99 protein-coding genes, 17 tRNA genes and 1 other RNA gene (1 of these 117 cut by a window edge) are annotated in these 115,343 nt (G+C 45.6%); 64 read left to right on the plus strand and 53 right to left on the minus strand.

Features of this window, described 5'->3' with window-relative positions:
* Nucleotides 1-58: 58 nt before the first annotated feature.
* The 17 genes from BSZ04_RS20020 (at nt 59) to BSZ04_RS20100 (ending at nt 2,021) form a co-directional block, all read left to right on the plus strand.
* Nucleotides 59-143: transfer RNA gene (locus tag BSZ04_RS20020), tRNA-Leu, on the plus strand.
* Between the two features lie 25 nt (nt 144-168).
* Nucleotides 169-253 (plus strand) — tRNA-Leu (locus BSZ04_RS20025).
* A 31-nt stretch (nt 254-284) separates the two neighbouring features.
* Nucleotides 285-359: transfer RNA gene (locus BSZ04_RS20030), tRNA-Gln, on the plus strand.
* Between the two features lie 33 nt (nt 360-392).
* Nucleotides 393-477: transfer RNA gene (locus BSZ04_RS20035), tRNA-Leu, on the plus strand.
* A 30-nt stretch (nt 478-507) separates the two neighbouring features.
* Nucleotides 508-582 (plus strand) — tRNA-Gln (locus tag BSZ04_RS20040).
* 53 nt (nt 583-635) lie between these two features.
* Nucleotides 636-720, plus strand: a tRNA-Leu gene (locus tag BSZ04_RS20045).
* Nucleotides 721-744: 24 nt separating this feature from the next.
* Nucleotides 745-821, plus strand: a tRNA-Met gene (locus BSZ04_RS20050).
* Between the two features lie 53 nt (nt 822-874).
* A tRNA-Leu gene (locus tag BSZ04_RS20055) sits at nt 875-959 on the plus strand.
* A 40-nt stretch (nt 960-999) separates the two neighbouring features.
* Nucleotides 1,000-1,074: transfer RNA gene (locus BSZ04_RS20060), tRNA-Gln, on the plus strand.
* Between the two features lie 33 nt (nt 1,075-1,107).
* Nucleotides 1,108-1,192, plus strand: a tRNA-Leu gene (locus BSZ04_RS20065).
* Between the two features lie 30 nt (nt 1,193-1,222).
* A tRNA-Gln gene (locus tag BSZ04_RS20070) sits at nt 1,223-1,297 on the plus strand.
* Between the two features lie 70 nt (nt 1,298-1,367).
* Nucleotides 1,368-1,452 (plus strand) — tRNA-Leu (locus BSZ04_RS20075).
* A 23-nt stretch (nt 1,453-1,475) separates the two neighbouring features.
* A tRNA-Met gene (locus BSZ04_RS20080) sits at nt 1,476-1,552 on the plus strand.
* Nucleotides 1,553-1,570: 18 nt separating this feature from the next.
* Nucleotides 1,571-1,655: transfer RNA gene (locus BSZ04_RS20085), tRNA-Leu, on the plus strand.
* A gap of 21 nt (nt 1,656-1,676) precedes the next feature.
* Nucleotides 1,677-1,761 (plus strand) — tRNA-Leu (locus BSZ04_RS20090).
* Between the two features lie 46 nt (nt 1,762-1,807).
* Nucleotides 1,808-1,882, plus strand: a tRNA-Gln gene (locus tag BSZ04_RS20095).
* A gap of 54 nt (nt 1,883-1,936) precedes the next feature.
* Nucleotides 1,937-2,021: transfer RNA gene (locus BSZ04_RS20100), tRNA-Leu, on the plus strand.
* A 157-nt stretch (nt 2,022-2,178) separates the two neighbouring features.
* Here BSZ04_RS20100 and BSZ04_RS20105 read toward each other — a convergent pair.
* Nucleotides 2,179-3,354 carry a 2-octaprenyl-3-methyl-6-methoxy-1,4-benzoquinol hydroxylase gene (locus BSZ04_RS20105; RefSeq protein WP_088881235.1) on the minus strand — a complete coding sequence of 392 codons (1,176 nt, stop codon included), beginning with the start codon at nt 3,352-3,354 and terminating at the stop codon, nt 2,179-2,181.
* A 258-nt stretch (nt 3,355-3,612) separates the two neighbouring features.
* On the opposite strand from BSZ04_RS20105, the gene miaB reads away from it, so the two are divergent.
* From miaB to lnt, 5 genes are all read left to right on the plus strand, one after another.
* Nucleotides 3,613-5,037 (plus strand): tRNA (N6-isopentenyl adenosine(37)-C2)-methylthiotransferase MiaB, encoded by a 1,425-nt coding sequence (gene miaB, locus BSZ04_RS20110; protein ID WP_010446468.1) that lies wholly within the window; start codon nt 3,613-3,615, stop codon nt 5,035-5,037.
* 73 nt (nt 5,038-5,110) lie between these two features.
* Entirely contained in the window at nt 5,111-6,208 is a 1,098-nt protein-coding gene (locus BSZ04_RS20115) for a PhoH family protein (protein ID WP_010446465.1), read from the plus strand.
* A gap of 2 nt (nt 6,209-6,210) precedes the next feature.
* Nucleotides 6,211-6,675 (plus strand): rRNA maturation RNase YbeY, encoded by a 465-nt coding sequence (gene ybeY, locus BSZ04_RS20120; protein WP_005425552.1) that lies wholly within the window; start codon nt 6,211-6,213, stop codon nt 6,673-6,675.
* A gap of 106 nt (nt 6,676-6,781) precedes the next feature.
* Nucleotides 6,782-7,681, plus strand: a complete 900-nt coding sequence (corC, locus tag BSZ04_RS20125) for a CNNM family magnesium/cobalt transport protein CorC (RefSeq protein WP_010446451.1) — start codon at nt 6,782-6,784, stop codon at nt 7,679-7,681.
* 37 nt (nt 7,682-7,718) lie between these two features.
* On the plus strand, nt 7,719-9,239 hold the full coding sequence (gene lnt / locus BSZ04_RS20130; RefSeq protein WP_088881236.1) for an apolipoprotein N-acyltransferase: 1,521 nt from the start codon (nt 7,719-7,721) through the stop codon (nt 9,237-9,239).
* 52 nt (nt 9,240-9,291) lie between these two features.
* Here the strand turns inward: lnt and BSZ04_RS20135 are convergent, their stop codons facing one another.
* Nucleotides 9,292-9,762 carry a zinc ribbon-containing protein gene (locus tag BSZ04_RS20135; protein ID WP_010446446.1) on the minus strand — a complete coding sequence of 157 codons (471 nt, stop codon included), beginning with the start codon at nt 9,760-9,762 and terminating at the stop codon, nt 9,292-9,294.
* A gap of 154 nt (nt 9,763-9,916) precedes the next feature.
* Between BSZ04_RS20135 and leuS the strand changes: the two genes are divergently transcribed.
* From leuS to lipA, 12 genes are all read left to right on the plus strand, one after another.
* A complete protein-coding gene (leuS, locus tag BSZ04_RS20140; protein WP_038886052.1) occupies nt 9,917-12,490 on the plus strand; it encodes a leucine--tRNA ligase in 2,574 nt (857 codons plus the stop codon).
* A gap of 171 nt (nt 12,491-12,661) precedes the next feature.
* Complete coding sequence (locus tag BSZ04_RS20145; RefSeq protein ID WP_088881237.1) at nt 12,662-13,174, plus strand: LPS-assembly lipoprotein LptE; 513 nt, start codon at nt 12,662-12,664, stop codon at nt 13,172-13,174.
* A gap of 30 nt (nt 13,175-13,204) precedes the next feature.
* Nucleotides 13,205-14,224: a DNA polymerase III subunit delta gene (gene holA, locus BSZ04_RS20150; RefSeq protein ID WP_088881238.1), complete on the plus strand. Its 1,020-nt coding sequence runs from the start codon at nt 13,205-13,207 to the stop codon at nt 14,222-14,224.
* A 90-nt stretch (nt 14,225-14,314) separates the two neighbouring features.
* The gene (rsfS, locus tag BSZ04_RS20155) at nt 14,315-14,632 is read left to right on the plus strand and encodes a ribosome silencing factor (RefSeq protein ID WP_029560931.1); all 318 of its coding nucleotides are present in this window, start codon (nt 14,315-14,317) and stop codon (nt 14,630-14,632) included.
* A gap of 4 nt (nt 14,633-14,636) precedes the next feature.
* Nucleotides 14,637-15,107, plus strand: coding sequence for a 23S rRNA (pseudouridine(1915)-N(3))-methyltransferase RlmH (rlmH, locus tag BSZ04_RS20160; RefSeq protein ID WP_010446437.1), 471 nt, complete (start codon nt 14,637-14,639; stop codon nt 15,105-15,107).
* 29 nt (nt 15,108-15,136) lie between these two features.
* Nucleotides 15,137-17,056 (plus strand): penicillin-binding protein 2, encoded by a 1,920-nt coding sequence (gene mrdA / locus BSZ04_RS20165; protein ID WP_088881239.1) that lies wholly within the window; start codon nt 15,137-15,139, stop codon nt 17,054-17,056.
* Nucleotides 17,056-18,177: a rod shape-determining protein RodA gene (gene rodA / locus BSZ04_RS20170; protein ID WP_038886046.1), complete on the plus strand. Its 1,122-nt coding sequence runs from the start codon at nt 17,056-17,058 to the stop codon at nt 18,175-18,177. The genes mrdA and rodA overlap by 1 nt, the downstream gene beginning before the upstream one ends.
* A 2-nt stretch (nt 18,178-18,179) precedes the next feature.
* Nucleotides 18,180-18,977 (plus strand): septal ring lytic transglycosylase RlpA family protein, encoded by a 798-nt coding sequence (locus BSZ04_RS20175; protein WP_088881240.1) that lies wholly within the window; start codon nt 18,180-18,182, stop codon nt 18,975-18,977.
* 90 nt (nt 18,978-19,067) lie between these two features.
* A complete protein-coding gene (locus BSZ04_RS20180) occupies nt 19,068-20,246 on the plus strand; it encodes a serine hydrolase (RefSeq protein ID WP_010446428.1) in 1,179 nt (392 codons plus the stop codon).
* 161 nt (nt 20,247-20,407) lie between these two features.
* On the plus strand, nt 20,408-20,686 hold the full coding sequence (gene ybeD / locus BSZ04_RS20185) for a DUF493 family protein YbeD (RefSeq protein WP_010446426.1): 279 nt from the start codon (nt 20,408-20,410) through the stop codon (nt 20,684-20,686).
* A gap of 176 nt (nt 20,687-20,862) precedes the next feature.
* Nucleotides 20,863-21,525, plus strand: a complete 663-nt coding sequence (lipB, locus tag BSZ04_RS20190; protein WP_038886042.1) for a lipoyl(octanoyl) transferase LipB — start codon at nt 20,863-20,865, stop codon at nt 21,523-21,525.
* Entirely contained in the window at nt 21,522-22,487 is a 966-nt protein-coding gene (gene lipA, locus BSZ04_RS20195) for a lipoyl synthase (RefSeq protein ID WP_088881241.1), read from the plus strand. Before lipB ends, lipA begins: the two co-directional genes overlap by 4 nt.
* Before the next feature lie 789 nt (nt 22,488-23,276).
* Here lipA and glyA read toward each other — a convergent pair.
* Nucleotides 23,277-24,527, minus strand: a complete 1,251-nt coding sequence (glyA, locus tag BSZ04_RS20200) for a serine hydroxymethyltransferase (RefSeq protein ID WP_038886041.1) — start codon at nt 24,525-24,527, stop codon at nt 23,277-23,279.
* A gap of 347 nt (nt 24,528-24,874) precedes the next feature.
* Between glyA and BSZ04_RS20205 the strand changes: the two genes are divergently transcribed.
* The gene (locus BSZ04_RS20205) at nt 24,875-25,477 is read left to right on the plus strand and encodes a YitT family protein (protein ID WP_005530699.1); all 603 of its coding nucleotides are present in this window, start codon (nt 24,875-24,877) and stop codon (nt 25,475-25,477) included.
* Between the two features lie 82 nt (nt 25,478-25,559).
* Here BSZ04_RS20205 and treC read toward each other — a convergent pair whose 3' ends face one another.
* The 4 genes from treC to gmhB form a co-directional block, all read right to left on the minus strand.
* On the minus strand, nt 25,560-27,245 hold the full coding sequence (treC, locus tag BSZ04_RS20210) for an alpha,alpha-phosphotrehalase (protein ID WP_088881242.1): 1,686 nt from the start codon (nt 27,243-27,245) through the stop codon (nt 25,560-25,562).
* Nucleotides 27,246-27,337: 92 nt separating this feature from the next.
* On the minus strand, nt 27,338-28,762 hold the full coding sequence (treB, locus tag BSZ04_RS20215) for a PTS trehalose transporter subunit IIBC (RefSeq protein ID WP_010446414.1): 1,425 nt from the start codon (nt 28,760-28,762) through the stop codon (nt 27,338-27,340).
* Between the two features lie 176 nt (nt 28,763-28,938).
* The gene (gene treR / locus BSZ04_RS20220; protein WP_088881243.1) at nt 28,939-29,886 is read right to left on the minus strand and encodes a trehalose operon repressor TreR; all 948 of its coding nucleotides are present in this window, start codon (nt 29,884-29,886) and stop codon (nt 28,939-28,941) included.
* 74 nt (nt 29,887-29,960) lie between these two features.
* Nucleotides 29,961-30,512 (minus strand): D-glycero-beta-D-manno-heptose 1,7-bisphosphate 7-phosphatase, encoded by a 552-nt coding sequence (gene gmhB, locus BSZ04_RS20225; protein ID WP_005381961.1) that lies wholly within the window; start codon nt 30,510-30,512, stop codon nt 29,961-29,963.
* Nucleotides 30,513-30,855: 343 nt separating this feature from the next.
* Here gmhB and metN point away from each other — a divergent pair, with 343 nt between their 5' ends.
* The 3 genes from metN to BSZ04_RS20240 are packed head-to-tail and all read left to right on the plus strand — an operon-like array spanning nt 30,856 to nt 33,399.
* A complete protein-coding gene (gene metN, locus BSZ04_RS20230) occupies nt 30,856-31,890 on the plus strand; it encodes a methionine ABC transporter ATP-binding protein MetN (protein WP_010446409.1) in 1,035 nt (344 codons plus the stop codon).
* Nucleotides 31,880-32,557: a methionine ABC transporter permease gene (locus tag BSZ04_RS20235; RefSeq protein ID WP_005432672.1), complete on the plus strand. Its 678-nt coding sequence runs from the start codon at nt 31,880-31,882 to the stop codon at nt 32,555-32,557. The genes metN and BSZ04_RS20235 overlap by 11 nt, the downstream gene beginning before the upstream one ends.
* 32 nt (nt 32,558-32,589) lie before the next feature.
* Nucleotides 32,590-33,399, plus strand: coding sequence for a MetQ/NlpA family lipoprotein (locus tag BSZ04_RS20240; protein WP_010446406.1), 810 nt, complete (start codon nt 32,590-32,592; stop codon nt 33,397-33,399).
* 87 nt (nt 33,400-33,486) lie between these two features.
* Here BSZ04_RS20240 and BSZ04_RS20245 read toward each other — a convergent pair whose 3' ends face one another.
* The 4 genes from BSZ04_RS20245 to syd all read right to left on the minus strand — a co-directional run bounded on the left by BSZ04_RS20245 (nt 33,487) and on the right by syd (nt 38,597).
* A complete protein-coding gene (locus BSZ04_RS20245; protein ID WP_010446404.1) occupies nt 33,487-34,668 on the minus strand; it encodes a YibE/F family protein in 1,182 nt (393 codons plus the stop codon).
* Nucleotides 34,669-34,759: 91 nt separating this feature from the next.
* Nucleotides 34,760-36,955, minus strand: coding sequence for a bifunctional metallophosphatase/5'-nucleotidase (locus tag BSZ04_RS20250; protein WP_088881244.1), 2,196 nt, complete (start codon nt 36,953-36,955; stop codon nt 34,760-34,762).
* 317 nt (nt 36,956-37,272) lie between these two features.
* Entirely contained in the window at nt 37,273-38,049 is a 777-nt protein-coding gene (locus BSZ04_RS20255; protein WP_038886031.1) for a Zn-ribbon-containing protein, read from the minus strand.
* A 2-nt stretch (nt 38,050-38,051) separates the two neighbouring features.
* Nucleotides 38,052-38,597, minus strand: a complete 546-nt coding sequence (gene syd / locus BSZ04_RS20260) for a SecY-interacting protein (protein WP_088881245.1) — start codon at nt 38,595-38,597, stop codon at nt 38,052-38,054.
* 107 nt (nt 38,598-38,704) lie between these two features.
* Here syd and queF point away from each other — a divergent pair, with 107 nt between their 5' ends.
* The 5 genes from queF to xni all read left to right on the plus strand — a co-directional run bounded on the left by queF (nt 38,705) and on the right by xni (nt 46,087).
* A complete protein-coding gene (gene queF / locus BSZ04_RS20265; RefSeq protein WP_088881246.1) occupies nt 38,705-39,550 on the plus strand; it encodes an NADPH-dependent 7-cyano-7-deazaguanine reductase QueF in 846 nt (281 codons plus the stop codon).
* A gap of 160 nt (nt 39,551-39,710) precedes the next feature.
* A complete protein-coding gene (locus BSZ04_RS20270; RefSeq protein ID WP_038886025.1) occupies nt 39,711-41,993 on the plus strand; it encodes a tetratricopeptide repeat protein in 2,283 nt (760 codons plus the stop codon).
* Between the two features lie 98 nt (nt 41,994-42,091).
* On the plus strand, nt 42,092-43,657 hold the full coding sequence (locus BSZ04_RS20275) for a GGDEF domain-containing protein (protein ID WP_071235987.1): 1,566 nt from the start codon (nt 42,092-42,094) through the stop codon (nt 43,655-43,657).
* 212 nt (nt 43,658-43,869) lie between these two features.
* Nucleotides 43,870-45,246, plus strand: a complete 1,377-nt coding sequence (gene ppnN / locus BSZ04_RS20280; RefSeq protein WP_010446376.1) for a nucleotide 5'-monophosphate nucleosidase PpnN — start codon at nt 43,870-43,872, stop codon at nt 45,244-45,246.
* A gap of 58 nt (nt 45,247-45,304) precedes the next feature.
* A complete protein-coding gene (gene xni / locus BSZ04_RS20285; protein WP_088881247.1) occupies nt 45,305-46,087 on the plus strand; it encodes a flap endonuclease Xni in 783 nt (260 codons plus the stop codon).
* A gap of 77 nt (nt 46,088-46,164) precedes the next feature.
* Here xni and rlmM read toward each other — a convergent pair whose 3' ends face one another.
* From rlmM to pomA, 7 genes are all read right to left on the minus strand, one after another.
* Nucleotides 46,165-47,256 carry a 23S rRNA (cytidine(2498)-2'-O)-methyltransferase RlmM gene (rlmM, locus tag BSZ04_RS20290; protein ID WP_017188443.1) on the minus strand — a complete coding sequence of 364 codons (1,092 nt, stop codon included), beginning with the start codon at nt 47,254-47,256 and terminating at the stop codon, nt 46,165-46,167.
* Entirely contained in the window at nt 47,253-47,651 is a 399-nt protein-coding gene (locus BSZ04_RS20295; RefSeq protein ID WP_088881248.1) for a DUF423 domain-containing protein, read from the minus strand. The genes rlmM and BSZ04_RS20295 overlap by 4 nt, the downstream gene beginning before the upstream one ends.
* The gene (locus BSZ04_RS20300; RefSeq protein WP_088881249.1) at nt 47,641-48,264 is read right to left on the minus strand and encodes an alpha/beta family hydrolase; all 624 of its coding nucleotides are present in this window, start codon (nt 48,262-48,264) and stop codon (nt 47,641-47,643) included. The genes BSZ04_RS20295 and BSZ04_RS20300 overlap by 11 nt, the downstream gene beginning before the upstream one ends.
* Nucleotides 48,245-49,165: a transcriptional regulator GcvA gene (locus tag BSZ04_RS20305; protein WP_010446367.1), complete on the minus strand. Its 921-nt coding sequence runs from the start codon at nt 49,163-49,165 to the stop codon at nt 48,245-48,247. The genes BSZ04_RS20300 and BSZ04_RS20305 overlap by 20 nt, the downstream gene beginning before the upstream one ends.
* A 519-nt stretch (nt 49,166-49,684) precedes the next feature.
* Nucleotides 49,685-51,133: a tRNA uracil 4-sulfurtransferase ThiI gene (gene thiI / locus BSZ04_RS20310; protein WP_010446366.1), complete on the minus strand. Its 1,449-nt coding sequence runs from the start codon at nt 51,131-51,133 to the stop codon at nt 49,685-49,687.
* Nucleotides 51,134-51,344: 211 nt separating this feature from the next.
* Entirely contained in the window at nt 51,345-52,295 is a 951-nt protein-coding gene (locus tag BSZ04_RS20315; protein ID WP_010446364.1) for a flagellar motor protein MotB, read from the minus strand.
* Between the two features lie 13 nt (nt 52,296-52,308).
* A complete protein-coding gene (gene pomA / locus BSZ04_RS20320) occupies nt 52,309-53,070 on the minus strand; it encodes a flagellar motor protein PomA (RefSeq protein WP_088881250.1) in 762 nt (253 codons plus the stop codon).
* 260 nt (nt 53,071-53,330) lie between these two features.
* Here pomA and xseB point away from each other — a divergent pair, with 260 nt between their 5' ends.
* The 3 genes from xseB to dxs are packed head-to-tail and all read left to right on the plus strand — an operon-like array spanning nt 53,331 to nt 56,365.
* Nucleotides 53,331-53,573 (plus strand): exodeoxyribonuclease VII small subunit, encoded by a 243-nt coding sequence (xseB, locus tag BSZ04_RS20325; RefSeq protein WP_038886016.1) that lies wholly within the window; start codon nt 53,331-53,333, stop codon nt 53,571-53,573.
* A 21-nt stretch (nt 53,574-53,594) separates the two neighbouring features.
* Nucleotides 53,595-54,479, plus strand: coding sequence for a (2E,6E)-farnesyl diphosphate synthase (gene ispA, locus BSZ04_RS20330; protein WP_088881251.1), 885 nt, complete (start codon nt 53,595-53,597; stop codon nt 54,477-54,479).
* A 20-nt stretch (nt 54,480-54,499) separates the two neighbouring features.
* A complete protein-coding gene (gene dxs / locus BSZ04_RS20335; protein WP_088881252.1) occupies nt 54,500-56,365 on the plus strand; it encodes a 1-deoxy-D-xylulose-5-phosphate synthase in 1,866 nt (621 codons plus the stop codon).
* Nucleotides 56,366-56,456: 91 nt separating this feature from the next.
* Here dxs and pgpA read toward each other — a convergent pair whose 3' ends face one another.
* From pgpA to BSZ04_RS20405, 14 genes are all read right to left on the minus strand, one after another.
* Complete coding sequence (gene pgpA, locus BSZ04_RS20340) at nt 56,457-56,960, minus strand: phosphatidylglycerophosphatase A (RefSeq protein WP_088881253.1); 504 nt, start codon at nt 56,958-56,960, stop codon at nt 56,457-56,459.
* A gap of 57 nt (nt 56,961-57,017) precedes the next feature.
* Nucleotides 57,018-57,983: a thiamine-phosphate kinase gene (gene thiL, locus BSZ04_RS20345; protein WP_010446352.1), complete on the minus strand. Its 966-nt coding sequence runs from the start codon at nt 57,981-57,983 to the stop codon at nt 57,018-57,020.
* 78 nt (nt 57,984-58,061) lie between these two features.
* Nucleotides 58,062-58,529, minus strand: a complete 468-nt coding sequence (gene nusB / locus BSZ04_RS20350) for a transcription antitermination factor NusB (RefSeq protein WP_005440182.1) — start codon at nt 58,527-58,529, stop codon at nt 58,062-58,064.
* Entirely contained in the window at nt 58,529-58,999 is a 471-nt protein-coding gene (gene ribH, locus BSZ04_RS20355) for a 6,7-dimethyl-8-ribityllumazine synthase (RefSeq protein WP_005440184.1), read from the minus strand. The genes nusB and ribH overlap by 1 nt, the downstream gene beginning before the upstream one ends.
* A gap of 169 nt (nt 59,000-59,168) precedes the next feature.
* Nucleotides 59,169-60,278, minus strand: a complete 1,110-nt coding sequence (gene ribBA / locus BSZ04_RS20360) for a bifunctional 3,4-dihydroxy-2-butanone-4-phosphate synthase/GTP cyclohydrolase II (RefSeq protein WP_010446326.1) — start codon at nt 60,276-60,278, stop codon at nt 59,169-59,171.
* A 158-nt stretch (nt 60,279-60,436) separates the two neighbouring features.
* The gene (locus tag BSZ04_RS20365; protein ID WP_088881254.1) at nt 60,437-61,090 is read right to left on the minus strand and encodes a riboflavin synthase; all 654 of its coding nucleotides are present in this window, start codon (nt 61,088-61,090) and stop codon (nt 60,437-60,439) included.
* Between the two features lie 11 nt (nt 61,091-61,101).
* Nucleotides 61,102-62,226: a bifunctional diaminohydroxyphosphoribosylaminopyrimidine deaminase/5-amino-6-(5-phosphoribosylamino)uracil reductase RibD gene (gene ribD / locus BSZ04_RS20370; protein WP_088881255.1), complete on the minus strand. Its 1,125-nt coding sequence runs from the start codon at nt 62,224-62,226 to the stop codon at nt 61,102-61,104.
* Nucleotides 62,227-62,233: 7 nt separating this feature from the next.
* Nucleotides 62,234-62,683 carry a transcriptional regulator NrdR gene (gene nrdR, locus BSZ04_RS20375; protein ID WP_010446320.1) on the minus strand — a complete coding sequence of 150 codons (450 nt, stop codon included), beginning with the start codon at nt 62,681-62,683 and terminating at the stop codon, nt 62,234-62,236.
* Nucleotides 62,684-62,810: 127 nt separating this feature from the next.
* Nucleotides 62,811-64,061 (minus strand): glutamate-5-semialdehyde dehydrogenase, encoded by a 1,251-nt coding sequence (locus tag BSZ04_RS20380; protein ID WP_088881256.1) that lies wholly within the window; start codon nt 64,059-64,061, stop codon nt 62,811-62,813.
* A gap of 17 nt (nt 64,062-64,078) precedes the next feature.
* Entirely contained in the window at nt 64,079-65,218 is a 1,140-nt protein-coding gene (proB, locus tag BSZ04_RS20385) for a glutamate 5-kinase (RefSeq protein WP_010446316.1), read from the minus strand.
* A gap of 122 nt (nt 65,219-65,340) precedes the next feature.
* Nucleotides 65,341-65,730, minus strand: coding sequence for a sigma factor-binding protein Crl (crl, locus tag BSZ04_RS20390; RefSeq protein ID WP_038886918.1), 390 nt, complete (start codon nt 65,728-65,730; stop codon nt 65,341-65,343).
* Between the two features lie 118 nt (nt 65,731-65,848).
* On the minus strand, nt 65,849-67,096 hold the full coding sequence (gene frsA / locus BSZ04_RS20395; protein ID WP_071235999.1) for an esterase FrsA: 1,248 nt from the start codon (nt 67,094-67,096) through the stop codon (nt 65,849-65,851).
* 90 nt (nt 67,097-67,186) lie between these two features.
* On the minus strand, nt 67,187-67,651 hold the full coding sequence (gene gpt / locus BSZ04_RS20400) for a xanthine phosphoribosyltransferase Tet(34) (RefSeq protein ID WP_038886920.1): 465 nt from the start codon (nt 67,649-67,651) through the stop codon (nt 67,187-67,189).
* Between the two features lie 598 nt (nt 67,652-68,249).
* Nucleotides 68,250-69,539: an NCS2 family permease gene (locus BSZ04_RS20405; protein WP_088881257.1), complete on the minus strand. Its 1,290-nt coding sequence runs from the start codon at nt 69,537-69,539 to the stop codon at nt 68,250-68,252.
* Between the two features lie 1,035 nt (nt 69,540-70,574).
* Between BSZ04_RS20405 and BSZ04_RS20410 the strand changes: the two genes are divergently transcribed.
* Nucleotides 70,575-72,047, plus strand: a complete 1,473-nt coding sequence (locus tag BSZ04_RS20410) for an aminoacyl-histidine dipeptidase (protein ID WP_038886296.1) — start codon at nt 70,575-70,577, stop codon at nt 72,045-72,047.
* Between the two features lie 75 nt (nt 72,048-72,122).
* Here the strand turns inward: BSZ04_RS20410 and BSZ04_RS20415 are convergent, their stop codons facing one another.
* Nucleotides 72,123-72,662, minus strand: coding sequence for a DUF3332 domain-containing protein (locus BSZ04_RS20415; protein WP_010446291.1), 540 nt, complete (start codon nt 72,660-72,662; stop codon nt 72,123-72,125).
* Nucleotides 72,663-72,992: 330 nt separating this feature from the next.
* On the opposite strand from BSZ04_RS20415, the gene BSZ04_RS20420 reads away from it, so the two are divergent.
* Entirely contained in the window at nt 72,993-74,063 is a 1,071-nt protein-coding gene (locus tag BSZ04_RS20420; RefSeq protein WP_010446288.1) for a succinylglutamate desuccinylase/aspartoacylase family protein, read from the plus strand.
* A gap of 99 nt (nt 74,064-74,162) precedes the next feature.
* Here BSZ04_RS20420 and BSZ04_RS20425 read toward each other — a convergent pair whose 3' ends face one another.
* Both BSZ04_RS20425 and purL read right to left on the minus strand, forming a co-directional pair.
* A complete protein-coding gene (locus tag BSZ04_RS20425; protein ID WP_088881641.1) occupies nt 74,163-74,450 on the minus strand; it encodes a DUF3622 domain-containing protein in 288 nt (95 codons plus the stop codon).
* A 355-nt stretch (nt 74,451-74,805) separates the two neighbouring features.
* Nucleotides 74,806-78,702: a phosphoribosylformylglycinamidine synthase gene (gene purL / locus BSZ04_RS20430; RefSeq protein ID WP_088881258.1), complete on the minus strand. Its 3,897-nt coding sequence runs from the start codon at nt 78,700-78,702 to the stop codon at nt 74,806-74,808.
* A 314-nt stretch (nt 78,703-79,016) separates the two neighbouring features.
* On the opposite strand from purL, the gene mltF reads away from it, so the two are divergent.
* Nucleotides 79,017-80,621, plus strand: coding sequence for a membrane-bound lytic murein transglycosylase MltF (gene mltF / locus BSZ04_RS20435; protein ID WP_088881259.1), 1,605 nt, complete (start codon nt 79,017-79,019; stop codon nt 80,619-80,621).
* A 287-nt stretch (nt 80,622-80,908) separates the two neighbouring features.
* Entirely contained in the window at nt 80,909-81,043 is a 135-nt protein-coding gene (locus BSZ04_RS25390; RefSeq protein ID WP_010446281.1) for a hypothetical protein, read from the plus strand.
* A gap of 82 nt (nt 81,044-81,125) precedes the next feature.
* On the opposite strand, the gene tadA is transcribed toward BSZ04_RS25390, so the two are convergent.
* From tadA to BSZ04_RS20470, 6 genes are all read right to left on the minus strand, one after another.
* On the minus strand, nt 81,126-81,659 hold the full coding sequence (gene tadA, locus BSZ04_RS20445; RefSeq protein ID WP_029560930.1) for a tRNA adenosine(34) deaminase TadA: 534 nt from the start codon (nt 81,657-81,659) through the stop codon (nt 81,126-81,128).
* A 621-nt stretch (nt 81,660-82,280) separates the two neighbouring features.
* Nucleotides 82,281-83,840 (minus strand): AbgT family transporter, encoded by a 1,560-nt coding sequence (locus BSZ04_RS20450; RefSeq protein ID WP_010446276.1) that lies wholly within the window; start codon nt 83,838-83,840, stop codon nt 82,281-82,283.
* 294 nt (nt 83,841-84,134) lie between these two features.
* A complete protein-coding gene (locus tag BSZ04_RS20455) occupies nt 84,135-84,542 on the minus strand; it encodes a type IV pilus modification PilV family protein (protein ID WP_088881260.1) in 408 nt (135 codons plus the stop codon).
* Nucleotides 84,532-85,824 (minus strand): hypothetical protein, encoded by a 1,293-nt coding sequence (locus BSZ04_RS20460; RefSeq protein ID WP_088881261.1) that lies wholly within the window; start codon nt 85,822-85,824, stop codon nt 84,532-84,534. Before BSZ04_RS20460 ends, BSZ04_RS20455 begins: the two co-directional genes overlap by 11 nt.
* Entirely contained in the window at nt 85,821-86,465 is a 645-nt protein-coding gene (locus BSZ04_RS20465; RefSeq protein WP_151899071.1) for a PilW family protein, read from the minus strand. Before BSZ04_RS20465 ends, BSZ04_RS20460 begins: the two co-directional genes overlap by 4 nt.
* 13 nt (nt 86,466-86,478) lie before the next feature.
* Entirely contained in the window at nt 86,479-86,991 is a 513-nt protein-coding gene (locus BSZ04_RS20470) for a GspH/FimT family pseudopilin (RefSeq protein WP_088881263.1), read from the minus strand.
* Between the two features lie 102 nt (nt 86,992-87,093).
* Here BSZ04_RS20470 and BSZ04_RS20475 point away from each other — a divergent pair, with 102 nt between their 5' ends.
* Nucleotides 87,094-87,516, plus strand: coding sequence for a type IV pilin protein (locus BSZ04_RS20475; protein WP_088881264.1), 423 nt, complete (start codon nt 87,094-87,096; stop codon nt 87,514-87,516).
* A gap of 85 nt (nt 87,517-87,601) precedes the next feature.
* Here BSZ04_RS20475 and dnaJ read toward each other — a convergent pair whose 3' ends face one another.
* The 4 genes from dnaJ to grpE all read right to left on the minus strand — a co-directional run bounded on the left by dnaJ (nt 87,602) and on the right by grpE (nt 93,462).
* Nucleotides 87,602-88,750 (minus strand): molecular chaperone DnaJ, encoded by a 1,149-nt coding sequence (gene dnaJ, locus BSZ04_RS20480; protein ID WP_088881265.1) that lies wholly within the window; start codon nt 88,748-88,750, stop codon nt 87,602-87,604.
* Nucleotides 88,751-88,951: 201 nt separating this feature from the next.
* The gene (gene dnaK / locus BSZ04_RS20485) at nt 88,952-90,868 is read right to left on the minus strand and encodes a molecular chaperone DnaK (RefSeq protein ID WP_038886307.1); all 1,917 of its coding nucleotides are present in this window, start codon (nt 90,866-90,868) and stop codon (nt 88,952-88,954) included.
* A gap of 301 nt (nt 90,869-91,169) precedes the next feature.
* Nucleotides 91,170-92,444 carry a dicarboxylate/amino acid:cation symporter gene (locus BSZ04_RS20495; protein WP_010446260.1) on the minus strand — a complete coding sequence of 425 codons (1,275 nt, stop codon included), beginning with the start codon at nt 92,442-92,444 and terminating at the stop codon, nt 91,170-91,172.
* Between the two features lie 421 nt (nt 92,445-92,865).
* Nucleotides 92,866-93,462, minus strand: a complete 597-nt coding sequence (gene grpE, locus BSZ04_RS20500) for a nucleotide exchange factor GrpE (RefSeq protein ID WP_005447652.1) — start codon at nt 93,460-93,462, stop codon at nt 92,866-92,868.
* 145 nt (nt 93,463-93,607) lie between these two features.
* On the opposite strand from grpE, the gene nadK reads away from it, so the two are divergent.
* The 5 genes from nadK to bamE all read left to right on the plus strand — a co-directional run bounded on the left by nadK (nt 93,608) and on the right by bamE (nt 98,864).
* Nucleotides 93,608-94,492: an NAD(+) kinase gene (gene nadK / locus BSZ04_RS20505; protein ID WP_005447653.1), complete on the plus strand. Its 885-nt coding sequence runs from the start codon at nt 93,608-93,610 to the stop codon at nt 94,490-94,492.
* A gap of 247 nt (nt 94,493-94,739) precedes the next feature.
* Nucleotides 94,740-95,921: a DUF3103 domain-containing protein gene (locus BSZ04_RS20510; protein WP_010446252.1), complete on the plus strand. Its 1,182-nt coding sequence runs from the start codon at nt 94,740-94,742 to the stop codon at nt 95,919-95,921.
* Between the two features lie 168 nt (nt 95,922-96,089).
* The gene (gene recN / locus BSZ04_RS20515; RefSeq protein WP_010446249.1) at nt 96,090-97,754 is read left to right on the plus strand and encodes a DNA repair protein RecN; all 1,665 of its coding nucleotides are present in this window, start codon (nt 96,090-96,092) and stop codon (nt 97,752-97,754) included.
* 21 nt (nt 97,755-97,775) lie between these two features.
* On the plus strand, nt 97,776-98,258 hold the full coding sequence (locus tag BSZ04_RS20520) for a GNAT family N-acetyltransferase (protein WP_088881266.1): 483 nt from the start codon (nt 97,776-97,778) through the stop codon (nt 98,256-98,258).
* Between the two features lie 246 nt (nt 98,259-98,504).
* Entirely contained in the window at nt 98,505-98,864 is a 360-nt protein-coding gene (gene bamE, locus BSZ04_RS20525; protein ID WP_005391468.1) for an outer membrane protein assembly factor BamE, read from the plus strand.
* Between the two features lie 60 nt (nt 98,865-98,924).
* On the opposite strand, the gene BSZ04_RS20530 is transcribed toward bamE, so the two are convergent.
* Both BSZ04_RS20530 and BSZ04_RS20535 read right to left on the minus strand, forming a co-directional pair.
* Nucleotides 98,925-99,281, minus strand: a complete 357-nt coding sequence (locus BSZ04_RS20530) for an RnfH family protein (RefSeq protein WP_010446234.1) — start codon at nt 99,279-99,281, stop codon at nt 98,925-98,927.
* Nucleotides 99,271-99,714: an SRPBCC family protein gene (locus tag BSZ04_RS20535; RefSeq protein WP_010446232.1), complete on the minus strand. Its 444-nt coding sequence runs from the start codon at nt 99,712-99,714 to the stop codon at nt 99,271-99,273. Before BSZ04_RS20535 ends, BSZ04_RS20530 begins: the two co-directional genes overlap by 11 nt.
* Nucleotides 99,715-99,832: 118 nt before the next feature.
* Here BSZ04_RS20535 and smpB point away from each other — a divergent pair, with 118 nt between their 5' ends.
* From smpB to BSZ04_RS20565, 6 genes are all read left to right on the plus strand, one after another.
* Entirely contained in the window at nt 99,833-100,318 is a 486-nt protein-coding gene (smpB, locus tag BSZ04_RS20540) for an SsrA-binding protein SmpB (protein ID WP_005440253.1), read from the plus strand.
* Between the two features lie 68 nt (nt 100,319-100,386).
* Nucleotides 100,387-100,754: a transfer-messenger RNA gene (ssrA, locus tag BSZ04_RS20545) on the plus strand.
* Nucleotides 100,755-100,891: 137 nt separating this feature from the next.
* Entirely contained in the window at nt 100,892-101,785 is an 894-nt protein-coding gene (locus BSZ04_RS20550; protein ID WP_088881267.1) for a LysR family transcriptional regulator, read from the plus strand.
* Between the two features lie 99 nt (nt 101,786-101,884).
* The gene (locus BSZ04_RS20555) at nt 101,885-103,927 is read left to right on the plus strand and encodes an FUSC family protein (protein ID WP_088881268.1); all 2,043 of its coding nucleotides are present in this window, start codon (nt 101,885-101,887) and stop codon (nt 103,925-103,927) included.
* A 145-nt stretch (nt 103,928-104,072) separates the two neighbouring features.
* Entirely contained in the window at nt 104,073-104,648 is a 576-nt protein-coding gene (locus tag BSZ04_RS20560; RefSeq protein WP_162531096.1) for a DedA family protein, read from the plus strand.
* A gap of 179 nt (nt 104,649-104,827) precedes the next feature.
* On the plus strand, nt 104,828-106,195 hold the full coding sequence (locus tag BSZ04_RS20565; RefSeq protein WP_162531076.1) for a Na+/H+ antiporter NhaC family protein: 1,368 nt from the start codon (nt 104,828-104,830) through the stop codon (nt 106,193-106,195).
* A gap of 49 nt (nt 106,196-106,244) precedes the next feature.
* Here the strand turns inward: BSZ04_RS20565 and BSZ04_RS20570 are convergent, their stop codons facing one another.
* The 3 genes from BSZ04_RS20570 to BSZ04_RS20580 all read right to left on the minus strand — a co-directional run bounded on the left by BSZ04_RS20570 (nt 106,245) and on the right by BSZ04_RS20580 (nt 109,879).
* Nucleotides 106,245-107,081: a beta-keto acid cleavage family enzyme gene (locus BSZ04_RS20570; RefSeq protein ID WP_088881271.1), complete on the minus strand. Its 837-nt coding sequence runs from the start codon at nt 107,079-107,081 to the stop codon at nt 106,245-106,247.
* Complete coding sequence (locus BSZ04_RS20575; RefSeq protein WP_088881272.1) at nt 107,075-108,403, minus strand: aspartate aminotransferase family protein; 1,329 nt, start codon at nt 108,401-108,403, stop codon at nt 107,075-107,077. The genes BSZ04_RS20570 and BSZ04_RS20575 overlap by 7 nt, the downstream gene beginning before the upstream one ends.
* Nucleotides 108,404-108,610: 207 nt before the next feature.
* A complete protein-coding gene (locus BSZ04_RS20580; RefSeq protein ID WP_088881273.1) occupies nt 108,611-109,879 on the minus strand; it encodes an O-acetylhomoserine aminocarboxypropyltransferase/cysteine synthase family protein in 1,269 nt (422 codons plus the stop codon).
* A gap of 212 nt (nt 109,880-110,091) precedes the next feature.
* On the opposite strand from BSZ04_RS20580, the gene BSZ04_RS20585 reads away from it, so the two are divergent.
* A complete protein-coding gene (locus tag BSZ04_RS20585) occupies nt 110,092-111,738 on the plus strand; it encodes a mechanosensitive ion channel family protein (RefSeq protein WP_088881274.1) in 1,647 nt (548 codons plus the stop codon).
* Nucleotides 111,739-111,782: 44 nt separating this feature from the next.
* Here the strand turns inward: BSZ04_RS20585 and BSZ04_RS20590 are convergent, their stop codons facing one another.
* The 3 genes from BSZ04_RS20590 to BSZ04_RS20600 form a co-directional block, all read right to left on the minus strand.
* Entirely contained in the window at nt 111,783-112,919 is a 1,137-nt protein-coding gene (locus tag BSZ04_RS20590; protein WP_088881275.1) for a lipase family protein, read from the minus strand.
* A 3-nt stretch (nt 112,920-112,922) separates the two neighbouring features.
* On the minus strand, nt 112,923-113,504 hold the full coding sequence (locus tag BSZ04_RS20595) for a DUF6795 domain-containing protein (protein ID WP_088881276.1): 582 nt from the start codon (nt 113,502-113,504) through the stop codon (nt 112,923-112,925).
* Between the two features lie 162 nt (nt 113,505-113,666).
* Nucleotides 113,667-114,569 (minus strand): LysR substrate-binding domain-containing protein, encoded by a 903-nt coding sequence (locus BSZ04_RS20600; RefSeq protein ID WP_088881277.1) that lies wholly within the window; start codon nt 114,567-114,569, stop codon nt 113,667-113,669.
* A 106-nt stretch (nt 114,570-114,675) separates the two neighbouring features.
* Between BSZ04_RS20600 and BSZ04_RS20605 the strand changes: the two genes are divergently transcribed.
* On the plus strand, nt 114,676-115,343 hold the 5' portion of the coding sequence (locus BSZ04_RS20605; protein ID WP_088881278.1) for a D-amino acid dehydrogenase. Its footprint extends 589 nt past the window's final position; only the first 668 of its 1,257 coding nucleotides appear in the window; it begins with the start codon at nt 114,676-114,678; its stop codon lies off the right edge, out of view.

Genomic DNA, 115,343 nt, shown 5'->3' on the forward strand with positions numbered 1-115,343 from the left:
AGACAATATTTAGTTATTAGTTTTTACCAATTAACTGATAGCTTATAGAGTTCAAGATGCGGAAGTGGCGGAATTGGTAGACGCACCAGATTTAGGTTCTGGCGCCGCAAGGTGTGAGAGTTCAAGTCTCTCCTTCCGCACCATTTTGAAATACTCTAAACAATATATGCGGAAATGGCGGAATTGGTAGACGCACCAGATTTAGGTTCTGGCGCCGCAAGGTGTGAGAGTTCAAGTCTCTCTTTCCGCACCATATATTGAATAGTCTTTTGACTATTGCCTGCAGGTCTATCGCCAAGCGGTAAGGCAGCGGCTTTTGATGCCGCCATTCCCTGGTTCGAATCCAGGTAGACCTGCCACTATTTTGATTATTGAGTTTACTCAGTAATTATGCGGAAGTGGCGGAATTGGTAGACGCACCAGATTTAGGTTCTGGCGCCGCAAGGTGTGAGAGTTCAAGTCTCTCCTTCCGCACCATTATTAAAGTCTCTTTAATTAGAGCGCTGTAGGTCTATCGCCAAGCGGTAAGGCAGCGGCTTTTGATGCCGCCATTCCCTGGTTCGAATCCAGGTAGACCTGCCATATTCAACGTTACTGATGTTTTACCAATTACATCAATAACTACAGATCAAGTTGCGGAAGTGGCGGAATTGGTAGACGCACCAGATTTAGGTTCTGGCGCCGCAAGGTGTGAGAGTTCAAGTCTCTCCTTCCGCACCATCTTGATTTAAAGAATATTGTGTTGGCTACGTAGCTCAGCTGGTTAGAGCACATCACTCATAATGATGGGGTCACAGGTTCGAATCCCGTCGTAGCCACCATTTATTTCGTTGTTTAGGTTTTTACCAATTACCTTTATGACGACAGAAAAGTTGCGGAAGTGGCGGAATTGGTAGACGCACCAGATTTAGGTTCTGGCGCCGCAAGGTGTGAGAGTTCAAGTCTCTCCTTCCGCACCATACTTTTCTAACTTGATCAGTCTTTATGACTATCGCCTGCAGGTCTATCGCCAAGCGGTAAGGCAGCGGCTTTTGATGCCGCCATTCCCTGGTTCGAATCCAGGTAGACCTGCCATTATTTTGATTATTGAGTTTACTCAGTAATTACGCGGAAGTGGCGGAATTGGTAGACGCACCAGATTTAGGTTCTGGCGCCGCAAGGTGTGAGAGTTCAAGTCTCTCCTTCCGCACCATTATTAAAGTCTCTTTAATTAGAGCGCTGTAGGTCTATCGCCAAGCGGTAAGGCAGCGGCTTTTGATGCCGCCATTCCCTGGTTCGAATCCAGGTAGACCTGCCATTATTTTTCCTTGAAACATAGGAACGTTACTGATGTTTTACCAATTACATCAATAACTACAGATCAAGTTGCGGAAGTGGCGGAATTGGTAGACGCACCAGATTTAGGTTCTGGCGCCGCAAGGTGTGAGAGTTCAAGTCTCTCCTTCCGCACCATACTTGATTAAAGAATATAGAATGGCTACGTAGCTCAGCTGGTTAGAGCACATCACTCATAATGATGGGGTCACAGGTTCGAATCCCGTCGTAGCCACCATTAATATAGATTTTAGATGCGGAAGTGGCGGAATTGGTAGACGCACCAGATTTAGGTTCTGGCGCCGCAAGGTGTGAGAGTTCAAGTCTCTCCTTCCGCACCATCTAAAAATAATCTATACTTTGCGGAAATGGCGGAATTGGTAGACGCACCAGATTTAGGTTCTGGCGCCGCAAGGTGTGAGAGTTCAAGTCTCTCTTTCCGCACCATACTTTCCTTTATAGGAAAGCACTTAGTTGAAAGGCTAAGATTAGTAGGGCTATCGCCAAGCGGTAAGGCAGCGGCTTTTGATGCCGCCATTCCCTGGTTCGAATCCAGGTAGCCCTGCCATTACACAACGTTGTTGAGGTTTTACCAATTACCTTGATAACTACAGAATAAGTTGCGGAAGTGGCGGAATTGGTAGACGCACCAGATTTAGGTTCTGGCGCCGCAAGGTGTGAGAGTTCAAGTCTCTCCTTCCGCACCATTCTTGAGAAACCCAGCATTGATTTGCTGGGTTTTTTCTTTTTTCCGATTCTGGACTCGGTAACTCTCTGAGTTATCGAATTAAAAAAGCGAGCTCATGGCTCGCTTTTTTTCTATCTATTGCTTTATCGACGGCTTTCTATGTGCTCAGAAGTCTTTTACATACCTAGCGCATACTTCAATACTTGCGCTTTAATCGGTCCTGAGTTTTCCGCCAGCTTTAATGCAGCATTACGAGCAAACTTCAATGGACCTAAATCATTGCTAAAGCCTTTGTAGAAGACATCCATGCCTGTTTGCATTAACAAGTTATCGGGACGACGAGCACGTTCATATTTGGCAAGCAATGCATCGTTAAGTTGCTCTTGCTGATCCGTAACTGAAAGCAGGATATCAGCATCTTTGAAGCCAAGATTCACGCCTTGCCCAGCAAGTGGGTTGATTGTATGAGCAGAATCCCCCACTAACACACAATTCTTGTTTGAATAGCTTTGGGCATGGCGACGAGTGAGTGGGAATGAGCCAAATTGTAGAACTTCAATATCACCCAACTCGGCAGGGAAATGACGTAGGATCTCTTCTCTTAACTGAGGTTTAGTCATCGCGCATAATTGTTTAATGCGTTTTGGCGAGTCATACCAAACCAACGAACCCTGCCCGACTTCTTTACCGTCTTCAGTTAATGAGCATAACGGCAAGAATGAACGTGGACCTGACGGAGTAAATTGTTGCCAAGTGATGTCTTGTTGCGGCAGCTCAGTTTTCACGTTGATCAGCATACAGTGTTGACGGTAGTCCCATGCCGTTACACCAATACCCACCAATTGACGAACTTTTGAGTTCGCGCCATCTGCACCAATCACCCAATTAGCTTCAAACTGCTCGCCGCTTTCTAGCGTTACACGGTTTACCTCGGCAAATTCTATATCTTTCAATCGCTCCGGGCACATCACCGTTAAGTTGTCGTATTGTGCGAAAGTTTGCCAAAGGCCTAGTTGGATTAGGCGGTTTTCAACAATGTATCCTAACTGCTCCAACGAAAGCTCATCAGAGTGAAAACGTGTACGACACTCAGGATGTTCCCACGTTTCCAAACGACGATAAGGGCACACTCGCATGCTTTCAATCGCAGACCATGCACCTAATGAATCAAGTAACTTCACCGACTGATGAGAAATCGCGGAAACGCGAACATCCAACGCCTGAGAAACCTCAAACGCCTTTGGCTCTGCGCCTTCGACCATTACAACGCTTCTGCCTTGCTTGGCAAACCCAACAGCCACTGCTGCCCCGACCATGCCGCCACCGATTACGGCGATGTCATACTTGTTCATTTTTTGCTCTTCATCGTATTGATTAATTGGCGTTTTTTAATTGTACGTTCCATGGCTATTTTTACAAAATTCTTTAACAAAAAACCTTGCTGTATATAGGGCAAAAAACTAGATTTCATCAGGGTTTGCAGAGAATTCGTCAGATCACTAGTCAGGTGCTTTTTAAAGCAGTACAATACGCCGCTTACCGCCGAGATGGCGGCTATAATTTGAGCAATAGCTCTCCGATTTAAGTACAACTGAACGAGCGAAAGTGAGATGAGTAAGAAACTGCTAATTAAAACCTGGGGCTGCCAGATGAACGAATACGATTCATCAAAAATGGCCGACCTGCTTAATGCTGCAAACGGCTACGAGCTGACCGAAGAGCCAGAGGAAGCAGACGTACTTCTACTTAACACCTGTTCGATCCGTGAAAAAGCGCAAGAGAAAGTTTTCCACCAGCTTGGTCGTTGGAAAACACTAAAAGATAAAAAACCTGGCGTAGTTATCGGCGTAGGTGGTTGTGTAGCAACTCAAGAAGGTGACCATATCCGTCAGCGTGCTCCATACGTTGACGTAATCTTTGGTCCACAAACTCTTCACCGTCTTCCTGAGATGATTAAACAATCTCAATCGGATGAAGCACCAGTAATGGACATTTCATTCCCAGAAATCGAAAAGTTTGACCGTCTACCAGAGCCTCGTGCTGAAGGTGCAACGGCATTCGTTTCTATCATGGAAGGCTGTTCTAAGTACTGTACTTACTGTGTAGTACCGTACACTCGTGGTGAAGAAGTAAGCCGTCCAATGGATGACGTACTGTTCGAAATCGCTCAGCTAGCAGATCAAGGCGTACGTGAAGTAAACCTACTGGGTCAAAACGTAAACGCGTACCGTGGTCCTATGCACGACGGTGAAATCTGTTCATTTGCAGAGCTGCTTCGTTTGGTTGCGTCTATCGATGGTATTGATCGTATCCGCTTTACAACAAGCCACCCATTAGAGTTTACTGATGACATCATTGCTGTATACGAAGACACACCAGAACTAGTGAGCTTCCTTCACCTACCAGTACAAAGTGGTAGTGACCGCGTACTGACTATGATGAAACGTCCTCACACTGGGATTGAGTACAAGTCGATCATCCGTAAACTACGTAAAGCACGTCCTGATATTCAAATCAGTTCAGACTTTATCGTTGGTTTCCCTGGTGAAACAGACAAAGATTTCCAAGACACAATGAAGCTAATCAAAGACGTAGACTTTGACATGAGCTTCAGCTTCATCTTCTCTCCACGTCCAGGTACGCCAGCGGCAGATTACCCTTGTGACCTATCAGAGCAAGTGAAGAAAGAGCGTCTATACGAGCTACAACAAACAGTAAACACGCAAGCAATGCGCTACTCTCGTCAAATGCTAGACACTGAGCAACGCGTTCTGGTTGAAGGTCCTTCTAAGAAGAACCTAATGGAGCTACGCGCTCGTACAGAAAACAACCGTGTAGTAAACTTTGAAGGTAGCGCAGACCTAATTGGTCAATTCGTTGACGTGAAGATTACGGACGTATTTGCTAACTCACTACGTGGTGAGCTAGTACGTACAGAAAAAGACATGGACCTTCGTAGTGTGATTTCACCAACGCAAATGATGGCGAAAACACGTCGCGAAGATGAGCTAGGTGTAGCTACTTTTACGCCATAAGCTCGTACAAATAGCCATTGAGAGCCTGGTCGTTATCAGGCTCTCGTTAAGTGGCATAAAATGAGAGGCAACATTGAGCAATAAAATCGTAACGCTAGAAATCAATCTAGAACCTTCAGACAACCGCCGACTAGCAAGCCTGTGCGGTCCATTCGATGACAACATCAAGCATTTAGAACGTCGTCTAGGCGTTGAAATTAACCACCGTAGCGACCTTTTCACCATTGTCGGTAAACCTCATACCGCAGCGGCTGCGCTGGATATTCTGAAAACCCTTTACGTAGACACCGCTCCTGTCCGCGGCGAAACCCCTGATATCGAACCAGAGCAGATCCACCTGGCAATCAAAGAATCGGGTGTACTGGAGCAGAATACCGAGTCGAACTTCGAACACGGTAAAGAAGTCTTCGTTAAAACGAAAAAAGGTGTGATCAAGCCTCGTACACCAAATCAGGGTCAATACCTGATGAACATGGTGACGCACGATATCACCTTTGGTATCGGTCCTGCTGGTACTGGTAAAACTTACCTTGCGGTTGCAGCAGCCGTTGACGCACTAGAGCGCCAAGAAATCCGTCGTATTCTATTAACTCGTCCTGCGGTTGAAGCAGGTGAGAAACTGGGCTTCCTACCTGGCGATTTGAGCCAGAAAGTCGACCCATACCTACGCCCTCTGTACGATGCCCTATTTGAAATGCTGGGCTTTGAGCGCGTAGAAAAGCTGATTGAACGTAACGTGATTGAGGTAGCACCTCTTGCTTACATGCGTGGTCGTACTCTAAACGACGCCTTCATCATTCTTGATGAGAGCCAAAACACCACTGTAGAGCAGATGAAGATGTTCCTTACGCGTATCGGCTTCAACTCTCGTGCTGTTATCACCGGTGACGTCACTCAAATTGACTTACCTCGCGGTGCAAAATCGGGGCTTCGTCATGCAATTGAAGTACTGAGCGAAGTCGACGACATCAGCTTTAACTTCTTCCAAGCTGACGACGTAGTGCGCCATCCAGTGGTTGCTCGCATCGTTAACGCTTACGAGAAGTGGGAAGCACAAGACCAGAAAGAACGTAAAGAGTTCGAAAAACGCCGTCGTGAAGAACGTGATGCCAAATTGCTAGAAGCAGCCAAAGCTGAACTGAACGCACAAGTTGCGGCAACTAAGGAATAACCATGGCAATTGAACTTGATTTGCAACTGGCAGTCGAAAATGAAGAAGGCTTACCTTCTGAGCAAGATTTCCAATTGTGGCTAGATAAGACTATCCCTCTTTTCCAACCACAAGCGGAACTGACAATTCGTATTGTCGACGAGCAAGAAAGTCACGAGCTAAACCACGAATACCGTGGTAAAGATAAGCCGACCAATGTGCTGTCTTTCCCATTCGAAGTACCACCGGGTATGGAAATGGACCTACTAGGCGATTTGATCATCTGTCGCCAAGTTGTTGAAAAAGAGGCAGTAGAGCAGAACAAGCCTCTACTAGCACATTGGGCGCATATGGTTGTACATGGCAGCTTGCATCTGCTAGGTTATGACCATATCGAGGATGATGAAGCTGAAGAGATGGAATCCCTCGAAACAGAAATCATGCAAGGTATGGGTTATGAAGACCCGTATATTGCTGAAAAAGAGTAACTTCGGTTGCTCGACAGGGAAAGGCGAACCACCCAGATAACCATCTCGTGCTCGTCTTTCTATGTGAGCTATCACACATCTGATAGCGTTACTTAATTGAGAAACAATGAACGAAGATAATTCTCCCTCTTCTAATGAAGGCAAGAAAGAAAAGGCAGAAGGTCCGAGTAGAAAGTCCTTCTTTGAACGTCTAGGTCAACTATTTCAAGGCGAACCAAAAGACCGCCAAGAGCTTGTGGATGTAATCCGTGACTCTGAAATCAATGACCTGATTGACCACGACACCCGCGACATGCTTGAAGGTGTTATGGAAATCTCCGAAATGCGCGTGCGTGACATTATGATCCCGCGTTCGCAAATGGTTACTGTTGAGCGCACAGACGATCTTGATACTTTGATCGCACTAATCACTGACGCTCAACACTCTCGCTACCCAGTGATCAGCGAAGATAAAGACCATGTGGAAGGCATTCTACTAGCGAAGGACTTACTCAAATACTTGGGCTCAGGCAGTAACCCATTTGATATCGAAGAAGTAATTCGACCAGCAGTCGTGGTACCGGAAAGTAAACGTGTCGACCGCCTGCTAAAAGAGTTCCGTGAAGAACGTTATCACATGGCGATTGTTGTCGATGAATTCGGCGGTGTTTCTGGTCTCGTAACCATCGAAGATATCCTTGAAGAAATCGTAGGGGATATTGAAGATGAGTTCGATGACGATGAAGAAACCGATATCCGTAAGCTAAGCAAGCACACGTTTGCTGTCAGAGCTCTGACAACCATTGAAGAGTTTAATGAGACATTCGGTACCGACTTCAGCGATGAAGAAGTAGATACCGTTGGCGGCATGGTAATGACTGCTTTTGGTCACCTACCATCGCGCGGCGAAGTAGTTGAAATCGAAGCGTACAGCTTCAAAGTAACTGCAGCCGATAACCGTCGTGTCATTCAACTTCAGGTGACGATTCCAGACGAAGAAAAGCTGGTTGAAGCCACTCAAGAGTAACGCGATACCCTAACATCGGGAATATCAGAAAAATAAAATGATGAATGTACTCTTTCATCGCCTCAAGCGGCCCTTAGTGGCCGCTTTTGTTGGCGCCTCCACTACCCTAGCATTTGCCCCTTACCAGTTATGGCCAATCGCCATACTTAGCCCTGCTATCCTGCTTATTCTTCTTGCAAACCAATCGCCTAAGCGCGCGCTTTGGATCGGTTATGCCTGGGGTCTAGGTCAATTTGCAACGGGTGTAAGCTGGGTTTACGTCAGCATTGCTGGCTTTGGCGGCATGCCGCTGATTGCAAACGTCTTCCTCATGGGCCTATTGATCGCTTACTTGTCGGTTTACACTGGCCTGTTTGCATGGCTCAGCAACAAGTTCTTCCCAGAATTTACCCTAAGCAAAGCGCTGCTTGCTGCCCCTGCATTATGGCTAGTCACCGACTGGTTACGTGGCTGGGTAATGACAGGCTTCCCGTGGCTATGGCTTGGCTACAGCCAAATTGACGCGCCATTCGCTAGCTTTGCGCCTATTGGTGGTGTAGAACTGCTAACCCTGTTCGTCATGATCAGTGCTGGCGCGCTAGCGTATGCTTGGATTCACAAACAGTGGTTGGTGGTCATCATCCCTGCCGTGTTGTTAAGTACTGGCTTTGGTATTCGCCAATACGATTGGGTAACACCGCGCGTAGGAGACTCCACTAAAGTAGCTCTTATCCAAGGCAACGTTGACCAAAAACTAAAATGGCTACCAAGCCAACGCTGGCCAACCATCATGAAATACGCAGACCTCACTCGTGAGAACTGGGATGCTGACATCATCGTATGGCCAGAGGCTGCCATTCCTGCATTTGAAATTGAAGTCCCGTCGTTCTTGAGAAACATCGATACTGCGGCGAAAATGAACAACAGCGCCATTATTACGGGTGTGGTAAACCAAGGAAAAGACGGCCAGTTCTACAACAGCATTTTATCTTTAGGTGTAACTCCATACGGCGACTACAGCTTTGATATGGACAAACGCTACCACAAACATCACTTACTTCCGTTTGGTGAGTTTGTACCGTTTGAAGATGTACTGCGCCCATTGGCACCATTCTTTAACTTACCAATGTCTTCCTTCAGCCGTGGCGATTTCATTCAACCAAACATTGTGGCGAATGGTAAGCATATGGATCCTGCGCTGTGTTACGAGATCATTTTCAGTGAGCAAGTGCGTCAGAACGTCACTGACGATACCGACTTCATCCTAACCCTGTCTAATGACGCGTGGTTTGGTCATTCGATTGGTCCACTGCAACACATGGAAATCGCTCGTATGCGTGCATTAGAGCTTGGTAAACCGCTGATTCGCTCTACCAATAATGGTTTAACCGCCGTAACTGACCATAAAGGTAAGATCATCGAACAAATTCCTCAGTTTGAGACCGCAGTACTACGCGCAGAACTTGTTCCGACAGATGGGCAAACGCCATATCGAGTCGTGGGAACTTGGCCGCTGTATATTTGGGCTGGATTGAGTTTGATGCTCGCTTGGTGGTTACCAAGAAAGAAAAAGTCATAAACAAAAAAAGAGGCTCTTGAGCCTCTTTTTTTATTTCGTTTGCTAACGTCCACTATGGCTTAAGAGATTGACGACTAAAGCCCGTATGATTGCACTTAATACATGGGATGATGATGGTTGGATGGTTGTACGTCGTTTTGTGACCACATTCGTCACAGACTAAAGTACCAAGACCAATCACCTCGCCCGCTTCATAAAGTCCTTGATGCTCTAGATCATCAAATAATTCTACCCACTCCACTTTGGTTCGGTCGGTAATATCGAGCAGACCCTGCCAGATTGAATCAGCAATCGTGAGGTAGAAAGGTCCGCTCTTTCCTTCTTCATAGCTGTCTGAAAACTCTTTCAAATCCGCTTTGACATATGCCGAGATCAACGAGAGTTCATCTTTAGTCATGTCGTTGGCTGCATCCACCACTTTGCCCGACGTTTCGAACACTTTGTTAACTTCATCCGGACTGTGCTTCAAGGTTTCAATCACATCCTCGAGCATTTCCTCATAACCTGCTTTACGTTTAGGCATAACTGACCTCCATCTTTCTACTGCCAGCACCAATTCAAGGTACATGGGTATAGATTGGCTATTGTTGTGATCCCTAGCTTTAGGTATTCTATGATGATCTATTAAAGTCTGTTCTAACCGAACTCACAAATTCCAAGATAACCGGATACCATCGATGCAAGAACAATACAATCCACAAGACCTTGAACAGAAAGTTCAAAAGCACTGGGATGACAACAAGACCTTTGTTGTAAGTGAAGACCCAAATAAAGAAAAATTCTACTGTCTATCCATGTTCCCATACCCAAGTGGTCGACTGCACATGGGTCACGTGCGTAACTACACCATCGGTGACGTAGTATCTCGTTTCCAACGCCTACAAGGCAAAAACGTAATGCAACCAATTGGTTGGGATGCGTTTGGTCTGCCTGCAGAGAACGCTGCAGTTAAAAACAACACTGCGCCTGCACCATGGACTTACGAAAACATTGAGTACATGAAGAACCAACTTAAGCTTCTAGGCTTTGGTTACGACTGGAACCGTGAATTCGCAACGTGTACTCCTGAGTACTACCGTTGGGAACAAGAGTTCTTCACTAAGCTTTACAACAAAGGCCTAGTGTACAAGAAGACTTCTTCTGTTAACTGGTGTCCAAACGACCAAACTGTTCTTGCAAACGAACAGGTTGAAGACGGCTGCTGCTGGCGTTGTGACACACCTGTAGAGCAAAAAGAAATTCCACAGTGGTTCATCAAGATCACTGAATACGCTCAAGAGCTACTAGACGATCTAGATAACCTAGACGGTTGGCCTGAAATGGTTAAAACCATGCAGCGCAACTGGATCGGTCGCTCTGAAGGTGTTGAGCTTAAGTTTGAAGTTAAGGGTCAACAAGACCTAGAAGTTTACACAACACGTCCAGACACACTAATGGGTGTGACTTACGTGGGTATCGCAGCAGGTCACCCTCTGGCAGCAGTAGCAGCAGAGAACAATCCTGAGCTTGCAGCGTTCATCGACGAGTGTAAGAACAACAAAGTAGCGGAAGCTGAGCTTGCGACAATGGAGAAGAAAGGTATGGCGACTGGCCTTACTGCTATTCACCCATTGAACGGCCGTGAAGTTCCTGTTTACGTAGCAAACTTCGTACTGATGGACTACGGTACAGGCGCTGTAATGGCAGTACCTGCACACGACCAACGTGACTTCGAATTCGCAACTAAGTACGGTCTAGACATCGTGCCTGTTATCAAGCCAGTTGATGGCAGCGAGCTAGACATCTCTGAAGCAGCATACACAGAGAAAGGTGTACTGTTCGATTCAGGTGAATTCGACGGCCTAGAGTTCCAAGCGGCGTTCGATGCAATCGCAGCGAAGCTAGAAGCAGAAGGCAAAGGCACTAAGACAGTTAACTTCCGTCTACGTGACTGGGGTGTATCTCGTCAACGTTACTGGGGTGCACCAATCCCAATGGTAACCACTGAAGACGGTGAAGTTCACCCAGTACCAGCTGACCAACTACCAGTAATCCTTCCAGAGGACGTGGTAATGGACGGCGTAACGAGCCCAATCAAAGCAGACAAAGAATGGGCGAAGACAACCTTTAACGGCGAACCTGCTCTACGTGAGACAGATACGTTCGACACGTTCATGGAATCTTCTTGGTACTACGCGCGTTACTGTTCACCACAAGCTGACGACATCCTAGATCCAGAAAAAGCAAACTACTGGCTACCAGTAGACCAGTACATCGGTGGTATCGAGCACGCTTGTATGCACCTACTGTACTCTCGCTTCTTCCACAAACTACTACGTGATGCAGGCTACGTAACGTCTGACGAACCGTTCAAGCAACTACTATGTCAAGGCATGGTACTAGCAGACGCGTTCTACTTCGAGAACGAGAAAGGTGGTAAAGAGTGGGTTGCACCAACAGATGTTGCTGTTGAGCGTGACGGCAAAGGCCGCATCACTTCTGCGAAAGACACTGAAGGCCGCGATGTTACGCACTCAGGCATGATCAAAATGTCTAAGTCGAAAAACAACGGTATCGACCCTCAAGAGATGGTAGATAAGTACGGTGCAGACACAGTGCGTCTATTCATGATGTTCGCGTCTCCTGCAGACATGACACTTGAATGGCAAGAGTCTGGCGTAGAAGGTGCTAACCGCTTCCTAAAACGTGTTTGGAAACTAGTGAACGAGCACACATCAAAAGGCGCAGCAGAAGCAGTAGATGCAGCAGCACTTTCTGGTGACCAAAAAGCACTTCGTCGTGACGTTCATAAGACTATCGCGAAAGTGACTGACGATATCGCTCGTCGTCAAACGTTCAACACAGCAATCGCTGCGATCATGGAGCTGATGAACAAGCTAGCGAAAGCACCTCAAGAATCTGCACAAGATCGTGCAATCCTTGATGAAGCGCTAAAAGCGGTAGTTGCAATGCTTTACCCAATCACTCCGCACATCTCATACGAGCTATGGGCTGCGCTAGGTGAAGCCGACATCGATAATGCTGTATGGCCAACGTTCGACGAGAAAGCACTGGTTGAAGACGAGAAGACTATCGTTGTTCAAGTAAACGGTAAGCTACGTGCGAAACTGACTGTTGCTGCAGACGCAACGAAAGAACAAGTGGAAGAGCTTGGTCTAAACGATGAAAACGTTACTAAGTTCACAGATGGCCTAACTATCCGTAAAGTAATTTACGTACCAGGTAAACTGCTGAACATCGTTGCAAACTAGTCTTTCGCTAAAAACGAAACACAGCTTGCAATAACTCAAAGCAACGCGAACCAATTCGCATGCTAGGAGTCATTAAACAGGGTAGTTCGCTACCCTGTTTATTTACCTCAAACCATTCACGCCGAGTGGTTTAAGGTAAATAACCCCTTCAATTTAGGATGAATACAATCAATGCGCTTTTTCTCTTTGATTAAACTACCAGTGGTATTGGTATTAGCGGGGCTTCTTTCTGCCTGTGGTTTTCACCTTCGTGGCGAGTATTCCGTTCCGGAAGAACTGCACACCATGTCTTTCACTAGCTACGATGAATACAGCCCACTAACACGCTATGTTCGTTCACAGCTAGAACTAAACAAAGTCAAATTGGTTAACCCAAGTCAAACAACACCGAATCTATACCTCATTGGAGAAACCACTGAGGAGCGCACGCTATCTCTGTATCAAAACAGCCGTGCGGCAGAGAAAGAGCTTACCTATGTGGTACGTTACCAAGTGACTATCCCTGAACAAGGCTCTGAAGAGTTCACGACAACAGTAAACCGCAACTTCTTAGATAACCCGCTAACCGCACTGGCAAAGTCGGTAGAGCGTGACGTAATCGAAGACGAAATGCGCCAACAAGCGGCATCGCAAATGATGCGCCAACTTGGCCGTGTGAGAGCTGAGTTTGAAGCAGCTCAATAACCACAACAAATAAACGACTAATTTACCCTTATGCGAATTTTTGCCGATAAACTGGCCGAGCACCTAGCTAAGCATATCAAGCAAGTTTACCTAATTTTTGGTAATGAACCGCTGTTGATTCAGGAAAGCCGCCAAGCGATTCAGGATATGGCTCGCCAACAAGGCTTCGAAGAAAGGCATCGTTTTTCAGTTGATACCAGCTTAGATTGGAATCAAGTGTACGACTGTTGCCAAGCGCTAAGCCTATTCTCAAGCCGTCAGTTGATTGAGCTTGAGCTGCCAGAGAGTGGCGTGACCACAACGGTTAGCAAAGAGCTGCAAACTTTGTGTGACATGCTACATGAAGACATCATGCTGGTAATCGTCGGTAGCAAACTGACCAAAGCACAAGAGAACGCGAAATGGTTCAAAGCACTTAGTGCAAAAGGTGACTGGGTCAGCTGCCTAACACCCGATTTGCAACGCTTGCCGATGTTTGTGCAAGCACGCTGCCGAACATTGGGATTAAAAGCTGATCAGCAATCACTGCAAATGTTGGCCCAGTGGCACGAGGGTAATTTGTTCGCACTATCGCAAAGTTTAGAGAAACTCGCTTTGCTCTATCCAGATGGCGAACTGACGGTTGTGCGACTCGAAGAATCACTTAGCCGCCACAACCACTTTACGACGTTCCACTGGATTGATGCCCTACTTGCAGGTAAAGCCAACCGTGCACAACGCATCCTGCGTCAGCTGGAAGCAGAAGGTATAGAAGCCGTTATTCTGATCCGCAGTGTACAGAAAGAGTTCAACCAACTACTCAACATGCACCGAAATCTTACCCAAATGGGCATGATTCAGGTGTTTGAAAAACATCGAGTGTGGCAAAACAAACGTCCATTTTACAATGCTGCGCTGACTCGTCTGTCAGCCTCCCGAATTTGCGCGCTTTTATCTCTATTGGCACACGCCGAGATAAAAGCCAAAACCCAATATGATGAATCTGTGTGGCCAACTATCCATCAATTGAGCCTAGAAACCTGTTCACCTGATATTAAGCTGGCAATTTAGCTTTCAAAGCGTGATATAGTGCGCAACCAGTTTTAGCCCAGTTAAGTTAAAACACCCACAGATAGAAACGAAAATACCGAGGAAAACCGAGTGCTTCGCGAAGAACTTAAAGACTTTTTAGCCGATAAAGCCGACGACATGAAAGCGGAACAGATTGTTATTCTAGATGTAGAAGGCAAATCAAGCGTGACAGATTACATGATCATTTGTACTGGTACGTCTAAGCGTCACGTTTCATCTATCGCTGATCACGTCGCATCTGAAGTGAAGAAAGCGGGTCTAGAGCCACTAGGTATGGAAGGCGAAAATGAAGGTGAATGGGTTGTCCTAGACATGGGCGACGCCATGCTTCACGTGATGCAAGAAGAACACCGTGAGCTGTACCAACTAGAAAAACTCTGGGGTTAATCTTTTGAAAATTCAACTAATTGCCGTTGGCACAAAAATGCCCAAATGGGTCGAAGAAGGTTTTCAGGAATACCGCCGTCGCTTCCCACATGATATGCCACTCGAGTTGGTTGAAATCCCCGCAGGCAAACGCGGTAAAAACGCAGATATCGCACGCATTCTACAAAAAGAAGGCGAAGCAATGTTGGCTGCAGTACCAAAAGGTAGCCGCATCGTCACGCTCGATATTCCAGGTAAAAAATGGGATACCCCACAACTAGCAGAACAGCTAGAAGCGTGGAAACTTGATGGCCGCGATGTGTCGATTCTAATCGGTGGCCCAGAGGGTCTAGCACCAGCATGTAAAGCTGCCGCTGATCAAAGCTGGTCACTTTCGGCACTGACATTACCACACCCACTGGTTCGTATCGTAATGGCTGAGAGCTTATATCGAGCGTGGAGCATTACAGCTAACCACCCTTACCACCGCGAATAATAGCGACTTAGCAGTAGAGATAAGCGTTAATGATTCGTAGACGCCGCAGTCAAATTCGAGATTACCAAGCAGAAGCACGCCTGTTCGCCAGTCGTGCTGTTTTTGCATTTCTTGGTATTGTTGTCTTGATGGGCCTGTTAGTTGCTAATATGTACAACATTCAGGTCAACCAATTTCAAGACTATCAAACCCGTTCCAACGATAACCGCATTAAAGTGGTACCTATCGCACCTAACCGCGGCCTTATCTACGACCGCAACGGAGTGCTACTTGCTGAAAACCGTCCCGTTTATAACCTGGAGTTAACCCCAGAAAAGATTAAAAACATTGACGAGACAATCCAAGGGTTACAAACCATTCTGGAAATTACCCCAGAACAAATAGAACGCTTTCAACGTGAGCGTAAGCGTACACGTCGCTTCAAGTCTGTACCACTTTTGACCCAATTAAATGAAAAGCAAGTAGCCGTATTTTCTGTCAATCAATACCGTTTCCCTGGTGTTGAGATCAGTGCGACCTTGAAACGTTACTACCCATACGGCGAAGTTTTGACCCACGTCATTGGTTACGTATCACGAATTAACGACCGCGATATGCAACGTTTAGTTCGTGAAGAGAAAGACGCCAACTACCAAGCAACCCGCGATATCGGCAAGTTAGGTATCGAAAAATATTACGAAGACCTACTGCACGGTACGGCAGGCTACCAAGAGGTAGAAGTCAACAGCCGTGGTCGCGTCATCCGTACACTAAAGTATATCCCTCCGATTCCAGGTAGAGATATCGTCTTGAACCTCGATATCAACCTTCAGTTGTACGTACACCAGTTGTTGGATGCTCGACGTGGTAGTGCAGTAGTGCTTGATCCTCGTGATAACGGCGTACTTGCAATGGTATCGAGCCCGAGTTACGACCCAAATGCATTTGTACATGGTATCTCAGGCAAAGCTTACCGAGCTCTACTGAACGATAAGAATCGTCCTTTGGTGAACCGAACTACGCTCGGCATTTATCCACCGGCCTCGACCATTAAGCCATTCATGGCAGTGGCGGCTCTGGAAGAAGGTGTCGTCACACCTAAAACAACTCGTAATGACCCAGGTTATTGGCGTATTCCAAACTCAGATACTCGCCCTTTCCGTGACTGGCTGCGCTGGGGACATGGTCGCGTTGACATCATCAAGTCAATTGAAGAATCTGTAGATACTTTCTTCTATCAAATCGCCTACGACATGGGCATTGACCGTATCTCTAACTGGATGATGATGTTTGGCTTTGGTGATTACACAGGCATCGACATTTACGAAGAAAGTAAAGCTAACATGCCAACACGTGATTGGAAGATGGCTCGCCATAAGACTCCTTGGTACAAGGGCGATACAATTCCTGTTGGTATAGGCCAAGGGTATTGGACAGCAACGCCAATGCAGATAGCCAAAGCAACATCGGTTCTCGTCAATGAAGGCGCTGTAACCGCACCGCACTTACTCAAAGCAACCATCGACAATGGTGGTGATTTTGAACAGCAAAAAACATCTGAGTATGTGACCTACCCTCCTATCCAAAACGTGCCAGATAAATACTGGAATATGGCCAAAGAAGGTATGCGCTTGGTTAACCATGGTACCAAGGGTACAGCTCGCCGCTCGTTCTACAAGATGACTTACCAAACAGCCGGTAAGTCAGGTACTGCACAAGTATTTGGTCTTGGCGAAAATGAAGAGTACAACGCGGACGAAATTGCAGAACACTTACGAGACCACGCTCTATTTACGGGGTTTGCGCCATTTGACGATCCGAAAGTGGTGGTAACTGTTGTACTAGAAAACGCCGGCGGTGGCTCAAGTAATGGTGCTCCGGTGGTGAGAAAGATCTTCGACAGAGTCGTTTTGGGCGACAACGTAGCTGCTACAGATGATGACGCAGCGAAGAAAAAGGTATCGCACTAATGAAAATGGATCCGTCTACAGGTAAGAATCGAGCTTTATTTGAGCGCTTTCACATCGATTTACCGTTACTGTTAGGCATTCTGGCATTAATGGGGTTTGGTCTGGTCATTATGTACAGTGCTAGTGGCCAGAGCTTTGCAATGATGGATCGCCAAGCAATGCGCATGGTGTTATCGCTAGCTGTCATGCTTGTATTGGCCCAAATATCACCCAGAACTTATGAAAGTCTCGCTCCACTGATGTTTGTCGGTGGTGTCATACTACTTCTTGGTGTGCTCTTTTTTGGCGAGGCTTCAAAAGGTGCTCAGCGCTGGCTTAACCTAGGGTTTGTTCGTTTTCAGCCTTCAGAATTGCTGAAGCTTGCCGTGCCATTGATGGTTGCGCGCTATATTGGCCGAAAACCACTCCCACCAACATTGACCACGCTAATTGTTGCGCTTGTCATGGTGTTTATTCCCACCATTCTCATTGCTAAACAACCCGACTTAGGTACTTCCATCCTGATCGCAGCTTCAGGTATCTTTGTAATCTTCCTCGCTGGTATCAGTTGGAAAATCATCACAGGTGCCGCCATAGCGTTAGGAGGCTTCATTCCTATTTTGTGGTTCTTCCTGATGCGTGAATACCAAAAAGTACGTGTCCGTACTTTGTTTAACCCCGAATCAGACCCACTTGGTGCAGGCTACCATATCATCCAAAGTAAAATCGCCATTGGCTCTGGTGGTATTTCAGGCAAAGGCTGGTTACAAGGCACCCAATCACAACTTGAGTTTCTTCCCGAGCGACACACTGACTTTATCTTTGCAGTAATTGCAGAAGAATGGGGTATGATTGGCTTCCTTTGCCTATTAGCCATCTATCTATTTATCATTGGTCGTGGTCTTTACCTCGCTAGCCAAGCACAAACTGCGTTTGGTCGAATGATGGCAGGCAGTATTGTACTCAGCTTCTTCGTGTATATTTTTGTAAATATTGGCATGGTTAGTGGCATCCTACCTGTGGTAGGCGTACCTTTACCGTTGATCAGTTATGGCGGCACCTCAATGGTGACCTTGATGGCTGGTTTTGGCATTTTAATGTCAATTCATACACACAGAAAAGCATTCTCTAAGGCTACCTAGACATGCAAAACCGTTCTTTATACAGCTTAGTTTTCTCTGCTTTGATTTTGGCAGGCTGCTCAAGCCAAAAAGCACAAGAGGGGCGATACGAACTAGAATCAGATGTCGCTCCTGAAAAACCTTTGTCTGTCGAACATATTGAAGATGCACACCCTAAATATGAACCGTACAGTTTAGGGGGTAATAGTAATTACACCTTACGCGGACAAGACTACAAGATCATCCGTGATGCAAAAGGGTTTAAAGAAAAAGGCAAAGCATCTTGGTACGGTGAAAAGTTCCAAGGACATCTCACTTCAAACGGTGAGATCTACGACATGTATTCGATGACAGCGGCTCATAAAACGTTGCCATTGCCAAGTTTTGTAAAAGTAACAAATACAGACAATGGCAAATCAACGATTGTTAGAGTCAATGACCGAGGACCATTTCACGAAGGACGAATTATCGACTTGAGTTATGCAGCCGCTTTCAAGTTAGATGTCGTAAAAACTGGCACCGCCAATGTTGAAATCGAAGTTCTCAGTTTTGAAAAACCTACGGATGAGAAAGCACTCGCTGCGCACCCAAAGTACGTCATTCAAGTCGCTTCATCTAAATATGCAGATCGCACGCGAACTTTAGGCTTAGATATAAGTCAAAAGCTGGATACTGAAATTTTCCTAGAAAGTACAGACGATTTACATCGACTCTTTGTGGGGCCATTTACTGATTATGCTCTGACACAAAGTATGTTAGAGAAAGTTAAGTTGCTCGGCTATCCATCAGCATTTATTAAAAAACACACAACTGTTAAATGACCCGATTCATGAATTTCTATGCAGAGCCTCTCTTATATAACCGGGGATTCTGTTAAGATGACGACAGTTAACCAAAAAATTTGAATTACCATGAATAAAAATAAGTTTGTGAAATCTATTCTCGTTTCTTCGGTTGCTCTTTCTGCAACCTTTGCTCAATCAGCACTTGCATCACCAATTGTTGTTCCAGACGCGCCACAAATCGCAGCGAAAGGCTACGTATTGATGGATTACCATTCAGGTAAAGTACTGGCAGAAAAAGAGATGAACACTAAGTTATCTCCTGCAAGTCTAACGAAAATGATGACCAGCTACGTAATTGGTCAAGAACTCGCGCGTGGTAATATTTCAGAAGACGATGATGTAACCATCAGCAAAAATGCATGGGCAAAGAACTTCCCTGATTCTTCAAAAATGTTCATCGAAGTAGGTACAACCGTTAAGGTACATGACCTAAACCGCGGCATCATCATCCAATCAGGTAACGATGCTTGTGTTGCGATGGCTGAACATATCGCAGGCTCAGAAGATGCATTCGTTGATTTGATGAATGCATGGGCTGACACGCTAGGGATGACAAATACGCACTTTGCAAACGTTCATGGTTTAGACAACCCTAACCTATACTCTACACCTTACGATATGGCGTTACTTGGTAAAGCACTGATTCGTGATGTGCCAGATGAATACCGTATTTACTCGGATAAGAAGTTTACTTACAACGGTATCACACAGTACAACCGTAACGGTCTGCTGTGGGACAAGAGCATGAACGTTGACGGTATCAAAACCGGTCACACTAGCAACGCAGGTTACAGCCTAGTAAGTTCAGCAACTGAAGGACAAATGCGTTTAGTTGCCGTAGTGATGGGTACTAAAGACGCAAACGCGCGTAAATCGGAAAGCAAAAAGCTACTGAGCTATGGTTTCCGCTTCTTCGAAACAGTGGCACCACATAAAGCGGGTGAAACCTTCGTAGAAGAGAAAGTATGGATGGGCAGCAAAGATACCGTCGCTCTCGGTGTAGATGAAGATACTTATGTTACCCTACCTCGCGGTCAAGCAAAGAACCTAAAAGCAAGCTTCGTACTTGAAAAAGAGCTAGAAGCCCCAATTAATAAAGGGGATGTAGTTGGTAAGCTATACTATCAAATCGATGGTGAAGATATTGCTGAGTACCCACTAATGGCACTGGAAACAGTAGACCAAGGCAGCCTATTTAGCCGCATGTGGGACTACATCGTGTTGTTGTTTAAGAGCTTCTTCTAACCGTCGCTTCTGACCAACAAACGAATCTACAAAGCCGCCAACTAGGGCGGCTTTGTTATCTATACTCAAAGGACCCCAACACGCTTGGGTATGATCTTGAGTTAACCCTAATTTGACTGTACTATTTCGCACCGCAACGAATACCAACTGGAGTTACCGATATGCTAACCATCAACTCTGATGCAAAATTGAAAGACCTGCTTGAGTTCCCTTGTTCATTTACTTACAAGGTAATGGGTCACGCAAAGCCTGAGCTTCCAGAACTTGTTCTTGAAGTGATCCAGCGCCATGCTCCTGGTGACTACAGCCCAACAGTAAAACCAAGCGCTAAGGGTAACTACCACTCGGTGTCTATCAATATCACTGCAACCTCTATCGAACAGGTTGAAACTCTATATAAAGAGCTAGGTGAAATCGAAATTGTACGCATGGTTCTATAATTTTTTGATAGATTAAATTTTTTTTGAAAGCAGCCTCGGCTGCTTTCTTTTTATTTATCATACAGATAATCTAAACCACCCCATGTATCAGTTAAAAATCTGTTACTCAGCTGTAGAGCATTAGGGTTATCCGGTTTATAATCCAAAAACTTTATTTATTAGCGACAGGAATTTCCATGCAACACCAACTTGTTGTAAAACGACTTGGACGCCAAGATTATGAGCCTGTATGGAAGGCAATGCATGAGTTTACTGATCAACGCACAGACGACACACCTGATGAAGTTTGGTTGGTAGAGCACAATCCAGTATTTACACAAGGTCAAGCAGGTAAAGCCGAGCACCTTATCAACACTGGAGATATTCCTGTTGTACAAAGTGATCGTGGCGGTCAGGTGACTTACCATGGACCGGGTCAATTGGTTGCTTACTTCTTGATCAATCTACGTCGCAAAAAATTAGGAGTGCGAGATCTCGTTACGCACATTGAGAACCTCGTTATTAACACTCTTAAGGCATACAATATAGATTCAGCTGCGCGACCTGACGCTCCTGGCGTTTATGTCGACGGTAAAAAAATATGTTCTCTCGGACTTCGCATTCGTAAAGGATGCTCATTCCATGGTCTGGCGTTAAATGTGAATATGGACTTAGGTCCGTTTTTACGTATAAACCCATGCGGCTATGAAGGAATGGAGATGGTTCAGGTAAGCCAAGTAGGCGGGCCAGAAGACATCGAAGCCGTGGAAAAACAACTAATACAAGAACTCGTTACTTTGCTTGATTATGAGCAAGTAGATTTCAGCACAGAAGCACCTTCTCAAGGTAACAAAGCATGAGCAAACCAATCCAGATGGAAAAAGGCGTTAAATACCGCGACGCCGATAAGATGGCATTGATTCCAGTAAAGAACATGCCTACAGAGCAGAAAGAAGTGCTACGTAAGCCTGATTGGATGAAGATCAAGCTACCAGCCGACAGCCAACGTATTCAAGACATCAAATCAGCGATGCGCAAGAATGACCTTCATTCTGTATGTGAAGAAGCGTCTTGCCCTAACCTAGCTGAATGTTTTAACCACGGTACGGCTACTTTCATGATCCTAGGCGCGATCTGTACACGCCGTTGTCCTTTCTGTGACGTTGCCCATGGTCGTCCGCTTCCTGTTGAAGCTGAAGAGCCAAAAAAACTAGCGAAAACCATCGCAGACATGAAGCTGAAGTATGTTGTAATCACTTCCGTTGACCGCGATGACTTACGTGATGGTGGTGCAGAGCACTTTGCCAACTGTAACCGTGAAATCCGTGAACTGAACCCACACATCAAGATTGAAACTCTGGTTCCTGACTTCCGTGGCCGCATGGACGTTGCGCTTGATCTAATGAAAGACAACCCGCCAGATGTCTTCAACCACAACCTAGAAACGGCACCTCGTCTGTACCGTAAAGCTCGCCCAGGTGCGAACTACAAATGGTCGTTACAACTGCTACAAAAATTCAAAGAGCAGCACCCAAATGTACCGACTAAATCAGGCCTGATGATGGGTCTTGGTGAAACGAAAGAAGAGATCATCGAAGTACTGAAAGACCTTCGTGCACATGGCGTAACTATGCTGACTCTTGGTCAGTACCTAGCGCCAAGCCGTCACCACTTGCCAGTAGAGCGTTACGTTCCACCTTCAGAGTTTGACGAGTTAAAAGAGATCGCACTAGAACTTGGCTTCACCCACGCGGCGTGTGGTCCATTCGTTCGCTCTTCTTACCATGCCGATATGCAGGCTCAAGGTATCGAGATTAAATAAGCACTCGCTTGTTTTGAAAAGAAAGGTTGGCTCAGGGCCAACCTTTTTTGTTTCTGCTGAATCTAAACCACTGCCATTCGGATAACGAACCTATATCCTTAAACTAATAGCGCGTCATTCCGAAGAGCCTAGGCGATATCAGGAATCTCGTTTCAGCGCGCTCTCTAAACAACAGTGACAATTAGAGATTCCCTATCCCGCTCGTACCTCGCTTGTAGGGAATGACGCAGTTGGGCTCCTGAGCAAATCAAAAATATATCCAGAGTCTAATCATCTCTTTCGTTTTTCTACTTCCCCAAAAGCCTCCACACAACAAACCTGTTTCTCACAACTAAATGCGCGTCATTCCGAAGAGCCTAGGCGATATCAGGAATCTGCTTTCAACGCGCTCTCTAAGCAACAGTGACAATTAGAGATTCCCTATCCCGCTCGTTCCTCGCTTGTAGGGAATGACGCAGTTGGGCTCCTGAGCAAATCAAAAGTATATTCAGAATCTAATAATCTCTTTCGTTTTCCACTCAAATACTCCCGAGCCTCCACATAACAACCGGTCTCTCAAAACCCAAAGCGCGTCATTTCGAAGAGCCTAGGCGATATCAGGAATCTGCTTTCAACGTACTCTGAGCTGATACTTCCATACGCTAGAAAAACAAAAAGGCCCTCAAATGAGGACCTTTAAATTGGGTGAACTTTCGAAATAGATGGGTCGAGTTCTAGGAGAACACACGGAGTTTGCTTCTAGCAAATGAGTATGTTCGACAACGAAATCGGCGCACTCTATGAAGAAAGTTACGCGTAAACTGGTAGACGCTTACAAATTTCTAGAACTTTCTGTTTCGTCGCTTCGATAACTTCCTCGTTGCCGATGTTATCTAGAACGTCACACATCCAGTTTGCTAGCTCTTTCGCGTCATCTTCAGTGAAGCCACGACGAGTAATTGCTGGTGTACCGACACGGATACCAGACGTTACGAATGGGCTGCGTGGATCGTTTGGTACAGAGTTCTTGTTTACTGTGATGTTTGCTGCACCTAGTGCTGCATCTGCATCTTTACCTGTAATGTCCTTGTCGATTAGGTCAACTAGGAATAGGTGGTTCTCTGTACCGTTAGATACGATCTTGTAACCACGCTCTTGGAATTGGCCAACCATTGCTTTTGCGTTTTTCACTACGCGAGCTTGGTAAGCTTTGAACTCAGGTTCCATTGCTTCTTTGAACGCTACTGCTTTACCAGCGATAACGTGCATTAGAGGGCCACCTTGACCACCAGGGAATACTGCTGAGTTCAGCTTTTTGTACATGTCTTCGCCCGCATTAGACAGGATTAGACCACCACGTGGGCCTGCAAGTGTCTTATGCGTAGTCGTTGTAACTACGTGAGCGTGTGGTACTGGTGTTGGGTATTCACCTGCAGCGATTAGACCAGCAACGTGCGCCATGTCTACGAATAGGTAAGCGTCAACTTTGTCTGCGATTTCACGCATGCGTTTCCAATCAACAATTTGTGAGTAAGCAGAGAAACCACCGATGATCATCTTAGGCTTGTGCTCAAGGGCTAGTTGCTCCATCTCGTCGTAGTTGATTTGACCAGCTTCATCGATACCGTAAGGGATAACGTTGTAGTGCTTGCCAGAGAAGTTAACTGGTGAACCGTGAGTTAGGTGACCACCGTGTGCTAAGCTCATACCTAGAACTGTGTCGCCTGGGTTTAGAAGCGCCATGTAAACTGCGCTGTTTGCTTGAGAACCTGAGTGAGGCTGTACGTTCGCGTACTCACAGCCGAACAGTTGGCATGCACGATCGATTGCTAGTGCTTCAGCTTTGTCTACGTACTCACAACCGCCGTAGTAACGCTTGCCTGGGTAGCCTTCAGCGTATTTGTTCGTTAGCTGAGAACCTTGTGCTTCCATTACACGTGGACTTGTGTAGTTTTCAGAAGCGATAAGTTCAATGTGTTCTTCCTGGCGAAGAGTCTCTTCCTGGATAGCTGCGAACAGTTCCGCATCGTAATCTGCGATGTTCATATCACGCTTAAGCATCTGTATCTCCTGACTCAGATTGGTACTGAAAGTTGCAAAAAAACTGAATAACGACCTAACGCAAACGTTTACGTCGAGCTAATGGCGCGCATTTTACATAATTTGATCTAGGTCATAAAGAGAAATTTGTAATTTTTCTCATGCAGTTTTTTCATGATGACAAGTAAGAATTATCATGACGATATCGCAATCGTTTGACCATGAACAACTGACTGTCAAATTTGTGCTTTACACCCTGTAAAACAACAATTACATAGGTTTACCGTAAATTTTACCCTCTAGCTACCGAAAAGATCATCTTTTTACTACTATGCATGCCCGATTTATCATCAACGACTGCATATTAGATGGAAAAACACTCAAGAAAAGAAGACTGGATGGCAATTCTTACAGGTACCTTTTTGGTAGCTCAAGGGGTTTTCTTTCTCCAATCCGCTAACCTCTTAACCGGAGGCACAACTGGATTGGCTCTGCTTATTAGCCAATTTACACCTTTTACGTTTGGTGTGCTTTACTTTTTAGCCAACTGCCCTTTTTACTTGCTAGCATGGAAACGCTTTGGCCGTCATTTTGCGATTAATAGTGCAATTTCTGGCGCTTTGGTTTCTATCTTTGCTGATAATCTGTATTTACTGATTTCACTCGAATCGATTAATGAGATTTACTGCGCCGTAGCTGGTGGGCTATTGATGGGCTTGGGCATGCTGATCCTATTCCGCCACCGCTCAAGTTTGGGTGGTTTCAACGTACTGTGCTTATTCATTCAGGACAAGTTTGGTATCTCGGTAGGCAAATCTCAGATGGCGATTGACGCTTGTATCTTATTTGCCTCTTTCTTCTTCGTCACTCCGTGGGTTATCGGCTTGTCGATTCTTGGCGCCTTCGCGCTAAACCTTGTCCTTGCGATGAACCACAAGCCGCATCGTTATTCTGTAAGCTACGGGTCATAGGATGAAAAAATAAAAGGCTTTGGGGAGCACTCCAAAGCCTTTTGTTTCGGATCGAAATCCTTAGGGGTACTTTTATTTGCCTTTAAGATTCAATCAGCAAGATGCGTGTTTCGTAAGGACGCAGAACTTGGTGATTGGAAGCAATCGCGCTGGTCACATTCTGATAATTGGAAAGCAGGTTCTTGGCTTTACTCATATCAAAGCGCTCTGGTAATACACACTCCACTTCTTCGCCGTAGTAGTTGTTAATACACAACAGCGTTTGCTTATCGTTCTGACGAGCATAAGCAAAAATACGTTTGTGCTCTGGCAGCAGGTCCTCGTAACGACCATCAGTGATCACTTGAACCTGTTTACGCAGTTCAATCAAGCGCTTGTAGAAGTAGAACACCGAGTTCAAATCGGCAATCGCGGCTTCCGCATTGATCTCTGAATAGTTCTGAGCCACCTCTAACCACGGCGCGCCCTCAGTAAAGCCCGCGTGTTTCGCGCTGTTCCATTGCATTGGCGTACGTGAGTTATCACGCGACTTCTGTGCCAAAATCGCCATCATATCGTCGTGAGATACGTCATCGCGATTGACCATGATGTCGTACATGTTCGTGCTTTCAACATCGCGATATTGGCTGATTTCGGTGTAGCCCGGGTTGGTCATGCCGATCTCTTCACCTTGATAAACATAAGGGGTGCCTTGCATCATGTGTACCGATGCCGCAAGCATTTTGGCAGATTCAACACGGTATTGTTCGTCGTTACCTAATCGACTCACAACGCGTGGTTGGTCGTGGTTACACCAAAATAGCGCGCCCCACCCTTTGCCATTTAAGCCGGTTTGCCAATGATTGAAGATCTGTTTCAGTTGGATGAAATCAAACGGCGCTTTCGTCCACTTATCACCATTCGGGTAATCGACTTTCAGGTGGTGGAAATTGAACACCATCGACAGCTCTTTGCCATCTTGCGCTGAATACTGCTGACAATGCTCTAGCGTGGTGGAAGACATTTCACCTACCGTCACGCTGCCATATTTTTGGAACACGGCTTCACTGATCTCTTGAAGGTATTCGTGCACACGTGGGCCGTCGGTGTAGAAGCGGCGACCATCACCAATATCATCACTTGGAAAATCTTGCTGCTTGGAAATCAGGTTGATAACGTCAAGACGGAAACCATCCACACCTTTCTCTGCCCAGAAGCTGATGACTTCTTTCACTTCTTCACGCACTACCGGGTTTTCCCAGTTTAAGTCCGCTTGCTCTTTAGCAAAAAGGTGCAAATAGTACTGGCCCGTTTTTTCATCCAGTGCCCAAGCATTGCCTCCAAACTTAGATTGCCAGTTGTTTGGCTCTGCGCCATCAACCGGATCTTTCCAGATGTAGTAATCACGGTATGGGCTGTTTTTGTCACCCAGTGCTGATTGGAACCACTTGTGTTCTGTCGAAGTATGATTGACCACGATGTCCATGATGATTCGAATACCCAGTTGGTGAGCCTCTGCCAACAGGGTATCGAAATCTTGCATAGTGCCGAAATCTGGGTTGATCGCGTAATAATCGGAAATGTCATAACCGTTGTCGATCATTGGCGATTGATAAACCGGCGTCAGCCAAATCGCATCCACACCAAGGTGTTTTAGATAATCCAGTTTAGAAATGATCCCTTTAATATCACCCGTGCCTTTACTTCCACTGTCACAAAAGCTTTTTGGGTAAATTTGGTAGATGGTTGCGGTTTTCCACCAACTCTCATCATGCTTGGTCATTGCCATTTCTAATGCTCACTTACCATTAAACGGAAACTTAAAAATCTTAAAAAATCGAGGAGATAAACGAGGCAGCCAAATCACTGCCTCAGTTCGAATTACGCGCTAGCGGTTTCTAACTCGCCTTTCATTTGCGCACGCTTATACAACACAAGGGTCAGTGCCACTGGGACCACAATCGCCACCAACATCGCCAGAGCAAATACGCCCCAGAACTGTGGTTGGATAGACAAGATGCCCGGCAAACCGCCCACACCGATACCGTTCGCCATCACACCTGCGCTACCACAGATAGCAGCGGCAATCGCACTACCGATCATCGCGCTCAGCATTGGGAATTTGTATTTCAAGTTGATGCCGTACATCGCTGGCTCAGTCACACCAAGGTAAGCAGAGATAGCCGCAGGCACTGAGATATCACGCTCGCCGTGTTTTTTACTGATGATAATGATGCCAACTACTGCAGATGCTTGAGCAATGTTTGAAAGTGCAATCAAAGGCCAAATTGGCGTGCCGCCTAGCTCTTGCATCAGTTGAAGGTCAACCGCGTTGGTGGTGTGGTGAATACCGGTAATCACCAATGGCGCGTATAGGAAGCCGAAGATGGTTGAACCAATCATCGCGAAGTCACCCGTCATGGCAGCTTTCGCAGCGAAAGCAACGCCGTCACCCAACATACGACCGAATGGACCAATGATAGAGTGCGCAAGAATCACAGACACAATGATAGAAACAAACGGCACGACCACTAGGTAGAGGTAAGATGGAATAATGCGTTTTAAGTTAGTTTCGATAAATGCCAGTGCAATACCGGCTAACATCGCCGGAATCACTTGCGCTTGATAGCCCACTTTCTCGATGGCAAATAAGCCAAAGTCCCATACTTCAGGCACTTGCTTACCAATCAGATAGGCGTTCATTAACTGTGGCGAAACCAGAGTGACACCCAATGTGATACCCAGAATCGGAGTACCGCCGAGCTTTTTCACTGTCGACCAACACACACCAACTGGTAAGAAGAAGAAGATCGCCTCACCAATTAGCCATAAGAAAGAGTGTACCGTAGCCCAAAACTGGCTGATTTCCGTTAACGTTTGGCCATCAAACATCTTGATGTCACCAATCACGTTACGGAAGCCAAGAATCAGACCACCGGTGATGATCGCTGGTAGCAGTGGTACAAAGATTTCAGCAAGGTGGGAAATACCACGCTCAACGATATTCATGTTTTGACGAGCAGCGTTCTTAGATTCATCTTTGCTCGCTTCACTTTTGCCGCTAAGCTCGATCAGAACTTTGTAAACCTCATCAACTTCAGTGCCGATTACGACCTGAAATTGACCTGCGTTGGTAAAGCAGCCCTTCACCATAGGTAGTGCATCTAACTGTTTTGTATCGGCTTTGTCAGTGTCATTCAACACGAAACGCAAGCGAGTTAAACAGTGGCTTACACTGGCAATATTGTCCGATCCCCCGACCAGCTCAATAAGACGCTGTACGTCTTGACGCGCAATCTTACTCATAACTTTGTCCACCCTGTATTGGATACATTCAATTCATCGTTTTATTTTTTATAATGGGAACATTCCCACTCAATGATTTTAATAGTGCCATTTCGCATTCAAAAACAAAATGGGAACAGTCCCATTAATTGAGAATGATCACAGTATAATTTTAGAGCAGATCATCGAAACGTGGATTAATGGCGGATAGGATTCTGGGTAAAGTGCACCACAGACTCATCACCATTTAATTGATTAATCAGCATGTTAGCGGCTTTTTCACCAGCATGAGAGTAGCCAGGATCCACACTAAAGACATTCGGGAAGAGAAAAGAAAGTAGTTCATTGCCACCCACACCAGTGACCACCACATCTTCACGTCCCATTTCTTGCAGACGTTTAATCACACCGAGAGCGATGGTGTCACTCGCACAAGCGATGGCTTGCGTATCGGATTGAAGGACTTGATCCACCAGATGATAAGCACTTTCGTGGTTGAGCTTGCCGGTTTGAAAGCGAGGTTCGATGCGCTTTTTCTCACACCAAGCTTGGTAAGCATTAAGGCGAGCAAGACCCGTGGTGCGGTCTTCTGGATCAACACCAATGTAGGCAATACGAGAAATAGATTGTTGTTCCAAATGAGAGAGCGCCATATCGATAACGCCTTGGTTATCGTAGTTGATCGAGGAAACCATTTGCGTGTCCATCGCGATCACGACTATGCGATTGCCCCACTCCGCTAACGCTTGCTCATCACATCCAGTAAAGCCAAACACGATCACCCCATCGACATTGCGACGTTTAAGCACATCCAAATGCTCATTAGTTTTATCGCGATCGAATTGGCTCTCCATGATCACGACATCGTACCCTGCTGAGTATAAAGCGTTGAGCATGGTGCCAACGGCGCGGTTTTCTGATGGTGAATCTAAACGAGAGATGATCACGCCGATCACCTTTTGACTGCCACCACGCATCGACTGCGCAGACTTTGATGGGACATAGCCTGATTCACGAATGATTTGCTCTACCTTCTCACGCGTTTGCGGTTTTACCTTGGGATCATTGGTAAGCACACGGCTGACCGTCGATTTGCCCACGCCAGCCAATTTCGCGATATCAAGAATGGTGAGTTTTTTGCTCATAAGTGTTCAGACTAAAAGAAGGAATCAAATAAAAGGGAAGCAGCGCCTTCCCTTATCTCAGTCAGTAATGAAGATTACTTGTTTAGGTATGCAGGCACGTCTGCAATGCTATCTAATACTACTGTTGCAATCGCTTCGCCTTGTTCTGTTACTGGCTTACCAGTGCGAACCAAAATCTTAGTGCCAACGCCTGCCGCTTCTGCTGCCATCATATCTTCGGCTTTGTCGCCGATCATCACAGATTTCTCCATGTCGATCTTCAAGAAGTCACGTGCAGAAATGAACATGCCAGGTTTTGGCTTACGGCACTCACAATCTTGCTTGTACTCACCAATGCCATGTTCAGGATGATGTGGGCAGTAGTAGATACCATCGAACTCAACGCCATTATCAGCGAAGTTCCAGTCCATCCACTGAGTCAGAGATAAGAAACGGTCTTCGCTGAATTTACCACGTGCAATGCCGGATTGATTGGTCACAAGCACCAACAGGTAGCCTTTATCTTTCAGCGCTTTCGTCGCTTCAAAGACACCGTCAATGTACTCAAAATCATGTTCGTCATGAACGTAGCCGTGGTCAACGTTGATCACGCCGTCACGATCGATAAAAACAGCAGGTTTTGCCAAAACGTATTTCTCTATTTACTCGGTTTCATCAGATTATTACATACCTTATAAGCACTCACACTATCTAATTGGCGTGAGTGAGCGACAAAACAGTTGATTTGTCGCCCGAGAATCGGTAAATCTTGAATATCCCTCTTATTTGCTTCTCTCCCTCTAACATTCTCTATTTTACTTTCCCGACAGAACATCCATACATTTAGACGTCTAGACGTAAAAATATCTATTGACTTAAACCAGCTTAACCCATAGCATCAACTGAGAATTGAGATAGAGTTCAAAATTTACTCCTGTTAAAAGCCGTTTTTAACAGCGAAATTCCCAGTATCTCTGTGCAGGTTGAAACATGATAGAAATAAAAAACGTCAATAAAGTGTTCTACCAAGGCAGTAAGGAAATTCTTGCCCTTAAGGACATTAATCTAGATATCGCAAAGGGCACCATCTTTGGTGTTATCGGCTCATCGGGCGCGGGTAAAAGTACCCTGATCCGTTGTGTAAACATGCTGGAAGCACCAACTTCGGGTTCCATCATCGTAGATGGCGTTGACCTAACCAAATTAAGCAAAAAGCAATTGGGAGAAACTCGCCGTAACATCGGGATGATCTTCCAACACTTTAACCTGCTGTCGTCTCGCACCGTTTTCGACAATGTCGCACTCCCTCTTGAGCTAGCAGGTAAAGACAAAGCGCAAATCACAACAAAAGTGACAGAGCTTCTTAAGCTCGTTGGTCTTGCAGACAAACATGAAAGCTACCCAGCAAACCTAAGTGGTGGTCAAAAGCAACGTGTGGCGATTGCTCGTGCATTGTCATCAGACCCTAGCGTGCTGCTATGTGACGAAGCAACCAGCGCGCTGGACCCTGCAACGACTCAGTCCATCTTGGAGCTACTAAAAGAAATCAACCGCAAACTCGAAATCACCATTCTTCTGATCACTCACGAAATGGAAGTGGTTAAGAGCATCTGTCACGAAGTGGCGATCATCGGTGATGGTGAACTAGTGGAAAAAGGCACCGTTGGTGAAATCTTCGCGCATCCGAAAACTGCACTGGCACACGAGTTCATTCGCTCTACTTTGGATCTTTCTATCCCAGAAGATTACCAAGCACGCTTACAAACCACGCGCGTAGAAAACAGCTACCCATTGGTTCGCCTAGAGTTTACTGGCGCAACCGTGGATGCCCCTCTGATGACGCAAATCGCACGTAAGTACAACATCGACGTGAGCATCCTAAGCTCTGATCTGGATTACGCTGGCGGCGTGAAGTTCGGCATGATGGTTGCGGAGCTGTTTGGCAACGAAGAAGACGATAACGCAGCGATTGAGTTCCTGCGTGAGCATAACGTGAAAGTAGAGGTACTTGGCTATGTCCTTTAATACGATTTCTGAATGGCTGAGCCTAAACAGCAACCTACTTTTGGGCGCAACATGGGAAACCCTTTACATGGTTGCCGTTGCAGGCATCGTTGGTTTCGCAGTGGGTATTCCACTCGGCGTAATTTTGCATACCACTAAAAAAGGTGGCTTGCTGGAAAACACCAAACTTAATCGTGTGCTTGGCGCCATCGTTAACATCGGTCGCTCGGTTCCTTTCCTAGTACTGATGGTTGCGATTATTCCAGTAACCAAACTGTTGGTTGGTACCTTCATCGGTACAACAGCAGCGATTGTTCCTTTAACTATCGGTGCTATCCCATTTGTGGCGCGTCTCATTGAAGGCGCACTACTAGAAGTACCATCAGGTTTGGTTGAAGCCGCGCAATCTATGGGCGCGACGCCAACACAAATCATCACAAAAGTTCTGCTTCCTGAAGCAATGCCGACTATTGTTAACTCAGTAACCATTACTCTAGTAACGCTAGTGAGCTACTCAGCAATGGCAGGTACGGTAGGCGGCGGTGGTCTTGGTGACGTAGCTATCCGTTATGGCTTCCACCGTTACGACGTAGTGATCATGGCAGTAACAGTCGTGATGCTGATTGTTCTAGTACAAATTATTCAGTCTATCGGTGATGCAATCGTACGCCGCGTAGACCACAGATAAGAATTGAAAATACCAATTATAAGGAGATAAAGATGAAATTTAGCCTTAAGAGTCTTTTGACTGTTGCAACTGCCGCTTCTGCACTGGTTCTTGCTGGTTGTGGGGACAAAGAAGTCGACGTGAACAAAGTAAAAGTTGGCGTAATGGCAGGTGCGGAAGCTCAAGTTGCGGAAGTTGCAGCAAAAGTTGCTAAAGAGAAATACAACCTGGATGTTGAGTTGGTTACCTTTACCGATTACGTAACACCAAACGCAGCACTAGATGATGGCTCAATCGATGCGAACGCATTCCAACACAAGCCATACCTAGATCAGCAAGTAAAAGATCGTGGCTACAAACTAGTAACGGCTGGCAACTCTTTCGTATACCCAATCGCAGGTTACTCTAAGCAAGTAAAATCAGTGGATGAGATCGAAGACGGCGCACGCATCGCGGTACCAAACGATCCAACAAACCTAGGTCGTTCTCTGCTGCTTCTTGAGCAACAAGGTTTGATCGAGCTACGTGATGGCGTTGATCTGCTAGCGACGGTACGTGACATCGTAGGTAACCCGAAAAACATTACAATCGTAGAGCTAGATGCAGCACAGCTTCCACGCTCTCTTGATGACGTAGCGGTTTCTATCATCAACACGACTTACGCAAGCTCAATCAACCTAACACCTGAGCGTGATGGTATCTTCGTAGAAGACAAAGAGTCTCCATACGTAAACCTAATCGTTGCTCGTGAAGACAACGTTCAAGCAGCTAACGTACAAAACTTCGTGAAAGCATACCAAACTGATGAAGTTTACGAAGCAGCGAAAGACATCTTCAAAGGTGGCGTAGTTAAAGGTTGGTAATCGCCCCTTTCTACAACACTTGAAACTTAAAAAGGGCGCTCATCGGAGCGCCCTTTTTGTATTTGTTTTCATTGCGGTTTTATATCGCTAGAACAGCTGAACTTCGTCTTGCTCAACGTTCTTTTTCACCTGTTCTTCCACTTGAGGATGCTTGAACACATAAGGCGCTAGAAACGCAGTAAAAGGAATAGTCAGCACAATCCCCACACTACCCGCCAACGCGTTCACGACTGCGAGGCCCACCAGCGGCATATTCATAAACTGACTCGCCGGCATGTTAAGCCCCCACACCATCATAATGGTCGTCAATGAACCACCAGCAAACGCCAAAATTAAAGTGTTGGTCATGGTGCCCATGATGTCTCGACCAATATTCATCGACGCTCTAACCAATTGCTTTGGTTTGAGTTTCGGGTCGGTTTGTTGCAGCTCCGCGTACGCCGATGCAATCGAGATTGCCACGTCCATTACGGCACCAAGCGCAGCCACGACAATCGTCACGAACATCAACCAACGAATGCCCATCTTCACCGACGTTAGGTAAATTACGTCTTCGCCTTTGTCGAGGTAAATGCCCGACAAGTGTGCCATTTCGCCGAACCACTGCGCCATTACACCCGCGGCAATCACGCCCAATAATGTGCCGCCCATGGCACATAAACTCTTACGGTTATAACCGGAGACGAGAATAAAGCTGACTACGATGATCACCACCATCAATAAGATGCTGACCAACATTGGATTCCAACCAGCGAAAATACTCGGCACCAACACGCCAACGATTAATGCCGCAGTAAAATAGAGCGCGACCATTGAGTTAATGCCCTCTTTCTTACCAAAGCTCAGCAGCAGCGCGCAGAACAGCGCAAGCATCAGGTAAATCGCGTCTGAGCGTTTGTGGTTATACGCCCAATAAACGGTGCCATTGGTGGTTTCGCGGATCATCATGATGAAAGTATCGCCTTCACTGACATAAACATTGTGCTGACGACTGAGTGGATTGGTGACTTCCACTTCCAATCCTTCGCTCTCACCTTCTAGGATTTTTGCCATGAAGACTTGTTTGCCTGTCATCACATCTGGCACCAGCGGATCTGGTGCCACATGGTTCGAGATCGAACGCGTGACAGTCGCTTCAACAAACTCTTGTTGCTGACGAGATTTAGGACGGAAATCTTCACTCCACGAAGAAGAAAACTGAAAAATAAGTGTGGATATAAGGATAATCAGTAGGGTGAAACCCCACTTGTTATAGATTCTTTTGATCATGAAGCACTCTTCTACATCACTCACTCCAACAGGCTTTGCCTCTGGTGAGTAAAATTAGGCGCGGTAACCTCTACCGCGCCCACATGCAGGATTAATGAGCTGGGTTACAGCCTGCTACCTTCTCATCAAGGGTTGTCGCGTCTTTGTTAGGGTTAACAAAGTAGCTCGACGAATCATTGATGTTCACAGACTTAACAATCGCTGGGTATTTCGGGTTCTCTAAATCAATCGAGACACAGATTTCCATGTTCTTCAATTGCTCCCAAAGTGCTTTACCCTCACCGTCACGCAGCGTAGTAATCTCTCCGCTTGGTTGGTATTGCGTGAATGCCCAGTTACCAACATTATCGCTGAAATCAGCAACATCAATGCCATGGTTCTTCTCAACATATGCAGTTAGCATATCGCGAATTGCGTAAACTGGCTCATTCACAGAGTCGTAGAACACGTCATCTTTGTCTGCCCAACCAAACTTCTGAATTTGCGAACCAAAGCGGTAGCTGTTCATCGCCACTTTGTAAGTCGCGTTTGGATCAAACTGTTCGCCACCAATGCTAGTAATGCTTACTCGGCTACCTTCATTCGTCACCGCGTTATTTTCATCCAACTCAAGTGATGGCTTGCTTAGATCTACCGTGAACTGGATGTCACCATCGAACTGATCGTAAAGATAAGCTGGCGCGCCTTTCTTGAACGATACGGTAATATCACCCGGTTTATATTGGTTGAAGTAAGAGTAAGACCATTCGATGAAGCGTTTCAGATTCGCACCTGTCATCTCAACACCAAGCAAGGTGTTGTCGTACTTGTACAAGTTAGTCGATTTACCTTTGGTGTAAACTTCATTATCAATTAAGTTAGATTGATCAGAGAACAGTGATGCTGCCGATACAACAGCCCCTTTGCCCTCACCAACAGCAGCCTCGATTTGCTGCATTTGAATCTGGTTAATCACATCCATCAAAGGCGTATCAACCACTTTCGCAAGGTGAATGGTCGAGTACAAACGCTCTGCAGTGTAGTTGTAATCCGTCGCTGTCGCTTCATCTTGGAAGCCCGTTGCGCTTGGCGTGAAGTTACCAGTCACACGACCGAGCTCACGTGTTGCATCTTCAACCGAAATATCATGCACGTATTGGAATTTCGCTTGTATCGCTTGATCTTCTTCCACTTTCTTAGTGCCGATGTTGGTCAATGTCGTGTCCGCCATGGTCCACTTGCCATCAACTTTTTTCAGCTGAATCTCAGCTTTAGCAAGGTAAGCACCCCATTTACCTGGCTCAATAATCTTCACACTTTGCTTACGATTTTCTTGGTTATATTCACCAGATTTAGCTTTATCTTCGATTAGAGAATTATCGCCACCAATTTCTGACGTTGCTTTGCTGATTGGTGTCACCGTGCCATCAGCATTCACTTGCTCGATGTAGTTTGCGTGTTCGTGCCCCGCTAGGATGACATCAAATTTGTCCGCCATTGCTGAAGCAATCTTATAAACACCCACACCACCATCTTCTTGTCGGCCAAGGTGAAGCGCACCAACAATCACATCTGGATTGTATTTAGATACCAATTGCTCAACGGCTTCTTTAGTCGCATCCAATTCGTTCTCGAACTTCAAACCTTTGAAGTGATCCGGCGCAGACGCTTCCCAGTTAGGTACGTTTGACGGTGTTAGACCAACGATTGCTACTTTAACCCCTTCCACTTCAAACATTTGGAATGCACGAATGTAGTTCACATCGTTGCTTTCCCATTTGATGTTAGAAGACAGCACCGCACCATTAAAGTGATTTAAGTTACGATCGATAAACGAGCGCTCAAAGTTGAATTCATGGTTGCCCGGCACCCAAACGTCAAAGCCAAGCGAGTTCATGCTCTCGACCACTGGGTGAGTTGGATCGTCGTTGAATAGCTGTGCAGAGTTACCTTGAACCGTATCACCGATATCAATCAGGATCATATTTGGGTGCGCAGCTTTTTGATCTGCCAGTAAAGTCGCAACGCGCGTAACACCAGCATCGTCATCTTCCGCATTCAACGCATAATCAAAACCAAATAAACGACCATGTAAATCCGACGTCGCAGCAATAGCGATGGTTACTTCATCGGCTTGTGTTACTTCACCTTTTACCACTACATCAGGCGTGTTAGTTAGCGTTTTACCCTCTGCGACAACTGGACTGTAATCCGACGGTACTTCTACATATTTTGTTTCATCATCGTTACAGCCAGCCATCAAGCCGACTACAGCAATACAGACTAAGCTTCGTTTAAATAAAGTCATCTCAATTCCTTCCAGATTATTTTTATATATATTTTCGGAAGGGGCCCTCTTCCCAAAACCTTAAATAGGATATGGATATTATTTGAAATTTTTGAGAAGCAAACGTTTCAATGCTTACAAAGCATGCATATGTGTTACATTTTTCTTTGAACGTGAACACAGGTCACAAACTAGGGGATGAGAGATATCTTCAGAAAAAATGCTTTCAAAAACAAAGTATTGGCAGGGTGAATAATAAGAAAATCTGTTAAGTAACCGTTACACAATTACATTAGATAGAAAAAAGCTGGCATAGGCGCCAGCTTTAAAAAAATAAACTATTTGATGTGGTCCCAAGAGATATTGGAGACAATTCGGCAATCGTCACACTTAAAATAGAAAATGTCGTGCAGCGGTTCGTCGAGTAACCACTCACCACCACATTTTGGACACTTGCGTCCTTTTTCCGCTTCAAGCGACTCACCACCAACTCGGTATTGGTAGTAGTAAGTCGGGATCTTGGTGATATATTCAATCCGACCACGTAAATCCCAACCACGACGGAACAGGACACTGCCCGCGTCGCAAATCTCGTGCAGCGCCGCATGTTCAGCACGGCAACCACCCGCCATTTGGATTTCATCGCACGCTTGCCATTCCGTTTGCCATTTCACTACCGCTTTATGGTCACCATTCAATGTCGCACCATTACGGTAAAGCGGAATAGGTAACAAGGTCTCGCCACTGCGCAGCGGAGAACAAGTATGTACGTATGTGGTGTACAGCACTTGCCAGCTTGGCGTTTCTTCCTCTGCCGCTTCTTCTGAGTTCAAATCACGACCCAACATGCGCATTTTCGGCGCAAGCAACGACGCTTCCGACAAACGATTCATGCACACTTTGACGAAATCAGAATGGTAGCGAGGGTGTAAACTGTCTTGCTCTGGGCAAACCACACGAACATAAAACTCGCCGTCACCCATTACGATAGGGAACTCACGTCCAAGTACCTGGCCGTTGTAGCGCAACGCATCCATCAGACCATTGATCGCTTTATCAACGGCGCTTACGGTGGTGTTATCAAAACACTCAAACTGCAACTCAACAACGTACATGCTTACACCGCTGCCTCTAGTTTGCTTAGGAACTCTGCTAGCGTCTCCGCCAGTATGTCGCGTTTGTCTGAGCCTAGGCGCTCAAGAATCACATTACCAGTTAGGTTACAGATAGAAATCACATCCAGCTCTGCGTCTGTAGCGGCGATAAATACCGTCGGTTTTAGCTTTAGACGACGCTGAGTGACTAGGTGACCAAGAATATTCTCTTGTAGACGGGTGAAATCATTGTCACTCCACACTTGCAGCAGCGTCAGTTCGTTACCTTGCCAAGTTGCGTCCATATCAGCGCTGTACTGAGAACCGTAGAAGGTTTTGATGTCTTCATGCAGCGTCAGCTCAATTGCGTTCTCAACGTTAGTGAAATCCGCCATTTCTTCACGTGGGAATGCTTTCCACAATACGGCCCCGTCGCGTTTCTCTTCTACACATGGAGAAACAAGATCAGCAAGCTCTTCACTGCGTGGCAGTTCGTTATTCTCGTCTTGCCAAGCTTGTTGATAGCGCAGGCTAAAGTCCTGTAGAGCCTGAGTAACGGTTTGGGTCATGAAGGTCTCCTGGTTAGTTTTTATCAGGTCGCGGTGTCTGCCGGATGGCAATTAATCAGCGGATTCAGTAAAATTCTCGCCATTCTAATCGAAAATGACCACAAAGTATGAGCAAATATTCTGACGCTAAAGAGCTTGCTGGCCTAACTCTGGGTAAAAAGACCGAGTACGCAAATCAATACGACGCAAGCTTGCTGCAACCTGTACCTCGCAGCCTAAACCGTGATGACCTTGAACTTGGCGACAGCCTTCCGTTTATGGGGCACGACATTTGGACGCTGTACGAGCTATCTTGGCTAAACAGTAAAGGCTTGCCTCAAGTTGCCGTTGGCGAAGTCTACATCCCTGCGACCAGCGCGAACTTAATTGAGTCAAAGTCGTTCAAGTTGTACCTAAACAGCTACAACCAAACGCGTTTTGCTACTTGGGAAGAAGTGACTGAGCGTTTAGCGCAAGATTTATCAGCATGCGCTGGTGAGCAAGTACTTGTGGAAGTAAACCCAGTAACTCACTACACCAACCAGCCTATCGTAACCATGGAAGGCGAGTGCATCGACGGTCAAGATATCGAAATCACCAGCTACGATTTTGACGCCGCACTTCTTGAAGGCGCTGCAGGCGAAGAGCAAGTAGAAGAAACCCTTCACAGCCACCTACTGAAATCAAACTGCCTGATCACCAACCAACCTGACTGGGGCAGCGTAGAAATTCGCTACCAAGGCGCTAAGCTTGATCGTAAGAAGCTGCTTCGCTACTTGGTTTCATTCCGCGAGCACAACGAGTTCCACGAACAGTGTGTTGAGCGTATTTTCACTGATTTGATGAAGTACTGCCAACCAACGAAACTAACGGTATTCGCACGTTACACTCGCCGTGGAGGTTTGGATATCAACCCTTACCGCTCAACGGAGCAAGACAAGCCAGCACACAATAACCGCATGGCGCGTCAGTAATCTGAGTAGATAATTAAAAGTGCTTGAGTTCCACACTCAAAAACTAATTGCTTAAATACTCAAAAACGCCCAGCTATCTGTTGGATTGCTGGGCGTTTTTCTCTACTATTGCTTATTCAAAAACACGTACATTACGACACAGTTCGAGGGAACGAAAAGGATGTTTTGGGACAGTTCGCGTCTATTTAGGCTGATTGGCTTTCTTTGCTTATGGTTAGCGCAGCCACTTCACGCGACCATTTTATCTTCTACTTTGCTTAATGAAGCTCAGCAATTAGCTGAGATTGAACCATCGCAAGCCAAACAAGCCGCCAAAAACTACCTTTTACAACGTGAGTTGACTGACCGAAAAGAAAACGGTAGCCCTTCTGCCATGTCTCGTGAAGAGACCGATCGTAGTATTCGCACTCCCAGCAGCACGATTGAAGCTCATAAAATCATCGCGCAAGCTGAATATGCTATGGGTAACATTAAGGGAGCCATCGACAATCTAAACGAAGCTGAACGACTTGCCACCGAATATCAACTTCCTTACCTAAATCTAGATGTGCAACTGATGCGCAACCAAATGCTTTGGATGAATGATAAAAACTATGCGGTGGCGGAAGATAAACTCGATCAAGTCGAGCAGCAGATCGAACAAGCTAACCCAGTTTTGCAACGGACAGACAGTGTACGATACCGTTTAGTAATGCAGCGTGCATTGCTCGCCTCTCACAGCGGCAATTTTGTCGAAGCGGATCGTTGGTATGCGGAGGCCAAAAGCATGCTGGCTGATAACCGCTCTGACATCACATTAATTGACTACCACACTGCTGTCGGCGAGTTTTACCTCAACTACAAGAAATACAACTTAGCGTTATCAGAGCTGCTTTTTGGTTACTGGCAATCGATTGAAAGCGATAACGGTGCTCGCCTTGCAAAAGTTAATCGACTACTAGCACGTCTATTCCGTGAGAGACGAGTCTATGACAAAGCCATAGAGTACCTTTCGCAAGCTGCTGACTTTTATGATAGCTACCCGAACTCACCTATTTTAGCGGATGTTCTTGAGCAAATGGGGGATGTTTACTTCTATCAAGGCAAGTTCAATCTTGCCCTCGTTCATTACTTCAATGTTCTGGACCATGACAGCACAGCAAAAAATATTGAACGTATCATCAAGATCCGCCTCAGCCTCGCCGCTACTTACCTTCAACTGTACAACTACGCACTGGCAGAACAATACCTCGATCGCTCTTTAGACTTACTCGAGTACGTAAAGATACCTTATTTGGAAGCAAAAGCGTCATTGCTTAAGTCCGGTCTAGCGTATCACCAAAATGACAGTAAGAGTGTGATCAACAATGCCCAGAAAGCGCTCGATCTCATTGAGAAAGCGCCGGACGATACTGGCTTCATCAAACAGCAGTCATACCGATTATTGGGTCTAGGTTATGAGCAAGCAGGCGAATATCAACTTTCTTTGCAAGCGTATAAAAAATACACCGGCTTAGTTCGCTTAGAGCAAAAGCAACTTAACCAGATCAGTGAGGATGCCTTCCGCCAGCAAAAAGAATTTGCCGAACAGAGTATCCACTATGTAGGCCAAGCGGATCGCTTGGCTCAAGTAGAAATGGAGCATCGCAAATTTCAGAAAATATCGTTCGCGTTGTTTATCACTGTTTTGGTGATGTTTTTGTTTATCATGCGTCGTGGCGTAATCATGCAACGCCAATCGAATGAGATAGAAAAACTACGTAACGACCTATTTACCCACTCTCGATCACGCTTACGCAACTTGCGTATGCTCAACGTCAAATTATCGCGCTCACTGCAGAAATCCAGTGAAACGTTCGAGCAATGGCAAATGGGAGAGTTAATCCACGAACCTCTCAACGACCGCTTACGCTTTGTGATGATCGATTTACCATTCCTGCGCAGTATGTATGTTCAGCACGGCTACAAAGCAGGTTTGGAGCTAGAACGCGCATTCGGAGAGTTCTTAGCGGAGCGCATTAACAAACCGACTCGTTTGTACCACTTCTCAGATGCAAACCTGCTATATATCGAGCCAAATGCTGATCGTGATGCTTCCGCAGAAGCCACTTTTGAGAAATTCCAAAGCTGGGTGGATGAGTTTGCCGAGCAGCACAATGTAAATCGAATTATCCGAATGGGCATTAGTGACTACCCATTCTTACCTCGGGCTTATACCGCAATCAACGATGAGGAATTGCTTGATTTGCTGCTATTGGCTACACACATTGCCCGAGAAGTCAGCTTAAAAGACAAAGCAAGTCACTGGGTATTTTTGAAAGCCATTGACAATGCGCCAGCAGCGAGCTTTGCAACTGGTGACATACGTACCGCATGCCAACACGCCATAAACCAAGGGCTAATAAAGATCCACTCTTCGTACCAGAATGAGGACAACCTCAAAAAAATATTAAAAAGTGGGTAATTAAACAGCGGTTGAGCACGATACCTAATGACGCTATAAAGTTTTTTGTTATTATCAATTAATTGTCAGCAGTACATGGACTTAGCCACAGTTTTTTCATGGGAATCTTGGAATCCGATATTCAGTCGCAGCTTCATCAGCTGAGTTGTCAACTTGACCAACTCAGGCTGGCACATCGTGATACTTCGCTCAAATTTAAGCGAGAGCAGCAAGTTCTGAAGCGAGTTGTGGCATCATTGACCTCTGCATGCCAGGGCTCAAGCACGCAAGTCACAAACTACTTGCTTGAAATTCAGCGAGAATTAGAACATCAACAAGACATAACCTCACTGATCCCCCGCCTTGCAGTATTGGAACGAGTACTCAAACAACAGTCTATGGCGATGGAAAAACAAAACGGTTATCTTGATGAGCAGATAAAACACAGTGGTGAAACGCTCCAGCGAATCACAGGTTTGCCTGCGCAACTGAAACGTGAACTGCGGAATCTAATGAGCTTTTCAGAGGTTCACGCAGGCAAAAAAGTGGACCAAGCAGTAAAGCTTCTCAGCATTTACGAACGTGCGCTTAAAATAATCACCTCTAACTCACGCCTTAACTTAGGTGAACTTGAAAACTCACCTGACAAGTCACAACTAGAGTGTCTTGCCTCTGATCTGCAATACACAATTACAGAACTAGACTTTGAAGGCGAATCTGGAGAGCAACTACTCGATATTCGAGCCAAGCTTCTGCTGGGTGTTAATGCAGAGTCACTAATCGAACTCACGTTGAATACGCTAAAACTGGTTGTTGAAGCAACCAAATTTGAGCGTAAGTCTTCTGAACAATTCCTCGATCAGTTAAATACTTCTCTCTCTTCCAACTTAAAAACTGCACATCAAAATGTCGATCAGCATCAAACCTATTTTGAGCACCGACAAGACTTAAACTCTGAGCTCTCTTCGTTGGTGGATCGCACCCAAACGACGCTCGATCAAGCAGCGGAACTGGAAGCTCTCAAAGCTGATATGTCACCATTGCTAGCTCAAATCGCTTCATTAACTGAAAGGTTAAAAATGACAGAGGAGCGTGAGCAGGCTCTTCAAGAGCGCCTAGGCTACAGTAAAAATCAGCTTGAAGCCGTATTCGAGACTACCCAAGATTATCGTCGTCGATTGGAAGATCAAGCTCAGCGGATGCTGCTAGATCCACTGACTAAGGTGTACAACCGAGCGGCATTCAATGATCGCTTGGAATTAGAATACCGTCGCTGGATTCGCTCTCAACAAAATTTGCGCGTCGTGCTGTTTGATGTCGATAACTTCAAAGCGGTTAATGATAGCTATGGTTACACAGCAGGTGACAAGGCATTGAAGATCCTTGCTCGCACGATGAGAAAACGCATCTCCGATACCGATACTGTCGGACGCTTTGGTGGAGAAGAATTTATCTTGTTGATCCCTGACCAAAGCGAAGAATACACGCTTGATTTACTCAAGCAGATCCAACGAGATGTGAGCCAACTGCCATTTAAGTTCCGAGAACAGAACATCATGATTACGCTGACCGCCGTCTCAACCAGCTTTAAAGAGTCAGATAGCCCTGAGTACGTCTTAGATCGATTAGGTAGTATGCTAAAAGAGACGAAACAAAGAGGTACCAACCAAGTAAGTTGGAACTAGCCGATTGTTCAAAAAAACACCAAACAGACTGCAATTGCAGTCTGTTTTACTATATAGCCTACAAAATTCAACGAGTTATCACGTTTCTTCATTACTAGTCTGCTAAGCTGTTTAAACAACAAAGTCTGCCAACCGCTGAGTAGAACGACACGTATAAGCTAAGTAGGTGAGTTGGTTTTTTCCCTCAAAGAAAGCAATAGCAAGGAGGCCTTATGATTACCCATATAAGCCCCGCAGGTAGCATGGATTTGCTATCACAACTCGAAGTTGAGCGTCTTAAGAAAACAGCATCAAGTGATCTTTATCAGCTCTACCGCAACTGCACGCTTGCGGTCCTCAACTCGGGAAGCCACACCGACAACTCAAAAGAGCTGTTAGATAAATACCTATCGTTTGATGTGAATGTAGTGCGTCGTGAACGAGGCATCAAGCTTGAGCTTGCTAACCCACCTGAGCACGCGTTCGTTGACGGTGAGATCATCAAAGGTATTCAAGAGCACTTGTTTTCTGTGTTGCGCGACATCGTATACGTGAACATGCACTTGGCGGACAACCAGCGCCTCAACCTGACTAATGCCACTCACATTACCAACCTCGTATTTGGCATCTTGCGTAATGCTGGCGCTCTAACTCCTGGTATCGAGCCAAACCTTGTTGTGTGTTGGGGTGGCCACTCAATCAACCCAACCGAGTACCAATACACTCGCGAAGTGGGTAACGAACTGGGTCTACGTGAACTGAATATCTGTACGGGCTGCGGTCCTGGCGCGATGGAAGGTCCAATGAAAGGCGCCGCTATTGGTCATGCCAAGCAACGTTACACAGACCAACGCTATCTTGGTTTGACAGAGCCATCAATCATCGCAGCTGAGCCACCAAACCCAATCGTGAATGAACTGGTGATCATGCCAGATATCGAGAAACGTCTCGAAGCCTTCGTTCGTATGGCGCATGGCATTGTTATCTTCCCTGGTGGTCCAGGTACAGCCGAAGAGCTGCTGTATATCTTGGGTATCATGATGCACCCAGAAAATGCCGACCACCCAATGCCAATCGTGCTGACGGGCCCGAAAGAGAGCGAAGCCTACTTCCGCTCTATCGATGCTTTCATTGCAGACACGCTGGGTGAAGAGGGTCAGAAACACTACCAAATCGTGATTGATGATCCTGCAGAAGTTGCCCGCATCATGAAACGCTCAATGGACGAAGTACGTCAACATCGTAAAGAGAAAGGCGACGCATACAGCTTTAACTGGTCACTGAAGATCGAGCCTGAGTTCCAACTACCGTTTGAGCCTACTCACGATGCAATGGCAAGCTTAAACTTGAACATCAATCAGCAGCCACAAGTTCTGGCAGCAAGTTTGCGTCAAGCCTTCTCAGGTATCGTAGCAGGTAACGTCAAGGCTGAAGGGATTAGAGAAATCGAACGGAAAGGTCCGTTTACCATCAATGGCGATCCGGTCTTAATGAAGAAACTCGACAAGCTATTAAAGGACTTCGTAGAACAACATCGCATGAAACTACCAGGTGGTACAGCTTACGAGCCATGTTACCGTATTGCCCATCAGGAAAATGGTGGTCGATAGATAACTCAGCTTTGGTTACACTAGGGGCATTACGCCCCTTTTTTATTGCTAAGTCATTATGTCTATTCATCTTGTTATCATTGATGCCCTAAACCTGATCCGCCGTGTGCACTCTGCACAACCCGATCCAACTGACATAGCAAGAACCATCACCACCACAGGCAGAACGCTGACTCGCATCCTGTCCGAAGCACAACCAACCCATATCATTGCGGTATTCGATCACCACGAGCAAGATCGCGGTTGGCGCGCAGAAATCCTCCCGGACTACAAACAAAACCGAAAGCCCATGCCAGAGCCTTTGATGAAAGGCTTAGACGCGATTCAACAAGCGTGGTGGGAACAAGGTATTGATTCGTTACTATCTGAAGGTGATGAGGCGGATGACTTGGTTGCAACTTTGGCCACCAAAGTCGCCAGTCACGGAGAGAAGGTCACGATTGTTTCTACAGATAAAGGTTACTGCCAGCTGCTGTCCCCGACTCTACAAATTCGAGATTACTTCCAACACCGCTGGCTGGATGAACCGTTTATCGAAAAAGAATTTGGTGTAAAACCAACTCAACTTGCCGACTACTGGGGCTTAACGGGTATAAGCTCAAGCCAAGTGCCGGGCGTGCCTGGTGTGGGACCAAAGGCTGCAAAAGAAATTCTGACCCAGTTTGAAGATATTGAAGCAGCGTACGCAAGTGAAGAGCTGGTGCCGAAATATCGCAAGAAGCTGGATGAACACATTGAGTCAGCACGTCTATGCAAGCGAGTAGCAGCGCTGAAATGCGATATCGAGCTCGGCTTTAACCTGCAAGACATTCGCTTTACAGGGCCAAATAAAACGGAATAGAGACTCGACTTAAGACCAAAAAAAGCGCCTGTATAAGGCGCTTTTTTGATTCTGTTCTACCACATAGAAACGTTAGCTTAGTGTGGTGAGATATTAGACAGACATTGAATGTGAATCGTGATTTCTTCGCGATCATGGTATAGGTGCTTCGCTTGCAACTTGAATTTCACCTTATTCTCAATCAAGAACATTTTTAGGTTCTCAAGATCTTGCAGCACTTCATCGTAACGACCTTTCATTGGAAGCTTAAGGTTGAAAATCGCTTCTTTCGCCCAACCTTTTAGCAGCCACTGACCCATTAGATGAGCCACACGTGCTGGCTTCTCAACCATGTCACACACAATCCAAGTTACATTCTTGCGGTCTGGTTCGAACTTAAAGCCATCCACCATGTGGTGCTTAATTTGACCGGTTTCCATTAGACTATCCGCCATCATGCCGTTATCGACACAGTGAACGAACATCGAACGTTTCACCAATTGGTAAGTCCAACCGCCCGGACATGCACCTAGGTCAACACCCCACATGCCAGGAGCCAAACGCTCATCCCACTCCTCACGAGGAATAAAGACGTGGAATGCTTCTTCCAATTTCAGCGTAGAACGGCTTGGCGCGTCCGCAGGGAACTTAAGGCGAGGAATGCCCATAAAGAACTGCGAGTTGTTGCCCGGGTAAGAGTAACCCACGTAACAATGACCCGGCGCGACAAAACAAATGTGCAGCACAGGCTTCTTCGCGTTGTCTTTATTCCACATCAGACCTTTACCACGCATTGCTTGACGCATTGGTACTGTAAACTTACGGCAGAACTTCAATAGCTCTTTCGCTTCGTTAGTGTCTGGGGTTTCAATACGCAGATCGCCACAACGTGGGAATGCTTCGATTTCAGACAATTCTGCCAAAATAGGGCTGATACGGTCATCGCTTGGTAGCGCTTCAAACTCAGCCGCAACAGCAAACATTTGGCGAGCGAAAATCAGAGCGCTAAAGTCTAAGCCTTTTGCTAGCTTGTCTGCGTCTCCATCTTGGTAACACTCGAAGACAACATAACCTGAGTTTTTCTTCACACGAGGGAAGCCGTACACTTCCAACTGTGTTGCTTTGTCCTGAATTTCACCAGCACACTCTTTCTCAAAGCCAGAACGGCAATAGAGCATTAGTTGTTTCACTTGGAGACCTCTTTGATATTAAACGCAGCAAAAAAGAACAGACACCAGCCGATCATGAACAACAATCCTCCCATCGGAGTGATTGGTCCAAACCATTTAATGCCCGTCAGCGCCAGCGCGTAAAGACTGCCGCTAAAACAAAAGATGCCGATGATAAAGCAAATCGCGGCAATGAAAAAATACTTTTGTGCTTTTTGTCCCAAATTGAGCAACAGCAAAATCGCACAAAATGCGATAGCCAAAGTATGGATGAACTGGTACAAAACGCCGGTTTCAAAGACGTCGAGTAAATAAGGCGATAGCTTTGCTTTCAAACCATGCGCAGCAAATGCACCTAGCGCCACTGATGTTAAGCCAGAAATGCCAGTAAAGGAGAGTAACCACTTACTTTTCACCGTACACCTCTTTAACAAATCTCGCTAACTGCTCTACCGTCAATGCAATATTACCGGCTTCTGTATAGCCTGAGCTCTTACGAGGCTTAAAGCTATGGTCACCATCTGGCAAAAAGCTCACTTTCACTTGCTCTGACAACACAAAGCTATCGAACTCTTCGCGCTTACCGAAAGTATCGCGCTCGCCTTGTAGGATTAGAGTTGGCTTTTCAATGCTCGCGAGGTGTTCACCTTTGTATTTCTCTGGCTTACCAGGAGGATGAAAAGGAAAACCTAAACATGCAATACCCGCCACCAGCTCATTATCTGCTAACAAGCTCGACATGCGTCCGCCCATCGACTTACCACCAATCACGATTGGCTGAGAAGTAAAGTGAGTGATCACTTCTTCATAGGCTTCAAGAAGCTTTGGTGCACGGTCAGGCGGACGCTTCTTGCCATCTTCCGCTCGCTTAACCATGTAAGGAAAATTAAAACGCACCACGCGTATGCCCTGCTCAACTAATCCCTTGGCGACGGCAGTCATGAAATCGTGCTCCATGCCAGCTCCTGCGCCGTGAGCAAAAATAAACAGTGGTCCGTTTTCAGGCCCCTCAGCTATCCAATGACTCATCCAATACTTCCTCTTGTTCTTTTCTCGCGGTTGCCAACATCCAGTCTCTAAACGTTGCGATACGTCCCATATCCGCTTGCTGTTCGTGGCACACCACGTAGAAGGCATTCTTCGACACCAATACTTCGTCAAATGGCGCAATTAAGCGTCCCGCTTCCATTTCAGGTTTGGCTAGTACGTTGTTTCCTAGAGCGACCCCTTGCCCGTGTGCAGCAGCTTGTAACACCATGGTCGAGTGGCTGAAAATTGGACCATGATTCACATTGATGCCTTCGATATTTTGTTGGCGAGCAAACTGCTTCCAATCTTTACGAGAAGTATCATGTAACAAGGTATGTAATTTAAGGTCACTTAGAGATTCTAATGGTTTGTTACCTAAAAGTAATGAAGGTGAACAAAGTGGGATCAAAAACTCTTGGTAGAGTTTATCAGCACGTAAACCTGGCCAGTTCCCACGACCATAATAGATAGCAACGTCAACATCATCAGTCAGTGAACCTTCATCCATATCGACCGCTTTAATGCGTACATCAATGTCCGGTTCTTGGGCATTAAAATCCGCCAACCGAGGCACCAACCATTGGATAGCAAAACTTGGTGGTAAGCTGATGGTCAGTGCACCTTTTTCGCTACGTTCCAATACCTTATCTGTCGCTTCAGCAATCGAAGTGAAGATATCTTTAATGTCTAGGAAGTAGCTTTGCCCCTCTTCCGTGAGCAACAATGAGCGATTACGACGACGGAAAAGCTTCAAAGATAGGAATTCTTCAAGGGCTTTGATCTGGTGACTTACAGCCGCTTGTGTAACAAATAGCTCTTCAGCTGCACGGGTAAAACTAAGATGGCGAGCAGCCGCTTCAAAAACGCGAAGTGAATTCAACGGAGGCAATCTGCGAGACATTATGGGACCTCAAGTAGGATTAGTTTTTTTTATCTGAAACATTATAAAATGTCCGTTGTCGAACAGCCAGATAAATTCTATATTTCATCCCGCAACGCGAGCCTGAACGGCTTGATTCTTTTTAGAATCAATTGGCTTGCTGTTGCGATGTTGTGTTTGCAAACTCGTATTTCGAGTTAGGTAGATTTCTACCATGATGTTTTGTGTACAACTCCCTGTGACAAAACATATACTTCCTGTATTTATTTTGACCTGTCTGTCAAATTTCTTACACCGCCTTCTTAGGCGGTGTTTTTTTATCTAAATATCTCATCGCCACCTTCTTCAAAAACTGGCAGTAATATCACTCTTTCATCCTCACTTCGGATTAATTATCGTTATATCAGTACAAATTACGAAGCGTGCGATTAAGCTCAATATTATCACTTCATAAAGCCATTTTTTGCGCGTGCTAAAACGAAAAAAGCGCAAACTGATTTCTCAATTTGCGCTTTTGTGATTGTCTGCGTTACAACACGATTATGGTCGGTAAACCTTCACATTGTTGAAGCCTTGCTCTTGCAAGTAAAGTGCTTGCAGGCGGCTCATCACACCACGGTCACAGTACAGTAGGTATGTCTTAGTCTGGTCTAAATCACCAAACTGCGTACCTAACTTGTAGAATGGGATGTGCTTAACATCAACGCCATCGATTTCTAGTGGGTTGTCGTCTTCCTCTTCAGGGCTACGAATATCCAGTACGATTGCGTGCTCTTCTACGGCTTGTACTTGCTCAACTTCTGGAGCTGCTTGTTCTGACTCTTTCGCGATGTCACGAATGTCCATCATGCGAGCTTCTTGAACCACTTTCTCAAGAATGCTGAAATCAAATTTCTCTTCTTCAGCTTCTAGCTTGCCTTTCACCGCTTTCACTGTCGGCTTCTTAGAGATAACACCACAGTATTCTGGCATCGTCTTCGCGAAATCTTCTGTGCCGATTTCACGCGCTAGGTTGATAATGTCTTCTTTATCCCAGTTGATAAGCGGACGAAGAATCAATGTATCTGTTACGTTATCGATGTGGCGTAGGTTCGTCAGTGTTTGGCTAGATACCTGACCTAGCGCTTCACCGGTTACCAATGCTTCGATCTTCATTCTTTGAGCGACCATACCCGCTGCACGCATAAACATACGCTTCAGGATCACGCCCATTTGGCCATCGTCAACTTTCTCAAGGATTTCAGCAACTACAGGCTCGAAATCAACTGAGATGAAACGTACTTTCGCCGAAGACCCGTATTTGTTCCATAGGTAGTGTGAAACCTGCTTAACGCCGATTTCATGTGCTGGACCGCCTAGGTTAAAGAAGCAGTAATGTACTTTTGAACCACGTTTAATGTGCAAGTAGCTAGAAACACCAGAATCGAAGCCACCAGAGATCAGGCTTAATACGTCTTCTTGCGTGCCTAGTGGGAAACCACCTAGACCTTTATGGCGTGCCAGTACTTGATTTAGCTTATCGTTTGAAACTTCAATCTTAATGGTTACGTCAGGCTTATGCAGCTTCACGCTCGCGCTCTCAACCGCTTGGTTCAGACCACCACCGACATAACGTTCTAGTTCGATAGAAGTAAAGTCGTGCTTACCACGACGCTTCGCACGTACCACGAAGGTCTTGTTTTCGATCGATGCACCGCTTAGTTCAAGAACTTGCTCGTAAATATCGTGCAGATCTTTAAATTCTGTTTGTTTCACTTCAAGAGTATGGTGAATACCTGGCGTATGTGTCAGGATTTCCAGTACTTCAGCGTGAAACTCATCACTTTCAGAGGTCACTTCAATGTGATCACGACGGTTAAATACCGCGACTGATTCCGTACGGCTCTTAACGATGTTACGAATGTTGCACTCTAAAATCTTTGTGAAGCGCTTGCGCACAGATTCACTTTTTACAAAAATTTCTGGATGGGGCTTTACAATAAATTTCATAGTCTAATTCGCAGGTTAGTTTCGCAATCAACAATGAGTGACACTCACCATAACTGTACAACCATATAAAAGTACGTATGGAATTCTCTTATCGGTCAGTTTAAAGAGTATGAGCTCACTTTAAGGGCGCAAGATTATACACCCAAGCGGATTGGAAAGACAAAAAAAGCGAGCTATCAGCTCGCTTTTCTTCAATAGAGAGTGAAGAGCATTAGTTCACAACAGGCACTTCATCACTGTAAAGAGGTTCACCCTGCATGATGCTGATTTCAACACGGCGGTTAAGTGCACGATTGGCATCAGTATCGTTCGGAGCGACTGGCTCTGTATCCGCCATCCCTCTAACGCGTAAGCGTTGATGTGAGAAACCTCTCACCTTTTCCATTTCTTGGGCAACAGACACCGCTCGCTGTGATGATAGATCCCAATTTGAACGGTACAGCTCAGAGTCCAACCTTTGATTGTCAGTATGTCCTGAAATACGAACAATACCGGGAACATCTTTGACTAGTTCTGCGACTTGTCGTACCAAAGGCCTAAACTTAGGTTGTAGGAATGCGGAACCTTCTGGAAATGCCCCTTTCTCTCGGATACGAATCACAATTTGCTGACCAAGGTTCTCGACTTCAATTGCGCCTTGTTCAATCTCTCGTTCCAGCGCTTTCTTGATGCTTTCCATCAAGGTTTCCATCTCTTGAGATTTCGCTTCTGATTGCTGCTGTTGTTGCTGCATTTCAGCTTCTGAAGATTGATTCGTTTGTGTTGAGGTGTCTGGCGATTGACCACCTGTAAGTTTACCTTGGTCACGCTTAGTACCACCCGCACGATCCGATTCCCCTTCGTGGAATTCTAGCGTCTGCTGTGTGATGTCCATGGTCTGTTGCATGATGACATCAATTGGCGTTGGCTCAGGGCGACCTGGTCTAAATTCTTGCGCGATAATACTGGTACCTTTGGGAATGTCCTTCACCTCAAGTTGGTTCTGAACACCAAAGGCAAACTTCATCGAGCCTGCGATCTGCTTGAACTTCAGAACATCCATTTCCGAGAACGAAAGTAGAAGTACGAAGAAACACATTAATAGTGACATCAAGTCAGCGAAGGTCCCCATCCACAACGGGAGACCGGGTGGCGGACAGTCACATTTTTGATCTTCATCCATCACAGCCCCCTAATTACTCGTCAATCTCAAGAACACGTTTACCTTCATTCAGGTAGTTCTTCAGATAACTATCGATGACTCGTGGGTTCTGACCATCTTGAATCGCCAACACTCCGTCCATAATTAGGCGGCGGTTTAATGTCTCTTGATCGCGGCGCAGAGAAAGCTTATCGGCAATAGGGAAGAAAACCATGTTTGATAGCACCGCACCGTATAGGGTAGTCAAAAGTGCTACCGCCATCGCAGGGCCAATCGCTTTTGGATCATCCATGTTCGAAAGCATGGCAACCAGACCAACTAGTGTACCAATCATACCCATCGCAGGAGCAACGTCACCGAACGCACGAAATACACCAGTACCTTGAGTATGGCGCTCATCGGTTAATGCGATATCTTTCTGTAGTGCAGCTCTTACGACTTCGGCATCATGGCCATCAACCAACAAATCGATGCCTTTTTGCATAAAGCTGTTGCTGATCTCCATCTCTTCAAGCGCAAGGAAACCACCTTTACGAGCAGCGTCTGCCATTTCAACAATCTTAGCGATTAAATCTTCAGGCTCGTCTGCTTTAAACATGAAGGCTTTGCCTGCAATTTTTGCTGCTCCAAAGAACTGACCCAATGTGAACTTCATCAACACTACGAAAGCGGAACCGCCCACTACGATTAAGATTGAAGTGACGTCGACGAACATGCCGATACTGCCACCCAATACCATCGCCATGATTACGAAGGCAAATCCACCTATCAAACCTATTAGGGTTGCTAAATCCACAAAGCACTCCTCATGCTATCTAACTATGCCACTTGAGCAGATTATTACTTGTATCGACACTTAGAACAGTTTTTTTAGAGAAATCTTGGTTAATACATCACAAAATGATCGTTCACTCTCGATTTATATGATCAAGATTGTCTCATCAGAGTCTTCTAGAGCCAATTTTGTGACAATTATATAAGGTTAAATTTGACCAAGTTAGTAGGCTAAGGTAACTTGCGTGCATTCATTAGAGGCTTGATTAAGGCAGATAAAAGATGGCGGTCAAGAAACCAGAAAACATGACCTTTGAAGCAACCATTGAAGAGCTAGATGGCTTGGTTGATCAACTAGAGAATGGCGATCTTGCCTTAGATGATGCCTTACGCAAATTTGAACGAGGCATTGCTCTGGCTCGTGCTGGCCAAACGAAACTGAGTGACGCCGAACAACGCGTGAGCATTCTTCTTAGTGAAGATGATGAAGCACCACTAAGTGACTTCAACCCTGAGTCAGAATAATAATCAGTAGTGAGCAATGTGATGCAAGAGACATTGACGTCTTATCAACAACGAAATAATCAACAACTCAATCAATGGCTTGAGCAAATGCCTCACCAACAGCAGCCATTGATTCAAGCGATGAAGTACGGCTTACTCCTTGGTGGTAAACGTGTTCGTCCTTTCCTTGTTTATATCACAGGCCAAATGCTGGGCTGCCAACTAAAAGACCTCGACACGCCTGCATCGGCAATTGAGTGTATTCACGCTTACTCTCTTATCCATGATGATTTGCCAGCGATGGATGATGATGAACTGCGTCGCGGTCAGCCAACTTGTCATATAAAATTTGATGAAGCGACGGCAATTCTTACAGGTGACGCGCTACAAACCTTAGCTTTTACTATCATTGCAGAAGGCCAGCTGAATCCAAATGCTGAAAGCCAGCGTATAAAGATGGTGCAATCTTTAGCTCAAGCATCTGGCGCAAATGGCATGTGTGTTGGCCAAGCGCTTGATCTTGGAGCAGAGAATCGTCAAGTTACACTCGCTGAGCTAGAAGAGATACACCGAAATAAAACTGGCGCTCTGATTAATTGTGCCGTCAAACTCGGTGCGCTAGCAGCAGGTGAAAAAGGTTTGGAAGTCTTGCCACACTTAGAGCGCTACTCTCAAGCTGTTGGTTTGGCGTTTCAAGTTCAAGACGATATTCTTGATATCATCAGTGATACGGAAACACTAGGGAAACCGCAAGGTTCAGACCAAGAGCTGAACAAAAGCACTTACCCATCTCTACTGGGTTTAGAGGGAGCAATGGAGAAAGCTCACACTCTGTTACAGGAAGCACTTCAAGCATTAGAAGCAATCCCATACAATACTCAGTTACTCGAAGAGTTCGCCCGATATGTCATCGAGCGCAAGAACTAACACAATAAGCGCGCATTTATATGACTCTTGATATTTCAAAGTACCCAACACTGGCGTTAGCAAATACACCGGAAGAGCTACGACTCCTTCCGAAAGAAACATTGCCTACTTTGTGCGATGAACTACGCACGTATCTGTTAAATTCAGTGAGTCAGTCTAGCGGACACCTAGCGTCTGGCTTAGGCACAGTAGAGCTAACCGTAGCTCTGCATTATGTATACAACACACCTGTTGATCAGTTGATCTGGGACGTAGGCCATCAGGCTTACCCGCATAAGATCCTGACTGGCCGTCGTGACCAAATGCCTACCATCCGTCAAAAAGACGGACTACACCCGTTCCCATGGCGCGAAGAGAGCGAGTACGACACGCTATCTGTTGGCCATTCATCCACTTCTATCAGTGCCGGCCTAGGTATGGCTATCAGCGCTGAAAAAGAAGGAAAGGGACGCAAAGTTGTTAGTGTTATTGGTGATGGTGCAATCACAGCAGGCATGGCATTTGAAGCCATGAACCACGCTGGTGACGTTCACCCCGATATGCTGGTCATTCTGAACGACAACGAAATGTCTATTTCAGAAAACGTTGGCGCACTGAACAACCACCTTGCTAAAGTGCTTTCAGGCAGCTTGTACACCTCTATCCGAGAAGGTGGTAAGAAAGTGTTGTCTGGCGTCCCACCAATTAAAGAGTTGGTTCGTCGCACAGAAGAGCACCTAAAAGGGATGGTTGTTCCTGGCACGTTATTCGAAGAGCTAGGCTTTAACTACATCGGCCCTATTGATGGTCACGATGTAAATGAGCTAGTCAAAACATTGAAAAACATGCGTGAACTGAAAGGACCACAATTTCTGCACATCATGACCAAAAAAGGTAAAGGTTATGAGCCTGCAGAAAAAGATCCTATCGGCTACCACGGTGTACCAAAGTTCGACCCATCACATAACAGTTTGCCGAAGAGCAGCGGCGGCAAGCCGACCTTCTCTAAGATCTTTGGTGATTTCCTATGTGACATGGCAGCGCAAGATCCTAAGCTGATGGCGATTACGCCAGCGATGCGTGAAGGCTCTGGTATGGTTCGCTTCTCGAAAGAGTACCCAGAACAGTACTTTGACGTCGCGATTGCAGAGCAGCACGCCGTGACTCTCGCGACAGGTATGGCAATTGCAGGTGATCATCCGATCGTAGCAATCTACTCGACCTTCCTACAGCGTGGTTACGATCAGTTGATTCACGATGTAGCGATCATGGACTTACCGGTGATGTTCGCTATCGACCGTGCTGGTTTGGTTGGCGCAGATGGTCAGACTCACCAAGGTGCGTTCGACTTAAGCTTTATGCGTTGTATCCCAAACATGGTGATCATGGCACCAAGCGACGAAAACGAATGTCGCCAGATGCTGTACACGGGTCATAAGCACACTGGTCCAAGTGCCGTTCGTTACCCACGCGGTAGCGGCATGGGCACAGACATTGAACAAGAATTTACTGCGCTTGAAATCGGTAAAGGTCGTGTGGTTCGTAAAGGCGAGAAAGTGGCAATTCTAAGCTTCGGCACCTTCCTGGGTAACGCGCTAGAAGCAGCTGAAAACCTAGACGCAACAGTAGCAGACATGCGCTTTGTTAAACCACTTGATGAAACGTTGATTCGTCAGCTAGCAGCTGAGCACGATGTTCTGGTTACGCTAGAAGAAAATGCGATTGCAGGTGGTGCTGGTGCGGGTGTGATTGAGTTTATGATGCAAGATAAAATCATTAAGCCAGTACTTAACCTTGGCTTGCCAGATCGCTTCGTTCCTCAAGGCACACAAGACGAGCTACATGAAGATCTTGGCTTAGATGCAAAAGGCATCGAGAAGTCGATCAACGATTACTTAGCTAAGTAAACGAACGTAAGACCCTACAACGAAGCCAAAAAGGGATGCCATGTGGCATCCCTTTTGTTTATCTGTCGATTCTAGATCTTAAAGATAGGTATTACATCCAACCTGCGTATTTCGCCACTAAAAACAGTGCGATGCCCGCCATAATGCCCGCCACGATATCATCAATCATGATACCTAAGCCGCCGTGAACACGTTTATCTAACCAACCGATTGGCCACGGTTTTACCATATCAAAGAAGCGGAACAAGATGAAACCGGTGAGTAACCATTTCCACTCTGTTAGCGGAATATTCAATGCAGGCACTAAACTCATGGTGATCCAAAAGCCCGCAAACTCGTCCCATACAATAGAACCATGGTCATGAACGCCCATGTCATCTGATGTCACTTGGCAAATCTTAATGCCAATCACACAAGAGAATAACACCGCAACCACATAAAGTGGGAAAGGCAGTTGTGCCAAAAGCAGAAACAGCGGAATTGAAGCAAGCGTACCCATTGTGCCTGGCACTACTGGTGATAAACCGCTACCAAAACCTGTCGCCAAAAGATGCCACGGGTTCTTTAATGAAATCAGAGAGAGAGGGTTGGTCATTTCCTTAAGCCTATACTGCGAGTTTGGTTTCAATCTTAGGCTGATGCCTAGCTCATATTATTTAAAGTGGTCAAAGCCAGTCAGATCCCAATCAAGGGGTTGATTGTCATCGTGCAGCTCAAACGTACCTTTTGGTCGAATCTGACCTATGCAAGTGACTTTACAACCAGCGTGAGACAATGCGCTTTGCAACGAGCCATTATTTTGCTCAGGCACAGTAAAGCACAATTCATACTCTTCACCACTTGATAAAGCATACTGCTGAGCACTGACCTTATCATCTAAAAATTGAACCAACTCAGAAGAAATTGGTAATTGGGAGACATCTAAACTCACACCAACGTCGGAACGCTTGAGAATGTGTTTGATATCAGAAATTAAACCGTCGGAGATATCAATCGCCGCCGAAGCTAAACCGACCAATGCTTGCCCTGCTAATACGCGAGGTGTACTAAGATAATGTGCTTTCTCAAGCTGCTGCGCTGCAATGCGTGAGCGTAATGAGCCATCCAAAATCACATCAAGCCCTGCTTTTGCATCACCAAGGTCCCCCGTCACATACACCCAGTCACCGACTTTCGCTCCGGAACGAGTCAATGCCCTGCCTTCTGGAACAAAACCTTGTACTGTCAGTGTCAAACTCAATGGACCTTTCGTCGTATCACCACCAATTAGCTGAATACCAAAGTAATCCGCTAGCTCGAAAAATGCATCACAGAAAGGAGCAAGCCAAGCTTCATCCGGCTCAGGCATGGTTAACGCGAAGCTTACCCACGCAGGCGTTGCGCCCATTGCAGCGAGATCGCTAATATTCGATGCCAGCGCCTTATGTGCTACCCATGCAGGATTAGCATCCGCAAGGAAATGGGTTCCAGCCACCAATGTATCGGTACTAATGGCAATTTGTACGTTATCTGGCGCTTTCACTAACGCACAGTCGTCACCTGCCGCTAGGTGTACGTCTTTGCGTTGGCTTTGACGCCCAACGAAGTACTTGTCGATCAGATTGAATTCACCAGACATTATTCACTTACTTTTTGATGTAAAAGCTATTGATACAAAAAAGGTCAGCATCTGCTGACCTTTTTATTGAAGAAATTGTTATTTCTTACGTACGTGCGGTGCCGCTTTATCTAGCACACCATTCACAAACTTGTGGCTGTCTTCTGCTGCGAATACTTTTGCAAGTTCAATCGCTTCGTTGATTACCACTTTGTAAGGAACATCTTCGCGACGAGTCATCTCGTACATAGCAAGGCGAAGAAGAGCAAGTTCCATCATGTCTAGGTCTTGCATTGGACGTGACACGTATGGACGGATTTTGCTATCTAGCTCAGAGTGGCTAAGTACAACACCGCTTAGTAGTTCACGGAAGTAAGCTACGTCTGTTTCAGGAGCAGCTAGTGCAGGCTCAGATGCGTGAAGTTCTTCTTCATCGTATTTGTCGCCAGACAAAAACTGTTCTTCGATCGTGGCAACATTGTCTTTAGTAATTTGCCATGAGTAGATCGCTTGTAGAGCGAATTGACGTGCGTTACGACGTGCGGCTGGTTTCACACTGGCCCCCATTAGGAATCAATTTCAGATAGTACGTTAATCATTTCAAGTGCGCTTAGTGCAGCCTCTGCACCTTTATTACCAGCCTTGGTTCCTGCGCGTTCAATCGCTTGATCGATAGTATCAACAGTCAGTACGCCAAATGCTACTGGAAGGCTGTATTCCAGAGAAACTTGTGCAAGACCCTTGTTACATTCACTACAAACATAGTCAAAGTGTGGTGTGCCACCACGAATTACTGTACCTAGTGATACGATAGCATCGTATTTACCAGTCTTAGCAACACGTTGAGCTACCAAAGGCAGTTCTACGGCACCAGGACAACGAACTACTGTAATGTTGTCTTCGCTTACTTGTCCGTGACGCTTTAGTGTATCGATCGCACCAGATAGTAGGCTTTCGTTAATAAAACTGTTGAAACGAGAAATAACGATAGCAATTTTTGCATTTGGCGCTGGGAAGCCACCCTCGATCACTTTCATAAGCTTTCCTTTAACTCTATTTTTAAGTGAAAATTGTTCATCAAGTGAGAATCGCCGGATTCTAGCACAATTTTGTGAGCAATATCTAATGGAAATTGGATACCAGTCACGAGTTCCTAGCCATAACGATGATAAGTACACGCAAGACTAGGAACTTGTCGGTCAGTTGTTATTCGCAGACGTACTCAACAACGTTCAGGCCAAAACCACCCAGTGCGTGGTACTTTTTGTTGGTCGAAGAAAGTAGGCGCATATCATGCACACCTAAGTCAGCAAGAATTTGCGAGCCAACACCAACACGACGAGACGTGCCTTGTTTCTTCGCAAGCGTCGGTGCTTCACCTTTATCTTGCGCTTCGAACATCTTAACGCGATGAATAAGTAGATCGGTTGACTCTTCGTTGCCAAGAACAACCAGCACGCCGCCCTCTTCACCGATACGCTTCATCGCTTTCTCAAGTGTCCAGCTGCGTTCTGCGTTACGGTCACTACGAAGCACATCAGTAAATACATCTTGTAGGTGCACACGAACTAATGGCGCTTCAGAACTAAGGTCACCTTTGCACATTGCATAGTGCACTTGGTTATCAATGGTGTCTTTGTACGTCACAAGCGTGAACTCACCGAACTCGGTTGGTAGTGCACACTCAGCAACGCGCTCAATGGTTGTTTCAGTGTTGTTGCGGTACTCAATAAGATCCGCAATGGTACCAAGTTTCAAACCGTGCTTTTCAGCAAATACTTCAAGATCTGGACGACGAGCCATCGTGCCATCGTCGTTTAAAATCTCAACAATAACTGAAGCAGGCTCAAGACCAGCCAGACGGGCCAAATCGCAACCAGCTTCAGTATGACCAGCGCGAGTTAGAACGCCACCATCTTGTGCTGCAAGAGGGAAGATATGACCTGGTTGTACTAAGTCAGCCGCTTTCGCATTTGACGCCACGGCAGCTTGCACAGTGCGAGCACGGTCAGCAGCTGAAATACCAGTTGTTACACCTTCAGCGGCTTCAATAGAAACGGTAAAGTTGGTGGTGTATTGCGCGTTGTTGTCTTGCACCATTGGTGGAAGTCCAAGATTTTCACAACGTGTTTTTGTCATGGTTAGACAGATCAAGCCACGACCATGCGTAGCCATAAAGTTGATGGCTTCCGGCGTAATGTGCTCGGCAGCCATGATCAAATCACCTTCATTCTCGCGGTCTTCATCATCCATCAGGATGACCATTTTGCCCGCGCGGATGTCATCAATAATTTCTTGAGGCGTGCTGATAGGCATATTCTGTTTCCCGTTATTCAAAAATTCATTATTGCAGCAGCAATGCATTTAACGTTTCGTTTAGTTACGTCTACTGGCTTAGTCAGCAAAGCAGTTTGAAGCCAACCTTTATTAAGTCAATTAACCTGATAACGTTCTGTGATTATGGTCGGTTTCGCTTAGGCAAAACCATTCAGTTGTAAGAATTCCATCGTAATGCGTGATTCTTGCGACTCTTCTTTTTGACCTTGCAGTAAGCGTTCCATGTAGCGAGCCAATACGTCCACTTCTAGGTTCACTTTGCGTCCCACTTGGAACTGATCAATCGTGGTTTCTTCACTGGTATGAGGAACAATTGTCAATTTAAAACCATTCTTACGTAGATCGTTGACAGTCAGACTAATGCCATCAACTGTGATAGAGCCTTTTTCTGCCACGTACTTACCGATCTCCGCAGGCATCTCGACCCAAAACTCAATAGCACGACCCACTTGGTTACGCTCGACAATCACACCCACGCCATCAACGTGACCAGACACAATATGCCCACCAAAACGAGTGGTCGGTAGCATGGCTTTTTCTAGGTTCACTTTATCGCCGACTTGGTACGCGGCAAAACCAGTTTTGTTCAGCGTTTCCAAAGACAAGTCAGCGCTGTAGTAGTTGCTGCCAAAGTCAACGACCGTCAAGCACACACCATTGGTCGCGATACTATCGCCTAACTTAACGTCAGACATATCCAACTTGCCTACTTCTACCGTTACGGTAATGTCTTCGCCTTTTGGCGTAATGGCAGTGAGTTTGCCTACTGCTTCTACAATTCCTGTAAACATAATGCTTCTTTCTAGCTTTGGTTGCGTTTGATGGTTGCGGTAATGCGAATATCCACCCCGACCATTCGAACGTCAGTAATAGTTAAATCGATAACTTGTGCCATCTCAGTTAAACCAAGTGCACCAATCAAACCTCGTCCATCACTGCCCATCAATTTAGGCGCGAGGTAAACAATTAGCTCATCTACAAGGTTAGCTTTGATTAACGAACTCGCGAGCGTTGCTCCTGCTTCTACCCACAAGTGATTGATATGATATTCGCTCGCCACAGCTTTTAATGTCGTGGCTAAGTCAATTTGGCCGTTTTCATCCAGTTCAGGTGCCATATCGCCACCTTGGCTGACAATAATACGCTCACCATCAGTATTGAATAGTTTTAGATCATCGTTAAGTTGAGACTGGCGATCCAAAATCACACGAGGTGGCTGACGGACTTCATCTTGTGAATATTGAGTTTGTACGCTGCACGGCAGGTCATCCCAACGTACGTTCAATGACGCATTGTCATCAATCACGGTTTTGCTGGTTGAGAGAATCCCACCACTTAATGCGCGATAACGCTGCACATCTTGGCGAGCCTTTGGGGAGGTGATCCATTGGCTTTGGCCATTATTAAGTGCACTTTGCCCATCGAGGCTGGCAGCCATCTTCAACTGAACATAAGGCATGCCCGTTTGCATGAACTTGATAAACCCTTTGTTCAGATCAATGGCTTCGCTTTCTAGCAAGCCGACTTGAACTTCTACCCCAGCATCACGCAGCATTTGAAAACCGCGCCCGGCGACTTTCGGGTTGGGATCTTCCATCGCACAGATAACGCGAGCGACTTTAGCTTTGATTAGCCCTTCAGCACACGGCGGTGTGCGACCAAAATGGGAGCAAGGTTCTAACGTGACGTATGCGGTCGCCCCTTCGGCTTTATCACCCGCCATACGCATCGCGTGGACTTCGGCATGAGGCTCGCCTGCACGGTGATGATGACCTTCACCAACAATCTCGCCGTCACGGACAATAACGCAGCCTACGTTAGGATTCGGAGCCGTAGTATAAATACCGCGTTTCGCTAACTTGAGCGCACGCGACATCATTTCAAAATCTTGAGAGGTAAATACTGAAGAAGAGTTTTGTTGAGCCATGATTCAATCAGTCTTCTAGGCGAGCAATTTCTTCGCCAAATTCACGGATGTCTTCAAAGCTGCGGTAAACCGATGCGAAACGGATGTAAGCGACTTTATCAAGCTCTTTCAATTGGTCCATAACAAGGTTACCAATCATCTCGCTTGGTACTTCTCGTTCGCCAGTAGCACGCAGTTGTGACTTAATCATGCTGATAGCAAGCTCGATAGCGTCAGCGCTTACTGGGCGTTTTTCTAAAGCGCGTTGAATACCACCGACCATTTTATCTTCATCAAACGGTTCGCGGTTGCCGTTAGACTTAATTACTTTAGGCATCACCAATTCCGCAGTTTCAAACGTAGTAAAACGCTCGCTACATGCAAGACACTGGCGACGACGACGAACCTGATGGCCGTCAGCAACTAAGCGGGAATCAATTACTTTTGTATCGTTCTCGGAACAAAAAGGACAATGCATATCACCTCCAAATAGCGTGCGATTGGGGTCGTCCCAAAAGCAAGACTAGTGTAGCGGAATTGCTATGTTAGAGAAAACAAAAAGGGGCATTCCTGCCCCTTTTTCAATCAATATCAGACGGTTTCTGTTAACTGCGTGCTAGGTAGTTTGCTTTACCAACCCATTTGTAGCTGGTTAGCTCTTCCAAACCCATTGGGCCACGTGCGTGCAGTTTCTGAGTGGATACCGCAACTTCCGCACCAAGACCAAACTGAGCACCGTCAGTGAAGCGTGTTGCTGCGTTTACGTAAACCGCAGCAGAGCCGACAGAATTGATGAACAATTCAGAGTTCACCAAGCTGTTGGTCATGATCGCATCAGAGTGGCTCGCGTTATGAACACGCATGTGGTCAATCGCTTCTTTCACGTCTGCAACCACTTTCACGCCAAGTGTGTAGCTTAGCCATTCCGTATCAAAGTCACCTTCCGCTGCATCACGAATTTGTTTCGCTTGTGTCATTAGCGCTTTTGCTTTTGGCTCTGCAACGAAGGTTACTTTGTCATTCATGCGCTCAACAATCATCGATAAGAATTGCTCTGCCACTTTTTCGTGGACTAGCAAAGTATCGAGCGAGTTACATGCTGATGGACGCTGAACTTTTGAGTTTTCAACAACGTTGAGTGATTTTTCTAGCTCTGCTGATTCATCAACAAAAATGTGGCTGATACCAAAACCACCAATGATCACTGGAATGGTGCTGTTCTCTTTGCACATTTTGTGTAAACCCGCACCACCACGTGGAATGATCATGTCTACGTAGTCATCTAACTTAAGCAGCTGAGAAACAAGTTCACGATCTGGCTTTTCAATGTACTGAACCGAAGCCGCTGGCAAGTTCGCTTTCGCAAGTGCCGATTGAATAACCTTCACCAACTCCATGTTAGAGAAAAACGTCTCTTTACCACCGCGCAGAATGCTTGCGTTGCCCGTTTTTAGACACAATGCCGCAATATCTATGGTTACATTCGGACGTGCTTCGTAAATCACACCAACCACACCAAGTGGTACGCGGCGGCGAGACAGTGACATGCCGTTTTCTAGCACTTTGCTGTCGATCTCGCTGCCCACAGGATCGTTTAGGCTGATCACATTACGAACGTCATTAGCAATGCCAGTTAGTCGCTCTTCGTTCAGTAGCAGACGATCGAGTAGTGCGTCTGTTAGACCCGCTTCACGACCTAACTCAATGTCTTTTGCGTTTGCTGCCAGAATGGTTGCTGCGTTAGCTTCTAGCTCATCGGCAATGATGGCTAGTGCTTGGTTCTTTTGTGCGGTTGACGCTGTCGCCAATTCGAAAGCTGCATCTTTAGCAGCTTTACCCATATTCGTTAAATCCACTTTGCTTCCCTCAATTTCTATTCTTGAATGACGACAAGATCATCGCGATGAATCACTTCTGAGCCGTAGTCATGACCCAAAATAGAGATGATATCTTTACTGTGCTTACCAGCAATTTTTGCTAGGTCTTCACTTGAGTAGGCGCTGATACCACGAGCAACCAGTTTACCGTGTGAATTCGTCACACGTGTTACCTCACCACGAGCAAAATCACCACTTACTTTGATAACACCTTTCGCGAGTAGGCTACTACCCTTACCCACAACGGCATTTACAGCACCATCATCAATAAAAATATCACCTGCGGCAGCTGGTCCCGCTAAAATCCAGCGTTTGCGATTTTCTAATGCTTCAGAGCAAGGCAGGAAACGCGTGCCTTGTGGCTCTGAACTCAATGAGTCAAAGATAACATTTGGCGCGCTACCCGCTGCGATAATCACTTCAATACCCGCACGACGCGCGATATCTGCCGCTTGAAGTTTGGTTGCCATACCGCCAGTACCTAGCGTGGTTCCACTGCCACCAGCAATTTTACGCAAAGTGTCATCAATCGTTTTCACTTCTTTAATTAGCTCGGCATTAGGGTCTTTACGTGGGTCTGCAGTAAACAAACCTTTTTGGTCAGTCAAGAGCAGTAACTTGTCTGCACCACATAAAATCCCCACCAAAGCAGACAAGTTATCGTTGTCACCCACTTTGATTTCGTTCGTCGCTACTGCGTCGTTTTCGTTCACGATAGGGATAATGTCGTTTGCTACCAATGCGTTAATGGTGTCACGCGCGTTAAGGAAACGCTCGCGATCATCCAAATCCGCGCGAGTCAGCAGCATTTGACCAATTTTAATACCGTAAATACCAAACAGAGACTCCCATGTTTGAATCAAACGGCTCTGGCCCACTGCGGCAAGTAACTGTTTACTCGCCATCGCGTTGGGCAGTGCGGGGTATCCAAGATGCTCACGGCCTGCTGCAATAGCACCAGACGAAACCATTACGACTGAATGGCCTTGTTTTTTTAGCTCCGCACATTGACGAGCCAGCTCTACCATGTGAGCACGGTCTAACGCCAAAGTGCCGCCTGTTAGCACACTTGTACCCAGTTTCACAACGACGGTCTGTGGTTGTGAAACAACTGCATTCTGTTGATTCGTTGTCATGATGTCTTCTGAAATGAAAAACAAATAAAGAGTGGATGTTTTAGCAATCAAATGGGGATTTAACAAGCAGAAAAGGTGCGAAAACGCACCTTTTTGTCTTATAGAGGAAGAAAGCAGCCAAATTAGGCGAAATCAAACGATTCTGTATGATATTCCACTTCTAACTTGAAGTGCTCCGCCACGGTTTCAATCAGTTTCTGATGGAAGGTGCTTTGGGTAAGATACACTTCTTCAGTTACCTTATTTGGCAATGATTCAGAAGTCCAATCTCCGTCTTTATTGTATTTGCCAATGTGGTATTTGGCGGTAAAGCCTCCGTCGACGGATTCCAATTCCATCCACCATCCCCAAAATTCCCGTTTCTCTGGGGATTTTTTATCGTCTACACAGACTGATAAACAGTCAAAATAGTAATGGCCTTGTTGTGACTGTGGTTCGCGCAAGTAGGGGCCTATCGCCTTCAACTTTGACATCAAGCGAAAGTGAGTCGGTCCTTGAGTCGTCTCTGACATAAGAATCTCCGTTTCCATAGTAAGGATATTTAGTTACCCAAGAATGATTATTATTTTTAATTATCATGAGCTTATTTTTTGCTCACATATATCACTCTTAACTAAATTAGAAGATTTGTCATCTTAATAATTCGTCTTCCAACCACTTTATGGCTAAATCGAGGGATTGCTCATACCCTTTTGTAATCGTTTTGGAACTGATTTTCTTTGCCTGCCCATACTGGCTAAACAGCGCAACAAGCTGGTTATCACTGTGAGGCGAAACCGGATCTCCCTCTAGGCTCAACGCCAAAATAGGAACCTTAGTCTTACGACTGCTGAGAAAACCTTGCACCTTGAGTGACCATGCCATCATCTGGCCGGCCATGCTGTTAATATCGACCGCGTGCTTGCCCAAGCGTGAAGCGAGTAAATCGAGGTACATCTTCGGCATTTGCTGCAACTTTTTAGGAGAGGTAAACAGATCGTGTACCGGCGCACCCAATGCGACACACGCTTTGATCTTCTCTTGCTCAACAAACGAAAGGCGAATCATGGCATTGCCACCAAAGCGGAAACCAATCAAGCCGACTTTGTGATGATCAACCCACGGCAGAGAATAGAGCTCATTTAAAACCGCTTGGTGTAGACAGCTAGAGTCTTCCGTTAATGGCCAATGAGAACTGTGGCCAACAGACGGCATATCGATAGTCAACATCGCGATGTCTTTTGGTGCTAGATGATTGCGGAACAAACGCCACATGTCCGTTTGCAGGCTATCTAAGCCCGCACTGACCATCACAACGGGGAGTTGCTTATCAGTACGAGGAAGATGCAGATTCGCGATGATCTTACGCTTCTGGTAAGGCACTTCGATCTGCTTAACGACATATTTAGTTTTCTCTGAACCTTCGGTGTAGGCTTTATTCGCCAATACTTGCGCTTGAATGGCTAAGTTGTCGTTCTTTAAATGCGGGTAGCCAGCAATACTAAAGCACAGTGATGCGGTAAATAGCTCATCTGCGGCCTCTTCACCTTGCATTTCATTCGCACGGCGTTGATGCTCCATGCCCAGCTTAATCCATTCAAATGTCCAGTTACCACTGTGGTAACCCATGACAGTATCAAGCCATTTATCTTCCGTACGAGAATGATTCGATGATGCAATCTTAGACAGCACACCTTCCATCTCGATTGGTGATAGCCCCTGCCATGACCATTGAAGACGTCTTAAATGACGATACCAAGCACGTTCACCACGCTCTTCTCTCTCATCAAGAACCTTTTGGCTCGTCGGCATATATTGAGTAAGGGCGGAAGTTTCTCTCGCTTGTTTATGTTTAACAAACAAAGTTTCGGAGAGGTTTTTACTGACGTCTTCTGACATAGGAAGAACTCTAAGCTGGTTGCAATAGCGTAATAATAATAAAAAAAATGCCCCTATAAAGGGGCATTTCTCAATATTCTTGGCACAAACTTACTTTTGCTTGCGGTTTACTGGCTCAACGAACTGGATAGACATATCCCATGGTTGCTCAATCCAAGTGTCTTGAGCGATATCTACCACGTAGTCATCAAGCAGCTCTTTACCAGATGGCTTCGCACATACAGCAATCAGTTTCGCTTTCGGGTACATTTCACGAAGTTTACGTGCTGTATCGCCACTGTCTACTAGGTCTTCAACGATTAGGTAGCCTTCGCCGTCACCTTCAGGTGCTTTAATTACCGTCATATCGCGTTGGTGATCGTGATCGTAGCTTGAGATACAAATAGTATCGACGTGACGAATACCTAACTCACGAGCCAAGATAGCTCCAGGAACCAAACCACCACGGCTTACCGCCCAAATACCTTTCCATTGCTCAGCTGGCATTTGTTTCTCAGCCAGTTCACGGCAGTAAGACTGCATCGCATCCCAAGTGATAATGAATTTTTTACTCATTGTAATAACCTAATAATTTCAAAATATGCATCCCCTCTGCTTAGCTGATGGCGCTGAAATGGACTCATCAAGCTAAACTTTCCACACCAGAGGAAATGGGGGTTTCAAGCTGCGCAAACGATTATTCTACCGAAACACTTCATTAATACCAACGCTGATATCAAAATTCTCCGCCTATTACGCAGAAAAATCGAATTCGGTGAACAACACAAAATAGAGAAGTGAATGAATTTGCGTAGAAACTAGGGGCTGTTGACCTTTTGCGGTTAAATTTTGTTCGAGATAAAAGCGTTTTAATCGCGGCGAGAGGTTTGTAGCCTAGCATTCTAAGCAAAATTCTCTCAACAAAGAGTAAAACGCTTTTAGTCGGGGGCGCCTAGCCGAACCCTGCGGGCAGCGTTTGTGGCTCCTCTCTACTGCGTTATCGGCTTATCAGGTAGGGCAACTACATTTCAAAGCCTCTGCCTTGTATAAAGAACCCACAAACTGCTGCAAAAATCAGCTCAAAAGGTCAACAGACCCTACTCACAAAAAATCCGCAAATAAAAAGCCAGTGTGAACCCTCAGCCCACACTGGCTTTTCTTTCATTGGCTAAAGTTAGCCAAGAATGTACTTCGCAATGAAGATTGCAGACATCACCCACACACTCATCGAAACTTCACGACCTTTACCACTGAACAGTTTGATCGCTGCATAAGCGATGAAGCCTAGCGTGATACCTTCTGCGATAGAGAAAGTCAGCGGCATTACCAAACACGTTACGACAACAGGAGCCGCTTCTGTTAGGTCACGCCAGTCGATACCAACAAGACCAGAAAGCATTAGGATAGCAACATAGAATAATGCGCCTGATGTCGCGTACGCAGGGATCATTCCTGCTAGTGGCGAGAACAATAGAGCCAAGAGGAACAGCACGCCAACAACCACTGCCGTAAGACCTGTACGACCACCTGCAGCCACACCAGAAACACTCTCAATGTATGAAGTCGTGTTTGAAGTACCTAGTAGAGCACCCACTGACGTTGCTGTTGAGTCAGCTAGCAGTGCTTTGTTTAGGCGAGGAATGTTACCGTTTTCGTCCGTCAAACCTGCTTTTTGCGAAACGCCAACTAGCGTGCCTGCCGTATCAAACAAGTCAACGAATAGGAAAGCAAAGACAACTGAGATCATGCCCACTTCGAATAGACCAGAGAAGTCTAGCTGCATGAAGGTTGGTGCGATGCTTGGTGGAGTCGACATGATGCCGCCCCACTGAACGTCACCAAAGATAAGACCAAGAATCGTCACACCTAGGATAGCGATCATGACCGCACCTTTAACACCACGGTGAACCAATGCAATCGTCATGAAGAAGCCAACCGCCGCAAGCACAGACGGTAGTGACGTGATGTTACCCATTGAAACTAGCGTTGCTGGGTTATCTACTACGATACCTGCATTTTTCAGCGCGATGAAAGCAAGGAAAAGACCGATACCCGCAGAGATACCAGTGCGGAGAGAAAGTGGAATAGAGTTAATGATCCATTCACGAATCTTGAAAATACTCAGTAAAATAAATAGCAAACCGGACACGAACACTGCTGCTAGCGCCACTTGCCAAGTGTACCCCATGCCCAACACAACTGAATATGTGAAGAACGCGTTTAGACCCATACCAGGGGCCTGAGCGATTGGGTAGTTTGCTACTAAGCCCATGATGAAACAGCCAATAGCCGCCGCAAGACACGTCGCAACAAAAACGGCACCACGATCCATACCGGTATCAGCAAGGATCGCTGGGTTTACAAAGATAATGTAAGCCATGGTTAGGAAGGTTGTAACACCTGCGATGATCTCAGTGCGCACATTGGTGCCATTTTCACTAAGTTTAAAGAGCCTTTCGAGCATGATCGAATCCTGTAAAGGTAAAAAGTAAACGGTTGCGTAATCGATTGGCTCGGATTATAAAGTTATCAAATAACAAATTCCAGATAGAATTTTCACTCTAATAGGATTTTTTTCTTCGGATATGAAACCTATTCGCTAACACCTCCAAGAGAGAAAAGCTTTAGGTCTTACGAAACAAGAACTAAGAAGCTCACGTTCAGTCAAATGCAATGAGTGCAAACTGAACAATGTTGTAAACTTTCAAACGCAAAATCATGGTTTCGGGCACTCAATACCCAAATAATTAGTCTGAAAACGAAACAAGTGAGATAAGCAATACCAGAATGGAAGCTTGGTGGCGATAAAATAGCCGAGGATAGGAAAAGCAGATAAAAAAACGCCACTCAATTTGAGTGGCGGTGAATCATGTCAGCACTATGCACTGAAAAAAAATTCCAATTTATAGGGGTGAACAAACTTGTTCGAGTCACATGCGTTGGCTTCAATTAGTAACCAAAGCTTGTTGGGTATACAAAGTTACCGGTGTAAACAGATTTGCTGTTCCAGAACATTGCACTTGGTAAACCTTTCATAAATATCACCTTCTAAATCAATTAATACTGTCAAATTTGGTTGATTTCTCGGTTCCTTGGAGGCGATAAAACGGACTCATCCTTTGAGCATTTCATTCTTCTCTCAGAAGCTGGTTACAAATATACCACCAAGAAATTTAATTACAAGCATAAAAGTGATTAAACTCACACTTTTCATTTAAATTGATCTCCATCAAACAAAAACTGTAAGTTAATTACAGTTTTGTGAATTAAAAATTTAAGATACTTACAATCAAATAAACCTTATTGCATAGGTGTATTTTGCTCTGTTCAGAATCTGTGACAGCTCATAGTGATTTCCTTTCTCCCTCGACTACTCGCCTCTCTCATCTGGTGGTATGCTTGGTGCCAATTCAAAAGCCAAGACCAGTTAGCATTTATTGCTAAACACTCAATATATTTACGGTTTAAATTTGGCAAAGCACATCAAAAGGAGTCTTCCGTGTCTGAATTCCATTCTGAAATCAGTACCTTATCACCTGCTCCACTTTGGCAGTTTTTCGATAAGATTTGTTCAATTCCTCACCCTTCAAAGCATGAAGAAGCTCTAGCGCAATACATCGTAAGCTGGGCGACAGAGCAAGGTTTTGACGTACGCCGCGATCCAACTGGCAACGTGTTCATAAAAAAACCAGCAACGCCAGGCATGGAAAACAAAAAAGGCGTCGTTCTTCAAGCGCACATCGATATGGTGCCGCAAAAGAACGAAGACACTGACCACGACTTCACTAAAGATCCAATCCGACCATACATTGATGGTGAATGGGTAACAGCAAAAGGTACAACACTTGGCGCTGACAACGGTATCGGCATGGCATCTTGCCTTGCGGTTTTAGCCTCTACAGAAATCAAACACGGCCCTATCGAAGTGCTTCTGACAATTGATGAAGAAGCAGGCATGACTGGCGCATTTGGTCTTGAGCAAGGTTGGCTAGAAGGCGACATCCTTCTAAACACGGATTCAGAGCAAGAAGGCGAAGTTTACATGGGTTGTGCTGGCGGTATCGACGGCGCAATGACATTCGACATTACTCGTGATGCAATCCCAGCAGGTTTTGTGACTCGTCAGCTAACGCTGAAAGGCCTAAAAGGTGGTCACTCTGGTTGTGACATCCACACTGGCCGCGGCAACGCGAACAAGCTTGTAGGCCGTTTCCTAGCAGGTCACGCACAAGAGTTGGATCTTCGTCTTGTTGAGTTCCGTGGTGGTAGTCTACGTAATGCGATCCCTCGTGAAGCCTTCGTTACCGTTGCTCTACCAGCAGAGAATCAAGATAAGCTGGCAGAACTGTTCAACTACTACACTGAGTTACTAAAAACTGAGCTTGGTAAAGTTGAAACCGACATCGTGACTTTCAATGAAGAAGTGTCAACAGATGCACAAGTGTTTGCAATTGCAGACCAACAACGTTTCATCGCAGCATTGAACGCTTGTCCAAACGGCGTGATGCGCATGAGTGATGAAGTTGAAGGCGTGGTTGAAACGTCCCTTAACGTTGGCGTTATCACAACTGAAGAGAACAAAGTAACGGTTCTATGCCTAATTCGCTCACTGATCGATTCTGGTCGTAGTCAAGTTGAAGGTATGCTTGAGTCAGTCGCTGAACTTGCGAATGCGCAAATCGAATTCTCTGGTGCTTACCCAGGTTGGAAACCAGATGCGGATTCTGAAATCATGGCTATCTTCCGTGATATGTACGAAGGCATTTACGGTCACAAACCAAACATCATGGTTATTCACGCAGGTCTTGAATGTGGTCTGTTCAAAGAACCTTACCCGAACATGGATATGGTTTCTTTCGGTCCAACCATCAAGTTCCCTCACTCTCCAGATGAGAAAGTGAAGATTGATACCGTTCAACTGTTCTGGGATCAAATGGTCGCACTTCTGGAAGCGATTCCAGAAAAAGCGTAATCCAAGTCAGATACGAAAAAGGGTGCCGAGGCACCCTTTTTTATTGCGAGCTTTTTATTATCAGCGCTTCGCAAATTATGCACGAGTTTGCGCGTAGGCTGCTAGCTCATCCATAGAAGTCTTAGCAACCACTTCACCATCGATGTAGTAAGTAACGAAATCGCCTTCACGAACACCCATTAGCGTCGCTTTTTCACCATTGTTGTAAGTGATGTCCATTTGAACTGTATTTTCGTCAAGCTGCTGCATTTGGCCTTGTTCGATAACACGGTTGTTTGTTAGAGGACCAATCGGCGCTGTCGTTAGAGACTTGTCTAGCTGGTGGTTTACGTCGATGTAAGTATCCATCTTGGTATCAAAGATGTGTGGTTTACCGTTTAGTGGGTTTTTACCAGTCCAGAACTCTAGTGAGTTGAACACGATGTAGTCAGCCGCAATAGCAACACCGTAAACTGGCGCCATTAGCATGTTTAGGCCACCACGAGCGTAACGGTTATCTACTGCTTTTAAGTTAAAGCCCATCACGTAACCCGTTACTGCGTTACTACCTACACAGCCAGAAAGAGAAACTGCAACAGCAGTTAGTGCGCCAATTTTAGCAATCGCCTTTTTCATCAAAACCTCTAGTTAAATGGTATTAGGTCAAAAATTCGGCGGGGATATTAGCGGATAAAAAGGCCCGGTAAAAGTCAGTTTTTTTCAAATAAATTTGATGTATTAAATTTAAAACAATGCCATTTATACCGTGAATATAATGACAAAAAGCAGCATCAAAACCAGTTCATTCGAAACAAAAACAACCTCAAAAGGAATACATTCAAAGTACATCTGGCGCTTTATTACTCACATCAACAAAATGTTTTTTTCGTCACATCAACAAGAATGATTAGTGTGATTTTGAACCAGTTGTTACATTGTTGATAACGTATTTGACAGAGATGGTTTATGGCCAGAAGTAAAAAAAGCAAAGTATTTGAGCTACTCGGGCATCAAGTACAACCAGGGCAGCGATTAGAAACTGAATTTGAAGCAGCGCAGCTTTACACGCACTCACCGCTTTCTATCCCTGTGGAAATTATCCACGGTAAGCAAGAAGGTCCTGTACTCATGGTGAATGCCGCGATCCATGGTGATGAGCTTAATGGCGTAGAGATCGTTCGTCAGATGATCAACCAATTGGATCCTGCAAAGCTGAAAGGTACCGTGATTGCCGTGCCTATCGTGAACGTGTTCGGCTTTATCCATAAATCGCGCTACCTACCAGACCGCCGTGACCTAAACCGTTGCTTCCCAGGCAGTGAAAAAGGTGCACTGGCATCACGTATGGCGCATGGTTTCTTCAATAACATCGCCAAGCGTTGTGACTATATTTTGGATCTTCACACGGGTGCGATTCACCGTACTAACCTGCCACAGATCCGCGCGAACTTGAGCAATCCTGAGACACTGCGTATTGCAAAAGCATTTGCCACACCAGTGATCGTAGACTCAGCTCTACGTGACGGTTCTCTGCGTAGCGAAGCGGAGAAATGCGATATCCCAGTACTGACCTATGAAGCGGGTGAAGCTCTGCGCTTTGACCCACTATCCATCAGCGCAGGTGTACTGGGCGTTCAACGTGTGATGCAAGCAATCGGTATGCTACGTGCGAGCCGTAAGAAACTACCTGAACCAATTATCGCGAAATCCACCAGCTGGGTTCGTGCATCCGGTAACGGTATTTTGCGTACTGTGGTTAACCTAGGAGACAAGGTAGAAGAAGGCGAAACGCTAGCATACATCAGCTCTCCTCTGGGTCACGATGAGCTTGAACTAGTCGCACCGAAAGGTGGTATCGTTATTGGCCAGCAAACACTGCCACTTGTGAATGAAGGCGATGCTATTTTCCATATCGCTTACTTCAAGCAAAACGATGAAGTGGTAGAGCAAGCGGTTGAAAGCTACATTGAAGAGCTGACTGAGTTTGATGTCGACCAAGTAACGACAGGGCAAATCCCGTTAGACACTCAACAGTAACCTCTTAATTTCCATTCAAATAAAAATGCCCCGAGATGAACTCGGGGCATTTTTTAATTCAGATTTGATGGTACAAATCGACCATCTAGTAAGCTGAGATTACTCTTCGTCAGCTTCAACTTCGCGTGCTTTGCGAACTTTTGCCGCTAGTTGCTCTGCTTCACGCTCTTGACGCTGTACAGCTTTACGCTCGTTACGAACCACTTGGTTTTGAACAAAACCCGCGAGTTCTTGCTCAGCCCAAGCTTGTGCTTTCTCTTCGCTGTCAAAGCCAGTTTCACGTTTTGATACTACAGTCTTACGAGATGTCACTTGACGAGTGATCTCTGCGCTCCAACCGTTACGTTTTTCAGTTACGCGGATAGCAAATTTTGGATTTTTAGACATTTCTTTCATTTCCTAAGGGATTAATCAGGGATTCGGTCAACTTGATAACTCCATCTAAGCTGAGCTGTTTAACACCATCCCTTGGTAAGCGCGGTATTAGAGCATAAAAGTTACCGAAACGCTGCAAGTTTTTTACAGTAGATAAGGCACGAACGAATTGGGGAACTCTCACGATTCATTGTTAAAAAGAGATTTCCTACTCCTTCCTTCGTCAGTCTAGGAAATGACGCCGCTGTTCTTTCTCGAAGCGAGGCGTTCCATCGGACGAGATCCATTCTCGATTCCCTTAAATAAAAAAGCGCCAGTCTTTCAACCAGCGCTTTATTCTTTTCGTTAACCTTGGACTACGTCGTAATTAGCCGATGTTCTTGCGTGCGTTTTGGAACATACGCATCCAAGCACCATTCTCGCCCCAACCTTCTGGAGACCATGAATTCGCTACTGTGCGGAATACACGCTCAGGGTGCGGCATCATGATAGTCACACGGCCATCTTGAGTCGTTAGACCTGTGATTGCGTTTGGCGAACCGTTCGGGTTGTTCGGGTATTGCTGAGTTGGGTTACCGTGGTTATCAACGTAACGAACTGCAACCGTGCCTGACGCTTCAATCGCCGCTAGGTGTTCAGCATCACGTACTTCTACGCGACCTTCACCGTGAGAAACCGCGATTGGCATACGCGAGCCTTCCATACCATCGAAGAATACAGAGTCAGACTTTTGTACTTCAACTAGGCTAAAGCGAGCTTCAAAACGCTCAGATTCGTTACGAACAAAGCGTGGCCATAGGTCTGCACCCGGAATTAGCTCTTTCAGGTTCGATAGCATCTGACAGCCGTTACACACACCTAGAGAGAACGTATCTTCACGCTTAAAGAAGCCTTCAAACTGGTTGCGAGCTTGTTCATTGAACAGGATAGACTTAGCCCAACCTTCACCGGCGCCTAGAACGTCACCGTAAGAGAAGCCACCACACGCCACTAGGCCTTGGAACTCTTCCAGTACAGCTTGACCCGTTAGGATGTCGCTCATGTGAATATCCGTTGCTTCAAAGCCAGCACGGTCAAAGGCTGCAGCCATCTCTACATGAGAGTTAACGCCCTGCTCACGCAGAATTGCCATCTTAGGCTTAGCGCCTTTCGCGATATATGGCGCTGCGATGTCTTCATTTACATCGAAGCTTAGCTTAACGTTTAGGCCTGGGTCAGAGTTGTCTTTCTTCGCTTCATGCTCTTGGTCCGCACATGCAGGGTTATCACGTAGACCTTGCATCTTGTGCGTTGTCTCTGCCCAGATAGTACGTAGTTCAGTACGGCTACGCTCAAGAACTACAGTCTCACCAGAAGTAATCACTAACTCATCAGATGCTTCTACAGAGCCGATTACGTGTGAACACGCTTCTAGGCCGTTTGCTGCTAGCGTTGAAAGTACAGCGTCTAGGTCATCGTTCTTAACCTGAAGTACTGCGCCTAGCTCTTCGTTAAATAGTGCTGCTAGAGTATCTTCGCCAAGGTCAGCAATGTCAGCTTTCACACCACAGTGACCCGCGAATGCCATCTCAGCAAGAGTAACGAATAGACCGCCATCACCTTTATCGTGGTAAGCCACTACTTGGTCATTCGCTACTAGAGTTTGAACGCCTTCGTAGAAACCTTTTAGCTGTGCTGCGTTATCTACGTCTGCTGGCTTATCACCAAGCTGCTTGTAAACCTGTGCTAGCGCTGTTGCGCCTAGACGGTTTTGACCGTTACCTAGGTCGATAAGAACTAGTGACGTGTCACCTTTGTCTGTACGTAGTTGCGGCGTGATTGTCTTACGCACATCTTCAACACGAGCAAACGCAGTGATGATCAGAGACAGCGGAGACGTTACTTCTTTCTGCTCGCCATTCTCTTCCCACTTAGTCTTCATCGACATTGAGTCTTTACCCACTGGGATAGTTAGACCAAGTGCAGGACATAGCTCTTCACCTACCGCTTTCACCGCTTCGTAAAGACCTGCATCTTCACCTGGGTGACCCGCTGGAGACATCCAGTTTGCAGACAGTTTGATGTGCTTGATATCACCGATGTTTGTCGCTGAGATGTTAGTGATTGCTTCACCAACCGCTAGACGAGCCGATGCACCGAAATCTAGTAGAGCAACTGGTGTACGCTCACCCATAGACATCGCTTCACCATGGTAAGTGTCGTAGCTTGCTGCTGTTACTGCGCAGTTAGCTACTGGTACCTGCCATGGGCCAACCATTTGGTCACGTGCAACAAGACCAGTTACCGTGCGGTCACCGATAGTGATAAGGAATGTTTTTTCTGCAACCGTTGGAAGACGTAGAACGCGATCCACAGCTTCGTTTAGCTCGATACCGTCACGGTTAACCGCTGGGTTGTTGGCTTTAAGCGTTTTTGCATCACGGTGCATCTTAGGCGTCTTACCAAGAAGCACATCCATTGGCATATCGATTGGTGTATTGTCGAAGTGTGAATCTTCTAGTTTCAATTCACGCTCTTCTGTTGCGATACCAACAACAGCATACGGTGCGCGCTCACGCTTACAGATAGCATCAAATACTTCCATATTCTCTGGCGCAACTGCCATTACGTAACGCTCTTGCGATTCGTTACACCAGATCTCAAGTGGGCTCATGCCCGGCTCATCGTTTGGTACATCACGTAGCTGGAAGATACCGCCACGTTCGCCGTCGTCTACAAGCTCTGGAAGTGCGTTAGAGATACCACCTGCGCCCACATCGTGGATAAATGCGATTGGGTTCTGTTCGCCAAGCTGCCAACAACGGTCGATCACTTCCTGACAGCGACGCTCCATCTCTGGGTTTTCACGCTGTACAGAAGCAAAATCTAGGTCTTCTGCAGATTGGCCAGATGCCATTGAAGAAGCAGCACCACCGCCAAGGCCGATGTTCATTGCAGGACCACCAAGAACGATTAGACTTGCGCCGACTGGGATCTCTTTCTTCTGAACATGCTCATCACGGATGTTGCCCATACCACCAGCAATCATGATTGGCTTGTGGTAACCACGAACCTCTTCACCGGCGTGAGAATTCACTTTTTCTTCGTAAGTACGGAAGTAACCAAGTAAGTTTGGACGACCAAATTCGTTGTTGAACGCCGCGCCACCAAGTGGGCCTTCTAGCATGATATCTAGTGCGTTAACAATGCGACCTGGCTTACCGAAATCTGTTTCCCATGGCTGTTCAAAACCAGGAATACGCAAGTTAGATGTAGTGAAACCAACAAGACCTGCTTTTGGCTTACCACCAATACCAGTTGCGCCTTCATCACGGATTTCACCACCAGAACCAGTAGAAGCGCCCGGCCAAGGAGAGATAGCTGTTGGGTGGTTGTGCGTTTCCACCTTCATTAGGATGTGCGCTTTCTCTTGGTTGTAACCGTACTGGCGAGTTTCTGGGTTCGGGAAGAAACGACCAACATCGGAACCCACCATTACCGCTGCGTTATCTTTGTAGGCAGATAGAACATTTTCTGGCGTGGCTTCAAATGTGTTTTTGATCATCTTGAACAGAGACTTCTCTTGCTTCACGCCGTCGATAGTCCAATCTGCATTAAAGATCTTGTGACGACAGTGCTCTGAGTTCGCCTGTGCAAACATCATCAGTTCGATATCGGTTGGGTTACGGTCTAGCTTGTTTACGAACGCATCGTATAGGTATTCGATCTCATCATCAGCAAGAGCAAGACCTAGGGTAACGTTTGCGTTTTCAAGCGCAGCACGGCCACCAACAAGTAGGTCAACGTCAGCCACTGGTGCTGGCTCTGCCACTTGGAAAAGTGCCGCTGCTGATTCGAAATCAGTAAAGATAACTTCCATCATGCGATCGTGAAGAATCGCTTTCAGCTCAACAAGTTGAAGCTCAGAAAGATCAGATGATGTTTCAATATAGTAAGCAGTACCGCGTTCTAGGCGAACCACTTTAGCTAGGCCACAATTATTCGCGATGTCGGTAGACTTAGAAGACCAAGGAGAAATCGTACCTGGACGAGGAGTCGCAAGCAGCAGAAGTCCTTCTGGCGCATGCTCTTCAATTGTTGGACCGTAAGTCAGGAGTTTCTCTAGTTTCTCAACTTCTTGATCATCTAGATCTGCTGATAGCTCAGCAAAGTGAGCAAACTCTGCGTAAATACCTGTGACAGGTAAGCCTAGTTCACGACAAAGCTCTAGAAGCTTGTTAACACGAAATTCAGATAGAGCTGGGGAGCCACGAAAAATTCTCATGTGCTTAGGTCTCTTATGCAATTGGTTAAGGTCTATTGACCTGAGGTGATATTGGAATAAATTCAGTGGGTTAGACTGTTTTACTTCGAACTTATGCCGATTCCACCTCTTGGTTGCGAGCGCATTATATAGCAATTGTTTTTGTGATGTAACACCAAAAGCAACCGTTTGCGTCATTTTTTTTGTCAAATTAGAGTTACAGCCGAAATGTCGATAAAACACACAATGTCGCACTCTATCTGTCTGATTCACTTTGCCCAACTTGCACGCTTTGATATAAAGGCAACTAGAATTTATCGAGACGTACCAAATTAATGCAAATAAGTCAGTTCAACCGATTCAAGCGCAGCGCCCTACTTTTCGCCTCTGTGCTTCTACTTTCTGCCTGCCAGATTGAATCGGAGCCTAAAAGTGAGTTTGAGCTAATCCAAGAACGTGGTGTTCTGCGAGTTGGCACTCTCAACAACCAACTTTCCTATTACATTGGTCCTGATGGCCCTGCTGGCCTGGATTACGAACTGGCGCGCAAGTTTGCTGAACAGTTAGGTGTTAAGTTGGAAATCAAACCTGCTTTCCGACAAGCTGAGTTATTCCCTGCCCTGAAAAAAGGTGATATCGATATCATCGCGACAGGTTTAAACCAAACCTCTCAAGCGGTACAACGCTTCCGCCCTGGCCCTGCTTATTACTACGTCAGTCAACAAGTAGTGTATAAGAAAGGTCAACTGCGCCCACGCGATATTGACCAGCTAATCAGCTATCAAGAATCTAAAGATGACAAAGCGGAAGATAAAGAAGCCAATGCCGGTGCAGAAACGCTACAAATCGTTGAACAATCACAATTCGTTCCAACATTAACTACGCTACAAAAAGAGTACCCTGAGCTTCAATTTGAAATTGTTGGTGATGCGGATACTCGCGATCTATTAAAACAAGTATCTACAGGTGAACTCCGGTTTACCGTGACTGATTCGGTAGAGTTATCTTTAGCTCAGCGACTTTATCCTGACCTTGCACAAGCCTTTGAGTTAACAGAAGACCAGCCAGTGTCTTGGTTTACACGCCGATCTGAAGATGAAAGCTTATACGCAATGTTGATCGAGTTCTTTGGCGGCATCAAACAGTCTGGTGAACTAGCAACATTAGAAGAGAAGTACATTGGTCATATTGAAGCGTTTGATTATGTAGATACTCGAGCCTTTATTCGAGCACTGGACAACACCTTGCCCAAATGGGCACCACTGTTCCAGAAATACAGTGAAGAGTTTGATTGGCGCTTAATTGCCGCGTTAGCTTACCAAGAGTCACATTGGAAACCGGCTGCAAAATCACCAACAGGTGTGCGAGGCATGATGATGTTAACACTGCCGACAGCAAAAAGTGTTGGCGTAACTAACCGCCTTGATCCTGAACAGTCAGTACGTGGTGGTGTTGAGTATCTACGCCGTATCGTGGCCCGCGTACCAGATTCAATCAATGAGCATGAGAAGATTTGGTTTGCATTAGCATCGTATAATGTCGGTTATGGTCACATGATGGATGCTCGAAGATTAACGAAGGCACAAGGTGGCGATCCAAATTCATGGGCAGATGTGAAAGAGCGTCTACCGTTGCTGCGTCAGAAGCGTTTCTACAGCCAAACTCGTTACGGTTATGCTCGTGGCGATGAGGCACGTAACTACGTTGAGAATATTCGTCGTTACTACCAATCGATCATTGGCCACGTGAGCCAAAAACCTGCGATTGATGAAGATACCGACGACCTACAAGTAATACCACCGCTCAATCCTGATTTGCTAATTTCAGGAGCGGTAGAGACACTCGCTGAACAAGTTTCAGGCGCGGTTGAAGCCACATCAAATACTGAAGGGAGTTCACTTCAAGGGACAGAGCAAACGCCTGCTCAAAAAGCAGAATAATCCCTTCGAAAATAGCGAGCACTCAGCTCGCTATTTTTTTATTGAGTCAACAGATAAAGTTATCTAGAATCCAGTCTTTCGGGCTTATCTAGCTTGTGATTCTATTTGGTGTCATACCAATAACTGGCTCGCATGATAGAGATGCTCTTTTAGTCACCTCTCCTCGAACTGATGCCACCTTCCTCCGTAAGCGTGCTTCATCAGAATGTCATCGATTGATAATAAATCAGACGCTTTGCGGTGCGAGTGTCGGAGAGTGTGTTCGTTGCCTGCAAGAGGTTCTGAATATGAGAAAACGCAGAGTGCAGTCAAAACGTTTGAATAAGACAGTGGCTGCAAACCGCCGTAAGCGCAAGCTTACAACAATGAAGAAAAAAGTCAGTGCACGTAACCGTGTATTTGTTCACCTAGTGAACCACTGAAACTTGAAGCAAACATCTACTTCTGAGTAGGTGTTTGCTAAAAAACTTCTAGGCGAAAAGAACTCATTCCCTCCCTCTCAACCTACTTTTCTTTATTTTCCTGCTCGTTCTCCAACGCTTTCTGCGCTTCCTTCTTGGCTTTAATTTCTTTACGGCGACGCTTAAAGAACGCTTGTAGCTGAGAGCGACATTCATCCTCTAATAATCCGCTTTCCACCGTCGCGTAATGATACGCCGCTTGGCTTTCGAATAAGTTCAATACCGTCCCTGCCGCACCTGCTTTTAAGTCTGGAGCACCATAGACAACACGCTTGACTCGGCTGTGTAATAACGCACCTGCGCACATTGGGCAAGGTTCTAAAGTGACATACAGAGTGGTATCAAGAAGCCTGTAGTTACTCAAGGCTTCGCCGGCTTTGCGCAGTGTCTGGATCTCCGCATGCGCCGTTGCATCATGAGCACAAATAGAACGGTTCCAGCCTTCAGCAATAATCTCTCCGTCTTTTACCAGAACAGCGCCCACCGGCACTTCCCCTTCAGCTTCTGCTTGCTCGGCAAGCTCCATCGCACGGCGCATAAATAGTTCGTCTTGAGGGGAAAACTGAGAATCTGACAAAAGGAAGCTCCGGAATTTGGGATAGATCGTGATTGAAAGTGGATTTTAACCTTCAAAGAGGGGAAGTGGAAGCGGGATGATTTTACCTGTTAGGGTACAAATACCGTGATTCAAAGCAGTTTGATCGTCACCTTCAAGAGCGAGGTACAAGCAAATTGAGGCGCTCTTCACGAGAGATTCCCGACAACGCTCCTGCGTCGCTTTCGGGAATGACGTTGAATAAATACAGAACAGTCTTCTCGTCATCCTCAAGAGCGAGGTACGAGCAAATTGAGGCGCTCTTCAGTTGCATGATTAACGAGAGATTCCCGACAACACTCCTACGTCGCTTTCGGGAATGACGTTGAATAAACACAGGACTGTCTTCTCGTCATCCTCAAGAGCGAGGTACGAGCGAGTTGGGGATCTCTTTATTTTGTGTCCCGAAGGGCAAAGTCCGTTCCCGCCTCCCAAAACAAAAAAGCGCCAGTCTCTCGACCAGCGCTTTCGAATTACCAATACCTAAATAGTTGGTGTTGTAGCTAGGCAACAAGCAAGTTCAGCCCTATGAGCATAGAGGCTCTATGTGATTAGGGTGAACTTGCGCAGTTAACAACGCTACAGCGCCAAATATGACGGTATTTACATTGTGTAAGTGTATGGCGCTTGGATACCTAGAGGAATGCCTAGCATCCAGTAAACCACTAAGAAGATAGACCAGCCGATTAGCATTGCAATCGAGAATGGCATCATTAGCGATGCTAGTGTACCGATACCTGTCGACTTCACGTAACGTTGACAGTAAACCACGACTAGAGGGAAGAATACCATCAGAGGTGAAATGATGTTCGATACAGAGTCACCTACGCGGTAAGCCGCCTGAGATAGCTCAGGAGAGATACCCACAGCCATTAGCATAGGAACTAGGATTGGACCAATAAGAGCCCATTTCGCTGATGCAGAACCGATTAGAAGGTTTACAGAAGCTGTTAGAAGAATCATACCGATGATAGTTGCTTCACCAGGTAGGTTCATTGCTTTCAGACCTTCCGCACCGTAAAGCGCTAGCATCGTACCGATGTTTGATTGCGCGAATGCAGATAGGAACTGTGCACAGAAGAACGACATTACGATGTATGCGCCCATAGTAGACATAGTATCCGCCATCGCTTTGATGATGTCGTTACTTGTCTTGAACGTGCCAGAAACGCGACCGTAAACGTAACCCGGAATGATAAACAGGATGAAAATCAACGGAACGATAGACTTCATGATTGGCGCAGAGAACGCAGTGATCTCACCTTCAGGTGAACGCAGTGCAGAGTTTTCTGGGATAAGCGCCACAACAAGAAGTGCGATACCCGCCATCATAGCCCAACCTGCGTAACGGAACGCTTTAGACTCAAGCTCCGTGAAAGAACCTAGATCTGGTGCTTTCTCTGCGTCTTCGTCGATTGGAGTGTTCTTTAGACGTGGCTCGATGATTTTCTCAGTTACGTACCAACCGATAGCAACAATGATTACTGAAGATAGACCAGTAAAGAAGATGTTCGCTAGAGGGTTAACCACGTACTCAGGATCTAGAACCTGTGCAGCTGTTTGCGTGAAACCAGCCAATAGAGGATCGATACCTGAAGGGATGAAGTTTGCAGAGAAACCACCTGATACACCTGCAAACGCTGCCGCGATACCCGCTAGAGGGTGACGACCAGCCGCGTGGAAGATGATACCACCAAGAGGAATAACTAGAACGTAGCCCGCATCCGCCGCAGTGTGCGATACGATTGCTACAAGAATTAGCATTGGAGTAAGAAGTTTAGCTGGCGTGAAGTTCAGCATCTTCTTAAGACCAGTGGTGATGAAGCCAGAAGAATCGGCAACACCTACACCCAACATCGCTACAAGAACGATACCAAGTGGTGCAAAGCCAGTGAACGTTGTCACCATGTTAGCAAGGAAACTTGCTAGTGCTTCGCCTGTTAGAAGGTTAGTGATTGTGAGAGCTTCGCCAGTTCGAGGGTTTAGAAGGTCGAAAGAAACATTCGACAAAAGTGCAGACGCAGCCCAAGTAATGATTAGTGCCCAGAAGAACAAAATCGCAGGATCAGGAATTTTGTTACCTGCTCGCTCGATAAAGTTCAGGAAGCGATCCATACCGCTCGGCTTCGGTGACGGTGCCTTATTTACAGCTTGGTTACTCATGGTAACTCCATATGAATGATGTTGGTGCCATGGCCTATTTGAATAATTATAACGGCCTATTTTCAACCGAGCATTCTATTAAATAGCAAATCAGAAAGCACAAGGTTCTGGCATTTTTTCCATATTTGGAGACATATTTTGCAAAATTACCATATCAATTAAACATAATAAAAACAGTTACACTCCAGCAAAAACAACAACAGCACAACGTTTTGTTAACCGAGAAAAATTAAGATAAAAACCAGACATAACAAGCAATTTAAGCATTCGAAGCACTGATAATTCAATGTCAACTCAGTCAAATTCACTATAACGCGAAATCATTGTTTGCAATTCAACACCTTGTGTATCTCCTGCCCTATCAAGCCAAGTTGCCTCAACCTTTACTACTTTTAAATTCGCAATAGGTGCAGGAAGTAGCTCCCATTGAACTGTATATGCGCCATTGGTTGAGTTACCTGCGATGATATCTGCATCAAAATCAGCCACCACAATGTCAGAAGAAGCAGAAGAGGCACCGCGAGTTCGAAACCACTCAAGCTTCTCTTCTGCAAGCTGTAAAGCCTCTAAACTGTTTAGCGCGTATTCTGACTCCTTCTCCATGTATACCTGAAGCTTTATTAAGCTCAAAACTCCACCAGCAATCAACATCACAGAGAAAAGGACTTCCAACATACCCACACCACGCTGATTAAAAATCATGCCAAGACCCTTTAAGCCATCGAGCAGTGGTTGGGAAGGAAAATGAGTTAATTACGTCTGCGTTAAATGCCAACCGCAATGAGTTATCGAATAAAGCCATCTGACCATCTGAATCGAATATTTGCCCACCAGAAAGAGAAAACGAGCCACGCTGAAAATACGTCGCTAACAGTGGGGAGACTGAACTAGAGTTTCCATACAACTTGTCAATATAGGTCGAGAAGTTCGCATTCAAGTATGGTTTGATTTTTTTCAGCCCATTCCATTGCTCGATTGTAGGCCTATAATCGTGGTTCAGATGAAACAACATCCCTTTAATGGTTCCACTCCCATTGATGCCTAATACACCGTTGTTTACCAAGATGAACAAGTTCATTTTACTATTTTTGTTCTGAAGGCTTTTCAACTTAGTCAGTTGCGTATCGGTGATTTGGCATGAACCATCAATCCAAACTTTATATGGCTTGTTCTCTTTTAGTTTTCCAACAAATTTACTCACGCAATCAACATCACTGCCCCCTTTCATCTCAATAGGTATAAAGCCGTGCTTTTTACTATCCCTGACTGATTGCCAGTTACTTTTTTCCGTTCCAAAAAAGTCATAAAAAGGGTCTAAATCCGTCTTCTGTTGAATATCTAATTTAATTGACTCTCTCTGATACACCCCGTTTGGGTTCTGCCAGATTCCAGAATAAGATGAGGTTTGAGTTTGGTAGTTACTGCCACAACTTTTGGACTGATCGAAACCAGCAGCAGGAGAAGGGATACCACCACCGATACCTTGGTTCGTAATCCCAGATGCAATAAAACGCCTTTTCACAACAATACCAAGGCATTCATAGTAGTCGCTTTGATTATATTTACCGGGATCAGGAGGGGCTAATAATGCAGAACCATGGGAGATCAGATCCGCTGTCGAACGAATGGCACCAGATCCACCTCCCCCCAAAAACTGAATCTTTTTGGAGACCTTCGCATAACCAGTTTTCGCAACGAGAATATCAGGGTCTAAAGTAGATGCTTTGAGTTCACTTATAGGGTAAGAATTGCATATAGATAGTAGATTAGCGGGTATGTAATTTAAGTTAGAGGTAACAATGTGTGTGTACCCACACTCCAACGCACCTTCCGCTTGCCAATACTCCTTGCGGGCTTCAACTTGATTTTTTGCTTGTTTTATCTGGAAAAACAAAGCCTTGTAACTACCTAATATCACTATAAGGGCAGCAACTAAAAGTAAGCTAGTAATAAGAAGAGTAGTCGCTCCTTTATTCTGTTTCATTCCTGCCAGTTCCTTTGTTTAATGGTGAAGTTCTTCATCGTTTCTACATTCGAATTTAAAGCTAATTCAGTCCCGACACGAACCGATAAGAAGGTACTAGATACTCCACTGTTCTCTACCTTGCTTTCCTTAACGTGAAACTGATTCACATGGACCGTATTTGGAGCAAACAAGTTGTAGCACGCTCCTCCCACCTTATTTGAAAAGTCTTGAGCATCGGTCACGTCCATAACCCGATTCACAAGCTCTTTTTCACAAACGTAAAACGAATTAGGTCTGCTACTTGTTCGCTGATATACAACATTGTTGTAAACAGGAACCCCTCCCGAAACATCAGATAAGTAAGCGTAAGCGACTAATGTTCTTGTTGCGCTGCTTACTGCAAATACAGTACTCAGCGCACCAGATAGTTTAATCGACTTCCCCTGTCCCCCATCAAAGCCAGCTCTTTGAATATCCGCTCTCATCATTTGAACAACACTTGCCGTATTTTGTAATAGAACCAACTCTTGGGTTCTCTGCATAGCCGTTTTCTGTGCATGAATAAAGACCGACGTTATCGTGCCTATAGTGATCACTCCGAGTGATGAAGCGATAAGGAACTCGAGAAGGCTATTACCAGTCTGCTTATTGAACATCATCAGCTTCCCCGAATTAGCAAGCAACGTAACCGAAAAACTGCTTGGTTGGATGGTTACTACATACCCTAAACCTCGCAGAACGATTAAATGACAAGACTTTTAACTCTTTGCTTGAGTCTTCAATTGGATGAAACCGTATGTGTCCATTTGTGGGACGGCCATGAATACTATCGAATGAAATTTGTTGTGATGGATATTGGGGAGTTATGGTCAAGCCAGTGTATGGTTTCCCAGAAAAGGTCGCTAAAATCGTTCCCATGTAAGGTGTATTGTTATCCGTCAGCTCTATTTTCCAATCACCCTGACTATTGCTCGCCCCTGACATAATGATATGAGCCCAAAGTCGCTGTCTTCTTAGTACTGATTCAGACTTTGCTTGTATAACAAAGCCATGAAGTTCTCTCGCTAGCCTCTGCATCTTGTTCGCTTGCAGAACCCCATTAAAGTTGGGGACTGCTATTGCTAACAGCAAACACAAGATAAATACCGAAGCAATCAGTTCCAATAAAGTAAAGCCGCGATGCATTTCCCAAAATCCAGTGAAAGAACTAAATGTTCAAAATTCATTCTTGAACCGATGCTAGCAGCTCACAAAAATAGGGGGAAATGAGAGAAGGAACTACTCGTAATGATTCGTACAAATATCTGTAACAGCTACAAAATTAGATTAAAGGGCATGACATTGGTCGAACTACTCATCGCAATAGGTATCATGGGAGCCTTAACTGCTATTGCATCCCCCATATTCACAAACCATGTGCTGAAATCTCATCGAACAACCGCCATAAGCGATATCACTCGCATACAGTTAGAGCTCGAGGCAAGCTATAACGGTAACTATGATTGGAGCAGGATCATTTCTGGCGGGAAGTGCACTATTTGCGACTCTGATAAGTTTACATTCTCTGTCGTCAGTTCAGCAGTGGTGGCTTACACCATCACTGCTACCGCGAAATTAGGACAAGATAAAGATCGCTGCTTTCCTCAAGGCGTAAAGAAAATCACACTGACTTCAACCAACATAGAATCACCAAGCGCTTGCTGGAACTAAAACGCTTTTCTCCTAAAGTGGATTAACAGACACAAAAAAGCCTGCATCACTGCAGGCTTTTTATTGGATTCAACGAACCGAGCTATTAGCTAGTTAGATCATCAAAGAACTTCTTCACACCGTTGAAGAAACCTTCCGATTTTGGCTTGTGCTTAGTTGCAGCATCGCCACCACAAGACTCATCAAACTCTTTCAACAGTTCTTTTTGACGAGAACTTAGGTTAACTGGTGTCTCAACCACTAGCTTAACGATTAGGTCACCCACACCACCGCCACGAACGCCTTTCACACCTTTACCACGCATACGGAACATACGGCCTGTTTGCGTTTCTGTTGGTACTTTAAGGTTCACACGGCCATCTAGTGTCGGAACTTCAACTTCACCACCTAGTGCTGCCATCGCAAAGCTTACAGGCACTTCACAGTACAGGTTGTTGCCTTCACGCTCAAAGATATGGTGCTCTCTTACGTGAACTTGTACGTACAAGTCACCTGCCGGTGCACCCATTTCTCCTGCTTCACCTTCGCCAGACAGACGAATGCGATCGCCAGTATCAACACCAGCTGGGATCTTAACGTTAAGTGTCTTAGTTTTTTGCTTGCGACCTTGACCATGACATTCGTTACATGGGTCTTTGATGATCTTGCCTTTACCGTGACAGGTAGGGCAGGTCTGTTGTACTGCGAAGAAGCCTTGACGCATCTGAACTTGACCGTGGCCATGACAGGTACCACACGTTTCTGCTGAAGAGCCTTTCTTCGCACCGCTGCCATCACAAGTATCACAGTGAACAAGCGTAGGTACTTCGATTTCTTTTGATACGCCACGAACGGCTTCTTCTAGCGACAGTTCCATGTTGTAACGTAGGTCTGCGCCACGTTGTGCGCGTTGCTGACCGCCACCACGACGACCGCCACCAAAGATATCACCAAAAACATCACCAAAGATGTCGCCGAAATCAGCACTACCACCACCAAAACCGCCGCCGCCGAAGCCGCCACCGCCTTGTTCAAAAGCAGCATGGCCGTACTGATCGTAAGCCGCTTTCTTTTGAGGGTCAGTTAGAATTTCGTACGCTTCTTTTACTTCTTTAAACTTGTCCGCAGCAGACTCATCACCCTGGTTACGGTCTGGGTGGAATTTCATCGCTAGACGCTTGTACGCCTTTTTGATATCGCGCTCAGAGGCATCACGGCCTACGCCTAATACTTCGTAAAAATCACGTTTTGACATGTTCTTCGTCACCAATTAATTACTGCAAACGGCATTATTTACCGCTTGGTGTTTGTATCGTTCTAGGTAAGTGCACTCATTGCAACATACTTAACTAGAAAGACAGCTTTGACAAACAGACGGGCGTAAGAGTTACCCCAAACGCCCGCACACAAAAGTCTTATCGACTCTAGGCGACCATAAGTCGCCTAGTTAGAAATATTATTTCTTGTCGTCTTTAACTTCTTCGAACTCAGCATCAACTACGTCGTCTTCTTTAGACTGTTGAGCATCAGCGTCAGCACCTTGTGCTTGTTGCGCTTGAGCTTGTTGTTGAGCGATTTCCATTAGCTTTTGAGCTGCCGTCATTAGCGCTTGAACTTTAGCGTCGATCGCTTCTTTGTCATCGCCTTTACGTGCAGTTTCTAGCTCAGAGATAGCTGCTTCAATCTTCTCTTTCTCTTCAGCAGGTAGTGCTTCACCAGCTTCTTCTACTTGCTTGCGAGTACCGTGAATCATTTGGTCAGCTTGGTTACGTGCAGTTGCTAGCTCTTCGAACTTTTTGTCCGCTTCTTTGTTAGCTTCTGCTTCTTGAACCATTTTCTCGATGTCGTCATCGCTTAGACCGCCAGAAGCTTGGATAGTGATCTTCTGCTCTTTACCAGTCTGCTTGTCTTTCGCCGAAACGTGTAGGATACCATCCGCATCTAGGTCGAAAGTAACTTCGATTTGTGGCATACCACGTGGTGCAGCTTGGATACCTTCTAGGTTGAATTGACCTAGAGATTTGTTGAAAGACGCTTGCTTACGCTCACCTTGAAGAACGTGGATAGTTACCGCGCTCTGGTTGTCTTCTGCTGTAGAGAAAACTTGGTTCGCTTTAGTTGGGATAGTCGTGTTTTTCTCAACTAGCTTAGTCATTACGCCGCCCATTGTCTCGATACCTAGAGACAGTGGAGTAACGTCTAGTAGAAGTACGTCTTTAACGTCACCAGCAAGTACACCACCTTGAACTGCAGCACCCATTGCTACTGCTTCATCAGGGTTTACATCGCGGCGAGCTTCTTTACCGAAGAACTCAGCAACTTTCGCTTGAACCATAGGCATACGAGTCTGACCACCAACTAGGATTACGTCAGTGATGTCGTTTACAGATAGGTCAGCGTCAGCTAGAGCAACTTTTAGTGGTTCAAGAGAACGTTGTACTAGGTCTTCAACTAGAGATTCTAGTTTCGCACGAGTCACTTTCACGTTCATGTGCTTAGGACCAGTCGCGTCTGCAGTCACGTAAGGTAGGTTTACGTCAGTTTGAGAAGTAGAAGAAAGCTCGATCTTCGCTTTTTCTGCTGCTTCTTTAACACGTTGCATCGCTAGTGGGTCGTTCTTAAGGTTGATACCTTGCTCTTTGTTGAACTCGTCTACTAGGTAGTTGATTAGGCGCGTGTCAAAGTCTTCACCACCAAGGTGAGTGTCACCGTTAGTTGCTAGAACTTCGAAAGTTTTCTCGCCTTCAACTTCATCGATTTCGATGATAGAGATATCGAATGTACCACCACCAAGGTCGTATACCGCGATAGTGCGGTCGCCGCCTGACTTGTCTAGACCGTATGCTAGTGCAGCCGCTGTTGGTTCGTTGATGATACGTTTAACTTCTAGACCTGCGATACGGCCAGCGTCTTTTGTAGCTTGACGTTGAGCATCGTTAAAGTAAGCAGGAACTGTGATAACTGCGCCAGTTACTTCTTCACCTAGGAAGTCTTCAGCAGTTTTCTTCATTTTCTTCAGGATTTCAGCTGAAACTTGAGGAGCAGCCATTTTTTGGCCTTGCGCTTCTACCCAAGCATCACCGTTGTCAGCTTTAACGATCTTGTAAGGCATGATTTCGATGTCACGCTGAACTTCTTCATCTTCAAAGCGACGACCAATTAGACGCTTAATTGCAAATAGCGTGTTAGTTGGGTTTGTTACTGCTTGACGTTTAGCAGGTTGGCCTACTAGCGTTTCGCCGTCTGTGTATGCAACAACAGATGCGGTTGTACGCTCGCCTTCTGCGTTTTCAATTACGCGTGGCTTGTCACCGTCTAGAACAGCAACACAAGAGTTAGTAGTACCTAAGTCAATACCAATGATTTTACCCATCAGGCTATCTCCGAATAAATTCTATTTTCGTTTTGCTATATCCCCTATGTGGGGACGTAGAATCGGGTTTCAACCCTTGCTCACAAACAAAAATAATGTTGTTTGCTTCTCTTATGCCCAATAGATAAGGGCTGCAAATGGCTTTTCAAGGGAGGGAGCAAAAAAAATTGAAAAAAGTTGCGCAAAAGAAGAGATACGAGCGCAACTCTGCCCCCTTCGACTCTTCAATCTCGATTTTCATTTCTATAAAAGAAAAAGCGAGGCATATAGCCTCGCTTTTCAACTAAGAGTGTATTGCAAATTATGCGCTTGCTTGTGCTGGCTCTGCGTCTACCACTTCTTCTTTACCAATCTCACCTTCAGACTTCGCAACAATGGTGTTTACTGCTGTATCACCAACCACGTTAGATGAAGTACAGAACATATCATTGATACGGTCTACGGCTGCGATGATTGCAAGACCTTCTGGCGGAAGACCTAGTTGGTGCAATAGAACACCTACCATCACTACGCCGCCGCCCGGAACACCACCCGCACCGATAGACAGTAGCAAGATAGTTAGACCAAGAGTAAAGATATCAGCAGTGTTGATTGGCTGACCAAACGCGTTTGCGACAAACATCGTTGCTAGTGCGATGTAGATAGAAACACCAGACATGTTCATTGTTGCGCCCAGTGGTACACCGAAACCAGCTACCGATTTAGATACTTTAAGCTTCTCAGTCAGCGTACGCATTGTTACTGGAATGGTCGCGTTAGAGCTTGCCGTCGATAGCGAGAATAGGATCTGCTCTCGAGTTGCACGTAGGAAAGTTTTTGGTGAAGTGCCCGTCGCAATACCTACTGCCATTGGGTAGAAGAAGAAAATCCAGAACACTAGCATTGCAACAACAAGTGCTACGTAGCCAGCAACAGACATCAGTGTGTTTGCATCCAGTGTTGCACCTAGTTGAATCATCAGAGCAAATACACCGTAAGGCGCAAGGCTCATTACTAGACCAACCAGCTTCATCATGATTTCATTCGCCATCTTGAACGTACGAATAGCTGGACCACCACGTGAGTCAAGAGCTTGAATAGCAAGACCTGTCAGGATTGCCATAAAGATGATTTGTAACATGTCGCCATTTGCAAACGCTTGTACTGGGTTGCTTGGAACAATGTTTACCACTAACGAGAAAATGTCAGGAGTTTCTGTTGTTGTTAGTTTAACGGTCTCTGAAATCGTACCCGCTAGATTCGCATCTGCACCCGGTTGGAAAATAAGACCAACGGTGAGTGCCGCAGTAATCGCGATGATGGTGTTGATAATGTATAGAGCAAAGGTTTTACCACCAAGACGACCAAAAGCAGTGATGTCTTTCAGGTCAACGATACCGCATACGATAGATACGTAAACAAGAGGTACTACTAACAGCTTAATCAATGATACAAACATACCACCAGCGCCTTCTGCTGCGCCAAGTAAATAAGTATCAAAGAGAGCAACGCCACTAAAAAGATACTGAATTGCAGTACCGATCAGAAGACCCGCAAACAAGCCGATAAAAATCTTGCTAGAAAGCGATTTATCCATCATAAATCTCCAAAATGTTGTGTTTGCTATTTATACTTTTGTAGTTACATCTGCTGGTTTTTACGGCAGACCTCGCGAATAATACACACCACAGTTACAAAATAAAGACTTTCTTTACGAGATTGTTAATAAATAACATTAAAAGTAAATCGCTAGATCTACATTCATATTCAGAATTAAATTTTGATTGCGAGTGATAACAGGAACTTATAGACACACCCATTCCATAAGTAAGCAAGATAAAGAAAGGATATCCCTTATTGGAAAAATTTTTACCAATAAGAAAAAATTTGAAGGGGATCAAATTTCATTTTGCGCACATATTCAGAGAGATGAATATGTTGATGGTAATGTTTGAAACAAAAACGCCCGCTATTGAATGGCGGGCGTTTTAATATATTTATATCAATGATTTAGTTGATTACTTAGCAACCATAACCATTGCAGGACGAACAACTCGACCGTTTAGCTCGTAGCCTTTTTGCATCACAAACATAACTGTGTTTGATTCGTGATCTGGGCTTTCTTGAATAGACATCGCTTGGTGGAATTCAGGGTTGAATGCTTCACCTTCTGGGTTGATCTCTTTCAAACCAAATTTCGATACTGCATCTACAAACGTCTTGTGTGTTAGCTCAACACCTTCAAGAATTGGCTTAACCACTTCGTGCTCTGCATCTGCAGCTTGGATCGCACGCTCAAGGTTATCGATAACTGGAAGTAGTTCTTCAGCGAATTTGTTCAGAGCGTACTTACGAGCTTTATCGATTTCTTGCTCAGTACGACGACGCATGTTTTCTACTTCAGCTTTAGAGCGAAGAACCGCATCTTGCTGATCTTTCACTTTTGTTTCGCTAGACAGTAGTGCTGCTTCTAGTTGAGCAATCTTAGCGTCTTTCTCATCACCAATTTCTTCAAGTTCTGCTTCAGCTTCTTGCGCTGCGGCTTCTACTTTCTCAGCTTCTTCGATGATTTGATCAAGCTCTTCTTCTGTAACTTTGTTTTCTTCGTTGCTCATGATATCTCCAGAATTCAACTTAATGTCCTTAAAGCCACTCACGTTTTGTGGGCTTTAACCACATAAAAATTCGCATATTTAGGTAACTTGCCATTATTATGGGGATGAAGATTCCTGATTCAAGCCTCTTTAATGCGGAAATGCTATGAAAAACCCATGTAACGTGATCGCGATTATCGGAAAACCACGAGATCAGCAGGCAATTCAAACTCATAGAGAGTTATACGAATGGCTGACATCTGAAGGTTACCAAGTATTTATCGATGATCGCCTTGCTGCAATTTTAGACGAAATCCCGCAAAGCCAGTTTGCTAGCCTCGTAGAGCTAGGTAAAAACGCCGATCTCGCTATCGTTGTTGGCGGTGATGGCAACATGCTGGGTGCCGCTCGCATTCTATCTCGTTTCGATGTTGCTGTGATTGGTGTCAACCGAGGTAACTTGGGTTTCCTGACGGATCTAAATCCTGACGATTTCAAAGAAGCATTAAAAGCCGTATTAAAAGGCGAATATATAGAAGAAGAGCGTTTCTTATTGGAAGCGGAGATCCATCGTCATGGTCAAATCAAGAGCCATAACGCGGCATTGAATGAAGCAGTGCTCCACCCAGGACAAGTGGCGCACATGATTGAGTTTGAAGTTTATATTGATGACAGCTTTGCGTTTTCGCTGCGTGCCGATGGTTTAATCGTCTCTACTCCAACAGGCTCTACGGCTTACTCTCTGTCAGGTGGTGGACCTATCTTGTCACCAAGCTTAAACGCAATTTCTCTGGTACCAATGTTCCCGCACACATTGTCTAGCCGCCCATTAGTTGTCGATGGCAAGCGTCGTATTAAACTGGTCGTATCCCCAGAAAACCGTGGCACTCAGGAGGTAAGTTGTGACGGACAAGTTTCACTACCTGTCTCTCCTGGTGATGAAATACACATCTACCAGAGTCCGAATGTGCTCAAGCTGATCCATCCGAAGGACTACAGCTACTATCACGTATTAAGAAACAAACTTGGGTGGTCGAGCAAACTGTTCTAAACAAAATAAAAAAGGTTGATGTTCTATCAACCTTTTTTATTTTTCAGAGAACAAACTATCAACACCAAAACCATTCATCACAACAATCACTCACCCTACACACGTTACTAAAACAATAGAAAATTTGAAGCTCTGGGCAAAAACCACACGATTTTATAAAAGAAAATAGCTCATATGCCACAGAGTGATATTCTGGCAGTGAATAGAGCAATAGCTCTAACATGCAATAATCAAAGAAGGACAAGCTATGAAAAAAACAATAATTCTGTCTGTTCTAAGTACATTAGCGATCGTTGGCTGCCAATCTGATGAGAACCAAGTGACAAGTATCTCAAACGATAAAGCGCAAGATATCAGTAATACCAAACGAGCGTTAGCTCTAGAACTTAGCCAAAACTACGCAGCATTAGAACCCATGTTGCGCAAGGACATTACAGCACAACAAACCAACATTCCTGTTTCAAAGTTCATTGAACAAAACCCGACTTCTCCAATGAGTAAGCAACTGGTTCAAGCTGACGAGCAAATAAGAAACTGGAAGGGCGTATCTGAGTACTCAAGTGAGTTACTTGAAGTACGTTTAGCTAACGATGCCATGTTACCTACTTGGCAAGCGGGTGATATGAGTCCGCTATTTGCTTATGAACCTAGTGGTGATGATGAGCAGTGGCAATACATCGAAGCATTTGATGTATATGGGAACATTCACGAGTTAAATGTCTATGAACTACCTGACGTGCCTGTATTAGTGATTGACAACAACAGTACCGCAGAGCTAAAAGCAGGCCTTCAAGCAATGCAAGCTGAAATGCAAAAGCTTGGTCAAGCAGCCATGATTCAACCATATGCAGAAGGGAAAGTGCTACAAAGCAAGGCACAACCGGAAGCCTCAGACACACAACCAATCCAAACCACTCAACTCAAAAAAATTCGTTTAGCAGATGATCAGGAACCGTGGATTTCAGGCAAAGCTGAAATTTATGCTTTGGTAACTGGCGTCAACCCAACACGAGATGAACCAACGCTAGACTTAGTTGAGATGCCATATTTGGATTACGACAACAAAGACTACTATCCGAACCAAATCATCATTCACTGGTCTCGTTACCGTTGGGGCGCAGCAGACATTGTTCTGATGGAGCAAGATGACGGAACGGATTACAAACAGTTGGCAAAATTGCTCGTTCAAGTAGCTGAAGAAGTATTAAAGGCAATTCCAGATCCAGAGGTACAGGCATATGCCATCATTCCTCAGATCACCAACAAGATCATTGATGCGATTCCTGATGGGGTTCTGACCAATGATGACGATTTCGTTGATGTTTACTACACCCTGATGCAAGACACATCTTACGTCGACCATCCTGGTGCGGGAGTCAATGCAGTTGTCACATTAGAACCGCTTACCATTAACCCAACTCGTCCGTAACTTGTTCAATTTAAATAGGTCGTTGCATTTCGCGCGGCCTATTTTTCCTCTCTCCATCACAAAAAGCCGCTTCTTTAAGAAAAAATACCGCACCTGACTTTACTGTATAAAGAAACAGTATATACTGTTTTCTTATACAGTATTGTTCAGTTATACAGGTAAATAAAAATGCTGGCTCATCTAAGTGTTAATAATTTTGCGATTGTTAAGTCTTTACAGCTCGAGCTTTCAAAGGGCATGACCACCATTACAGGTGAAACAGGCGCAGGTAAGTCTATTGCAATTGATGCTTTAGGTCTTTGTTTAGGTGGACGTGCCGATGCCGGTATGGTGCGCCAAGGCGAAGAGAAAACAGAAGTCAGCGCAGCCTTTTTACTGGATAACAATCTACACGCAACGCGTTGGCTAGAAGATAACGACCTGCTGGATGGCAGTGAATGTATTTTGCGTCGCATCATCACCAAAGAAGGCCGCTCAAGAGCCTTCATCAACGGCAGCCCCGTCCCACTTTCACAACTCAAATCTCTTGGGCAACTGTTGATCAATATCCATGGACAGCACGCACATCATCAATTAATGAAAAGCGAGCACCAAATGGCCATGCTTGACCAATATGCGGGACATTTAAACTTACTAAAGAGTACACGCAGTGCTTACCAGAATTGGCGTCAAGCCGACAATAACCTTAAGCAACTAAAAGAAAACAGCCAGCAAAACCAGGCGCAAAAGCAGTTGCTTGAATACCAAATCAAAGAACTGAATGAGTTATCGCTAGGTGAAGAAGAATTCGCAGAGCTCGAACAAGAGCACAAACGACTATCCAATAGTGGTGAACTCGCCGCTACCTGTCAGCAAGCCATCGAACTTATTTACGAAGGTGAAGAAGTCAATGCGCTTGGTATTTTGCAATCGGCCAATCACTCCCTAATTCAATTAGCTGAACTGGATGAGAAGTTAGCAGAGCTACCAAACATGCTGGCAGAAGCAATGATCCAGCTAGAAGAGACCAAAAACGAACTTCGCAGCTACCTTGACGGTATTGATGTTGATCCGGGTCGCATGGCTTATGTTGAAGAACGTTTTTCTAAAGTGATGTCGATGGCTCGTAAGCATCACGTTATGCCTGATGAGTTATACCAACATCACCAAGATCTGCTGGCACAGATTGAAGCATTAGATTGCTCCGATGAACGCTTGGATGAACTCGCTCAAGAAGTCGAACAAAAATACCACAGCTTCTTAACTCAAGCGGAAAAACTGCACAAATCACGCAGTCGTTACGCAAAAGAGCTGAACAAGCTAATCACGCAAAGCATGCACGAATTAAGCATGGAGAAAGCGGTATTCAGCATTGAAGTAAACAACGAGAACACCCATCCGTCGCCATTGGGTATGGACAGCGTCTGCTTCTTGGTTTCAACCAACCCAGGTCAACCGCTGCAACCTATTGCAAAAGTCGCATCGGGTGGTGAGCTATCACGTATCTCGCTCGCGATCCAAGTGATCACCGCTCAGAAAGTCGATACACCAAGCTTGATCTTTGACGAAGTGGATGTAGGTATCAGTGGTCCAACAGCAGCGGTTGTCGGCAAGATGCTGCGCAAACTGGGCGAATCAACTCAAGTAATGTGTGTGACCCACTTACCGCAAGTTGCAGGTTGTGGTCACCAGCAAATGTTTGTCGCAAAACACACTAAAGGTGGTCAAACTGAAACACAAATGCGCTCACTAGATGAAGAGCAACGTGTAGCGGAATTAGCTCGCCTACTTGGTGGTAGTCAAATCACAGATTCTACATTGGCAAACGCAAAAGAACTGCTTATCGCGGCTTAAAAGCTCAACAAGGGATGAGAAATGGATATCAGAGCAATCAGCAAAACCAACTGCTTGGAACTCGTCCCTATTTTTGTTGAGTTAGAACAATACTACTTCAAGGAACAAGCCGCGTCAGAGCATGAACTGACGAATTACCTAAAGCAGAAAGTCTTCTCTGAACACTCTGGTGTAAACATTATTGCTGCTTACGATAACAGCATCGTATTAGGTTTTGCGTCCTATACAACGATGTATCCTGGCCCAAAACTCTCTGGTCAAATGTACTTGAAAGATCTATTCGTATCTTCCAACGCCCGAGGACGTGGTGTAGGCATTGCATTGATGAGGCATCTCGCCTCCTTGGCAATTGAGCAAGGGTGCCAAAGGTTGGATTGGACGGCTGAAAGTAACAACCCCCTAGCAGGACAGTTTTACCGATCGATTGGTGCTGAGCTAGTCAGTGAAAAAGAATACTACCGCTTCGCAGATGATGCTCTACACGCATTTGCTGCATCAAAATAACTACTCTCGTTCATTATCGCCATGGTGCCTGCGCTTACCCAACCACAGGTTATAAATTTAAATCTGACTTTGGTCATTCCACTAATGCGTATTGAACCGTCATTTGGAGCGCAATATCAGTGAATAAATGCAACTCAACTCAAAAATCGTTGTCAGACTCCCTACCATACGACGCATAGCTTTTTACATCTGCGTCGAGCTTGTTTATTATCAGCGCAGTATTTTGAAGGTTACTAAGAAATTATTATGCAATTAAAGAAGTGGTTAGTTGCCGTACCATTAGCAATGACTTTGCTGACAGGATGTTCGGTATTGGAGAAACTGGTTTATCGCATTGATATCAACCAAGGCAACTATGTAGAACAAAGTGCGGTAGATAAATTGAAGTTTGGGATGACTAAAGCACAGGTTCGCTTCGTTCTTGGGTCACCAATGCTTATTGAAAATGGTTATCCAAACACATGGTATTACATTTATCATCATACGCCTGGACATGGTGACCCTGTACAAAAAGATCTGATCGTTAACTTTAATGATCAAGGAACACTCGCGGATATCAGCGGTGATTTTCCGAAAAGTGACGCCTTTTACGAGCAGATCCAATAATATCTTCTATGAAAAGAAAAACCTCCCAGTTGGGAGGTTTTTCTTTTTAACAATATCAAACTAGTCCGCAGCCTTTCGCAAAGCATTTGGTTTACCACCTGTCACTGGATCCGCGCTACCAGAGACCTTTGCTTGCTCAGCACGTTTACGACGGATCTCTTTCGGGTCTGCCAATAGCGGGCGGTAAATCTCGATTCGATCTTTATCGCGAACCGTCGCATCTAATCGAACATTACGGCTGTAAACACCAACTTTGTTCTTTTTCAAGTCAATCTCAGAGTACAACTCAAGTACACCAGATTGGCGGATGATCTCTTCAACAGTCGCGTGGTTATTCACCACTAAATTGAACACTCGCTGCTCTTGAGGCAATGCATACACTACCTCAACGTGGATCATATCCGACTCAATACTCATAGCACTCGTACACCTGTTTCGCACGTTTCGTGAAAGCGTTAACCATATTATTGGTTAGTTCATTAAAAATCTTACCGAAAGCCATTTCGATCATCTTGCTGGAGAATTCAAACTCAAGCTTAAGCTCAACCTTACATGCCTGTTCATCCAAGGCCGTAAAAATCCAACCACCTCGCAACGTCTTAAATGGGCCATCAACTAAGTTCATCATGATAGCTTGACCATGAACAAGCTCATTGGACGTCGTGAATGTCTTGCTGATGCCTGCTTTTGCTACATCGACAGAAGCTACCATGCCACCGTCCGAAGACTCAATGACTCTTGAACCTGAACAACCAGGTAGAAACTCAGGATACTTAGAAACATCATTGACCAAGTCGAACATCTGTTCTGCACTAAAAGACACTAAAGCAGAACGGCTGATTTGCTTCATACACACTCCTATCGATACGCGTACATGTTTAAGGCTTGTGCCAATTTTACTTTTATTCCACGATAGCGCAAATAAAAGGATTTCCTAACCCATATCCAACCCGTATAATGAGGCCATTATGGTAAAGAAAAAATCAAAGCAAAAAGCGGGTAGCAACACTATCGCGCTTAATAAAAAAGCTCGCCACGAATACTTCATTGACGATGAAATTGAAGCTGGCTTGGAGCTACAAGGCTGGGAAGTAAAAGCACTTCGCCAAGGTAAAGCCAATATCGCTGAAAGCTACGTTTTCATGCGTGACGGAGAGGCTTTTGTCAGCGGAATGACCATCACTCCTCTTAACCAAGCCTCTACACACGTTGTCGCAAACCCTACACGCGTGCGCAAATTACTGATGAGTCGTCGTGAACTCGACAACCTACTTGGTCGCATTAACCGTGAAGGTATGACGCTAGCAGCGTTGTCACTGTACTGGTCTCGCTCTTGGGTGAAAATCAAAATCGGTGTTGCGAAAGGTAAAAAGCTTCACGATAAACGTACCGATCTTAAAGAGAAAGATTGGGCTCGTGAAAAAGCACGCGTAATGAAGAGCTCACTGCGCTAAACTTGACCACTTAAACGCATAGTACTGGACAGCCTAGGCTTTTCTGTTACTATGCGGATATTACCTCTGGGGCTGATTTAGGATTCGACGGGAATTCAGAAGTCTGAGGTGCATGCCGAGGTGCGGTAGGCCTCGTTAATAAACCGCAAAAAAATAGTCGCAAACGACGAAAACTACGCACTAGCAGCTTAATAACCTGCTCAGAGCTCTCTCGCCCTAGCTTCCGCACGTAAGACGGGGACCAACGAGAGATCAAACCCAAACGCGCTAGCCCGGATTCTCCCGCCTGAGAGATGAACGGCGAATTATAATTCAGGATAGTCATTCATTAGCGTGTCGGTTCGCAGGTGGGTGGTGAATTTAAAGATCGACTAAGCATGTAGTACCAATGATGAAAGGTTTTCGGACGCGGGTTCAACTCCCGCCAGCTCCACCAAACGTTTGGAAAGGGCCAACTCGAAAGGGTTGGCCCTTTTTGTATCTGCAATTTGCATTCCCCCTCAACTCATCGCTTTGATTCCTAGCCAAAATCTCTTAGTCTGTGGTTAAGCATTCATCAATGGACATGAGATCATGCTAAAAGGCAGTGAATACCCCTCTATTCGCGCACTCCGAACCTTTGTTGCGGTTGCTAACCAGCTGAGTTTTTCTAAAGCGGCAGAGAGTTTGTGCGTGACTCAAGGCGCCGTGAGTAAACAGATTGCGACATTAGAGCAACTGGTTGGGCTACCTTTGATTAAGCGTGGTATCAATGGTATTGAGCTCACTGAAGAAGGAAAACGTTACTTACCCAAGGTGACCGAAGCATTGGAGATCATCCAACATGCGACGGCAAGCTTGATTCAAACCGACACAGAGCAAGAATTATTGGTGGTCGATGTCACGCCTTCTTTCGCCAGTTTGTGGTTGGTACCGAACATTGATGCCTTCCATCAAAACCATCCTGATATCCGCGTTAAAGTGCGTACCAGTGATGGTCCAATAAATCAGTTAGACGTAGACAGCGACATCACAATCCGTTGCCTTCCTCTCTCCAGTCACTACGAACATGGTCGATTGTTGCGTCAAGAAACGCTGCTGCTAACGGGCTCATCAAGTTCTTCAACGTGTAACGACAAACAATCCATTACGGATTTCGCTTTTATTCCTCAAACAACGCGCCCGCAGTTGTGGGAGCAGTTCAAACTAGAACAATCTCTGCAAAGCGCGATTCATTATCACCCTGTCGGTCATGAGCATTTCTATCTTTCCTATGAAGCGGTAAGGCTTGGCAAAGGGCTTGCTCTTCTGCCTGATTTTATGGTGCAACAGCCAATGTCGAGAGATGAGGTCTACCACATCCAGCAACTGAGTATGCTTAGTCATTATGGCTATTACGTATTTGTGCCGAACTACCGTCTAGCGGCGCGAAAAGTCTCGCTGTTCAATGATTGGCTATTTACTCAGCTTGGAGAAGGCGTCGGTTAGATAACGACTCCGCTTCAATTTTTCAATCTGTGGTTGAAGCCAGCACATCAAAAGATATTCGCGTTACACTGAAGGTGTTGCAAACTGTAATGAGGGTTTATGACGTTATCTCCTGCCTTTCTGCGTAAAATCTGGTACTCCCCTTCAGTCAACCTTGGTCTGCGTGCCACCAGCGCGATTGTTCTGTTCATGGGGTTGGGTGTGCTATTCAACCAAATCAATTTCGCCATGACGGCTTTAATGACTATGCCCGCAGCATTGATCAGTGGTTTAGACACTGCCGGTCCTAGACGCTGGACACGCTTTGCGATTACCGCTTTCACGTGGAGCATTACGCTCGTCATCAGTTATGCCCTGCTGAATATGGGCTTACCACTGTGGCTGACTTACGGCGCGATGGGAGCAATATTGGCGAGTACAGCAGTGAATGGTCCGTTTTGGGGACGTCTTGGCATGTCGAGCTTGCTGATCGCGGTCGTGAGCTTGTCGCTGCATAATTCCAGCGCGGTACTTGGTCTATATCCTATGTTGGTACTGGGACCACTCACTTTTGCGCTTTTCAGTTGGCTTTGGTTTGCCTTATGGAAACATTACGCGCTGCGTGTTTGTCTTTCTGCGATTTACGAGACGCTAGCGGACTACATTCAATATCGCCAGGCTTTCTTGCTTGGAAGCGAAAACGATGCCCCGAAACGGCGCATCAAATATCAGTTGATTGAACTGTTCCAACAAGCGCTACAATCAGAATCTTTTCGCTCGAAACATGAAGACGCCAACTCTCTGCGTCAGGCTTTGTTTTTGGCGCTCGATACATTTGAAGTCATCTTGAGCAGCCATACAAGCAATCCTGATCTGCTCAAGCAATTTCAATCCAGTAAACCGAAACGAGATCTGCTCTTGGTTTGGAGCCAACACTGTCAGCAAAGATTAAGACACAAAGCCAAGCAGCTTTTGCATAACACGCATGAAGAGATGGAACACTTGAGCTCACTAGAACAGGAAGCTCATGATTTGATTGAGGCGGTGAAGCTAGAAGACCAACCTCGCTTTCGCTACTGGGCATACGCGGTCAAGCATATTTCTCGTCGTATTGAGCTCAATGAACCCGCTTATGAACGCTCCTTTGAGGTGCAGCCATTCGAACTGTCTTTCCGTTTACCAAGTCGAGGCAACCCGATTTGGCGCCACGTGACTCGCGTTGGTTTGATGTTTGCTCTTGGTGCTGGGATTGCTGAATACTTTGAATTGATTCGCCCGGATTGGGTGTTGATTTCCATGTTGATGGTCATTCAGCCCAGCTTCTTGGCAACCCGAAGTAAAACTTGGCAACGCTGTTTAGGTACTGCGCTTGGGGTGCTTTTCGCTACCTCCTTGATTCACCTTGGTGTTCCGACGACTATCATGTTTGTGTTGATCGCAGTCCTATTACCCATCGCAATGCTCAATATTATGCGCCATTACTCGCTGGCGATTGGCTGTATTACCGCACTGTTGATTTTGGTTTATCAGACCATGGCACACCAAGGGCTCGACTTTGTCGCTCCGCGCTTGATCGACAATGTCGTCGGTGGCGCAATTGTCTTGCTCGGTTATGGCTTATTGTGGCCGCAATGGCGAGGTAAGGAGATTCATACCCAAGCATTAAAAGCGTTCGATAGTTCAAAAAGCTTATTTGTGTATTGCTATGAGCAGTTACAAGTCGACACAGAGCAACGTGATCACATTGTGCTCACTAAACAACGTGCCGCCATGCTCACCACTGAAAGCGACCTTGAACTGATTTACAACGAAATGCAGCAAGAGCCAAGACACACTCGCGCCGATCCGCATTATTATGAAGATATGTTGAGCCATTATCGCTTGTTGAGTCACTACCTTTGCTTGCTGCTCCCTCTAGTGAGATCGGGCACCCATTACCAAGGCTCACCGCAAGTCGAGCGCCTGATTCATGATGCGATGGATGCGTTGATCAGTACGATTCGTGACAATCGTGTTCATGAGCTGCCAGCACTGAGCAATAAAACCGATGCGAATCATCCCTCCTCGACCACGGGCCAGCGCTCCGTCGAAGAGATCATCTGGCTAGCATTGATGACGATTAAGCAAATGCACGACTTAGTAAGGCGCAATCTAAGAGACTAAATACGCACCACTATTATCAACGGAATGTCAGATTTTACTGACGGAGAACAACGTCGATTGACCAAGCGAACTAACAGGAGTATCACTCCAGCTTCGTTCCACTTTTGTTAGAGGAAAGCGTTTGGAACACATAAATGAATTATTGATGGCGATGAAACCGCTGCTTGAGCAATATGGCTATCTCGCCCTTATCGTCAGCATATTTCTTGAAGGCATTGGTGTTCCGATGCCGGGGCAATCGCTGATGATTGCAGCGTCTATAATCTCATCTGAGCATGTCATGAACCTTAGCCTAGTGATGATAGTCTCTTGGTTGAGTTGCTTTTTTGGCAACACGTGCGGCTACCTGATTGGCTATTACTTCGAAGGTTGGCTGGATAAGAAAGGCTATATATCTGGCCCTAAAATGCAGAAGCTACAAAGTACGATTCAGAAGTACGGCCCTGCTTGCTTGGTTGTCAGTCGCTTTGTAGAAGGGATGAAGCAGTTTATGCCACTCGCTTGTGGCATTGCTAAGATGTCGCGTAAAGAGTTCCTATTAGGCAACGCTCTCGCGACGACCATTTGGGTTGCCGTGTTCAGTTTGCTCACTAACTTCGCATTTGAGCATCTGAACGTCCTCAGCCAGTTCTATACCGAGCATCGCTACGTGGTTTGGTCTAGCGCAGCACTGCTGTTCTCACTGATGATCTTCGCGCTTCTCAAACGAAAAAAAGCGTAAACACTCTAAACAACTAAAGTTCTACAAAGGCTCACGGTATCAATAAGATATGTTATGTGAGCCTTTTTTGTTGGTCTTTTCGATCAAAAATAACCAGCCATTTAGACGTCTAGACGTTGACAAGCCTTTGGTGTCAGATTAGTCTGCTCGCCTTATTTATTGATTATGTTGTCGTTCACATGTCTGGTTCTAAAAATTCTAATAAAGCAATCGCACCATCAGCAATTGCACTTCTACCTTTAGTACTGTTCCTCGCGCTGTTTATTGGCGTAGGCACTTATTTATCTTTGCAAGGCGTCGATTTCGCCTTCTATCAGCTACCAGCACCCATCGCGGTTTTACCAGCTATTATTCTTGCGCTAATTTTGAGCAAAGATAAGCTAAACCGTTCTATCGAACACTTTATGCGTGGCGTGGGCCATCAAGACATCATCGCGATGTGTATGATCTACCTGCTTGCCGGTGCATTTGCGGCTGTTGCAAAAGCGTCTGGCGGTGTGGATGCAACGGTTAACCTTGGTCTTTCTGCGATTCCAACCAGCATGATCTTACCTGGTATCTTCCTGATTTCTGCATTCATCGCAACAGCAATGGGCACCTCAATGGGCACCATCGCAGCAGTTGCACCTGTTGCTCTAGGCATTGCTCAATCAGCTGGCATGAGCCTTCCATTGACTGCTGGCGTAGTACTAAGCGGCGCAATGTTTGGTGATAACCTTTCGATCATATCTGACACAACGATTGCGGCAACTCGTTCTCAAGGCTGTGAGATGAAAGACAAGTTCAAAGAGAACATCCGTATCGCACTGCCAGCAGCACTGGTAGCGCTTGTGATCTTTGCCTTTAACAGCACAGCGACTCAAGTGCCAGAAACAGGTCCTATCGAGTGGTTGAAAGTGCTGCCTTACGTGACGATTCTTATCCTTGCTGTATCAGGCATGAACGTATTTGTCGTACTCAGCATTGGTATCGTTTTGGCGGGTAGCGTGAGCTTGTCTTCTATCGACAATTACGGTCTGACCAACTTTGCGCAAGATGTCTATTCTGGCTTCGGCAACATGCAGGAGATCTTCCTACTATCAATGCTAATTGGTGGTCTGAGCGAGCTTATGCGTCACCAAGGTGGCCTCGCGTTCCTAACTAACCTAGTGAGCGGCATCATCCGTACGTTTGGTTCTAGCCACTCGAAAGAAGCAAATGGTCGTGCGAGTGAGCTCGGTATTGCAGGTCTGGTTTCGATGGTGAATACCTGTACCGCCAACAACACGGTTGCCATCATCGTATCAGGTAGCGTGGCTCGCCAGCTGGCAGAAGAGAACAACGTTTCACCACGTCGCTCTGCAAGTTTGTTGGACATCTTCTCGTGTGTTATCCAAGGCGTATTGCCATACGGTGCACAGGTTCTGCTATTGGGCTCGGTATTTAACCTTTCTCCACTAGAAGTTGTTGCGAACTCTTACTACTGTTTCGCACTTGCGATTGCAGCAATCGTGGCGGTGTTTATCAAGCATCCGGCACGTCAGCCTGTCCCTCAGACTGAAAGCTAAAATTGAATTTGAATAAAGGCTCCAGTTGGAGCCTTTTTTGTATCCGTTACTAAATGGACTCTCGAAAACTCTCCGCATCATGCAGAGGCACATCGAGCAACTCACAGATCTCTTTCAATCGCTGCACTTGCTCTGCATTGTTTTTCGCGAGTTGACCATTCGAACTCAAATGGTTGTTCTCAAAGCCTACCCGAACATCCAATCCCAGAAGCATTGCATGGGTTAAACAGTCTTGCTCTCTAGCGCCAAACGCACACACCGCACCCCTAACATTTTCCTCGAGGAAACGCTCTAAATGCAGTGTCCGTAAATCCCATGGCGAAGATTGTTGAGCCTCATGATATCGACCAAGTACCACTAACGCGTGTTGGTTTTGCTTTGGTAAAACGCCTCGCTCTCTTAGGGAGAAATAGCGCTCGATGTCTGCCTGATCATACAAAATGATTTGGCTGAGAATGCCCTGATCAGCGACCCAATCAAAAAAGACAAGACCTTGCTCCTCACTCTGCTCATCAGGAATCAGTTCACGCAAAGCAAAGGAAGCAGCTTCTGGTTTAACCGCTTTGATCAGCGCCATTTGCTGTTGTGGCGAATACATCCCAACAGCCTCAGTCGTGAGCTGAACAATCATCGAATCCCCCACCGCAGCTTTCACCGCGTGGTAGATTTCTAAATTGTCATCAACCTCTAGAGAATGCCTGCCTTGCGTATCCCTCGCGTGCAAATGGATCATGGTAGCCCCTGCTGTTTGACATGCTTTCGCCTCGGCAACCATTTCTTCAATAGTCATCGGCAATTGATCATGGTCTTGCTTGGTTTTTCTCGCCCCATTGGGCGCAACAATAATCGCGATTCGAGCTCTTTCAGTTGGGGAATTTATTACCATGTTTGCGACACCTCTCTGAGTGTACGAGAGAGCTTTTCCACCAGCTCGTCAATGTGGCTTCGTTCGATGATAAAAGGCGGGGCGAGGAGAATATGGTGCCCGTTTACGCCATCAATCGTGCCGCCCATTGGGTAGCACATCAGCCCATTTGCCATCGCTTGTTGTTTGATCCGTTTGTCTGCTAAGGTTGAGCTGCACAGCGGTACTTTACTCGCTTTATCTGCCACAAGCTCAATGCCAAGAAACAGCCCTTTACCACGAATATCCCCAATATACGGGAAACCTGAAAGCGCCGATTCGAGCTCTCTTTTTAACATCGCCCCTTGTTGATTGACGGTCTGCAGGAGCTTTTGTTCACCGATAGTCTGAATGGTCGCAACGGCGGCTGCGCATGCGACGGGATGCGCCATAAAAGTATGCCCATGTTGAAAGAAGCCACTACCAAACGCGATTGCTTGATAGACTTTGTCATTGGCAACAACGGCACCGATAGGTTGATAACCCGCCCCTAACCCTTTCGCCATACAGACTAAGTCTGGGACGGCTTGCTCTTGTTCAAAAGCAAAAAAGCTACCGCTGCGTCCGACACCACACATCACCTCATCCATGATCAGCAGCACATCATAGCGATCGCAAATCTCCCGAATTCGCTTGAAGTAACCTTGAGTGGCAGTCAATGCACCAGCCGTTGCGCCAACAATCGGTTCCGCAACGAATGCCATCACGTTATCTGCGCCCAGCTCTATAATTTTAGCTTCAAGTTCATTGGCAGCTCTCAGTGAATAGTCGAGTTCTGATTCATCTTCTTTTTGATGTCGATAGGCATAACACGGCGCTATGTGATGGCTTGGATGCAAAATGGGTTTAAAGGGTTCTCGGCGCCACTCATTCCCTCCAACAGCCAGCGCTCCAAGCGTATTTCCATGGTAGCTTTGCTGCCGAGCAATAAACTGCTTTTTCTCAGGCTTGCCACATTCAACAAAGTATTGCCTTGCCATTTTGAGTGCAGATTCAACCGCTTCAGAGCCCCCGCTGACTAAGTAAACGTGATTGAATTGCGACGGCATCTGCTGGCAAATCAGCGCAGCCAACTGCTCACTTACTTCGCTAGTAAAAAAGCCAGTGTGAACAAAAGGCACTTTTTCGATTTGGTCGAGCATGGCTTGTTTAACAGCTTGATGGCTATGACCAAGATTTGAAACGGCAGCACCGCCGCAAGCATCGAGGTATTGGTTACCTTGATTATCGAACAGATAAACTCCTTCACCTCTGGCAATAGTGGGCAATTTAGCGTGGCAATGACGGTGAAACACGTAAGACATGAACGTCCCTTCCTAGTGACTATTTTCTAAGCATAGTCAGTAAGATGGGACTTATACGCAAGGTAAGAAAAGTACAGCGTCATGAGCATTTGGAATACCGTAACCCAAATACTAAAAAATCATTACAAATAAGTACGTTATAAAAATAAGGCCAGCTTTTAGTAAGGCTGGCCTATGGGTAACCCAAAGCTCCGTTAGAGAGGATAATTACGCGTTCAGCGCCTGTTCTAAATCGGCCAAAATATCATCGATATGTTCAATGCCAACTGACAAACGAATCATCTCTGGAGACACGCCCGCTTGCTTTTGCTCCGCCTCACTCAATTGACGGTGCGTAGTTGATGCAGGATGACAAGCAAGCGACTTCGCATCACCAATATTCACCAGTCGCTTGAAGATCTTAAGCGCATCGTAAAAACGCACACCTGCCTCATAACCGTCTTTTAAACCAAACGACAAAATCGCCGACGGCTTACCTTGCATGTATTTCTCTGCCAATGGATAGAACTCAGAATCTGGCAAGCCTGCGTAACTTACCCAACTCACTTTCTCGTGCTGGCTTAAGTATTCCGCGACTTTGAGTGCGTTTTCGGTATGTCGCTCCATACGCAGCGATAATGTCTCCAACCCTTGCATCAACATAAACGCATTCATTGGTGACAAAGCAGAACCGGTATTACGCAAAGGGACAGTACGAGCACGACCAATAAATGCTGCCTCTCCAAATGCCTCGGTATAAACCACGCCGTGGTAAGAAGGCTCGGGCTGATTAAATACTGGGAAACGATCTTTGTGTTGCGCCCAAGGAAACTTGCCCGAATCAATGATGATGCCACCCAATGTCGTACCGTGCCCACCAACATATTTAGTGAGCGAGTGAACCACAATATCAGCACCAAATTCGATAGGCTTACATAAGACTGGCGTTGCAACGGTGTTATCCACAATTACTGGTACACCTTGTGCGTGAGCCAACTCGGCAATACGTTCTAGGTCTATGATGTTCCCAGCCGGATTACCAATGCTTTCACAGTAAACCGCTTTGGTATTCTCATCGATAAGCTCAGCGAGACTTTCAGGTTTGTCATCCTTGGCAAAACGCACCTCAATGCCTTGGTTTGGCAACATATGCGCAAACAAAGTGTAAGTGCCACCGTATAACTGAGGAGTCGAAACGATGTTATCTCCGGCTTGCGCTAAAGTGAGAATGGCATAGTTGATTGCTGCACTCCCCGCACTCACGACAAGACCCGCAATACCGCCTTCCAATGCTGCCATGCGCTTTTCCAACACATCATTGGTTGGGTTCATAATGCGTGTATAAATATTGCCTGGCACTTCCAGATTAAAGAGATCGGCTCCATGTTGAGCGTTATCAAACTCATACGCGACGGTTTGGTAAATCGGTGTTGCTACAGATTTGGTTGTTGGGTCTGTTTCATAGCCAAAATGGATCGAGAGTGTTTCGTCTTTCATGTATCTTCCCTGAACTATTGAGTGAATGGTTATTCTTTTATATTGCCGATTTTTTCAGCAAAGAAAAGCTGTTTGAGTCACATTGAAGGGATTGAACTTTATTCAAGTCAGACGGAAATTCAGACGGAAATAAAGAGAGAACAACAAGGCTTTTTCGCATATAAAAATCATTGACTAGACTTATTCAATAATCACAAGGCTAGGATAATATAATGAAAACAATCACATCATCGATGCTCAGTGTCTGCTGCATACTTTTCACGTTCTTTTCTCAGGCAGAGGAAGCTTTCCCCCTCGCACCTCCCGATCTCTCTAGCCCTCAAAAAGCACTCACAAGCTTTGAGACTTTGGTTTCACAAGCGAATCAGCAGCTGACAGAAATCATCGAAGATCCAACCCAAAATACCGAACCAAACCGACAACACATCTATGCACTTTTCGACAAAGCAACTCAAGCCTTCAATCTGTCTAAAGTACCAGAATCTAGCCAAAATCGAGTTGCTATTGAATCGGTCATGTTGATGAAGGAAATTCTCGACAGAGCCCCACCTTTGGACTTATCACTCATTCCAGATAGCAACACACTGGAGCGCTGGCAAATACCAGATACGGGTTTGGAGTTGATCAAACAAGCTGATGGACAGTATCGTTTCTCAGAGCAAACTGTGCATGGGCTTTACAGTGATTACTTGTTGGTAAAGCATCTACCCTCTCATTCTGGTGCGGACTTGGATTACTACCAGTATTATTCGCTAAGCGCAGGACGATTGATTCCACCAACATGGTTTCACCTCGTAGAAACATTACCAAGCGTATTTATGCTTGAATATGGAGATCAAGCGATATGGCAATGGCTCGGGTTGGTTCTTTCTCTTTCTCTAACCATCTCCGTACTTGCTTTGCTCTATAACCATATTCACTCTCCGATTTCGAAAGCCATATGTGCCGTAGTCACTTTGAGTGGTTTTCTCTATCTCGCAGACTATCAACTCAACTTAACTGGCATACTGATGTCGACGCTTAACGTCATCATGGAACTCATTTGTTGGCTACTACTCAGTCAAGTGGCTTATCTATTGATTTACAAAACTTGCCGTTTATTAATGAGTAAGCAGCGCACGAATACCACGCTTCGCCAAAGTCTGACCCAAATTATTGGAACTTTATTAGGTTCAATGGCAGCCATTGCTTGTCTTGGTTATGGTTTGAATCGCTTAGGTGTCCCTGTGTACGGCATCGTGACAGGCTTAAGTTTAGGGGGTATGGCAATCGCACTCGCTATCCGTCCAACTATGGAGAACTTAATCGGTGGGGTTATCTTGTTCCTAGACAAATCGTTATCGGTGGGTGATTACTGCCAAATTGGCAGTCAGTCAGGAGTTATCGAACAAATAGGTGTGCGTTCAACACGAATTCGAGCGAAAGACCGAACACAAATCACCATTGCCAATGGTGACCTTATTAAGCGAGAGATCATCAACTACAGCCGTCGTGACCGATATCCTTTCAAAGCGACTATCGGGTTACGCTATGAGACTAGCATGTCTCAATTGCAGAGCATTACAGAGAAAATCACGTCCTTACTCGAAGAGCACCCCGATGTTTTAGATTCACCTCTTCGAGTTCACTTTAGTGCTTTCAATGCATACAGTCTGGATATTGAGATACTCGCACACCTAAACACGACAAATAGAGAGACATTCCTCAACTTGCAGCAAGAACTTCTCATATTGATTGAAAAGATCATTACCGCAGAAGGCGCTCAATTTGCTTTCCCTTCAAGTACCACATACCTCGCCACAGATACTTTACAGCCAGCAGTCACACCCAAGGCCGTTCAAGCAGTCCCTCAAACATAGGGATATAAATAACCGCCTCGAATGAGGCGGTTTTACATTGAAGACTAAAAGCTAGTTTTTAGTGCGGCTTTTACTGCTGTATTTAGTTTACTTAACACCAGTTCGAATACCCAACGTATAAAGGGGAAAGTAAATTTAATCGCAATTTGGGCGACTTTACCTGCAAACACCAACATATGACCAAGTAAGCCTTTTACGCGAGAGGCAAATTCACTAGAAAGCTCTGAGATTTTTACCATTGAGCGCGCCATCGTATCGTAGATAGTCGCGATTGCAGCACCGCCACTTTGTAATGCAAAAACTGTTGCCGCAAAGCCACCATCAATCAACAGTGTAAGGATTGCCGCTGAAATCTTATCTGCCCAATCAGCAGAAGGCTTCGCTTGCAATCGATTTTCGTAATTCAGAACAACACGCTTAAAAGCTGAATTCGCTTTTTGAAGCCCTAGACTATCCCACGTTGCTGATTGTGTGTAAGAGCTATATTCCGACATAAAATGCGCGCTAGGAAGCAGTCCCTGAGCACGATTTAATATGTATTCTGAACCATCATAAGGCACATGATAAAAAGGCCACACTGGGGCTTTGGTCACTGGGTCTGCGCCATTCACACAACGAAAATGGGACGATATACGCGAAGATGAGTTAACAGAAAACGACTTCATTCCCACCCTCGGTGAGCCAAAGGTATACAAATTCACTTTTCCTTTAAACTCAGGAGAAGCCGATATCCAATTTGCAGCCAAAGTGGCAAGTGCGCCGCCTAAACTGTGTCCGACACAATGAATAGTGCCATTACCCATAACCGGATTATCACGCAGAAAGCGAGTTAGGCCTTTTTTCATAGAATAGAAAGTTGTTTGAAACCCAGAGTGAACGATCTCTCCTGTCCCCGTTCCTTTTCCACTACAAGTTAAGTCGGTGATTCCATCTGCTAAACCTGCGGTACCTCTAAAAGCTAGGACTAAGTCGTTCTTGTGACGCTGACTTTTTCCTTTTCCCAACAAAACAAATCCAGTTTCAGGGCGAAAGAAAAAACCACCAGATGTACCAACTTCTACTTTCGAAAAACTAAAGTGATTATCAACTACAGCAGGCAGTTTCACACGTTCAAGATTATGCTTTACCTCATAAGCAGTAATGCTTAGTTCACTAGCCATTAAAGGAGAAATAGCGCTCATTTATTACTCTTCCTTGATCTTGCTTTTTAACACATGGGTATCAGTCGTTTCATCATATTCGTATGTATCAATTTTCTGATTGTGCCAATCGCACACAGAATGAACAGGTGTGCGCCTATTACTATCAGAATATATTTCAACCTCATGAATTCGCTTACTGTTTGATAATTCACAATCTACGTTCATTAGCATCCAACGCAGTGATTCCGCACCTTCAGTTGGTACCCATGCGCCCCAGATCTCTTTCTTTTCAGAGTCGCAATCGACACAGATGTTTTGATAGACCTTCAAACTACCTCCAAAGAGATCTCCAGGAGCACTAGAACGAACCACGATCCGTTCAAAAGAAAATTCTCCTAGCTCATTGGTCTGAATTTCGTCTGTAAAGGTTTTGCCTTTTTTGTACCCTTCATAATAAAGCTCTCGATGAACCGTTAATCCCGCCTGTGGTACTCCATCAAGCTTGATAACACCACGTACGTCCGGAGACATTTCCACATCGTATTTTTTGAACGGCCAAAACATTGCACTTGCTCCTACCGAAAATAGAGCTAGGGCCAACATAAGAGAGATTCTTTTAGCCATAGTCTTTCTCATCCATTGATTAATTTTTGGATGATATGGAAAAAGAAGACAGAGTGAGAGGAGTTAATAAACGGAAGGCAATTTGTGGGAAGCAATTCGAAGTATCATGTAATTAAGAAATTTATTTTTATTATTTCTTAAACACTTGTGCCAATTATCTCTCTACATTGATGATTGGACTTGCTGTAAAAGCCAACATCTAAATCGTGCTGTAGGCTCACTTTTGGTATTAATGATCAGGTAGTAACCTGCGTTAGCATCCACAGGTTCAAATGGCGAGACTAAGCGACCGCTTTCAAGTTCATCTTCCACCAGCGCCATACGTGCCATTGCAATGCCAACCCCAGCTTCAGCCGCAGACATCGCCATATCAGTACGATTGAAGAAGTGTCCTAAATCCGTTTTGAAATCTAGCCCCATACTTGATGCCCAATACAGCCATTCGTAGTCACGCGGAGCTTTATCCCACGGCATAGCATCGTGCAGTAACGTCGCCCCTCGCCATTGTTCTGGTGACGCTTTAAGAGTTTTTAGCCACCCATGATCCTCAAGGTATTTTGGGCTCATTACTGGCAAAAGTTGCTCATCGAGAATCCGCTCTGCGCTTTTATCTCGATAGGGGTGAGAACCGTAGTCTACCGCAACGTCGTAGTCTTTTAGCTCGCTATTCACCAACGCTCCCTCTGCAAAAATCTGCACTTGGAGATCGGGATTTTCGAGGTGGAAACTTTCAAGGCGTGGAACCAACCATTTAAATGCAAAAGAAGGCGTCAGTTTGAGTCGAATTTCATTGTGGAGCTTTTCAGCTTGTAGCTCTTCAAGCGTTTTTCCTAGCTCTGAGAAGTGAAATTGTGTGGATTGAGATAGCTGCATTCCTTTGGGCGTCAATCGAATTCCTCGCGAATGGCGTTCAAACAAAGTAAAACCAAGCAGCTCTTCTAACTGGATGATTTGCTGACTAATTGCGCCCGTCGTCAGGTGCAATGCCTTTGCTGCACTGGTAAAACTTCTGTGTTCTGCCACTTGGCTGAATAACCACAATCCGCTAACGACACTACTTTTCATCCTTGAGCCTATAGTTTTTCTAAACACTGGATGTAATTTATATCGATTGTTAATAAAAGGTAAAGAATACACACTGCGCAACATTGAAAATGTGTGGAGCGCATCAATGGAAGTCATCGTAGTCGGCAGTGGTGTTATCGGTTTGACCTCAGCTTGGTACTTATCTCAGGCAGGTTATCAGGTTACCGTGATTGATCGCCAACCAAGCAGTGCTATGGAAACCAGCTTCGCCAACGCCGGACAAATATCTTACGGTTACTCCTCGCCGTGGGCTGCCCCGGGTATCCCGCTCAAAGCCATAAAGTGGCTCACTGAAGAACATGCACCACTCAAGATAAAGCCGTCTCTCAGCCCAGAGCTTATCCGCTGGGCAACGCAAATGGTGTCGAACTGCACCTTATCTCGCTATCAGATCAACAAAGCAAGAATGCTATCTATTGCCAATCATAGCCGAGACTGTCTAGAGCAGCTAAGACGTGATCATGCCATTGAATACCAAGGTCGTCAGTTAGGTACCTTACAAGTATTTCGCTCTCAACAGCAGCTCGATGCCATAGAAAAAGACCTCAAGTTGTTAGAGCAAAGCGGTACACGCTTTCAGTTAATGGATGTCGAGCACTGCATCAAACAAGAACCAGGGTTGGCATTAGTGAAAGAAAAACTGGTCGGTGGGTTATACCTACCTGATGACGAAACCGGAGATTGCTTCCAGTTCTGTCAGCAGTTAACTGAGCTAGCGAAAGCTCATGGTGTCAGGTTTGAATTCAATACTGA

The sequence above is a fragment of the Vibrio rotiferianus genome (assembly GCF_002214395.1).
In the GTDB taxonomy this organism is placed as follows: Bacteria; Pseudomonadota; Gammaproteobacteria; order Enterobacterales; family Vibrionaceae; genus Vibrio; species Vibrio rotiferianus.

What these genes read in the sequence shown, in the direction of transcription:
- BSZ04_RS20475 (WP_088881264.1), top strand. Translation starts at nt 87,094, where the DNA reads ATGATTCGTACAAATATCTGTAACAGCTACAAAATTAGATTAAAGGGC.
- BSZ04_RS20245 (WP_010446404.1), bottom strand. Translation starts at nt 34,668, where the DNA reads ATGATCAAAAGAATCTATAACAAGTGGGGTTTCACCCTACTGATTATC.
- rodA (WP_038886046.1), top strand. Translation starts at nt 17,056, where the DNA reads ATGAAAATGGATCCGTCTACAGGTAAGAATCGAGCTTTATTTGAGCGC.
- BSZ04_RS20305 (WP_010446367.1), bottom strand. Translation starts at nt 49,165, where the DNA reads ATGTCTCGCAGATTGCCTCCGTTGAATTCACTTCGCGTTTTTGAAGCG.
- bamE (WP_005391468.1), top strand. Translation starts at nt 98,505, where the DNA reads ATGCAATTAAAGAAGTGGTTAGTTGCCGTACCATTAGCAATGACTTTG.
- BSZ04_RS20270 (WP_038886025.1), top strand. Translation starts at nt 39,711, where the DNA reads ATGTTTTGGGACAGTTCGCGTCTATTTAGGCTGATTGGCTTTCTTTGC.
- BSZ04_RS20510 (WP_010446252.1), top strand. Translation starts at nt 94,740, where the DNA reads ATGAAAAAAACAATAATTCTGTCTGTTCTAAGTACATTAGCGATCGTT.
- BSZ04_RS20470 (WP_088881263.1), bottom strand. Translation starts at nt 86,991, where the DNA reads ATGCATCGCGGCTTTACTTTATTGGAACTGATTGCTTCGGTATTTATC.
- BSZ04_RS20560 (WP_162531096.1), top strand. Translation starts at nt 104,073, where the DNA reads ATGGCGATGAAACCGCTGCTTGAGCAATATGGCTATCTCGCCCTTATC.
- miaB (WP_010446468.1), top strand. Translation starts at nt 3,613, where the DNA reads ATGAGTAAGAAACTGCTAATTAAAACCTGGGGCTGCCAGATGAACGAA.
- BSZ04_RS20600 (WP_088881277.1), bottom strand. Translation starts at nt 114,569, where the DNA reads ATGAAAAGTAGTGTCGTTAGCGGATTGTGGTTATTCAGCCAAGTGGCA.
- BSZ04_RS20415 (WP_010446291.1), bottom strand. Translation starts at nt 72,662, where the DNA reads ATGAAAAAGGCGATTGCTAAAATTGGCGCACTAACTGCTGTTGCAGTT.
- lnt (WP_088881236.1), top strand. Translation starts at nt 7,719, where the DNA reads ATGATGAATGTACTCTTTCATCGCCTCAAGCGGCCCTTAGTGGCCGCT.
- ribH (WP_005440184.1), bottom strand. Translation starts at nt 58,999, where the DNA reads ATGAAAGTGATCGAGGGTGGCTTCCCAGCGCCAAATGCAAAAATTGCT.
- BSZ04_RS20585 (WP_088881274.1), top strand. Translation starts at nt 110,092, where the DNA reads ATGAAAACAATCACATCATCGATGCTCAGTGTCTGCTGCATACTTTTC.
- BSZ04_RS20250 (WP_088881244.1), bottom strand. Translation starts at nt 36,955, where the DNA reads ATGACTTTATTTAAACGAAGCTTAGTCTGTATTGCTGTAGTCGGCTTG.
- BSZ04_RS20365 (WP_088881254.1), bottom strand. Translation starts at nt 61,090, where the DNA reads ATGTTTACAGGAATTGTAGAAGCAGTAGGCAAACTCACTGCCATTACG.
- grpE (WP_005447652.1), bottom strand. Translation starts at nt 93,462, where the DNA reads ATGAGCAACGAAGAAAACAAAGTTACAGAAGAAGAGCTTGATCAAATC.
- BSZ04_RS20555 (WP_088881268.1), top strand. Translation starts at nt 101,885, where the DNA reads ATGACGTTATCTCCTGCCTTTCTGCGTAAAATCTGGTACTCCCCTTCA.
- nadK (WP_005447653.1), top strand. Translation starts at nt 93,608, where the DNA reads ATGAAAAACCCATGTAACGTGATCGCGATTATCGGAAAACCACGAGAT.
- lipA (WP_088881241.1), top strand. Translation starts at nt 21,522, where the DNA reads ATGAGCAAACCAATCCAGATGGAAAAAGGCGTTAAATACCGCGACGCC.
- BSZ04_RS20235 (WP_005432672.1), top strand. Translation starts at nt 31,880, where the DNA reads ATGTCCTTTAATACGATTTCTGAATGGCTGAGCCTAAACAGCAACCTA.
- BSZ04_RS20575 (WP_088881272.1), bottom strand. Translation starts at nt 108,403, where the DNA reads ATGTCTTACGTGTTTCACCGTCATTGCCACGCTAAATTGCCCACTATT.
- BSZ04_RS20240 (WP_010446406.1), top strand. Translation starts at nt 32,590, where the DNA reads ATGAAATTTAGCCTTAAGAGTCTTTTGACTGTTGCAACTGCCGCTTCT.
- lipB (WP_038886042.1), top strand. Translation starts at nt 20,863, where the DNA reads ATGCAACACCAACTTGTTGTAAAACGACTTGGACGCCAAGATTATGAG.
- BSZ04_RS20300 (WP_088881249.1), bottom strand. Translation starts at nt 48,264, where the DNA reads ATGAGTCATTGGATAGCTGAGGGGCCTGAAAACGGACCACTGTTTATT.
- treB (WP_010446414.1), bottom strand. Translation starts at nt 28,762, where the DNA reads ATGAGTAAGATTGCGCGTCAAGACGTACAGCGTCTTATTGAGCTGGTC.
- BSZ04_RS20580 (WP_088881273.1), bottom strand. Translation starts at nt 109,879, where the DNA reads ATGAAAGACGAAACACTCTCGATCCATTTTGGCTATGAAACAGACCCA.
- metN (WP_010446409.1), top strand. Translation starts at nt 30,856, where the DNA reads ATGATAGAAATAAAAAACGTCAATAAAGTGTTCTACCAAGGCAGTAAG.
- BSZ04_RS20205 (WP_005530699.1), top strand. Translation starts at nt 24,875, where the DNA reads ATGGAAAAACACTCAAGAAAAGAAGACTGGATGGCAATTCTTACAGGT.
- smpB (WP_005440253.1), top strand. Translation starts at nt 99,833, where the DNA reads ATGGTAAAGAAAAAATCAAAGCAAAAAGCGGGTAGCAACACTATCGCG.
- ribBA (WP_010446326.1), bottom strand. Translation starts at nt 60,278, where the DNA reads ATGCCTATCAGCACGCCTCAAGAAATTATTGATGACATCCGCGCGGGC.
- BSZ04_RS20595 (WP_088881276.1), bottom strand. Translation starts at nt 113,504, where the DNA reads ATGGCTAAAAGAATCTCTCTTATGTTGGCCCTAGCTCTATTTTCGGTA.
- gpt (WP_038886920.1), bottom strand. Translation starts at nt 67,651, where the DNA reads ATGAGTAAAAAATTCATTATCACTTGGGATGCGATGCAGTCTTACTGC.
- holA (WP_088881238.1), top strand. Translation starts at nt 13,205, where the DNA reads ATGCGAATTTTTGCCGATAAACTGGCCGAGCACCTAGCTAAGCATATC.
- BSZ04_RS20145 (WP_088881237.1), top strand. Translation starts at nt 12,662, where the DNA reads ATGCGCTTTTTCTCTTTGATTAAACTACCAGTGGTATTGGTATTAGCG.
- BSZ04_RS20175 (WP_088881240.1), top strand. Translation starts at nt 18,180, where the DNA reads ATGCAAAACCGTTCTTTATACAGCTTAGTTTTCTCTGCTTTGATTTTG.
- recN (WP_010446249.1), top strand. Translation starts at nt 96,090, where the DNA reads ATGCTGGCTCATCTAAGTGTTAATAATTTTGCGATTGTTAAGTCTTTA.
- BSZ04_RS20135 (WP_010446446.1), bottom strand. Translation starts at nt 9,762, where the DNA reads ATGCCTAAACGTAAAGCAGGTTATGAGGAAATGCTCGAGGATGTGATT.
- BSZ04_RS20530 (WP_010446234.1), bottom strand. Translation starts at nt 99,281, where the DNA reads ATGAGTATTGAGTCGGATATGATCCACGTTGAGGTAGTGTATGCATTG.
- treR (WP_088881243.1), bottom strand. Translation starts at nt 29,886, where the DNA reads ATGAGCAAAAAACTCACCATTCTTGATATCGCGAAATTGGCTGGCGTG.
- nrdR (WP_010446320.1), bottom strand. Translation starts at nt 62,683, where the DNA reads ATGCATTGTCCTTTTTGTTCCGAGAACGATACAAAAGTAATTGATTCC.
- BSZ04_RS20535 (WP_010446232.1), bottom strand. Translation starts at nt 99,714, where the DNA reads ATGAAGCAAATCAGCCGTTCTGCTTTAGTGTCTTTTAGTGCAGAACAG.
- glyA (WP_038886041.1), bottom strand. Translation starts at nt 24,527, where the DNA reads ATGCTTAAGCGTGATATGAACATCGCAGATTACGATGCGGAACTGTTC.
- BSZ04_RS20590 (WP_088881275.1), bottom strand. Translation starts at nt 112,919, where the DNA reads ATGAGCGCTATTTCTCCTTTAATGGCTAGTGAACTAAGCATTACTGCT.
- BSZ04_RS20520 (WP_088881266.1), top strand. Translation starts at nt 97,776, where the DNA reads ATGGATATCAGAGCAATCAGCAAAACCAACTGCTTGGAACTCGTCCCT.
- ybeD (WP_010446426.1), top strand. Translation starts at nt 20,408, where the DNA reads ATGCTAACCATCAACTCTGATGCAAAATTGAAAGACCTGCTTGAGTTC.
- BSZ04_RS20450 (WP_010446276.1), bottom strand. Translation starts at nt 83,840, where the DNA reads ATGAGTAACCAAGCTGTAAATAAGGCACCGTCACCGAAGCCGAGCGGT.
- dnaJ (WP_088881265.1), bottom strand. Translation starts at nt 88,750, where the DNA reads ATGTCAAAACGTGATTTTTACGAAGTATTAGGCGTAGGCCGTGATGCC.
- xni (WP_088881247.1), top strand. Translation starts at nt 45,305, where the DNA reads ATGTCTATTCATCTTGTTATCATTGATGCCCTAAACCTGATCCGCCGT.
- BSZ04_RS20565 (WP_162531076.1), top strand. Translation starts at nt 104,828, where the DNA reads ATGTCTGGTTCTAAAAATTCTAATAAAGCAATCGCACCATCAGCAATT.
- BSZ04_RS20455 (WP_088881260.1), bottom strand. Translation starts at nt 84,542, where the DNA reads ATGATTTTTAATCAGCGTGGTGTGGGTATGTTGGAAGTCCTTTTCTCT.
- BSZ04_RS20495 (WP_010446260.1), bottom strand. Translation starts at nt 92,444, where the DNA reads ATGGATAAATCGCTTTCTAGCAAGATTTTTATCGGCTTGTTTGCGGGT.
- syd (WP_088881245.1), bottom strand. Translation starts at nt 38,597, where the DNA reads ATGACCCAAACCGTTACTCAGGCTCTACAGGACTTTAGCCTGCGCTAT.
- mrdA (WP_088881239.1), top strand. Translation starts at nt 15,137, where the DNA reads ATGATTCGTAGACGCCGCAGTCAAATTCGAGATTACCAAGCAGAAGCA.
- BSZ04_RS20425 (WP_088881641.1), bottom strand. Translation starts at nt 74,450, where the DNA reads ATGTCTAAAAATCCAAAATTTGCTATCCGCGTAACTGAAAAACGTAAC.
- BSZ04_RS20550 (WP_088881267.1), top strand. Translation starts at nt 100,892, where the DNA reads ATGCTAAAAGGCAGTGAATACCCCTCTATTCGCGCACTCCGAACCTTT.
- BSZ04_RS20405 (WP_088881257.1), bottom strand. Translation starts at nt 69,539, where the DNA reads ATGCTCGAAAGGCTCTTTAAACTTAGTGAAAATGGCACCAATGTGCGC.
- dnaK (WP_038886307.1), bottom strand. Translation starts at nt 90,868, where the DNA reads ATGGGTAAAATCATTGGTATTGACTTAGGTACTACTAACTCTTGTGTT.
- BSZ04_RS25390 (WP_010446281.1), top strand. Translation starts at nt 80,909, where the DNA reads ATGAGAAAACGCAGAGTGCAGTCAAAACGTTTGAATAAGACAGTGGCT.
- dxs (WP_088881252.1), top strand. Translation starts at nt 54,500, where the DNA reads ATGACTCTTGATATTTCAAAGTACCCAACACTGGCGTTAGCAAATACA.
- crl (WP_038886918.1), bottom strand. Translation starts at nt 65,730, where the DNA reads ATGTCAGAGACGACTCAAGGACCGACTCACTTTCGCTTGATGTCAAAG.
- proB (WP_010446316.1), bottom strand. Translation starts at nt 65,218, where the DNA reads ATGACAACGAATCAACAGAATGCAGTTGTTTCACAACCACAGACCGTC.
- BSZ04_RS20255 (WP_038886031.1), bottom strand. Translation starts at nt 38,049, where the DNA reads ATGTACGTTGTTGAGTTGCAGTTTGAGTGTTTTGATAACACCACCGTA.
- frsA (WP_071235999.1), bottom strand. Translation starts at nt 67,096, where the DNA reads ATGTCAGAAGACGTCAGTAAAAACCTCTCCGAAACTTTGTTTGTTAAA.
- ppnN (WP_010446376.1), top strand. Translation starts at nt 43,870, where the DNA reads ATGATTACCCATATAAGCCCCGCAGGTAGCATGGATTTGCTATCACAA.
- ybeY (WP_005425552.1), top strand. Translation starts at nt 6,211, where the DNA reads ATGGCAATTGAACTTGATTTGCAACTGGCAGTCGAAAATGAAGAAGGC.
- purL (WP_088881258.1), bottom strand. Translation starts at nt 78,702, where the DNA reads ATGAGAATTTTTCGTGGCTCCCCAGCTCTATCTGAATTTCGTGTTAAC.
- thiL (WP_010446352.1), bottom strand. Translation starts at nt 57,983, where the DNA reads ATGTCTGGTGAATTCAATCTGATCGACAAGTACTTCGTTGGGCGTCAA.
- BSZ04_RS20420 (WP_010446288.1), top strand. Translation starts at nt 72,993, where the DNA reads ATGGCCAGAAGTAAAAAAAGCAAAGTATTTGAGCTACTCGGGCATCAA.
- queF (WP_088881246.1), top strand. Translation starts at nt 38,705, where the DNA reads ATGAGCAAATATTCTGACGCTAAAGAGCTTGCTGGCCTAACTCTGGGT.
- pgpA (WP_088881253.1), bottom strand. Translation starts at nt 56,960, where the DNA reads ATGACCAACCCTCTCTCTCTGATTTCATTAAAGAACCCGTGGCATCTT.
- BSZ04_RS20275 (WP_071235987.1), top strand. Translation starts at nt 42,092, where the DNA reads ATGGGAATCTTGGAATCCGATATTCAGTCGCAGCTTCATCAGCTGAGT.
- corC (WP_010446451.1), top strand. Translation starts at nt 6,782, where the DNA reads ATGAACGAAGATAATTCTCCCTCTTCTAATGAAGGCAAGAAAGAAAAG.
- ispA (WP_088881251.1), top strand. Translation starts at nt 53,595, where the DNA reads ATGCAAGAGACATTGACGTCTTATCAACAACGAAATAATCAACAACTC.
- BSZ04_RS20465 (WP_151899071.1), bottom strand. Translation starts at nt 86,465, where the DNA reads ATGATGTTCAATAAGCAGACTGGTAATAGCCTTCTCGAGTTCCTTATC.
- xseB (WP_038886016.1), top strand. Translation starts at nt 53,331, where the DNA reads ATGGCGGTCAAGAAACCAGAAAACATGACCTTTGAAGCAACCATTGAA.
- mltF (WP_088881259.1), top strand. Translation starts at nt 79,017, where the DNA reads ATGCAAATAAGTCAGTTCAACCGATTCAAGCGCAGCGCCCTACTTTTC.
- ribD (WP_088881255.1), bottom strand. Translation starts at nt 62,226, where the DNA reads ATGGCTCAACAAAACTCTTCTTCAGTATTTACCTCTCAAGATTTTGAA.
- BSZ04_RS20570 (WP_088881271.1), bottom strand. Translation starts at nt 107,081, where the DNA reads ATGGTAATAAATTCCCCAACTGAAAGAGCTCGAATCGCGATTATTGTT.
- BSZ04_RS20460 (WP_088881261.1), bottom strand. Translation starts at nt 85,824, where the DNA reads ATGAAACAGAATAAAGGAGCGACTACTCTTCTTATTACTAGCTTACTT.
- thiI (WP_010446366.1), bottom strand. Translation starts at nt 51,133, where the DNA reads ATGAAATTTATTGTAAAGCCCCATCCAGAAATTTTTGTAAAAAGTGAA.
- BSZ04_RS20180 (WP_010446428.1), top strand. Translation starts at nt 19,068, where the DNA reads ATGAATAAAAATAAGTTTGTGAAATCTATTCTCGTTTCTTCGGTTGCT.
- nusB (WP_005440182.1), bottom strand. Translation starts at nt 58,529, where the DNA reads ATGGGGGCCAGTGTGAAACCAGCCGCACGTCGTAACGCACGTCAATTC.
- BSZ04_RS20105 (WP_088881235.1), bottom strand. Translation starts at nt 3,354, where the DNA reads ATGAACAAGTATGACATCGCCGTAATCGGTGGCGGCATGGTCGGGGCA.
- leuS (WP_038886052.1), top strand. Translation starts at nt 9,917, where the DNA reads ATGCAAGAACAATACAATCCACAAGACCTTGAACAGAAAGTTCAAAAG.
- treC (WP_088881242.1), bottom strand. Translation starts at nt 27,245, where the DNA reads ATGGCAATGACCAAGCATGATGAGAGTTGGTGGAAAACCGCAACCATC.
- BSZ04_RS20315 (WP_010446364.1), bottom strand. Translation starts at nt 52,295, where the DNA reads ATGGATGAAGATCAAAAATGTGACTGTCCGCCACCCGGTCTCCCGTTG.